The 115,343-nt window shown below is 54.8% G+C and carries 98 protein-coding genes, 4 tRNA genes and 1 CRISPR repeat array (1 of these 103 running past the window's edge); of the genes, 52 read left to right on the top strand and 50 right to left on the bottom strand.

The genetic code is table 11. From position 1 onward, the window contains the following. Nucleotides 1-1,755, top strand: the 3' portion of a protein-coding gene (locus tag BR04_RS06975; RefSeq protein WP_496355284.1) for a methyl-accepting chemotaxis protein. The gene continues 312 nt to the left of window position 1, outside the view; the window shows 1,755 of its 2,067 coding nt (coding positions 313-2,067); its start codon lies beyond the left edge, outside the window; it ends in the stop codon at nt 1,753-1,755. A gap of 6 nt (nt 1,756-1,761) precedes the next feature. Here BR04_RS06975 and BR04_RS06970 read toward each other — a convergent pair whose 3' ends face one another. Continuing rightward, entirely contained in the window at nt 1,762-2,634 is an 873-nt protein-coding gene (locus BR04_RS06970; protein WP_496355283.1) for an amidohydrolase family protein, read from the bottom strand. Between the two features lie 89 nt (nt 2,635-2,723). On the opposite strand from BR04_RS06970, the gene BR04_RS06965 reads away from it, so the two are divergent. After that, nucleotides 2,724-3,257, top strand: coding sequence for a tRNA (cytidine(34)-2'-O)-methyltransferase (locus BR04_RS06965; protein ID WP_496355282.1), 534 nt, complete (start codon nt 2,724-2,726; stop codon nt 3,255-3,257). Nucleotides 3,258-3,345: 88 nt separating this feature from the next. On the opposite strand, the gene sat is transcribed toward BR04_RS06965, so the two are convergent. Continuing rightward, a complete protein-coding gene (gene sat, locus BR04_RS06960) occupies nt 3,346-4,623 on the bottom strand; it encodes a sulfate adenylyltransferase (protein WP_496355281.1) in 1,278 nt (425 codons plus the stop codon). A gap of 402 nt (nt 4,624-5,025) precedes the next feature. On the opposite strand from sat, the gene acnB reads away from it, so the two are divergent. The 3 genes from acnB to BR04_RS06945 all read left to right on the top strand — a co-directional run bounded on the left by acnB (nt 5,026) and on the right by BR04_RS06945 (nt 10,128). Beyond that, nucleotides 5,026-7,542 (top strand): bifunctional aconitate hydratase 2/2-methylisocitrate dehydratase, encoded by a 2,517-nt coding sequence (gene acnB / locus BR04_RS06955; protein ID WP_496355280.1) that lies wholly within the window; start codon nt 5,026-5,028, stop codon nt 7,540-7,542. A 177-nt stretch (nt 7,543-7,719) separates the two neighbouring features. After that, nucleotides 7,720-8,181, top strand: a complete 462-nt coding sequence (locus tag BR04_RS06950; protein WP_496355279.1) for a DUF3015 family protein — start codon at nt 7,720-7,722, stop codon at nt 8,179-8,181. A gap of 162 nt (nt 8,182-8,343) precedes the next feature. Continuing rightward, on the top strand, nt 8,344-10,128 hold the full coding sequence (locus BR04_RS06945) for an Lnb N-terminal periplasmic domain-containing protein (RefSeq protein ID WP_496355278.1): 1,785 nt from the start codon (nt 8,344-8,346) through the stop codon (nt 10,126-10,128). Between the two features lie 139 nt (nt 10,129-10,267). Here the strand turns inward: BR04_RS06945 and BR04_RS06940 are convergent, their stop codons facing one another. Then, nucleotides 10,268-10,798 carry a gamma carbonic anhydrase family protein gene (locus tag BR04_RS06940; RefSeq protein WP_496355277.1) on the bottom strand — a complete coding sequence of 177 codons (531 nt, stop codon included), beginning with the start codon at nt 10,796-10,798 and terminating at the stop codon, nt 10,268-10,270. 179 nt (nt 10,799-10,977) lie between these two features. Here BR04_RS06940 and BR04_RS06935 point away from each other — a divergent pair, with 179 nt between their 5' ends. From BR04_RS06935 to BR04_RS06925, 3 genes are read left to right on the top strand one after another with little or no spacing between them, the layout of a single operon-like run. Continuing rightward, on the top strand, nt 10,978-11,553 hold the full coding sequence (locus BR04_RS06935; RefSeq protein ID WP_496355276.1) for a GAF domain-containing protein: 576 nt from the start codon (nt 10,978-10,980) through the stop codon (nt 11,551-11,553). After that, complete coding sequence (locus BR04_RS06930) at nt 11,550-12,458, top strand: protein kinase (RefSeq protein ID WP_496355275.1); 909 nt, start codon at nt 11,550-11,552, stop codon at nt 12,456-12,458. Before BR04_RS06935 ends, BR04_RS06930 begins: the two co-directional genes overlap by 4 nt. A 10-nt stretch (nt 12,459-12,468) precedes the next feature. Continuing rightward, a complete protein-coding gene (locus BR04_RS06925; RefSeq protein WP_496355274.1) occupies nt 12,469-12,915 on the top strand; it encodes a universal stress protein in 447 nt (148 codons plus the stop codon). Nucleotides 12,916-13,160: 245 nt separating this feature from the next. On the opposite strand, the gene ahbD is transcribed toward BR04_RS06925, so the two are convergent. From ahbD to BR04_RS06895, 6 genes are all read right to left on the bottom strand, one after another. Then, entirely contained in the window at nt 13,161-14,255 is a 1,095-nt protein-coding gene (ahbD, locus tag BR04_RS06920; protein WP_496355273.1) for a heme b synthase, read from the bottom strand. A gap of 104 nt (nt 14,256-14,359) precedes the next feature. Beyond that, nucleotides 14,360-15,334, bottom strand: coding sequence for a porphobilinogen synthase (gene hemB, locus BR04_RS06915; RefSeq protein WP_496355272.1), 975 nt, complete (start codon nt 15,332-15,334; stop codon nt 14,360-14,362). Between the two features lie 123 nt (nt 15,335-15,457). After that, complete coding sequence (ahbC, locus tag BR04_RS06910; RefSeq protein WP_496355271.1) at nt 15,458-16,645, bottom strand: 12,18-didecarboxysiroheme deacetylase; 1,188 nt, start codon at nt 16,643-16,645, stop codon at nt 15,458-15,460. A 133-nt stretch (nt 16,646-16,778) separates the two neighbouring features. Further along, a complete protein-coding gene (locus tag BR04_RS06905; protein ID WP_496355270.1) occupies nt 16,779-18,071 on the bottom strand; it encodes a bifunctional folylpolyglutamate synthase/dihydrofolate synthase in 1,293 nt (430 codons plus the stop codon). Between the two features lie 147 nt (nt 18,072-18,218). Beyond that, entirely contained in the window at nt 18,219-18,422 is a 204-nt protein-coding gene (gene rpsU / locus BR04_RS06900) for a 30S ribosomal protein S21 (RefSeq protein ID WP_496355269.1), read from the bottom strand. A 223-nt stretch (nt 18,423-18,645) separates the two neighbouring features. After that, nucleotides 18,646-19,317, bottom strand: a complete 672-nt coding sequence (locus tag BR04_RS06895; protein WP_496355268.1) for an adenylate kinase — start codon at nt 19,315-19,317, stop codon at nt 18,646-18,648. Between the two features lie 384 nt (nt 19,318-19,701). Here BR04_RS06895 and coaE point away from each other — a divergent pair, with 384 nt between their 5' ends. From coaE to BR04_RS06810, 17 genes are all read left to right on the top strand, one after another. Then, the gene (gene coaE / locus BR04_RS06890) at nt 19,702-20,340 is read left to right on the top strand and encodes a dephospho-CoA kinase (RefSeq protein WP_496355267.1); all 639 of its coding nucleotides are present in this window, start codon (nt 19,702-19,704) and stop codon (nt 20,338-20,340) included. 445 nt (nt 20,341-20,785) lie between these two features. After that, on the top strand, nt 20,786-22,033 hold the full coding sequence (gene rho / locus BR04_RS06885; RefSeq protein WP_496355266.1) for a transcription termination factor Rho: 1,248 nt from the start codon (nt 20,786-20,788) through the stop codon (nt 22,031-22,033). A gap of 31 nt (nt 22,034-22,064) precedes the next feature. Continuing rightward, nucleotides 22,065-22,283 (top strand): 50S ribosomal protein L31, encoded by a 219-nt coding sequence (gene rpmE, locus BR04_RS06880; protein ID WP_496355265.1) that lies wholly within the window; start codon nt 22,065-22,067, stop codon nt 22,281-22,283. A 122-nt stretch (nt 22,284-22,405) separates the two neighbouring features. Next, nucleotides 22,406-23,473: a peptide chain release factor 1 gene (gene prfA, locus BR04_RS06875; RefSeq protein ID WP_496355264.1), complete on the top strand. Its 1,068-nt coding sequence runs from the start codon at nt 22,406-22,408 to the stop codon at nt 23,471-23,473. Then, the gene (prmC, locus tag BR04_RS06870; protein ID WP_496355263.1) at nt 23,460-24,344 is read left to right on the top strand and encodes a peptide chain release factor N(5)-glutamine methyltransferase; all 885 of its coding nucleotides are present in this window, start codon (nt 23,460-23,462) and stop codon (nt 24,342-24,344) included. The genes prfA and prmC overlap by 14 nt, the downstream gene beginning before the upstream one ends. A gap of 304 nt (nt 24,345-24,648) precedes the next feature. After that, nucleotides 24,649-25,497: a 30S ribosomal protein S2 gene (rpsB, locus tag BR04_RS06865; RefSeq protein ID WP_496355262.1), complete on the top strand. Its 849-nt coding sequence runs from the start codon at nt 24,649-24,651 to the stop codon at nt 25,495-25,497. 154 nt (nt 25,498-25,651) lie between these two features. Next, nucleotides 25,652-26,248: a translation elongation factor Ts gene (tsf, locus tag BR04_RS06860; RefSeq protein ID WP_496355261.1), complete on the top strand. Its 597-nt coding sequence runs from the start codon at nt 25,652-25,654 to the stop codon at nt 26,246-26,248. A 4-nt stretch (nt 26,249-26,252) separates the two neighbouring features. Continuing rightward, entirely contained in the window at nt 26,253-26,966 is a 714-nt protein-coding gene (gene pyrH, locus BR04_RS06855; RefSeq protein WP_496355260.1) for a UMP kinase, read from the top strand. 44 nt (nt 26,967-27,010) lie between these two features. Beyond that, nucleotides 27,011-27,568, top strand: a complete 558-nt coding sequence (frr, locus tag BR04_RS06850; RefSeq protein ID WP_496355259.1) for a ribosome recycling factor — start codon at nt 27,011-27,013, stop codon at nt 27,566-27,568. Next, nucleotides 27,558-28,298 carry an undecaprenyl pyrophosphate synthase gene (gene uppS / locus BR04_RS06845; protein WP_496355258.1) on the top strand — a complete coding sequence of 247 codons (741 nt, stop codon included), beginning with the start codon at nt 27,558-27,560 and terminating at the stop codon, nt 28,296-28,298. Before frr ends, uppS begins: the two co-directional genes overlap by 11 nt. Nucleotides 28,299-28,401: 103 nt before the next feature. Beyond that, nucleotides 28,402-29,214 (top strand): phosphatidate cytidylyltransferase, encoded by an 813-nt coding sequence (locus BR04_RS06840; RefSeq protein WP_496355257.1) that lies wholly within the window; start codon nt 28,402-28,404, stop codon nt 29,212-29,214. Continuing rightward, nucleotides 29,211-30,368 (top strand): 1-deoxy-D-xylulose-5-phosphate reductoisomerase, encoded by a 1,158-nt coding sequence (locus BR04_RS06835; protein ID WP_496355256.1) that lies wholly within the window; start codon nt 29,211-29,213, stop codon nt 30,366-30,368. Before BR04_RS06840 ends, BR04_RS06835 begins: the two co-directional genes overlap by 4 nt. A gap of 32 nt (nt 30,369-30,400) precedes the next feature. Next, nucleotides 30,401-31,741: an RIP metalloprotease RseP gene (gene rseP, locus BR04_RS06830; RefSeq protein WP_496355255.1), complete on the top strand. Its 1,341-nt coding sequence runs from the start codon at nt 30,401-30,403 to the stop codon at nt 31,739-31,741. Between the two features lie 34 nt (nt 31,742-31,775). Then, nucleotides 31,776-34,781, top strand: coding sequence for a phosphoribosylformylglycinamidine synthase subunit PurS (locus BR04_RS06825; protein ID WP_496355254.1), 3,006 nt, complete (start codon nt 31,776-31,778; stop codon nt 34,779-34,781). Further along, a complete protein-coding gene (locus BR04_RS06820; protein WP_496355253.1) occupies nt 34,778-35,584 on the top strand; it encodes a phosphoribosylformylglycinamidine synthase subunit PurQ in 807 nt (268 codons plus the stop codon). The genes BR04_RS06825 and BR04_RS06820 overlap by 4 nt, the downstream gene beginning before the upstream one ends. Before the next feature lie 105 nt (nt 35,585-35,689). Next, nucleotides 35,690-35,887: a hypothetical protein gene (locus tag BR04_RS06815; protein WP_496355252.1), complete on the top strand. Its 198-nt coding sequence runs from the start codon at nt 35,690-35,692 to the stop codon at nt 35,885-35,887. Nucleotides 35,888-36,027: 140 nt separating this feature from the next. Next, nucleotides 36,028-36,978, top strand: coding sequence for a formylglycine-generating enzyme family protein (locus BR04_RS06810; protein WP_496355251.1), 951 nt, complete (start codon nt 36,028-36,030; stop codon nt 36,976-36,978). A 145-nt stretch (nt 36,979-37,123) separates the two neighbouring features. Here BR04_RS06810 and recB read toward each other — a convergent pair whose 3' ends face one another. The 4 genes from recB to BR04_RS06790 all read right to left on the bottom strand — a co-directional run bounded on the left by recB (nt 37,124) and on the right by BR04_RS06790 (nt 46,582). Next, nucleotides 37,124-40,681, bottom strand: a complete 3,558-nt coding sequence (gene recB / locus BR04_RS06805) for an exodeoxyribonuclease V subunit beta (protein ID WP_496355250.1) — start codon at nt 40,679-40,681, stop codon at nt 37,124-37,126. Then, nucleotides 40,678-43,893: an exodeoxyribonuclease V subunit gamma gene (gene recC / locus BR04_RS06800; protein ID WP_496355249.1), complete on the bottom strand. Its 3,216-nt coding sequence runs from the start codon at nt 43,891-43,893 to the stop codon at nt 40,678-40,680. The genes recB and recC overlap by 4 nt, the downstream gene beginning before the upstream one ends. A 533-nt stretch (nt 43,894-44,426) precedes the next feature. Next, complete coding sequence (locus tag BR04_RS06795) at nt 44,427-45,674, bottom strand: DegT/DnrJ/EryC1/StrS family aminotransferase (RefSeq protein ID WP_496355248.1); 1,248 nt, start codon at nt 45,672-45,674, stop codon at nt 44,427-44,429. A gap of 704 nt (nt 45,675-46,378) precedes the next feature. Further along, entirely contained in the window at nt 46,379-46,582 is a 204-nt protein-coding gene (locus BR04_RS06790; RefSeq protein WP_496355247.1) for a SlyX family protein, read from the bottom strand. Between the two features lie 156 nt (nt 46,583-46,738). On the opposite strand from BR04_RS06790, the gene pgsA reads away from it, so the two are divergent. From pgsA to BR04_RS06765, 5 genes are all read left to right on the top strand, one after another. Continuing rightward, nucleotides 46,739-47,308, top strand: a complete 570-nt coding sequence (gene pgsA / locus BR04_RS06785; RefSeq protein WP_496355246.1) for a CDP-diacylglycerol--glycerol-3-phosphate 3-phosphatidyltransferase — start codon at nt 46,739-46,741, stop codon at nt 47,306-47,308. Nucleotides 47,309-47,391: 83 nt separating this feature from the next. Continuing rightward, nucleotides 47,392-47,466, top strand: a tRNA-Gly gene (locus BR04_RS06780). A 7-nt stretch (nt 47,467-47,473) separates the two neighbouring features. After that, nucleotides 47,474-47,548, top strand: a tRNA-Cys gene (locus BR04_RS06775). A gap of 122 nt (nt 47,549-47,670) precedes the next feature. After that, nucleotides 47,671-48,000: a DUF503 domain-containing protein gene (locus BR04_RS06770; protein WP_496355245.1), complete on the top strand. Its 330-nt coding sequence runs from the start codon at nt 47,671-47,673 to the stop codon at nt 47,998-48,000. 127 nt (nt 48,001-48,127) lie between these two features. Beyond that, nucleotides 48,128-51,925 (top strand): hybrid sensor histidine kinase/response regulator, encoded by a 3,798-nt coding sequence (locus BR04_RS06765; RefSeq protein ID WP_496355244.1) that lies wholly within the window; start codon nt 48,128-48,130, stop codon nt 51,923-51,925. A gap of 399 nt (nt 51,926-52,324) precedes the next feature. Here BR04_RS06765 and BR04_RS06760 read toward each other — a convergent pair whose 3' ends face one another. From BR04_RS06760 to BR04_RS06745, 4 genes are all read right to left on the bottom strand, one after another. Beyond that, nucleotides 52,325-54,124: an acyl-CoA dehydrogenase gene (locus BR04_RS06760; RefSeq protein ID WP_496355243.1), complete on the bottom strand. Its 1,800-nt coding sequence runs from the start codon at nt 54,122-54,124 to the stop codon at nt 52,325-52,327. Between the two features lie 304 nt (nt 54,125-54,428). Beyond that, entirely contained in the window at nt 54,429-55,805 is a 1,377-nt protein-coding gene (locus BR04_RS06755) for an acetyl-CoA hydrolase/transferase family protein (protein WP_496355242.1), read from the bottom strand. Nucleotides 55,806-56,150: 345 nt separating this feature from the next. Further along, nucleotides 56,151-58,193, bottom strand: a complete 2,043-nt coding sequence (locus BR04_RS06750) for a sigma 54-interacting transcriptional regulator (protein WP_496355241.1) — start codon at nt 58,191-58,193, stop codon at nt 56,151-56,153. Between the two features lie 11 nt (nt 58,194-58,204). After that, complete coding sequence (locus tag BR04_RS06745) at nt 58,205-59,371, bottom strand: mechanosensitive ion channel family protein (RefSeq protein WP_496355240.1); 1,167 nt, start codon at nt 59,369-59,371, stop codon at nt 58,205-58,207. A gap of 95 nt (nt 59,372-59,466) precedes the next feature. Between BR04_RS06745 and BR04_RS06740 the strand changes: the two genes are divergently transcribed. The 4 genes from BR04_RS06740 to BR04_RS06725 all read left to right on the top strand — a co-directional run bounded on the left by BR04_RS06740 (nt 59,467) and on the right by BR04_RS06725 (nt 64,931). After that, nucleotides 59,467-59,937, top strand: coding sequence for a YqaA family protein (locus BR04_RS06740; RefSeq protein ID WP_496355239.1), 471 nt, complete (start codon nt 59,467-59,469; stop codon nt 59,935-59,937). A gap of 19 nt (nt 59,938-59,956) precedes the next feature. Continuing rightward, the gene (locus tag BR04_RS06735) at nt 59,957-61,738 is read left to right on the top strand and encodes a sigma 54-interacting transcriptional regulator (protein ID WP_496355238.1); all 1,782 of its coding nucleotides are present in this window, start codon (nt 59,957-59,959) and stop codon (nt 61,736-61,738) included. Nucleotides 61,739-61,997: 259 nt separating this feature from the next. Then, nucleotides 61,998-63,368, top strand: a complete 1,371-nt coding sequence (locus BR04_RS06730; RefSeq protein WP_496355237.1) for an acetyl-CoA hydrolase/transferase family protein — start codon at nt 61,998-62,000, stop codon at nt 63,366-63,368. A 288-nt stretch (nt 63,369-63,656) separates the two neighbouring features. Next, on the top strand, nt 63,657-64,931 hold the full coding sequence (locus BR04_RS06725) for an L-lactate MFS transporter (protein WP_496355236.1): 1,275 nt from the start codon (nt 63,657-63,659) through the stop codon (nt 64,929-64,931). Nucleotides 64,932-65,023: 92 nt separating this feature from the next. Here the strand turns inward: BR04_RS06725 and BR04_RS06720 are convergent, their stop codons facing one another. Further along, nucleotides 65,024-66,277 (bottom strand): glycosyltransferase, encoded by a 1,254-nt coding sequence (locus tag BR04_RS06720; protein WP_496355235.1) that lies wholly within the window; start codon nt 66,275-66,277, stop codon nt 65,024-65,026. Nucleotides 66,278-66,575: 298 nt separating this feature from the next. Between BR04_RS06720 and cas6 the strand changes: the two genes are divergently transcribed. From cas6 to BR04_RS06695, 5 genes are all read left to right on the top strand, one after another. Continuing rightward, nucleotides 66,576-67,550 (top strand): CRISPR system precrRNA processing endoribonuclease RAMP protein Cas6, encoded by a 975-nt coding sequence (cas6, locus tag BR04_RS06715; RefSeq protein WP_496355234.1) that lies wholly within the window; start codon nt 66,576-66,578, stop codon nt 67,548-67,550. A 3-nt stretch (nt 67,551-67,553) separates the two neighbouring features. Beyond that, nucleotides 67,554-68,045: a hypothetical protein gene (locus tag BR04_RS06710; RefSeq protein ID WP_496355233.1), complete on the top strand. Its 492-nt coding sequence runs from the start codon at nt 67,554-67,556 to the stop codon at nt 68,043-68,045. Next, nucleotides 67,994-68,239 carry a hypothetical protein gene (locus BR04_RS06705; protein WP_496355232.1) on the top strand — a complete coding sequence of 82 codons (246 nt, stop codon included), beginning with the start codon at nt 67,994-67,996 and terminating at the stop codon, nt 68,237-68,239. Before BR04_RS06710 ends, BR04_RS06705 begins: the two co-directional genes overlap by 52 nt. Before the next feature lie 136 nt (nt 68,240-68,375). Continuing rightward, entirely contained in the window at nt 68,376-69,767 is a 1,392-nt protein-coding gene (locus BR04_RS06700; protein WP_496355231.1) for an AAA family ATPase, read from the top strand. After that, nucleotides 69,712-70,209: an RHS repeat domain-containing protein gene (locus BR04_RS06695; protein ID WP_496355230.1), complete on the top strand. Its 498-nt coding sequence runs from the start codon at nt 69,712-69,714 to the stop codon at nt 70,207-70,209. The genes BR04_RS06700 and BR04_RS06695 overlap by 56 nt, the downstream gene beginning before the upstream one ends. Before the next feature lie 97 nt (nt 70,210-70,306). Here BR04_RS06695 and hrpA read toward each other — a convergent pair whose 3' ends face one another. After that, the gene (gene hrpA, locus BR04_RS06690) at nt 70,307-74,302 is read right to left on the bottom strand and encodes an ATP-dependent RNA helicase HrpA (protein ID WP_496355229.1); all 3,996 of its coding nucleotides are present in this window, start codon (nt 74,300-74,302) and stop codon (nt 70,307-70,309) included. Nucleotides 74,303-74,574: 272 nt separating this feature from the next. Between hrpA and BR04_RS06685 the strand changes: the two genes are divergently transcribed. Then, on the top strand, nt 74,575-75,306 hold the full coding sequence (locus tag BR04_RS06685; RefSeq protein WP_496355228.1) for a substrate-binding periplasmic protein: 732 nt from the start codon (nt 74,575-74,577) through the stop codon (nt 75,304-75,306). Nucleotides 75,307-75,356: 50 nt separating this feature from the next. On the opposite strand, the gene leuB is transcribed toward BR04_RS06685, so the two are convergent. Continuing rightward, nucleotides 75,357-76,436 (bottom strand): 3-isopropylmalate dehydrogenase, encoded by a 1,080-nt coding sequence (leuB, locus tag BR04_RS06680; RefSeq protein WP_496355227.1) that lies wholly within the window; start codon nt 76,434-76,436, stop codon nt 75,357-75,359. Nucleotides 76,437-76,641: 205 nt separating this feature from the next. Here leuB and BR04_RS06675 point away from each other — a divergent pair, with 205 nt between their 5' ends. Next, complete coding sequence (locus BR04_RS06675) at nt 76,642-77,130, top strand: PilZ domain-containing protein (RefSeq protein ID WP_496355226.1); 489 nt, start codon at nt 76,642-76,644, stop codon at nt 77,128-77,130. Nucleotides 77,131-77,190: 60 nt separating this feature from the next. Here BR04_RS06675 and BR04_RS06670 read toward each other — a convergent pair whose 3' ends face one another. Next, entirely contained in the window at nt 77,191-77,994 is an 804-nt protein-coding gene (locus tag BR04_RS06670; RefSeq protein WP_496355225.1) for a hypothetical protein, read from the bottom strand. A gap of 334 nt (nt 77,995-78,328) precedes the next feature. Next, nucleotides 78,329-78,421 (bottom strand) — tRNA-Ser (locus tag BR04_RS06665). Between the two features lie 333 nt (nt 78,422-78,754). Here BR04_RS06665 and BR04_RS06660 point away from each other — a divergent pair. From BR04_RS06660 to BR04_RS06650, 3 genes are all read left to right on the top strand, one after another. Next, nucleotides 78,755-78,831, top strand: a tRNA-Pro gene (locus BR04_RS06660). A gap of 465 nt (nt 78,832-79,296) precedes the next feature. Continuing rightward, nucleotides 79,297-80,472, top strand: a complete 1,176-nt coding sequence (locus tag BR04_RS06655) for a tyrosine-type recombinase/integrase (RefSeq protein WP_496355224.1) — start codon at nt 79,297-79,299, stop codon at nt 80,470-80,472. Between the two features lie 82 nt (nt 80,473-80,554). Next, nucleotides 80,555-80,767 carry a hypothetical protein gene (locus tag BR04_RS06650; RefSeq protein ID WP_496355223.1) on the top strand — a complete coding sequence of 71 codons (213 nt, stop codon included), beginning with the start codon at nt 80,555-80,557 and terminating at the stop codon, nt 80,765-80,767. A 35-nt stretch (nt 80,768-80,802) separates the two neighbouring features. On the opposite strand, the gene BR04_RS06645 is transcribed toward BR04_RS06650, so the two are convergent. The 3 genes from BR04_RS06645 to BR04_RS06635 form a co-directional block, all read right to left on the bottom strand. Continuing rightward, a complete protein-coding gene (locus tag BR04_RS06645) occupies nt 80,803-82,335 on the bottom strand; it encodes a phage portal protein (protein ID WP_496355222.1) in 1,533 nt (510 codons plus the stop codon). Further along, nucleotides 82,332-82,565 (bottom strand): hypothetical protein, encoded by a 234-nt coding sequence (locus BR04_RS06640; protein WP_496355221.1) that lies wholly within the window; start codon nt 82,563-82,565, stop codon nt 82,332-82,334. The genes BR04_RS06645 and BR04_RS06640 overlap by 4 nt, the downstream gene beginning before the upstream one ends. 569 nt (nt 82,566-83,134) lie before the next feature. Continuing rightward, nucleotides 83,135-83,691: a CRISPR direct-repeat array (repeat unit 36 nt; unit sequence CTTCGCTACATGGCCCCGCTTCGAGGGGATTGAGAC). 91 nt (nt 83,692-83,782) lie between these two features. Continuing rightward, nucleotides 83,783-84,367, bottom strand: coding sequence for a BRO-N domain-containing protein (locus BR04_RS06635; protein WP_496355220.1), 585 nt, complete (start codon nt 84,365-84,367; stop codon nt 83,783-83,785). 652 nt (nt 84,368-85,019) lie between these two features. On the opposite strand from BR04_RS06635, the gene BR04_RS06630 reads away from it, so the two are divergent. Continuing rightward, the gene (locus BR04_RS06630; protein ID WP_496355219.1) at nt 85,020-85,319 is read left to right on the top strand and encodes a TM2 domain-containing protein; all 300 of its coding nucleotides are present in this window, start codon (nt 85,020-85,022) and stop codon (nt 85,317-85,319) included. 358 nt (nt 85,320-85,677) lie between these two features. Here BR04_RS06630 and BR04_RS06625 read toward each other — a convergent pair whose 3' ends face one another. From BR04_RS06625 to BR04_RS06590, 8 genes are all read right to left on the bottom strand, one after another. Next, a complete protein-coding gene (locus BR04_RS06625) occupies nt 85,678-86,565 on the bottom strand; it encodes an Rpn family recombination-promoting nuclease/putative transposase (RefSeq protein WP_496355218.1) in 888 nt (295 codons plus the stop codon). Between the two features lie 101 nt (nt 86,566-86,666). Further along, entirely contained in the window at nt 86,667-87,041 is a 375-nt protein-coding gene (locus tag BR04_RS06620; RefSeq protein WP_496355217.1) for a hypothetical protein, read from the bottom strand. A 9-nt stretch (nt 87,042-87,050) separates the two neighbouring features. Further along, a complete protein-coding gene (locus BR04_RS06615; RefSeq protein WP_496355216.1) occupies nt 87,051-87,290 on the bottom strand; it encodes a hypothetical protein in 240 nt (79 codons plus the stop codon). Next, entirely contained in the window at nt 87,280-88,761 is a 1,482-nt protein-coding gene (locus tag BR04_RS06610; protein ID WP_496355215.1) for a hypothetical protein, read from the bottom strand. The genes BR04_RS06615 and BR04_RS06610 overlap by 11 nt, the downstream gene beginning before the upstream one ends. A 260-nt stretch (nt 88,762-89,021) precedes the next feature. Next, on the bottom strand, nt 89,022-89,855 hold the full coding sequence (locus tag BR04_RS06605) for a hypothetical protein (protein ID WP_496355214.1): 834 nt from the start codon (nt 89,853-89,855) through the stop codon (nt 89,022-89,024). Then, a complete protein-coding gene (locus BR04_RS06600) occupies nt 89,855-90,166 on the bottom strand; it encodes a hypothetical protein (RefSeq protein ID WP_496355213.1) in 312 nt (103 codons plus the stop codon). The genes BR04_RS06605 and BR04_RS06600 overlap by 1 nt, the downstream gene beginning before the upstream one ends. Before the next feature lie 16 nt (nt 90,167-90,182). Further along, complete coding sequence (locus BR04_RS06595) at nt 90,183-94,859, bottom strand: hypothetical protein (protein WP_496355212.1); 4,677 nt, start codon at nt 94,857-94,859, stop codon at nt 90,183-90,185. Nucleotides 94,860-94,867: 8 nt separating this feature from the next. Beyond that, nucleotides 94,868-100,018 (bottom strand): phage tail tape measure protein, encoded by a 5,151-nt coding sequence (locus BR04_RS06590; protein ID WP_496355211.1) that lies wholly within the window; start codon nt 100,016-100,018, stop codon nt 94,868-94,870. 50 nt (nt 100,019-100,068) lie between these two features. Between BR04_RS06590 and BR04_RS06585 the strand changes: the two genes are divergently transcribed. Next, nucleotides 100,069-100,272 (top strand): hypothetical protein, encoded by a 204-nt coding sequence (locus BR04_RS06585; protein ID WP_496355210.1) that lies wholly within the window; start codon nt 100,069-100,071, stop codon nt 100,270-100,272. A 108-nt stretch (nt 100,273-100,380) separates the two neighbouring features. Here the strand turns inward: BR04_RS06585 and BR04_RS06580 are convergent, their stop codons facing one another. The 11 genes from BR04_RS06580 to BR04_RS06530 form a co-directional block, all read right to left on the bottom strand. Next, nucleotides 100,381-100,797 carry a hypothetical protein gene (locus BR04_RS06580; protein WP_496355209.1) on the bottom strand — a complete coding sequence of 139 codons (417 nt, stop codon included), beginning with the start codon at nt 100,795-100,797 and terminating at the stop codon, nt 100,381-100,383. A gap of 42 nt (nt 100,798-100,839) precedes the next feature. Then, the gene (locus BR04_RS06575) at nt 100,840-101,607 is read right to left on the bottom strand and encodes a phage tail tube protein (protein WP_496355208.1); all 768 of its coding nucleotides are present in this window, start codon (nt 101,605-101,607) and stop codon (nt 100,840-100,842) included. Nucleotides 101,608-101,619: 12 nt separating this feature from the next. After that, a complete protein-coding gene (locus tag BR04_RS06570; RefSeq protein WP_496355207.1) occupies nt 101,620-102,051 on the bottom strand; it encodes a hypothetical protein in 432 nt (143 codons plus the stop codon). Next, complete coding sequence (locus tag BR04_RS06565; RefSeq protein ID WP_496355206.1) at nt 102,048-102,767, bottom strand: hypothetical protein; 720 nt, start codon at nt 102,765-102,767, stop codon at nt 102,048-102,050. The genes BR04_RS06570 and BR04_RS06565 overlap by 4 nt, the downstream gene beginning before the upstream one ends. Nucleotides 102,768-102,770: 3 nt before the next feature. After that, nucleotides 102,771-103,118 (bottom strand): hypothetical protein, encoded by a 348-nt coding sequence (locus tag BR04_RS06560; protein ID WP_496355205.1) that lies wholly within the window; start codon nt 103,116-103,118, stop codon nt 102,771-102,773. Continuing rightward, nucleotides 103,115-103,294 (bottom strand): hypothetical protein, encoded by a 180-nt coding sequence (locus BR04_RS06555; protein ID WP_496355204.1) that lies wholly within the window; start codon nt 103,292-103,294, stop codon nt 103,115-103,117. Before BR04_RS06555 ends, BR04_RS06560 begins: the two co-directional genes overlap by 4 nt. Next, on the bottom strand, nt 103,282-103,752 hold the full coding sequence (locus BR04_RS06550) for a hypothetical protein (RefSeq protein WP_496355203.1): 471 nt from the start codon (nt 103,750-103,752) through the stop codon (nt 103,282-103,284). Before BR04_RS06550 ends, BR04_RS06555 begins: the two co-directional genes overlap by 13 nt. Beyond that, nucleotides 103,752-104,057 carry a phage holin family protein gene (locus BR04_RS06545; protein ID WP_496355202.1) on the bottom strand — a complete coding sequence of 102 codons (306 nt, stop codon included), beginning with the start codon at nt 104,055-104,057 and terminating at the stop codon, nt 103,752-103,754. The genes BR04_RS06550 and BR04_RS06545 overlap by 1 nt, the downstream gene beginning before the upstream one ends. Before the next feature lie 93 nt (nt 104,058-104,150). Beyond that, nucleotides 104,151-105,146, bottom strand: coding sequence for a hypothetical protein (locus tag BR04_RS06540; protein ID WP_496355201.1), 996 nt, complete (start codon nt 105,144-105,146; stop codon nt 104,151-104,153). Nucleotides 105,147-105,203: 57 nt separating this feature from the next. Next, nucleotides 105,204-105,584: a DUF2190 family protein gene (locus BR04_RS06535; protein WP_496355200.1), complete on the bottom strand. Its 381-nt coding sequence runs from the start codon at nt 105,582-105,584 to the stop codon at nt 105,204-105,206. Beyond that, nucleotides 105,581-106,936 (bottom strand): S49 family peptidase, encoded by a 1,356-nt coding sequence (locus BR04_RS06530; RefSeq protein ID WP_496355199.1) that lies wholly within the window; start codon nt 106,934-106,936, stop codon nt 105,581-105,583. Before BR04_RS06530 ends, BR04_RS06535 begins: the two co-directional genes overlap by 4 nt. A 324-nt stretch (nt 106,937-107,260) precedes the next feature. On the opposite strand from BR04_RS06530, the gene BR04_RS06525 reads away from it, so the two are divergent. Next, nucleotides 107,261-107,545: a hypothetical protein gene (locus BR04_RS06525; protein WP_496355198.1), complete on the top strand. Its 285-nt coding sequence runs from the start codon at nt 107,261-107,263 to the stop codon at nt 107,543-107,545. After that, complete coding sequence (locus BR04_RS06520) at nt 107,542-107,988, top strand: hypothetical protein (RefSeq protein ID WP_320358711.1); 447 nt, start codon at nt 107,542-107,544, stop codon at nt 107,986-107,988. The genes BR04_RS06525 and BR04_RS06520 overlap by 4 nt, the downstream gene beginning before the upstream one ends. 194 nt (nt 107,989-108,182) lie before the next feature. On the opposite strand, the gene BR04_RS06515 is transcribed toward BR04_RS06520, so the two are convergent. The 4 genes from BR04_RS06515 to BR04_RS06500 all read right to left on the bottom strand — a co-directional run bounded on the left by BR04_RS06515 (nt 108,183) and on the right by BR04_RS06500 (nt 111,953). Further along, nucleotides 108,183-109,304 (bottom strand): Fic family protein, encoded by a 1,122-nt coding sequence (locus BR04_RS06515; protein ID WP_496355197.1) that lies wholly within the window; start codon nt 109,302-109,304, stop codon nt 108,183-108,185. Between the two features lie 332 nt (nt 109,305-109,636). Beyond that, nucleotides 109,637-110,056 carry a hypothetical protein gene (locus tag BR04_RS06510; protein WP_496355196.1) on the bottom strand — a complete coding sequence of 140 codons (420 nt, stop codon included), beginning with the start codon at nt 110,054-110,056 and terminating at the stop codon, nt 109,637-109,639. Between the two features lie 255 nt (nt 110,057-110,311). Then, nucleotides 110,312-111,115: a BRO-N domain-containing protein gene (locus BR04_RS06505; protein WP_496355195.1), complete on the bottom strand. Its 804-nt coding sequence runs from the start codon at nt 111,113-111,115 to the stop codon at nt 110,312-110,314. Between the two features lie 229 nt (nt 111,116-111,344). Next, nucleotides 111,345-111,953 (bottom strand): BRO-N domain-containing protein, encoded by a 609-nt coding sequence (locus BR04_RS06500; RefSeq protein WP_496355194.1) that lies wholly within the window; start codon nt 111,951-111,953, stop codon nt 111,345-111,347. A gap of 432 nt (nt 111,954-112,385) precedes the next feature. On the opposite strand from BR04_RS06500, the gene BR04_RS06495 reads away from it, so the two are divergent. From BR04_RS06495 to BR04_RS06480, 4 genes are all read left to right on the top strand, one after another. Next, nucleotides 112,386-113,063, top strand: coding sequence for a hypothetical protein (locus tag BR04_RS06495; protein ID WP_496355193.1), 678 nt, complete (start codon nt 112,386-112,388; stop codon nt 113,061-113,063). A 40-nt stretch (nt 113,064-113,103) separates the two neighbouring features. After that, complete coding sequence (locus BR04_RS06490) at nt 113,104-113,952, top strand: hypothetical protein (RefSeq protein WP_496355192.1); 849 nt, start codon at nt 113,104-113,106, stop codon at nt 113,950-113,952. A gap of 23 nt (nt 113,953-113,975) precedes the next feature. Next, a complete protein-coding gene (locus BR04_RS06485; protein WP_496355191.1) occupies nt 113,976-114,311 on the top strand; it encodes a YkgJ family cysteine cluster protein in 336 nt (111 codons plus the stop codon). Nucleotides 114,312-114,437: 126 nt separating this feature from the next. Beyond that, entirely contained in the window at nt 114,438-114,566 is a 129-nt protein-coding gene (locus BR04_RS06480; protein ID WP_496355190.1) for a hypothetical protein, read from the top strand. A 137-nt stretch (nt 114,567-114,703) separates the two neighbouring features. Here the strand turns inward: BR04_RS06480 and BR04_RS06475 are convergent, their stop codons facing one another. Beyond that, the gene (locus BR04_RS06475; protein WP_496355189.1) at nt 114,704-114,898 is read right to left on the bottom strand and encodes a hypothetical protein; all 195 of its coding nucleotides are present in this window, start codon (nt 114,896-114,898) and stop codon (nt 114,704-114,706) included. A 41-nt stretch (nt 114,899-114,939) separates the two neighbouring features. After that, nucleotides 114,940-115,343: terminase gpA endonuclease subunit (locus BR04_RS06470; RefSeq protein ID WP_496355188.1), on the bottom strand; the 404-nt coding region annotated here is incomplete at its 5' end.

The following is a 115,343-nucleotide window of genomic DNA, read 5'->3' as shown; positions in this document are numbered from 1 at the left end:
GCCCCCTTGCCCCAGACGCCTGAGGAAACCCGGGAGTGGCAGGCTTTTCAGGCGGTTCTTTCGGAATGGCGGGAGGTGAACGATGTCTTTATTGCCCGATCCCAGGAGCTGGATGCCACGGGCATTCTGAACCCGGATGAGCTGCTGGGATACCTCCAGATGTTCCGGGCAAATCATTATGCCCTCATGAACGAGGTGGCAGATTTTCTGCTGACGGGCGAGGACTTTGAGGGAGGGGAAGACCACAAAGAATGTAATTTCGGGCGCTGGCTGGCCTCTTTTTCCACCTCCAACCCGGATCTCCAGAAGGCTTTGAAAGGGATGCAGGAACCCCACCGTCTGTTTCATGAAAGTGTTTCCGGGATTCGCAGTGCCATCGGCCGGGAGGATCGTGAAGAAGCCCTGCGGATTTTTCATGAGAAAATGCAGGCTTCTGCGGAGAAGGTATTCGAAGGATTTGACGTGCTTCTGGATGAGGCCTTCCGGATTCAGGACATGCAGAATGAACTGACCCAGATGCTGATGAATCAGGTCTTGTCTTTGCAGGAGAAAGCCATGTCACACCTCGACAGGGTGGTGGTCATCAACCGGGGCATTGCCACCCGTGAAGGGGTTTCCCTCAGGGCCTTGTCCGCAAGAAACAAGACCTTGACCCTGACAGGGCTGCTGGTTGCCCTGGTACTGGCCGTTGGTTTTGGTTTTGTCATCACCCGCAGTATCGTGATTCCCCTTGGCCAGAGCAGCAGGCTTTTTAAGGCCATTTCTTCGGGGGACATGACCCGTACGGTACCTTCAGGACTTCTCACCCGTAAGGATGAACTGGGCGACATGGGGCGGCAGATGGCGGAGATGGCAGCTTCCCTGAGGAGCGTTTTTACCCGCCTGAACGGGGGGGTGGAAACCCTGGCCTCTTCATCCACGGAACTTTCCAGTATCTCGGAGCAGACGGCCGAGGGGGCTAAGGAGTCCAGCAAACGGGCGGAAACAGTGGCGGCTGCTGCCGAGGAAATGAGCGTATCTGCCCGGGCCATGGCGGAAAAAATGGAACGCTCTGCCGGCAATCTCACCTCGGTGGCCTCTGCCATGGAAGAGATGACGTCCACCATCGCTGAAATTGCCAGCAATACCGGAAAAGCCAACGCCAGCACAGAAATGTCGGTGAAGCAGGCCGAAGGTTTTGCTGAAGTGATGAAAACCCTTGGGGCTGCTGCCCAGGAAATCGGTAAGGTAACGGAAACCATCAACGGAATTTCGGATCAGACCAACCTTCTTGCTTTAAATGCAACCATTGAGGCGGCCAGAGCCGGAGAAGCGGGCAAGGGGTTTGCCGTTGTTGCCGGAGAAATTAAGGAACTGGCAGGGCAGACGGCCAGGGCAACGGGAGATATCCGGGAGAAGATCAATGGTATTCAGGCGGCTTCAGAACGGGCCAGTGCAGATATTGTAGGGATTGTGAAGGGGATACAGGGGGTGAACCACATCGTGGGCACCATTGCCGCAGCCATAGAAGAACAGTCTTCCGCCATCCGGGAGGTGGCAGCCAACATTGCCGCAGCGTCCGGCATGGTGGATGAGGCCAATGGCCAGAGCGGAGAAATGACCCAGGTATCCGATGATATTGCACGGGATATGGCTTCCGTGAGTGCCGCCGCAACCCAGGTGGAGAGTGCCAGCAATCAGGTACAGGAAACGGTACGGGAACTTTCCAGGCTTTCCGAGGAAATCCGGGACATGATGCGGCGCTTCAAAGTATAGCTCCCTTTATCGCAGCAGGGTATCAGAAGGAAGGGTTTTTGCGGATCGGCGCAGAAACCTTTCCGCATTTTGACCACAGACCGCTTTCAGGATTTCGGAGGGAAGCCCTGCTTCCGTCATTTCCATGAAATAACGATCCGGTTCCAGAAGGGGCCAGTCCGATCCGAAAAGCAGACGTTCCGGACCCAGCAGTTTTGTCAGAGTGGGATAGATTGCTTTCTGGTAAAGGTAGGGAAAGGCTGCGGTGTCGAAAACGAGAAAGTCCGGATGGCCCGCAAGCCCTTTTTTCATGAGGCTGTAAAAGGGATAACCGCCACCGCCGTGGGCAAGAATAATGCGGTTTTCGGGAAACCGCAGAATCAGGGCTTCAATGCCCTGAAGGGTGATGGGGGCTTTGCCGGGATACCTGTGGCCCACGGGCTCGTTCACATGGAGAAGAACCGGAGCGCAAAACTCCCGGCACAGGGCCATGACCGGATCAAGATTCTTGAGGATACCCGCATCAAAGTCTTTGTCATAGCAGGCGATTTCTCCAAGGCCAAGGGCACCGGCCTCAAGGCAGCGCCGGGCTTCCTTTTCGGCCCAGGGATCTTCAGGATGTACACAGCAGAGGGCCTGGATACGTCCCGGATTTTGGGCTGCGGTTTCAAGGAGGAAATCGTTGTGGGTTTTCAGCCGGTCTGGATTGCGCCAGGGAAAGCCGACGGCAAGGGAAAGATCCACGCCGTGTTTTTTCATGGACAGGAGAAGGGCCTCCGGGCCTTCCAGTTTTGCTTTTGGGTTTTGATATAAAAGGGAAAAAACCGGATCGTCGAAAAATGCGTTCCGGTTTTTTTGTACAGCTTCGGGGAAAAGATGGGTATGGCAGTCAATGCGCATGGTGTTTCTTTTCTTGAAAAGTGAGGCGGATTGGGCTACCCGTAGGCGGCCTGAATGCGTACCGCAGGACATGCGTCCGGATGTGTTGCATGGTGTTATACCTTACTATGGGGGCTTTGCCAAAAAAGATGGAAAAAAAGAATGCTGAACAGGGAAAGCGGCATATTGTGCTGGTACATCCTGAAATCCCATGGAATACGGGATGTGTGGGCCGCACCTGTCTTGGTACGGGGTCTGTGCTGCATCTTGTGGAACCCCTGGGGTTTTCTCTGGGGGCGAGGGAGGTCAAACGGGCAGGGCTGGATTACTGGCCCAGGGTGGATGTCCGGGTATGGCCGGATTTTGATGCCTTTGTTCGCGGTATGAAAGCGGAAGACGAAGAGCTTTTCTTTTTTACCAAGACAGGAAGCCGTTCTTTTCGGGAAATGCCCTGGCGTACACGCATGTTTCTTGTTTTCGGGTCTGAATCCCAGGGGCTGCCCCGGGAAATTCTGGAACGTTTTCAGGGGAATCGTTTTCATATTCCCATTTATGCTGAAATTCGATCCCTGAACCTGTCAACGGCTGTGGGTATTGCCCTTTTTGAGAGTATGCGGGGGGGAGATCTCTCCCATGAATGGTAGTCTGGTTTTTTTCTAAAAAAAAGGAGGTACGGAAAAACCGTACCTCCCCATGTATCAGAAATTCATCCGCCTGAGGGCGGATTCAGACCTATTGACCAGCGCCCGTGGCAGCAGCGTGGGTCTTGATGGCTACTTTTTCGGTCAGACCTGCATAGTATTCACGCAGGATGTCGAGAACTTCCTCACGACCGAAGTGATCGGCAATGGGGGCACCTTCGGAAAGGCCCTTGCGGAGCATGGTACCGGAAAGGATAACGCGGTCTTCTTTGCCATGGGGGCAGGTACGCAGGGAGGCCATACCGTCGCACTTCAGGCAGTAGAAGGTCCAGTCGATTTTGAGAGGCATGCACTTGAGGGCCTTGCCATCTTCGGCGGGGTAGGGGATTTTGTCGAAGATGGTCTGGGCTTCGAACATACCGTAGAAATCGCCTACACCAGCGTGGTCACGACCGATGATCATGCGGGATACGCCGTAGTTCTGACGGAAGGTGGCGTGGAGCAGACCTTCGCGGGGACCGGCATAACGCATATCCAGGGGGTAACCACCCTGAAGTACGTTTTCTTTTACAAAGTATTTGTCTACCAGGGTGTCAATGCAGTTTACGCGAACACGTGCGGGAATGTCACCAGGCTTCAGGTTACCAACGAGGGAGTGGATGAACACGCCGTCGCAGACTTCCACAGCAATTTTGGCAAGGTATTCATGGGAACGGTGCATGGGGTTACGGAGCTGCAGGGCAGCAACATCACTCCAGCCGCGTTCTTCAAAGATGGCACGGGCCTGGGCGGGGGAAAGGTACACACCTTTGTAGCGCTCAGGATAGATGCCTTCGGAGAGAACTTTCACGGGACCGGCCAGGTTGAAGTCTTTCTGACCCATAACCATCTGAACACCGGGGTGATCTTCTTCTGCGATCTTCCAGAACTCGTCTGCGGTTTTGGTGCCTTCGCCCATGAATACTTTTTCGCATTCCCAGCGCTTTTTGGCTTCGGTCATTTCGAATTTTTCGGTGACCTTCATGGTCGCCATGATTTCGCCGGCAACGGTAACCAGAGCAATTTCTTCGCCGTCTTTGATAGCTTCGGCATCCGCTTTGTCAGCGGAGAGGGTTACGGGGATGGGCCAGAAGGTACCATCGGCCATAAGGAAGTTTTCGCAAACGCCTTTCCAGTCTGCTTCGGTCATGAAGCCGGTAAGGGGGGAAAAACCACCGATACCCATCATGATGAGGTCACCTTCTTCACGGGGGGTGATGGTGACTTTTTTCAGGCCGGCTGCTTTTGCCAGTTCGGCGTCCTTGGCTGCGCCTTCCAGCAGACAGCAGGTAAGACCTTTTCCACCATGGGGGGCTACAAGTTTAGACATGCGTTCCACTCCTTTTTCTGGGGTATGATATGGATGCGATCCGAAGCTGTCCCAATGGACAGCCATTCATTTCTTTTCAGTCGGTGTGCTTAATAAGAAAGCGGCGTTTTGTCAAGGTCAGAAATCCTGCCTGCCTCTGAAGCTGCTTATAAATGAAGGCTTTCAGAAAAAAGGAGGCCGCTTTTTTATGGGTAAAACGCATCTGCAAAAGAGGAGTGTTGTCTGATCTGGAGACTGTGGAAAATTTCATTGAATCCCTATCCCGCATCCAGTACATAAGGCCCATGTGTACGGAGTGAAAAAGCCGGAGGGAACGGGGCCGGGATGGTCTCTGCTCTCCATGGCTTTTCCGGAAATCGTCTTTGAGTGATTCCTGCTTAAACTTTTTTAAGGAAAAATATCATGTTAGATGCCTATCGCAGCCAGCTTGCCGAAAGGACGGCTCAGGAGATTCCAGCCCTTCCTCTGGATGCTTCTCAAACCGAGGCGTTGTGTCATCTTCTTCTTTCTCCCCCTGAGGGAGAAGAAGATTTTCTTGTTTTTCTTCTGCGGGACAGGGTGTCTCCTGGTGTGGATCCTGCGGCAAAGGTGAAGGCGGATTTTCTTGGGGAGCTTGCCACAGGGGGAAAAAAATCCCCCGTTATTTCACCCGCCGAGGCTGTGCGTCTTCTGGGAACCATGCGGGGGGGGTACAATGTCCGCCATCTCCTTTCCCTGCTTTCCCATGAAAGTCATGGAGAGGCCGCTTCAGAGGCTCTTTCGGATACCCTTCTTGTGCTGGACGTTTTTGATGAGGTTGCCGCCATGGCAAAAACCCTGCCTGCGGCCCGCAGGGTGCTGGAATCCTGGGCCAGGGCGGACTGGTTTGCGAAAAAGCCGGAGCTTCCGGATCTTGTGCACTGCATCGTTTTCAAGGTGGATGGGGAGATCAACACCGACGACTTTTCCCCCGCAGGCGAGGCCTGGAGCCGTCCGGATATTCCCCTGCATGCCCTTTCCATGCTGCGGTCCCGCATGGAAAAGCCCCTGGAACAGATCCGGAAGCTCAAGGAAAAGGGGCTTCCCCTTGTGTTTGTGGGAGATGTGGTGGGAACGGGATCTTCCCGCAAATCCGCCACCAACTCTCTCCTCTGGCACATTGGTGAGGACATTCCCTTTGTGCCCAACAAGCGTCAGGGCGGGGTGGTGCTGGGAGGTAAGATTGCGCCCATTTTCTTCAATACCCTGGAAGATTCCGGAGCCCTTCCCATTGAGTGCGATGTCACGGGTCTTTTTACCGGTCAGGAGATCCGGATCTATCCCCACAGGGGGCGGATTGAGGAGGCTTCGGGCAGGGAGATCGCGGCGTTTTCCCTGAAAACCCCTGTGATTCCTGATGGGGTACGGGCCGGAGGACGCATCCCTCTGATTGTGGGCCGCACCCTGACCCGGAAGGCGGCGGAAGCCCTCGGCAGGAAAGAGGTGGCTGGTCTTTTCCGTGAGGTATCTCAGCCTCCGGACACGGGAAAGGGCTATACCCAGGCCCAGAAAATCATCGGAAAGGCCTGCGGTCTCAAGGGGGTACGGCCGGGGATGTCCTGTGAGCCGGTCATGACCACGGTGGGCTCCCAGGACACCACAGGCCCCATGACCCGGGATGAACTGACCGAGCTGGCCTGTCTGCGTTTTGCCTCAGATCTTGTGATGCAGAGTTTCTGCCATACGGCGGCTTATCCCAGAAGCGTGGATATCAGGATGCACGATACCCTGCCGGGCTTCATGATGGAGCGGGGTGGGGTGGCCCTGAAACCCGGAGACGGGGTGATCCACTCCTGGCTGAACCGGATGATTCTTCCCGATACCCTGGGAACGGGCGGAGATTCCCATACCCGCTTTCCCGTGGGCCTGAGCTTTCCCGCAGGCTCAGGTCTCGTGGCCTTTGCCGCTGCCATGGGCACCATGCCCCTTGACGTACCGGAGTCTGTTCTGGTGCGGTTCAGGGGACGGAGGAAACCCGGCATCACCCTGAGGGATCTTGTGAATGCCATTCCCCTTGTGGCCATCCGGGAGGGACTGCTCACCGTGGCCAAGGCAGGGAAGAAGAATGTCTTTTCCGGCAGGATTCTCGAAATCGAGGGGCTGGAGGATCTGGAGGTGGAGGAGGCCTATGAGCTGACCGATGCCTCCGCAGAGCGCTCCGCTGCGGCAAGCTGTATCCGTCTGCGTCCGGACAGGGTTGCGGCCTATCTGCATTCTTCTGCCGCTCTTTTGCGTCGTATGGCGGATGAGGGCTATGGGGATGCCGCCACCCTCAGACGCAGGGCTGATGCCATGGAGGCCTGGTGTGAAGCCCCCGTTCTTCTGGAGGCGGACAGGGATGCGGACTATGCGGCGGTGATTGAGATTGATCTTGAAAGCATCACAGAGCCGATTCTCGCCTGTCCCAATGATCCCGATGACGTGCGTCTTCTGTCGGAAGTGGCGGGAGAAGGGGTGCAGGATGTCTTCATCGGTTCCTGCATGACCCATATCGGCCATTTCCGGGCTGCCGCAGCGCTTCTGGAGGGAAAGGCGGATCTTCCCGCCCGGCTCTGGATGTGTCCGCCCACCCGCATGGATGCGGATCAGCTCCGGCGTGAAGGCCTGTACAGTGTCTTTGGAAGGGCCGGAGCACGCATGGAGATTCCGGGATGTTCCCTGTGCATGGGCAATCAGGCCCGTATTGCATCGGGCAGCACGGCCCTTTCCACATCCACAAGGAATTTTCCGGATCGTATGGGTGACAATACACGGGTCTTTTTAGGGTCTGCGGAGCTTTGCGCCATCGCCGCCACCCTTGGAAAGCTTCCGGAACCGGAGCTCTACTTCAGCCGGATGCAGGAAAGGGTGGGGGGCAGGGAGGAGGCTCTCTTCCGGATGCTGCGTTTTGCCGGAACCTGATAAACGTTCCGTTGGGGGGATGCTTTTTTTATCGTCTGCCGTTTTCCGGATTGTCCTTGCCTTACCCCGGAGATTCCGTGTAATAAGAAGGCATGTTTCTTTAGCGTGGTTCATGGGGAGTGCGGGATGATGTCCTGTATTCCTGAATTCTCAAACCCCAATGTTAAGGAGGTCTTTGTGAAACGTATTTTTGCGGCTCTTATCGTAGGTCTTTTTGTGACAGCCCCTGCCTTTGCTGTGAACAAGGACAATGTCGGCTGCGGTCTCGGGACTTTGATGATTCAGGAAAAAGATGGTCTGGTATGGCAGGTCATGGCTGCCACCACCAATGGTACTTCTGGTAACCAGACCTTTGGTATCAGCTCCGGTACTCTGGGGTGTGATAAACCCGCCAATGTGGCAAAACGTGAGCAGCTGGATCGTTTTGTCGCAGACAACATGGATGCCCTTGCTGTGGATATTGCCATGGGCACAGGCGAAACTCTGGATGCCCTGGCGGAACTGGCTGACGTGGATGAAAGCCGCAAAGGCGATTTTTATGCAGCTCTTCAGATGAATTTTGACGAAATTTATCCCCACGGCGCTGTTAAGGGAACGGAAGTGGTGGATCAGATTGCGGGTATTCTTGAGCGCATCTGATCAATTTCCATGAAGTATTAGCAAAGTAAGGAAATCCGGTCCTGCCAGAAGGGAAGACCGGATTTTTCTATGCATCTTTTCAGGGGGAAAATGCTGGGTATCGGGTGCAGAAAGAATGGGTTTCTGTTTCTTGTGTTGTTTTTTTTACTGCCGGGGATCGGCATGGCGGACAGCCTTGACGCTCTTGTGAAGAAGGCAAGGGATCTCAGGCTTGCTGAGGATTCCTACTGGCATGTCCTTTACCACTACCATGTCCCTCTGGGGGGCGGTTTTAAAAGCCGCATTGATGACAGCCGTTTTTTTTTCTCCCCTGAGGGAAAAGAAAATCCCCAGGCGGAGATGGAGGCTGCCATTCATTTTCTGTTTTCAGGTCAGGCAGAGAATCCCTGTCTTTACATCGCACGTCATCACTGGCTGCATGTCCGGCTGCAGGCGGAAGAAGAAGGTTTTCCACAGCCCTTCTGTCCAGACCTTGCGAACATTCATCCCGCATCCGCCCGTCTTGTTTTTCCTGCCTACTTCATGAACAGTCCGGCCTCCATGTTTGGACATACTCTCATGACCCTGCGTATGGACAACAGTGCCAGGGTGCTGGACAAGGCTGTGAACTATGAGGCCCATACCCGGGAGACCAACGGTTTTGTTTTTGCGTTCAAGGGGATTTTCGGTTTTTATCCCGGATTCTTCAATGTTCTTCCTTATTACAAAAAAATCCAGGAGTACGGAGAAATCAACCAGAGGGATATCTGGGAATACCGGCTGGATCTGGCTCCCCATGAAATGGATGCCATGGTTCGGCATATCCGGGAAATGGAGGGGGTCAGTTCGGATTATTTTTTCTTTGATGAGAATTGCTCCTTTACCCTGATGTATCTTGTGGAAGCTGCCCGTCCCGGTTTGGATCTCACAGATACCTTTCCCCTCTGGGTCATTCCTGTGGATACGGTGCGGGCTCTGCAAAAGGAAGGACTGATCGTGGAGGCTGAGTATCAGCCCAGCCGTGCCACCATCATCCGGCACAGGCTTTCCCTTCTCAGTCCGGAAGATCAGGATTTGGCCTTTGAAATCCTTGAAGGGAAAAAATCTCCTGAAACCGTTCAGGAACTGGAAACCCTGAGGGCCATCCGGGTTCTGGATACGGTGATCGACTGTATCCGTTATCAGTTTGTGAAAAAAAAGATGGATCAGAAAGCGTATCAGAAAACCCTGATTCATGCCCTCAGGGTACGCAGCCGTATGGGGCTTGCAGATACTCTTCCCCCTGTTCCCATACCCCGCCGCCCGGATACGCTTCACGGATCTTCCCGTATGGCCCTGGGAGTACAGGTGGTGGATGGCAGAACGGCCATGAGTCTTGCCTATCGGCCTGCATTTACGGATCTGACGGATCCGGATTATCCGGAAAGTGACGGTATCCGTATTGTTTTTGGTGAGACACGCCTGCGTCTGGGCCCAGAAGGTGAAGGGGCTCAGCTGGAAAGCTTTGATGCCATTGATATTGTTTCTTTGTCTCCAAGGGATCGTTTTTTTACGCCCCTCTCCTGGGCTGCCGGTGCGGGACTTGAGGGAATTCCTGGAGAAAAGAGGGGGCGGCTCCTGAGACTTGGCGGTGGTGCGGGCTTTTCCTGGGGAGGGGGGAAGGCAGGTTTGGTGTATCTGATGGGGATGCCCCGTTTTTTTGCAGGTTCAGGTCTTGAAAATGGTCACAGTCTGGGGGCTGTGATGCGAATCGGTTGGATTTTAAGGCTTTTTGGAAACAGCAAATGGCAGATTTTTACCGAAGGAGGCGGTTTTGCTCTGGGGCAGGATGGTTACGCTGCTGCCGCAGGCTTGGAGGGGAGCCTGCGTCTTGGGGTCAACTGGCATCTGGGGATTTCGGCGTTACATCAGCAGCGTTGGGAACAATCGGAACTTCGTACCCTTCTGGCCCTGCATTGGTTCCATTGATTTGGGGTGGCAGGACAGCCGTTATGGGGCAGTCGGCCAATTTCTCCATGTAATTCTGGTTATGTTGCTGAATTGTTTTAATAAATAAGTATTTAATCAGGTTGTGGGGAAGCCCTTTCTGATTCCGGTACGATCCGTTTCATGAATTTTCCCCGAATACTTCGCAGTTACGGTAACACCGGGCTTTTTCACGATAATGATCTGCGGATTCGCCTATTTTTTTCAGGATTTCCTCTCCCAGTGTCCGGATGACCTTTGCCGGCATTCCCCCCACCAGACTGAAGGCTGGCACCCGTGTATTTTCCAGCACCACAGCCCCCGCAGCGACAATGCTGCCTCTGCCGATCACAGCCCCGTTCATGACAATGGCACCCATACCGATGAGACAGTCGTCTTCCACCGTACAGCCGTGGAGGATGGCCCTGTGGCCTGCTGTGATGCGGCATCCGAGGGTGAGGGGAAAGCCCGGGTCTGCGTGCAGCACACAGAGATCCTGGATGTTGGTTCCTTCCCCAATGCGGATGGGAGAGGTATCTCCCCGGATCACGGCGGAAAACCAGAGAGAGCTGCCTGAATCCATGTGAACATCACCAATGAGGGTGGCATTTGGAGCAACAAAGACATCATGGGCAAGAAGGGGAGTCTTCTTTTCAAAACAATACAGAGTCATTGCAATCTCCTTTTGAAAGGGGGGGAGGATTTCAAGGTTCGTTTTAAGATTTGACGGAACAGCAAACCATGGTTTATGATTTGAAACAAGAAAATCTTCTTTTTAACCTGTTCGGCAGCCCTTATTTTTCCTGGCATTTTATTGTCTTTTTTGCAACTTCAGCAAAGCGAGGAAAACCCATGGAGCAGAAACCCGTATCCCGGATCACTCTCCGGGAGTTTAAGGCTATCAGTCATGCCATTTCCACCTATGAGGATCTTACGGTTCTGAATCAGCATCTCGTGGAAGGGATCTGTAGTGCCTTTAAGATCAAGGCATGCAGTATTTTTCTTTACGATGATCGGGAACAGCAGCTTTTCCGTGTGACCAGCCACGGCCTGAGTCAGGAGTATCTTCGCAAAGGCCCCATCATTGTGGATCATAACAAAAATCCGGAAACCCTCTCTGGAGAAGCGGTCTTCTATCAGGATCTCCGGAATGATGCGCGTGTACTTTTTCCTGAGGCGGCTATGGAGGAAGGGATTTCTTCCATGCTTTCCGTTCCCATCAAATACCATGAGTATGTTCTTGGATTGATTAAACTTTATCATAATGACCCCTGGATGCTCCATGAAGACGATCTGGATGCTTTCTGTGTTCTGGGTGCCCAATTGGGGCTTCGCATTGAGCATACGGGCTTGCGGAATTTTTTTGAGATGGTGAAGGCAGCGGCGGGTAACCTGCCGCTTCGTATGATGCAGGGGCTTGGCCTATGAATGATGGCCGTATTGTAACGGATACGACAGCAATCTTTGAAATTACATCCGGTGATGTCATTGAAATCGGGGGCCGCAGATTTCGGGTGACGGGCAATGAGATGGAACGCCGTTTTGGGGTGGAAGATCCCAAGTACTGGGTGAAGCGGGTGGTGGAAGATGCCACCGGAGCACGGAAGATCATCAAGCTTTCCTTCCTGGAGACCTTCATGACGACCATCGCCGGGGTTCCCATCCGCTGTTATCGGGATCCGGACAAGGAAGGTGATATTCTGGATCTTGTACGGGGACGACCGGATTTCATGCAGGGCGAGGTTTACCGGGATTCGGTACACAACAATATCCGGGTTCTGGATGTGGTGCGTGGTACCAATTTTTATCTGGCCATGGGCGACTACTTCCGTATGCCCCACAAGGTGTATTACGAGAAAGTACTTCCGGGTATGCTGGCCAGGCTTCTGGAGGCTTTCCGTTCCATCCGTTTTCTTCATGTCCATGGTTTCCGTCATGGAGATATCCGCAATGACCATCTCATGATCGAGAATCGCACAGGCCATTATGTGTGGATTGATTTTGACTATGAATACGATGCACCGGAAAACCCCTTCAGTCTGGATCTTTTTGGGCTGGGTAATATTCTCCTGTATGCCGTAGGTAAAGGTTTTCATGAACTTTACAATATTCGCCATGAAACGGATCTCTACGGTGATTTTTATACACAGATTGAAGAAGAGGATCTTTCCCTTCTTGATGCCAGCCGATTTGTGAATCTTCGAAAGCTTTACCCCTATCTGCCCCGTATGCTGAATGACATTCTCCTGCATTTTTCGCGGGGGACGGTTATTTATTATGAATTCATTGATGAAATTCTAGAGGACCTTGAAGGGTTTCTCCGTTCCCTTTAGGAGGTGATGCGTGATCAATTCCATTCTGATTCCGGTAGCGGATTCGGCCAGTTCAACGGCTGTCGTGGATTATATTGCGGCATTGGGTCTTTGTCCGGACAGTGCACAGGTGACCCTTCTTTATGTCAACCGGACACCTTCCGGCAGCGAGGAGCTGATGGGCTACCGCTTCATCGCAGCCCTTCCCGAGCGGGGGAACAATGCCCTGCAACGGGCCCGGAACATCCTTGTAAACAGTGGCCTGAAGGCGGAGAACGTGCATACGGAGATCATTTCCGGGCCTTTTGCCACCGTGGGTGATGGTATTATTGCGTATTTTAATAAGAATCCTCATACCCTTGTGGTGATTGGCCGCAAGAAAATGAGCAAGGCGGAAGAATTTGTTCTGGGAGATGTGAGTGTGAAGCTGGTGAGGGCGCTTGAGAATACGGCGGTGATGGTGGTGAAAACCCTGTAAGTCTTGTGCCCGATAAAGGGTGCATGGGAACGATAGCTGAAGCAGGGTGGGTATCAGAATATTGTATACGCAGCATGATCCTTTTTGAGACACGGGCCAGTATTGAAAAGCTATGAAAAACGGTTACCAGCACGGTTTAAATGTTTCACTGCTAACTGTCTGGATATGCAAAAGGGGAAAATTTTGATGCGTTCAGTAGGCTGTGAACTGTCCAGACACTCCGGAAGGGGTGCCTGGACAGAGTTTCAGGCCTGCTTTTTATCCTCTGGCTGGTAGAGGCATAAGGGTTCTTCAGTCATGTAGTCCCCCGTGGCCTCATAGGCCCGTGCCCGGCATCCACCGCAGACGGCCCGGTATTCGCAAGGGCCGCATTTTCCTGAAAGCTGGTCATAATCCCGCAGCCTCAGAAAGGTGGGGGATTTTTTCCAGATATCCACAAAAGATTCTTTCTTCACATTGCCGCAGAGGGTTTCGAGAAAGCCGCAGGGCTGCACCTCGCCCACATGGGAGACGAAACAGAATCCGATTCCTCCCAGACAGCCCCTTGTCATGGCATCAAGACCATGGGTGGCAGGGGAGATGGTTTTTCCTTCTGCCTTTGCCCGCTGCCGCAGAATCCGGTAATAATGGGGGGCGCAGGTGGCCTTGAGTTGCAGGGGAACCTTGTCCCGCTGATCGTAAAACCAGTTGAGGGTTTCTTCATACTGGGCCGCGTCAATGGCGGTTTCCTCAATTTCCTTACCCCGGCCCGTGGGTACCAGCAGAAAGATATGATGGGCCGCAGCGCCGAGGGAAACGGCAAGATCCAGAATTTTTGGGATTTCTTCCAGATTTTTCTTGGTGATGGTGGTGTTGATTTGAAACTCAATCCCTGCAGTTTTGGCGTTGCGGATACCCTGCATGGCCCCTTCGAAGGCACCGGGCATGGCCCGGAAATCATCATGAACCCTTGCCGTTGCACCGTCCAGACTGATGGAAATACGCCGGATGCCTGTTTCGGCCATGCGGCTGGCAATTTCCGGTGTCATCAGTGTGCCGTTGACAGCCATGGTCATGCGCAGACCAAGGCTTGTACCATGCTGGGCGATTTCAAAAATATCCTTGCGCATCAGGGGTTCGCCCCCGGTAAGGATCACAATCACTTCCCCCAGTTCCCGGATTTCTTCCAGGAGCCGAAAGGCCTCCTCCGTAGTGAGCTCTCCGGGGTAGGGGATATTTCGGGCCGCAGCCCGGCAGTGGATACAGTTCAGGTTACAGCTTCGGGTGGTTTCCCAGGCCACAAGGCGCAGGCTATCCCGTCTTCCCGACGGTGTCCCGTGGGCTATGTTTTTGGGGTGCATGCCTTTTATCCTTCCTTTTGAAAATGCAGCACAAGTATGGGCGTTTTCTGCCGGGATGAGGGTGGAGAAAGCGCCCAGGGGGGTATGGATGGGCAGGGTAGAAATCAGTCCCTGAGCCTGCGGGCCGCATCCATGGCAAAATAGGTGAGGATAATGTCCGCACCGGCCCTGCGGATGGCGGTAAGGGTTTCCATCATCACCGCATCCCCGTCGATCCATCCCCTTTCCGCCGCAGCCCGGATCATGGCGTATTCACCGGAAACACTGTAGGCGGCGATGGGCAGATCCATTTCATCCTTCAGGCGGGTGATGACATCCAGATAAGCGAGGGCGGGCTTCACCATGAGAATGTCGGCCCCTTCCTCCACATCCATGGTGGCTTCCCGCATGGCTTCCCGGCTGTTGGCCGGATCCATCTGATAGGTTCTGCGGTCGCCGAATCCGGGCTTGTTGTTGGCGGCCTCCCGGAAGGGGCCGTAGTAGGCGGAGGCGTATTTCACGGCATAGCTCATGATGGGCACGTCCGTGTAGCCTTCCTGATCGAGACCGTCGCGGATTTCCGCCACCCGGCCGTCCATCATGTCCGAGGGGGCCACCATGTGGGCTCCGGCCTTGGCGTGGCTGACGGCGATGCGGGCAAGGAGGTCCAGGGTGGCGTCGTTGTCAACCCGGCCCTTTTCCACAATGCCGCAGTGGCCGTGGTCGGTGAACTGGCAGAGACAGACATCGGTGATGACCATCATGTCCGGAACGGCATCCCGCACGGCCTTCACCGCCTGCTGCACGATGCCGTCTTTTTTGTAGGCTTCCGTTCCCAGGGGGTCTTTTTTGTCGGGAACGCCGAAGAGAATCACCGCAGGAATGCCAAGATCCCTTGCTTCCTTTGCTTTTTTGCGGATGTTGTCGCAGGAAAGCTGGGCGTGACCGGGCAGAGACAGAATGGGTTTTTCCACACCTTTGCCGGGTACGGCAAAAAGGGGCAGCACGAGGTTGTCCACATGAAGCCTTGTCTCACGCACCATACTGCGGAGAATCTCACTCTGGCGCAGACGTCTGGGACGGGAATCGGGAAAAAGCATGGCAGGTCTCCTTGGAAAAACATGGGGGAAGAAAACGGCCGCCTTCACGAATTAAGGAAGTGCGGCCGTTGCTTGGGGCGATTATCTGAAATAGAAATACCGGTTTCAGGACAGGCCGGAAATTCAGAGGCTCTGGCTGATTTCCGCATCACTGAGATAACAGGCCGGATCCGGAGCCCAGACATCACCTGTGAGGGCTTCGGCCCGCACCCGGAAGTTGCCAGCGCAGATGTCCAGCCAGCGACAGGAGGCGCAGCGGCCTGTGATGAAATCCTTTTTGGTTTTCAACTCGGTGAGAAGCGTATCCTCCGGATCGGACCAGATCTGGGAAAAGGGGCGTTTCCGCACATTGCCAAAGCTTTTATGACGCCAGAACTGGTCGGCATGAACTTCGCCATCCCAGGAAACGCAGCCGATACCGCGTCCGGAAGAGTTGCCCTCATTCATTTTGAGAAGTTCCATCACCTCCGCCGCCCTTTTCGGATCTTCCTTTAAAAGCCGCAGGTAAATGTAGGGGCCATCCGCGTGGTTGTCCACGGTAAGCACTTCCTTGGGTTTTCCACGTTCATGGAGATCCCTTGTGCGTTCCAGAATGAGATCCAGGGCTTTACGGGTTTCTTCATGGGAAAGATCGTCTTCCACCAGTTTGGAGCCCCGGCCCGCGTACACGAGATGATAGAAACAGACCCTGGGAATTTCCATTTTTTCGAGCAGATCGAAGATGCCCGGAATTTCGGAAACATTCTGCTTGTTCATGGTAAAGCGCAAGCCCACCTTGATGCCTGCTTCCTGACAGTTTTGGATACCCTCCAGAGCGGCCTGGAACGCTCCTTTCACGCCCCGAAAGTGGTCGTTGACAGTTTCCATGCCGTCGAGGCTGATGCCTACATAGGAAAGGCCCACCTCTTTCAGGCGTTTTGCCTTTTTCCTGGTGATAAGGGTACCGTTGGTGGAGATGACGGCCCGCATGCCCTGGGATACGGCGTATTCGGCCAGTTCCGGAAGGTCTTTTCGCATCAGGGGTTCGCCGCCGGAAAAGAGCATCACCGGAGACCCGAAAGCCGCAAGATCCCGGATCAGGGCCTTGCCTTCTTCCGTGGAAAGCTCGTTGGCAAAGGCTTCATCTTTGGCATGGGCGTAGCAGTGGACACATTTGAGGTTGCAGCGCCGGGTCATGTTCCAGACCACGACGGGTTTCTTGTCTTCGGAAAACTGCAGAAGATGGGAAGGAAGGCTTCCGGAGTGTCGTCCGTAGCGCAGGGCATCCGAAGGCTCGACTGTGCCGCAGTAGAGTTTGGAGATTCCGATCATGGCTCACCTGTCGGAGAAAATGGCGGGGTAAGGGAAAATCTCCCTCACATTCGTGAAAGGCCGGGGGAACCTGCGAAAACCCGTCTCCGTATCGAGCCGCACCCGCCGAACCTTCCCTTGGGACGTAAAACTGTCATGCTATACCCCTTCCCGCTTTTTCCGGCAAGTCCAAGAGCGCCAGAACTTCGCCCGCAAGATACAAAGAACCGGCAATACAGAGGCATCCCGTTTTCGGGGTGTGGGCCAGGGCAAAGGGCAGGGCATCCCTCACCCGGGGGCGGATGTCAAAGGGCAGGGAATTGGCGAGCAGGGGGGCAAGGGTTTCCGGGTCAAGGCTTCTCGGGCTGTCCGGACGGGTGAGAACGATCCGGGAAAAAAGCGGGGTGAGGAGATCCAGCATGGCAGCAGCATCCTTGTCTCCCAGCACGCCAAAGAGCAGGGTTCTTGGAGTCGGAGTACTTTGCTCCAGGTAGGCGGCCAGTGCTTCGGCGGCTTCTTTGTTGTGGGCACCGTCCAGCAGTACAAGGGGGTTTTCGGAAAGCGTCTGGATTCGGGCAGGCCAGGTGTGACGTGTAAGCCCCTGCCGGATGGCCGTTTCAGAAAAGGGAAACCGTGAACTCTGCTGTTCAGCAAGACTTTCCAGGGCGGCGATGGCAAGGGCGAGGTTCGAAGCCTGATGTTTCCCCGGAAGGGCCGGACTGAGACCGGAAATGAGTCTTTTTCCTTCGTATGCATAAAGGTCTGAGGCTGTGGGGCGGATATGGAAATCCTTGCCCAGAACCCGGAGGGGGGCCTGATGCAGTTCGGCTTGCCTGCGGATTACCTCCAGGGCTTCGGATTGCTGTACGCCGGTGATGACAGGTACACCGGGTTTGAGAATTCCCGCCTTTTCGCCGGCAATGGCCTTGGGGGTGCTGCCGAGAAATTCACCATGATCCATGCCGATGGTGGTGATAACGCAGACCTCGGGATTGCAGGCCGTTGTGGCATCCCAGCGGCCTCCCATCCCCGTTTCCATGACGGCAATATCCACCCTGGCGCGGGCAAAAAGCAGAAAGGCCATGGCTGTGGTGAATTCAAAAAAGGTGGCAGGATGTTCCGGTGTATCGACGGTTTCCACCACTGCCACCAGTTCGGCCAGTGTTCTGTCATCGGGAACAGTGCCCCCAATGCGGAAACGTTCACCAAAATGGATCAGGTGGGGAGAGGTGTACAGTCCTGTACGGTAGCCTGCGCTTTCAAGAATGGCGGCCAGCAGGGAGGCCACCGACCCTTTACCGTTGGTGCCTGCCACATGGATGACAGGGAAAAACTGCTGGGGATTGTCAAGACGTTGCAGGAGTGCGGTAATGCCTTCAAGCCCGGGACGGATCCCCAGACGCTGGCGGCTGTAGAGTTTTGAAAAATCAGGAGATACTGGGAGCATGGATACCTGCCGGGACTTTGGGGATCAGGGTCTTGTGGCGTGCAGTCTCAAAAAAATCGAAGTGGCAAAAAAAACCCGGACAAACTTTCTGTTGGAAAATTGTCCGGGTTGAAACGGCAATGTTTTCTTCTGAGCGGGAGCGGGGCTTTACTTCTTGTATTTGCGTGATGCAGCAATCCGCTGACGGCGCTGAGCTTCCCGCTGTTTGCGGCGCTTGTATTCGCTGGGCTTCTCATAGCTTTTTTTAAGCTTCAGTCGCTTAAAAAGTCCGTCGTTCTGAATTTTTTTCTTCAGAATCCGCATGGCCTTTTCGAGGTCGTTATCCATAACACGAACTTCGATTTCCTTCACAGTACATCGCCCCTTTCTTTCCGCGATTCCGAACAAGGAAAAACTTCGGAATCCGGGTATTGAAAACCAGAACTAAAGAGTGTCAAAAAAATAAAAAACGAATGCGGAGGGCATCGTTTTTCTGTTCGAAAAAAACCGTCCAAAACCGGACTTATGTACCCGGTTTTGGACAATAAGGCAAATAATATTTCAGGGGAGGGGAAAAATCCCCTCCGGGTAGGGATCAGAGCTGGGCAACAAGCGCATCGGTTACTTCAGGAACACTTTTGGAGCCGTCCAGAAGAATGTATTTGGTGTTATCCTGGGCAGCACGGTCACGGAAGTAATAGGCGGAGGCCAGGGTACCTTCTTTGGCGTCGTAGTAGATGTCATGACGCTTGTCGATGGCGGATTCATCAATGTCATCGGTGCGGGTGGAGAGGGCTCCGCCGCATACCCGGCATTTGCCGTCTTTGGGAGCAATGGCAGGGATGTTGACGTTGTTGGGGTGGTTGGGGTCATTTTCACAGAGGCGGCGACCGGTAAGGCGGCCTTTGGCAATTTCCCGATCCAGTTCGATTTCCACAACAAAGTTCAGTTTGATGCCAGCAGCTTTCAGGGAGTCATCCAGCTTCTGGGACTGTACCGGTGTTCTGGGAAAGCCGTCCAGAAGCCATCCATTCTTGCAGTCTGCCTGCTGAAGACGATCCAGGATCATGGGGATGGTAATGTCATCGGGAACGAGATCACCGGCGTCAATGAAGCTTTTGGCTTTTTTACCCAGTTCGGTACCGCCCTTGATGTTTTCACGGAAAATAGCACCGGATTCAATGTGGGGAACTTTGTATTTTTCTTTCAGGATAGCGCCCTGGGTTCCCTTGCCGCTGCCGTTGGGTCCGAAAAAAAGAATGTTCATGGAAATAAAGCTCCTTTCATAAAAAACTATAAATATTGATAAAACGGATATGTATTCCAGAAAGGTTGCACCGCACGGGGGAACCTTATCCTTGCATGGGATGAAAAACCGGACATTACCTATTAGAAGCAGGGGCGATTGTCAAGGTGCGGCGTGTTTTTGATCCTGTCTCCATGGTCTTTTTGCTGTGCGCCTGGATTTTGTGCAGCATCTTTCCGGGATAGTCCTTTCCGGATAGCTGTTTTTTTTCTTGTACCACTGTTTTTATGTAAAAAAGACTTGCATGGAAGCCGGGTAAGCGGCTATGGAGACAGCATCCTTCTGTTTCTATGCTGCTGGTTTTCATACCGGATTTTTTTACAAGGCGACGCAAGGGTGCTGGTTATGAAAAAGAAACTTGTGAAAATTGCGGTAACCGGCGGTGCAGGTTCCGGGAAGTCTTCAGCGTGTCGGCTGCTTGCGGATATGGGGTTTCCTGTGGTGGATCTGGATGCCCTTGCACGGGATGCCGTGATGCCCGGCATGCCAGCTTACCATGCCCTGGTAGCAGACTTCGGGCCTGCGGCTGTGGGGCCGGATGGTCAGCTGAACCGTGCCTGGCTTCGGGAACGTCTCACGCGGGATCCTGCTGCCAAGGCCCGGATGGAGGCAGCCATTCATCCGGTGGTTTACCGTCTTCTCGATGCGGCTCTGCTCCGTTATGGGGAGGCCGGTGCGGAAGCTGTGGTGGTGGAATTTCCCCTTCTGTATGAGACGGGCCGGGAAGCTTTTTTTGATCTTGTGCTTGTTGTGTCTGTTCCCCGGGAGGTGCAGATGGCCCGGCTGATGACAAGGGACGGTGTAGATCCGCTTTCGGCGGAACGGTTGATCCAGATTCAGATGCCCCTGAAGGAAAAGGCCGGAAGGGCGGATTTTGTTTTGGAAAACACGGGAACGCCGGAGGATATGGAAGCCTGGCTGCGGGGGTGGATCGGGTCGGGTGTGCTGGAGGGTCGGGATCCGGATCCGGACGATGTTGCCTGAATCTGTTTTGTTTTTGACGGGAGACAGGAAACGGAAGTGATGGCTGGGGAAAACGGGAGCTGGATCTCAGGGCCATGGGCATCCGTTTTTCAAAATGTCAAAAAGCTGATTTTTCATTGAAGGGGCATTAAAATTCTTGACCAGAAAAAGTCAATGGGATATTTATGCTAAATCATTGTTCCAGATTGGAAATAATGAGGGACTACGAGATGAGTAATGCATTTCCTGCCTTACCTTTACCTACGAACCATCTGCTTCGCTCCCTGACTCTTTTCGGAACAAACTGAATCGATTTCCGATACGTTTTTCCTTAGAACAGCAATGCGGGTACCATTCCGGCCGGAAGCGGGTTTTTTTATGCTGCCCCTGAATTCCCCCTGGTAATCTGGATGCCATGCTTTCCGGAAGAGAACATCCATACTTTTATTTTAAGGTGTAAAGGTTCATGAATATCACCGAACTCAAGGAAATGAAGATCAAGGATCTGACCCGCCTTGCCAAAAAATTCAACATTGATGGCGCTGCGGGAATGCGCAAGCAGGAGCTGATTTTTGCCCTGCTGCAGGCTCAGATTGAAAAAAATGGTCTGATCTATGGAGAAGGCACGCTGGAAATTCTGCCCGATGGTTTCGGATTTCTCCGGTCCACGGATTGTAATTATCTTCCAGGGCCCGATGACATCTATGTTTCTCCCTCACAGATCCGTCGTTTTAATCTGAGAACCGGGGATACCGTATCCGGTCAGATCCGTCAGCCCAAGGAGTCGGAGCGATATTTTGCCCTGCTCAAGGTGGAGGCGATCAACTATGAGGATCCGGAGGTTGCCAGGGAAAAAATTCTCTTTGACAACCTGACTCCCCTGTATCCGGACAGCAAGATTCATCTGGAGGGAGAACGGGATAACTATTCCATGCGTATCATGGATCTTCTCACTCCCATTGGTTTTGGCCAGCGCGGTCTCATCGTGTCGCCTCCCCGTGCGGGGAAGACGATGCTCATGCAGAACATCGCCAACTCCATCATTGCCCATCATGATGATGTGGTTCCCATTGTCCTCCTGATTGATGAACGCCCTGAAGAAGTAACGGACATGGCCAGAAACGTGAACGCCGAGGTGATCAGTTCCACCTTTGATGAACCTGCGGAGCGTCATGTGCAGGTGGCGGAGATGGTCATTGAAAAGGCCAAGCGTCTTGTGGAACATAAAAAGAATGTGGTGATCCTTCTGGATTCCATAACCCGCCTGGCCAGGGCCTACAACTCGGTGATGCCGCCTTCGGGCAAGATTCTCTCCGGTGGTGTGGACTCCAATGCCCTGCACCGTCCCAAGCGTTTCTTTGGTGCAGCCCGGAACGTGGAAGAGGGGGGCAGTCTCACCATTATTGCCACGGCACTTGTGGAAACAGGCAGCCGTATGGATGAGGTTATTTTTGAGGAGTTCAAGGGCACGGGCAATATGGAGCTTGTGCTGGATCGTAAAATAGCCGATCGCAGAACTTTCCCCGCCATTGACATCAAAAAATCCGGTACCCGCAAGGAAGATCTGCTCCTTTCCCAGGAAGTGATCAATCGGGTCTGGATTCTCCGCAAGCTTCTGAGTTCTCTGAATTCCATTGACAGTATGGAATTTTTGCTCGATAAGATGACCGGTACGAAGAACAACCAGGATTTTCTGGATTCCATGAACGCATAACCCTATCCCTTGGGATCATCAGGAGTTGACGATGAAAGAAGGTATTCACCCCGCGTACGAACAGACCACCATCACCTGTGCCTGTGGCAGTGTTATTGAAACCGGTTCCACCCGAAAGGATATCCGCGTGGAAATCTGTTCCGCCTGCCATCCTTTTTTTACGGGTAAGCAGAAACTGGTAGATACTGAAGGCCGAATTGACCGTTTCCGTAAAAAATATGGAAATTACCAGAACCAGCTTGCAAAATAATTTTTTGATGAATGAACAGCCCCGCAGGTGTATCGCGGGGTTTTTTGTCTTGCATGAAGACAGGGCCGGCATTTGCCGGTTTTCTTTTTGGAAAAAAACAGCAGGGCATGAAGGAAACAAAGATGCTTGAAAAGCTTGCGGGAGTTGAAGACCGTTTTGTGGAGCTGGAGCGTCTGATGAGCGATCCTGCGGTTCTGGGGAATCGTGAGGCCTATCAGAAGTATATGCGGGAGCATGGGGAGCTGGCTGAGCTGGTGACGGTTTTCCGCCGTTATCGGGAGGTGGTTCAGGAAAAAAGGGAGAATGAGGGCCTTTTGCGGGATGCGGATCCCGAGATACGGGAAATGGCCGAAGAGGAATCCAGGCGTCTTACGGATCTGGAACTTACCCTGGGTCATGAGCTGAATCTTCTGCTTATTCCCAAAGACCCCAATGACGGAAAAAATATCATTCTGGAAATCCGTGCCGGAACCGGCGGAGACGAGGCGGCCCTGTTTGCCGGGGATCTTTTTCGCATGTATGTCCGTTTTGCGGAAAATGCGGGCTGGAAGGTGGAGATCCTGGATGCCAGTGAACCGGATGTGGGCGGTTTCAAGGAAGTTGTGGCCATGGTGCAGGGCAGGGGGGTCTATTCCTCCATGAAATATGAATCCGGCACCCACCGGGTGCAGAGGGTGCCTGCCACCGAAGCTCAGGGGCGTATTCATACGTCCGCCGTCACCGTTGCTGTGCTGCCCGAAGCCGAAGAAGTGGATGTCCACATCGATGAAAAGGATCTCCGGGTGGACACCTACCGTTCTCAGGGGGCGGGCGGACAGCATGTCAACACCACGGATTCTGCGGTGCGTATCACCCATATCCCCACCAATATCGTGGTGCAGTGTCAGGATGAAAAATCCCAGCATAAGAACAAGGCAAAGGCCATGCAGGTTCTGCGGGCCAAGATTTATGATGTCATCAGTCAGGAACAGGAAGCCAGGCGCTCTGCGGATCGGAAAGAGCAGGTGGGGACGGGAGATCGTTCAGGTCGTATCCGTACCTACAATTTTCCCCAGGGCCGGGTAACGGATCATCGCATTGGTCTCACCCTGTACCGTCTGGACGCTGTGCTGGCAGGAGACCTGAATCCCTTTGTTGAGGCCCTGAGAACCCATTATCAGGCGGAGGCCCTGCAGCATGGTCGCAGATGAGGCGGAAGCAGGGGCACTCTGGAACATCGGAAAGGTTCTGCGCTGGACCACGGAATATTTCGCTACCCATGGCATCGACAGTCCCCGTCTGACCGCAGAACTCCTTCTTTCCCATTGCCTCGATATTTCCCGTCTGGATCTGTATCTGCGTTTTGATCAGCCCATGAATCCTGAAGAGCGGGCATTTTATCGGGAAATGATCCGGCGGCGGATACGGCGGGAGCCGGTGGCCCATATCACGGGAGAGCGCAGTTTCTGGACCCTGGATCTTGTTGCAGGGCCTGAAGCGCTGATTCCAAGGCCGGATACGGAAACCCTGGTAACCGAAGCCCTGAGCTGTCTGCCCCTGGAGTCTCCCTGTCGGGTTCTGGATCTTGGAACGGGTACGGGCTGTATTGCCCTGGCCCTGGCGTCGGAGCGTCCCCTCTGCCAGGTGGTGGCGGTGGATCTTTCCCTGGCGGCATGCAGGCTTGCCCTGAAAAACATCGAACGAACGGGTCTTGGGCGGCGTGTATTCCCCATTGTGGGGAACTGGTGCACTGCCTTGCGTCCTGGTGTGCTGTTTGATCTTGTGGTTTCCAATCCGCCGTATATTCCAACGGCCCATGTGGCTGCCCTTGCGCCGGAAGTGCGGGATTATGAACCGCCGCTTGCTCTGGATGGTGGGGCTGACGGCCTGGAGGCCTACCGTCGTCTGGCTTTGGAAGTAGCAGGTTTTCTGCGTCCAGGCGGGGCTTTTCTTCTTGAGATCGGCTATGACCAGTGTGTCCATGTAACGGATATTTTTATGGAAAGTGCTGCTTATGACTGTTTTTCCTGCAGGAAGGATTTTGGTGGGCAGGACAGGGTGCTGGGGATGCGGCGCAGATAGCTTGGGGTTTGTCTTTTTCCCCGTATCAGGGAACTAAACTCTTGCCCATCTGGCCAGGGATCTGCTATTGATGTCAGGTTTATATGCTGTGTGGGCTTGACGGAGTCGTTTTTGCCCATAGGAAGCCCTTTCATGAGGAAGGGCCTTTTGTGTGTCCGGCTGAAGGGCTGAGGTCTTTCAACTGGCAGTATTCTGCACGCTTTTGGATCCGGATCCCGGTGCCGCATGCGGTTGGATCCGGAAGGGAAGAAAGCGGTGGCTGAACCACGTTAAAGGGGATATCCCCACAAGGAGAGCTGCAACCATGGCGTATGTCACAATGAAGGAATTGCTGGAAGCGGGTGTTCACTTTGGTCATCAGACCAAGCGCTGGAATCCCAAGATGAAGCCCTATATTTTTGGTGCACGGAACGGGATTTATATTCTGGATCTCCAGAAAACCGTGAAAATGTTCCGCAGGGCCTATGATTTTGTTGCGGATGTCGGAGCTTCCGGTGCCCCCATCCTGTTTGTCGGTACCAAAAAGCAGGCCCGTGAAGCCATCTATGAAGAGGCCAACCGTGCGGAAGCATATTATGTGCAGAATCGCTGGCTGGGTGGGATGCTGACCAATTTCCAGACCGTGAAGCAGAGTATTGAGCGCCTGAAATATCTGAAAAATATTCAGAATGACGGTTCCATTGAGCTTTTCCCCAAAAAGGAAAGGCTTTCCATGATCAAGGATCAGGAAAAACTGGAAGCCACCCTGGGCGGCATCCAGAACATGCCCCGTCTTCCCGGCTGCATGTTCATCATTGATCCCAAGAACGAAGCCATTGCCGTGAAGGAAGCCAAACGCCTTGGCATTCCTACCGTTGCCGTGGTGGATACCAACTGTGATCCCGATGATATTGATTATCCCATTCCCGGTAACGATGATGCCATCCGTGCCATCCGTCTCATCGCTTCCCGCATTGCCGATGCCTATCTTGAAGGTCGGGGCCGCTATGATGAAAAAATGCATGCGGTGACGGACAAGGATCAGGACACCGTATCCGTTGCAGGAGACCTGAAACCGGGTGAGCGCAAGGTTATTGCCGACGGCAGTGATGGCCCTGTGATTGAAGTGATCCGGAAAAGCAGTGTTGCTGATGTGGAAGATGCTGCGGAATAAGCAGCTCTTAAAAATTTCAGCCAATTTTGAAGCAGGTCTTTAACAGATAGCATATCTTCAATGAACATAAAGAATACCGCAAAGGACTGAGACGGCTTCCGGGTTGCCTGAGTTCTTTGCGGAGATTCTGATTTTGGAAAGGTGAATAGCTCCCATGGCGGAAATCAGTGCGGAAATGGTAAAGGATCTCCGGGCCAAAACCGGTGCCGGAATTATGGATTGCAAGGCAGCTCTGAAAGAAAATGATGGGGATATTGAAAAAGCCATTGATTTCTTAAGAAAAAAAGGTCTGGCAACAGCCAAGAAGAAAGCAGGCCGGGAAGCTTCCGAAGGCCGTGTGGAAGCCTATATTCATATGGGTGGCAAAATCGGTGTTCTGGTGGAAGTGGGATGTGAAACGGATTTTGTGGCCAAGAATGACGATTTTATTGAGTTCTGCCGCAATATCGCCATGCACATTGCCGCTGCAGCCCCCATGGGCCTTTCTTCGGAAGAAATTCCTGCTGAGGTGGTTGAGCGGGAAAAAGATGTCTACCGGGGCCAGCTCATGGAAGAAGGCAAGCCTGCCAATATGGTGGACAAGATTGTTGAAGGAAAAATCAGCAAATTTTATAAAGATGTCTGCCTGCTTTCCCAGCCCTACATTAAAGAGCCCAAACTGACGGTTCAGGAAGTTCTGAATGATACCGTGAGTAAAATTGGGGAAAACATTGTGATCAAGCGGTTCAGCCGCTTCCAGATTGGAGCCTGATACCTTGAAGCCCAGATATAAGCGGATATTGTTGAAATTGAGCGGGGAAGCCCTTATGGGCGACCAGGGGTTTGGTATCCGGCCGGATATTTTGCAGTATGTGGCCGAAGAAATCCGATCTGTGCATAAACTCGGGGTACAGGTGGCGGTGGTGGTGGGCGGAGGCAACATTTTCCGTGGCATTGCCGCCAGTTCCTATGGTATGGACCGCGCATCCGCCGATCATATGGGCATGCTGGCAACGGTGATCAACTCCCTTGCCCTTCAGGGAACGCTGGAGGGCAAGGGGCTTCAGACCCGTGTGCAGTCTGCCATATCCATGCACGAGGTCTGTGAACCCTTCATTCTGCGGCGTGCGGTGCGGCATCTGGAAAAGGATCGCATCGTGATTTTTGCTGCGGGTACGGGGAGTCCTTACTTTACAACGGACACCGCCGCCGTATTGCGGGCCCAGGAAATTCATGCGGAAATTCTCCTGAAGGCCACCAAGGTGAATGGCGTCTACGACTCCGATCCCGTGAAGAATCCTGATGCCCGTTTTATCCGGAATCTTTCCTATATGGAAGTTCTGGAGCGTCAGCTTCAGGTTATGGATATGACGGCCATTTCTCTGGCCATGGATAATGGACTGCCCCTGAGCGTCTTTGACCTGCTGGGTCAGGGGAATGTGGCCCGTGTGGTTTGTGGTGATCAAGAAGTCGGTACCCTGATTCGCTGATCCTGGACTTTAAAAAACTCAGGCCAAAGTGAGAGGATATGAGTATGCTGAATACCGTTTTTCAGGACACGCAGGAGAAAATGGGCAAAGCCGTTGAGGGCTTGAAGGCAGAGTTACAGAAGGTACGGACGGGGCGGGCAACGCCCACCATGCTGGATGCCGTACGTGTGGATTATTACGGTACGCCGACGCCTTTGCACCAGATGGCTTCCATCTCCACACCGGAAAGCCGGCTGCTGGTGGTGCAGCCCTGGGATGCCACGGCTCTGAAGGAAATTGAAAAAGGTATTCTCCGTGCCAACCTGGGATTGACGCCTTCCAATGATGGCAAGGTCATCCGGATTTCCATTCCTCCCCTTACGGAGGAACGGCGCAAGGACATTGTCAAGCAGGTGGGAAAAACCTGTGAAGAGTACAAGGTCGGTATCCGTAACCTGCGCAGGGACGCCAATGAAACCCTGAAAGGGCTTAAAAAGGACGGAGATATTGCCGAAGACGAAATGTTCAGGGGGCAGGATCAGGTGCAGAAAATGACAGACGATCATATCGTCCAGCTTGAGACGCTCCAGAAGGCGAAGGAGAAGGAAATCCTTGAATTCTGATCTGCCTCCAGGGCTGTTGGCGGAGCGCATGCCCGTTCATGTGGCCATCATCATGGATGGCAATGGACGCTGGGCAAAAAAACGCCTGCTGAACCGTGTCATGGGCCATGAGAAGGGGTCGGAAACGGTGCGCACCGTGGTGCGTACCAGCAGGGAGCTGAACATTCCCTACCTCACCCTCTACGCTTTTTCCACGGAGAACTGGGAACGGCCCAAGGTGGAGGTGACGGCCCTGATGCATCTGCTCCAGCGTTTCCTGATTTCCGAACGTGGGGAAATGCTGGAGAACAACATTCGTCTCAATGCCATTGGTGAGCTGGACAGTCTTCCCGAAAGGGTACGCTCGGATCTGGAGTCCCTTATGGCGGAAACCGCCGGCAATACGGGGATGGTGCTGACCCTCTGTCTCAGTTACGGTTCCCGTTCTGAGATGGTCACGGCCATGCGGGCTGTGGCCATCAAGGTGGCCCAGGGACTTCTGGATCCGGCAGGCCTTTCCGAGGAAAGTCTTTCCCGCCATCTGTATACGGCAAATCTTCCGGATCCGGATCTCATGATCCGTACCAGCGGAGAGATGCGTCTTTCCAATTTTATGCTCTGGCAGCTGGCCTATGCGGAATTTGTCTTTACCCCTACCCTGTGGCCGGATTTTTCAAGGGAGGAGTATATTGAAATCCTGCGTGATTTTCAAAAAAGGGACAGACGCTTTGGTCAGGTGAAAGATGTCTAAATCCATGGGAGATGCTGCCCATGACCGCCTGTGGGATCTTCCATAAAGGGAGATCCTTTTTTTTCATGAAAACCGGTGCGTCCGGTTGAAACGGAGATCGCACATGCATGGAACCCGCTGGCTTACCGCTGTTTTTGCCCTCCCTGTTCTTTTTACCCTGCTGGCAGCCGGAGGACCCTTTCTTTTTTTCCTTCTGATTCTTGCTGTGGCAGGGATTGCCCATACAGAATATCACCGCATTGTGGATGCCCGGTTTCAGACGGCTGCGGATTCTGAACTGCGCTGGGCGGCCCGCATGGGCCTGGCCTTTCTCGTACTGTCCGGTTTCTGGGGACTGACGGCTCTCATGGGGGGACTGTTTCTGGCACTCATGGTTCTCATTGCACTGTGTATGCTGCGTTTTGCCAGATTTCCAGGACTCCTGGGCCTGATTCCCTTTGAGGTGCAGGGACTGTTATGGATTGCCCTGCCCCTGGGCTGTCTTGGGGCCTTGCGGATGACGGAGCATGGGGTCACCTGGGTTTTCTTTACCCTCTTTCTGGTGGGCTGCGGGGATACCGGAGCCTATTATGCGGGGCGTTTTTGGGGAAAGCGCAAGCTGGCGCCCGCCATCAGTCCGGCCAAAACCCTGGAGGGGTTTGCAGGCGGTGTGGGACTGACGCTGGTGGTCGCTCTGATTTTTCAGCTTTTTTTCCTTACGGACTATGCCCTGCTGCCCCTGCTTTTCATTGCCCTTGTCACGGCTCTTACGGCACCCCTTGGGGATCTTTTTGAATCCATGCAGAAGCGGGTGGCGGGAATCAAGGATTCGGGAACCCTGCTGCCCGGTCATGGCGGGATGCTGGATCGCATTGATGCCCTGCTCTTTGCGGCTCCCGTGGTTTTTCTGATGCGAACCTGGTTTTTTGGATCATGATGAAAAATATTGCTGTTCTGGGATCTACAGGATCCATAGGCCGGAATGTGGTGGAAATTATCCAGGCCTTTCCCGAGCGCTACCGTGCTCTGGTGCTTGCCGCAGGGGACAATGTGCCCCTTCTTGCAGAACAGATGCGTCTGCTGCATCCGGAACGGGTGGTGCTTCGTACCGAAGCCCATGTCCGACAGCTGCAAGCCCTTACGGATACCCGGGGAGTGGATCTTCTTTTTGGGAAAGCGGGATATGAAGCTGCCGCCACCGATCCTGGTGTGGATACGGTGGTGTCGGCCATTGTGGGATCTGCCGGACTTCTGCCCACGGTGGCAGCGGTGCGGGCCGGTAAAACTCTGGCCCTTGCCAACAAGGAATCCCTGGTCATGGCAGGCGATCTTCTTATGCCCCTGGCAAAGGAGACGGGGGGGGCGATTCTGCCCGTGGATAGTGAACATTCGGCCATTTTCCAGTGCCTTTCCGGCCAGCGGATGGAGGATGTGGGAAAACTGCTGCTGACGGCTTCCGGCGGCCCTTTCCGTTGTCGGGATGGGAAAACCTTTGCCGCCATCCGCCCCGAAGATGCCCTGGCCCATCCAACCTGGAGTATGGGCCGGAAAATTTCCATCGATTCTGCGACCCTGATGAACAAAGGGCTGGAAGTGATTGAGGCCATGCACCTTTTTTCTGTGCCTGTGGAAAAAATCGGGGTGGTGGTGCATCCCCAGAGTGTGGTGCACTCCATGGTGGCTTTCTGCGATGGCACGGTGATGGCCCAGATGGGGATACCGGATATGAAAGGGGCCATTGCCCTGGCCCTGTCCTGGCCTGAACGCCTGCCCCTCAGGATGGAACTGCCGGATTTTTCGAATCTGAACCTGCGCATGGAGGCCCCGGATCTGGAGCGTTTTCCCTGCCTTGGCCTTGCATTTGAAGCCGCCAGGGAGGGGGGCGTTTTCCCCGCTGTACTCAATGCTGCCAATGAGGTGGCTGTGGAAGCCTTTTTGCAGGGCAGGACAGGGTTTACCCGCATTGCTGAGATCATTCATGAGACCCTGATGCGTACGGAAAACCAGAAGATCCGGGATATGGACGATGTGCTCGGTGCAGATGCCCGGGCCAGAAGTCTTGCGGAAACGCTTGTGAGCGGATCTGCCTGAGTTCCGGTTTTTACCCTGAATGCGGAGGTGACATGACCAGCCTGTTTTCTTTTCTTGTGGTGCTCAGTATTCTGATTTTCATTCATGAACTGGGACATTATTTTCTGGCCCGCATACTGGGAGTCGGAGTCGAGCGTTTTTCCATCGGTTTTGGCCCCAAACTTGTCGGCTGGACTTCGGGACGTACGGATTTTCGCATTTCCGCCATTCCTCTGGGGGGCTATGTCAAGATGGTGGGGGATGAGCCCGGTGCTGATCTGCCTCCGGAGGATCTTCCTCTGTCCTTTACCCACAAGCCGGTATGGCGGCGCATGCTCATCGTGGCTGCGGGGCCTGTGTTCAACCTGCTCCTTGCCGTTGTGCTTCTCTGGGGGCTGGTTTTCTGGTATGGACTGCCCGTCATGGAACCCGTTGTGGGAGAAGTGACACCGGATTCCCCGGCATTTTCCGCAGGGCTGCGAACCGGGGACCTGGTTTTGAGTGTCGATGGCAGGCCCGTGGACTCCTGGGAGGAGATCACGAAAAGGGTGCGCCGGGCGTCACCGGATCAGGCCCTGGTATTTGAAATTGAGCGGAGCGGCGGGCGGCGGCAGGTAGCCGTTTTTGCGGTTTCCATGGAGTTTCCCGATGCTCTGGGGGGAACGGAGAGGCGTATGGGCATCGGAGCCAGCCCCTTTGTTCCGTCCACTATCGGTTTTGTGAAGGAGGGCTTTCCTGCTTCTGCGGCGGGTCTGCGGCCCGGAGATCGTGTGATCCGTGTGGATGGTCAGCCCACGCCCACCTGGTCGGCCATGGCCGAACGTATTCAGGCGACGGGGGGAGGGCTCCTGAAGCTGGACGTGGAAAGGCAGGGAGAAATTCTGTCCCTTACACTTCAGGCCAGGGAAGAGTCTTTTGACGATGGCATGGGAGGCCGGGTGACCCGGCATGTGGTGGGGATTTCTCCGGAACCGTATACGCGGGCCATGCATCCGGGGTTTTTCGGAGCCATGGTGGAAGGGACGCGTCAGACGGCGGAGATTGCCCGGGTAACGGGTCTGGCTCTGGTGCGTATGGTGCGGGGCAGTCTCTCAAAGGACAACCTGGGCGGCCCCATCATGATTGCCCAGATGGCGGGAAGCGAAGCCCGCAAGGGCATCGGCAACCTGCTGGCCTTTATAGCCGTCATCAGTGTCAATCTTGCGCTTTTGAACCTTCTGCCCATTCCTGTGCTGGATGGCGGGCATCTTCTGTTTTACACCATAGAACTGGTGCGGGGAAAACCCGTGGGAATCCGTGGCCGGGAGATTGCCCAGCAGGTAGGGATCTTCCTGCTTCTCAGCCTTATGGTTTTTGCCTTTTATAATGACATCGTCCGCCTTATACGCGGATAAAAAACCTCTTCAAGGGGAGCAATGGGGAAACATCATGCAGGCAAGACTTGAAATCACCCTGAAACCGGAACTGGCGGATGCCGAGGGTCAGGCCTTACAGAAAAAGGTGGCCGATGTTTTCGGTATCCATTTGGATTCCGTCCGCTGCGTCCGGATTCTGACCTTTGATGCGGAGCTGACGCAGGCGGAGTGTCTCCTGGCAGCGAACCGTATTTTCTGCAATCCCGTGACCCAGGTGGCCTCCTTTTCGCCTCTTGATCTGCCCTTTGACGGCTGTATCTGGGTGGGATTCCGTCCCGGTGTCCGGGACAATGCCGGAGCCACAGCCCTGGAAGCTCTCGCCGACGTGCTGGGGCGTCCCCTGCACCCCGAGGATGCGGTGTATACCTCAAAACGCTACTGCGTGCGGGGAAAGGATCTGGATACCGGTCTCATGCACCGTATCGCAGGAGAGCTTCTGGCCAATGACATCATCCAGGAATGGCGCATTTTTACCGCGGAAAACTGGAATGCGGCAGAGGGTGTGGGGGTGATCATCCCCAAGGTGATCCTCAATCACAGTCCTGTGGTCAGCCCCATTGCCATTGAAAGTGATGAAAGCCTGGGGGCTGTGAGCAAGATCCGGAATCTTGCCCTGAACCCCAAGGATATCCCCGTTATCCGCGAATATTTTCTCCGGCCCGCAGTTGTCGCTTCCCGCAGGGAAAAGGGACTGGAGCTGCCCACGGACATTGAAATTGAGTACATCGCCCAGGGGCGCAGCGATCATTGCAACCACAATACGTTCCGGGGGCTTTTCCGGTACAGGGATATGGAAACAGGGGAGACGGAGATCCTGGATAATCTCTTTAAAACCTGTATCCAGAAGCCGACGCTGGACATGCAGCAGCAGAAGGACTGGGTGGTCTCCGTGCTCTGGGACAATGCGGGGGCCGCGCGATTTGACGAAAACTGGAATTATGTGATTACCGGGGAAACGCACAATTCCCCCTCCAACATGGAGGCCTACGGGGGAGCCATAACGGGTATCGTCGGGGTTTACCGGGATCCTCTGGGCACGGGCCGTGGGGCGCGCCTCATCATGGGCAGTTATGGCTTCTGTGTCGGGGATCTGGATTACGAAGGCCCGCTGAAGCCGAGACTGCATCCCAGGCGTGTTCTGGATGGCGTGGTGGAAGGGGTACGGGATGGCGGTAACAAGTCCGGTGTGCCCACCCCCTTCGGTCAGGTGACCTTTCACAGTGGGTATATGGGCAAATGTCTTGTGTTTGTGACGGCCCTCGGTATCATGCCCAGGGAGGTTGCGGGCAAGCCGGGCCATGAGAAGGTGACAAGCCCCGGTGAGTGCATTGTCATGTGCGGAGGCCGGGTGGGGAAGGATGGCATCCACGGGGTGACGGCTTCTTCGGAAACCTTCAGCGCCCATACCCCCGCAGGCCATGTGCAGATTGGCGATCCCTATACCCAGAAGAAGATGCATGATTTTCTGCTGGAGGCCCGGGATGCGGGACTCATTGCCTTTATCACGGACAACGGGGGAGGGGGGCTTTCCTCTTCCATCGGCGAGTCCGCCCGTTTTGCCGGTGGCTGCACCGTGGCCCTGGATCAGGTGCCCCTGAAGTATGCGGGGCTGGATCCCTGGGAAATCTGGGTATCTGAGTCCCAGGAGCGCATGACCGTGGCGGTCAAGCCCGAACATCTGGATGCCTTCATGGATCTTTCCAGAAAACATGCCGTGGAAAGTACACGGATCGGTACCTATACGGATACGGGCTACCTTGAAATCACCTGGCAGGGCAAGACCGTAGCCTGGGTGCACATGGATCTTCTGGAGGAGGGGTTCCCCCAGTGGGAATTTGACTGTGAATGGATTCCGCCGAAACTCCGGGGACTGCATGAACCGGTCATCGGTGCCCCTTCGGATTATGCAGGTCTTTTAAAGGCTCTCCTTGCACGGCCCAACCTGGCTTCCAAGGAATGGATTGTCCGTCAGTATGATCATGAGGTGCAGGCTGGCTCTGTCATCAAGCCCCTTGTGGGAAGGGAAAGGGATATCCCTTCGGATGCGGCCGTTATCCGGCCTGTTCTGACATCCAACAGGGGAATCGCCTTTACCCAGACCCTTCAGCCCCTGTACTCCCGGATTGATGCCGGTCACATGACCTGTGCGGTGATGGACGAGGCGGTGAGAAGGCTGCTGGCCGTGGGAGGGCGTCTGTCTGAAATCGGTGGGGTGGACAATTTCTGCTGGCCGGATATCCAGTTTCATCCGGAAAAAAATCCCGATGGCCGTTTCAAGGCCGCGCAGCTGGTGCGTTCCTGCAAAGCGCTCAAGGCCATGTGCGAGGCTTACCAGATTCCCCTTCTGTCCGGAAAAGATTCCATGTATGTGGACGGGCATCTTCAGGGGCCCTTTGGGGAAACCCGTAAGGTTTCCGGCCTTGAAACCCTTCAGTTTTCCGCCACCACCGTGGTGGAAAATGTGTTCCGCTGCCAGACCCTGGACGTGAAAACACCGGGAGACAGACTGTATCTTCTGGGAGAGACCCGCAATGAGCTGGGGGCTTCGGAATATTATGATTTTCTGGGATATGTGGGCCTGAATGTGCCGGAAGTGGCGGCGGAACGCTTCCTCTCTCTGTACCGGATTTTTGAAAAGGCCATGGAAGCAGAACTGTTCACCAGTACCCATGCCCTGGGACGGGGGGGCCTGGGGGTACATCTGGCCTTCATGTCCATGGCAGGATGCCTTGGACTGGACGTGGATCTTGCCGCCGTGAAAATTGCGGACGATATTCCCGAAGATCGGGAGGATGTGCTGCTCTTCTCCGAATCCTGTGGCCGTCTTCTGGTCACGGTGGCTGCGGAAAAGGAGACGGACTTCCTGAACCTCTTTAAAGATCAGCCCCTTTCCTGCCTGGGCCATGTCCGGGAAGACGGGGAGCTGCGCATCCGGGGACGGCGGGGGGCTGAGATTCTCCGGCTTTCCATTGCAGACCTTAAACAGAGCTGGAAACAGCCTTTCGGAGATCGGATATGACAAGGCAGGTAAGGGCGCTGGTGCTGACAGGCTACGGACTCAACTGTGACATGGAAACGGCCCATGCCTTTGAAATGGCCGGAGCCGTGGCGCAACGGGTGCATATCAACGCTCTCATTGGCAAAGAGGTGCGGCTGGAGGATTTTCATATCCTCGTTTTTGGGGGGGGGTTCAGCTGGGGAGATGATCACGGTGCAGGGGTGGTGCAGGCTGTGCGGATCATGACCTTTCTCGGCGACAGTATCCGGAGCTTCATTGCAGAGGGACGCCTTGTTCTGGGAATCTGCAATGGCTTTCAGACCCTTGTGAATACCGGACTGCTGCCTGGTTTCGCTCAGGATTATACCCGCAGGGAGGTGGCACTGCTGCACAATGCCTGCGGTAATTTCCGGGATCAGTGGGTGGATCTTACGGTAAATTCTGAAAGCCCCTGTGTCTTTACCCGGGGTATGGATTTTTTCCCTCTGCCCGTACGTCACGGGGAGGGGCAGTTTTATGCGGAGCCTGAAATCCTGTCCCGCCTTGAGGCCGGTCAGCAGGTGGTGCTGCGCTATGCGGCGGCGGATGGTTCTCCGGCAGCCGGACGTTTTCCCCTCAATCCCAACGGAGCGCTGAACGACATTGCCGGTATCTGTGATCCCACGGGCAGGGTGTTCGGTCTTATGCCCCATCCCGAGGCCTTTACCCATTTCACCCATCATCCGGACTGGACACGGATCAAGGCCACAGGCCGGGCGGTTATGGATGGAGACAGTCCGGGACTGCGTCTTTTCAGAAATGCGGTTGCCCATTTTGCGGACTGAATGGCACTTTTTTTCCCTCAGCCATTGACAAAATGTCTGAAAATTGATTGAAAATAAGGCCCAATAAAGTTCATCAAACCATCAGAATTAGAAAAGGAGAAAAACATGGAATTTCTTCCCGTCAAGCCCAGTGTTTTGAATGCTCTTGTGTGGATCGCCCTGGTTCTCATTGTCATGGGTGGAAATGCCGGTATCGCAACGGCTGAAGGTGCCCGGTATTTCATCGGTGGTGTCCTTCTGGGCTTTCCGGCATATTTTGCCAACATTCTCTGGATTGAAGGTTTTGCACGGGGCAAACACTGATTGATCCGGAAGGTTGCTCTGAAACAGGCAGGGTCTTTCCGTTTATTGCGGAAAGGCCCTTTTTCTTTGGAGGCCATGGAAATGTTCGGTGGCCATGGAAAACATGATGTCTTACCTACCCAATTTTGGAGTACTGCGGGATGTCAGCCCTTTTTCCCCGTTTCTTTTGTTGCCTTCTCTGGATGATGTTTGTGGCCTGTGCTGGAAAACCGGTGACGCCGACACAGGAACCCCTTTTCCCGCCTCCCCCGGAACCGGAGTCCGTCCTGCAGGTGGCAGACCCGGAGCCTCAGGAAAAGAAGGTTGTCGTCCCACCCCCTCCGCCTCCTCTCGTCAGAAAAACCCCAGCCCCGCCACCTGAAAGTCCCGAACCCCTGACCAATTCCTTAGGCATGACCTTTGTCTGGATTCCGGCGGGCGGTTTTCATATGGGATCCTTGCCTGAGGATCCGGCCCGCTATGATGATGAAATACGTCGCAAGGTAAGCCTTACCCGTGGTTTTTATCTTATGATAACGGAAGTGAGCCAGGGGCAGTGGGAGGCCGTGATGGGGAAAAATCCTGCGGGGTTTCGGCATTGTGGTGAGGCCTGCCCCGTGGAACGGGTTTCCTGGGAGGATGTCCGGCTGTTTATCCAGAAACTGAAAACCCTGGACACCACCCTGAAATATCGGCTTCCCAGCGAGGCGGAGTGGGAATATGCCGCGCGTGCGGGCAGTACAGGGGCCTTTTTTTCCGGGGATTGCCTGGAAACGGATCAGGCGAATTACAATGGAGAGCAGCCCTTGCAGGACTGTTCCAGGGGCATCTACAGGGCCGGGCCTCTTCCTGTGGCCAGTTTTCCACCCAATGCCTTTGGACTTCATGACATGCATGGCAATGTCTGGGAGTGGTGTCAGGACACCTATGCGGAATATGGCAGGGGGGGAGGGGAGAAAAACCCCCTCTACCAGGGCCCTGGCGGGGAAAAGGTGATACGGGGAGGATCCTGGTACGGGAGCGCCCGAAGCTGCCGATCCGCCAGCAGGGGACGTTATGCGGCGGATAAGGGCTTTAACAGTATCGGGTTCCGTCTGGCTGGAGAGCGATGAGGGGAGTTTTTCTCGGAATAGGAATGGAAACTGTACCTGAGCCGCTGAAAGGCTTTTCAGGCGAGTGCATCTTCATTCCAGGCAGAACCTGCACGGGGCAATCCCATTTTGATGTTCACCTTTTTCCAACTGGGTGTATCTGACTTTACAGTCTTATCAGACCATCGGCCAGCATCCACTGCCCCAGTTCCCGGATTCTTTCCACGGGCGGTTTTTCAAAGAAAAGGCCGCATCCCGGCGCATCCTGCGGATTCACTCCCCGCAGAAACACATAGGCCACCCCGCCAAAATCCCTTTCATAGTCATAGTCTTCCAGGCGAAGGCTTAAATAACGGTCGAGGGCCAGCACATAGAGATGGTACTGCAGGGTATAAAGATGGTCTGCCATTTCCCGTTTCAGGTTTTCAGGGCTGTAGGCCGCGTAATCTGCCCCCAGATCATTGGATTTCCAGTCCAGCAGGTAGTAGCGGCCCTGATGGCGGAACACGAGATCCATCACCCCCCTGAGATACCCGGCACTTCGGGAAAAATGCAGCCTTTCCAGCTGGGGAGGCAGATGGTCACAGGCCCCCAGGGTAATCTTCTTTACCCATTGTGAAAGGGCATCGGATTCCAGGGTGTTCAGGGGGAAATAGAAATCCAGCTCACGGAGCTGTTCCTTAAGCGTCAGCTCCCTGAGGCGGAAGCCCTCAGGCCCCATGGGAAGGCGGAGTACCTTCTCCACCATATCCCGGAGAACCGGAGTCCAGGCCCTGTCATAGCCGTAGATGGCAAGGCTTTTTTCGATGACGGCCTCGATGTGGGAGCTGTTCTGGGTGAAATCCAGATGCTCGAACACATGGTGCATGAAGGTTCCGGCTCTGGTGCCCGAAGGAAAGGCGAAGATGCCTTTTTGGGGGTCGGTTTCCTGTTGTCTTTCTTGACGGCTCCGGACTTCCCCGTCCCGGTCTGCGGCCCTGTCCATGTATTTGCCCGCCACAAGGGCGGAAAAACTGCTGATGCGGAAGGGATCGGCAGGAAGGGGCCGGACCGTGCAGCAGACCAGAGGGCTTTCTTCCTCAGGGGCTGGGGGCAGGCGTTTTTTCCGGTCTTCCGGCAGGGGGAGGCAGCCGAGAATCCCCTCTGAAGCGAGGGCCGCCATGTCCTTTACCCTCTGCGCTGCATCGGCTGCGGATCTGTCCGGGCCGTGCAGGAGCCAGGCGGCGGCTTCACCACAGGCCCTGTTCCGGGCATTGCTCACCATGCCCCAGACCCCATACACCCGGTGACGGGCCCGGGTGAGGGCCACATAGAGAAGCCTTACCTGTTCGGCCATGGCTTCCTGGCGGGTCAGGGTTTCTTCCCGGCTTCTGTCCTCCCTGCCTCCGAAATCCACGCACAGCCGGTAGGCCCTTTCCGGATCGTGAAAGGCCATGATCTTTTCAGGATTACTGCGGGAACTCAGCACATCCGTTGCGCTGTACAGAAAGGGACAGAACACGATGGGATATTCAAGCCCCTTGGAGCGGTGCACGGTGATGACCCGAACCCGCTCACCGTCGCTTTCAAGGCGAAGGGGGGCTTCCACACGACGGGGAAGGGAGGCATCCTGCTGACGCTCCAGCCAGCGCATCAGCAGTTCCGGCCCCCGGTTTTCCTGACTTTCCGCCGTGTGAAGGATTTCCGCAAGGTGGAGCAGATTGGTAATCCGTCTCTCACCCTGGGGAAGGGAGGCGGCCCGGATCAGTACGGAACCCTCCCCATAGAGGGTGGTGAGCATCCTGAAAATCCCGCGATCCTGCCAGAGGGCCCGGCAGCCTGTGAAAAAGGTGGTCTTTGCGTTGAATGCGGGTTCATCCCGGTTGAGGGTATCGAGATTTCTGAGGGTGAAGCCCATGAGTTCTGTGACCAGAGCCCGGCGCACCCTGCCGCCGTCCCAGGGGTGGAGCACGGCTTCCAGCACCAGGGAAAGTTCTCTGGCTTCCTCACTGTCCAGAACATTGCCGTCCGCATGGATGACCGCCGGGATGCCCCTTGCCGCCAGAAAATCCCGGGACTGAAGGGCTTCCCGGTTGCTGCGCACCAGAACGGCCATATCCCCCGGCCTGACCCCCCTGTCACCGATGCGGATGCGGTTTTCCCGGCCCCCTTCCAGAAGCCGGATGATCTCATCGGAGACCGCAGCCAGACCCATGGCCTGTATCCTGGCCGCTGACAGGGGTTTTTTGTCTTCGGAAGCGGCCAGCCAGAAGGTGAAGGGAAGGGGATTCTCCGGATCCTCAAAAATGTCCCGCTCTTTCTGGGCCGCCTGAACCGGGTGAAAGCTCAGGCCTTCCAGCACAAAGGCCTTGGGATTGTTTTTAAAAATGCGGTTCACCGCATCAATGAGTCCGGGATCGGAGCGCCAGTTGCGATCCAGGGTGTACCGTTTCCGGCTTTTTTTCGCGGCATCCAGATAGGCGAAGACATCGGCACCGCGAAAGGCGTAGATGGCCTGCTTGGGATCGCCGATGAGAAGAAGGGGCAGGCCCGCCTGGGTAAAAACCGCATCAAAGATGGCATACTGGACGGGATCGGTATCCTGGAATTCGTCAATGAGGGCTGCGCCGAAAAGCTCCCGGATACGCTGGCACATGCCGCCTTGGGAATCGGCAAGAACGGCATCCCGCAGACGGAGCAGCAGGTCGTCAAAGGTGAGCAGCCCCGCTTTTTCCTTGAGTACGGCTTCCTGTCTGTGAACGGCCCGTATCCGGTCTTTGAGAAAAAGGGCGCGGGCAAGATCCCTTGCTTCAGAAAAGTTCCTGTCTGCCCTTTCCAGAGCGGCACAGGCATCAAAAAAGGGATGCTCAGGTGGTTCAAAACCTTTTTTCGTGGCCTTTTTCAGGGCTTCCGGGGAAAATTTTGTGAGGATTTCCGGAGGGCATGTCCGCCGTCCCCCCGTCCAGGCCTCCATTTCTCCGAAGCCCTTTTCCAGGGTTGCAACCCGGAGGACAGTGCGGTTGAGACGGGAATCGCCCGTGAGAAAGGGGCAGAGACTTTCCCGGTGTTCCCGCCAGAGATCCTGAACCGCTTTTTCACAGGTCTTCAGTTCTGTCAGGGGCATCTCAAGGTCTGGCATGGGGCCATCGGGGAAAAACAGGGCATCCGGCCCGCCGTAACGGCTGGCAAGTTCCATGAGCCGTTCCGGTGTCAGGCGGGCCACAAGCAGGGCGGCCCTTTCCGTGTCCATGGAGGCCACATCCCTGCGCCAGACATCATCCGCAGCGTTCTGACGCAGAAGCCCCGCATCCGTTGCCAGTTCTGCATCAAAACGGAGCCCGGATTCAAAGCGGTTTTCCCGGAGCATACGGTAGCAGAAGGAATGGATGGTGCCGATGGCGGCCCGGTCAAAATTGCGGATGGCCGCCAGAATTCTGGCCCTTGCCTGGGGAGAGGCTCCGTGGCGGCGGGCCATGTCTTCGGAAAAGGCTTCTTTCACGCCTCGGCCTTCCAGGGCGGCCAGGGTATCGGAAAGCCTTGCGTAGATGCGTTCCTTCAGCTCTCCGCTGGCGGCTTCCGTAAAGGTGACCACAAGGATGCGTTCCACGGGCAGTCCCTGTTCCAGCACGAGACGGACAACAAGGCTTGCGATGGTATGGGTTTTTCCCGTTCCTGCACTGGCTTCCATGAGGAGGGTTCCCTCAAGGGGGGTGTGCAGGGGATCAAAGGGAAGAAGGCCTGTCATGGGGTTTTCTCCTTCATGGCCTCCAGCAGAGGCAGCCAGAGGGTTTCGGAAATTTCGGGAAAAGGCGGGTCAAAGGGATGGCATCCCCGCCAGAGCAGTCTGTCCGCAGGGGTGGACTGCGGGGGCGTGAACTCCGAGCCTTCCCATGCGTCCATGAGATGTTCCTGTATTTCCGCCGTTTTTTTGTTTTTCAGGACAGCTTCCGCCCATGTTCTGGACAGGGAAGGGAAAAAGGGCTGGGGCCTCGTGAGACCGGAGCGATAGCAGGCCATGAAGCTTTCCAGATGCAGGAGGGCCTTTTCCCTGGAAAGCTCAGGACAGGCGAAGATTTTGCGTTCCGGCCCCTCTTCGCCCATACCCACAAGGTGAAGGGTCGTTTTTCTGCCCATGGCCCGATGCAGGAGAAAGCGCAGCCAGGCCGCGATCAGGTGTTTTTCCCGGAATTTTCCCGGTCTCCAGATTTTTTCCGCCCCATCCTCCGGAACGGGCAGGCTGCCCTCCAGGCGGATTCCGGCCAGCTCCAGGGCAAAGGGATGGGCCTCCTCCCCGTGGCTTCCGGGAGTCTTGTGAAAAAGATCCGCCAGGGCCAGGGCATCGGCCTCAAGGCCTGCCAGACGGGAGCGGCCCGGAGCCCCGGCAGCAAGCCTGCCCTGGGCCTCAAGGCGCTGTTGTGCCGTTTCCATGTCCCCGTCCTCCAGAGCCGTTCGGCAGAAACTTTCCTGAATCCAATAGCGGCCAAGGCCTCCGATTGTGAAGTTTTCCCGGTCTTCCAGGGCCTCTTCCTCCCGTTCCAGGGAGATCTGCATGTGCCGCTTCAGAAAAAAGGCGGAGGGATTCTGAAAAAAAGCGATGACATCTTCCCAGAAAACCGTTTTTTCCATGTGATCGTTTTCCAGCTCTCCGTCCTGAAAGGGAAGGGCTTCGGGTCTGTCCTTGCCGGAGAAGGTCGCTGCAAGATCCCGAAACAGGGTGCTGAAGCTGAAAAGATGGGCGGGCAGCGGATGGTTGGTTCTGAAAAGCCGTGAAGAAAAGGCCTGCATGGGAAAGGCCCGCATCGGATGGGGCAGGGAGCCTTCCTCCCCATTCAGGGCATCCAGCAGTTCCTGCACCAGCACCGAAGGGGGCAGGGCCTGATCGTCCTCGGGTCTGAAACCCGTGAAGGTGATCCAGAGTTTCTCCCGTGCGGAGAGCAGGGTTTCCAGAAAGAGGTAGCGGTCATCGTCCCGGCTGGAACGGTCTCCCGCTCTTGGCTGCTGCTGCATGAGGTCAAAGGCCGGTCTCGGTCGGGTGCGGGGAAAGGCCCCGTCGTTCATGCCGGAAAGGCAGATGAGGGAAAAGGGAATGCAGCGCATGGGCACCATGGCGCAGAAGGTGATGCCACCGCCAAGGATGAGGCCGCCCTGTCCTGCCCCTTCCAGTGCCTGTCCCAGTACGGAACGTATCAGGCTGAAGGGCAGTTTTCCGTCAAGGCCGGAAAGCCGGGTTTCCGTCACAAAGGTGTCCAGGAGGGTTCGCAGACCGAGAAAGGCATCCGTGTTTTCCCCGTCTTCATGGAAAAGGGAGAGAACCAGTTCCCAGAGGAGATCCATCCAGTCCTGGGGGCTGCGGTCTTCCCGGATGTTTTCGTGAAACGCCACAAGTCTTTCCATGAAGCTGAGAAGGCTGTTCAGGGTGTCCGCCGCTTCCGGGCCCATGGGATCATAGGGAAGGATGCCCTCCTTTTCGGGGCTGCCGCCCTCATCTTCCATGGCCATGCCCAGCAGCATGCGATCCAGCCCGAAGCGCCAGGTGTGGGCCTTTGTTGCCGGAAGATCCAGGGCTTCCCGGAAGGCCGCGTCCAGCCCCCAGCGGATGCGGGTATCCACCAGCCAGAAACGGATGCGCTCCAGCCCTGTGGTATCCAGATCAAATTTACGGGCCACAGGATGGGCTTCCAGCACATCAAAAACCTCCGATGCACCGAAACGCGATTCCATGAGCTGTATCACCCGCATGAGAAGGCCTGCCAGGGTGTTTTCCAGGGCAAGGGGACGTTCGGAAACCGTGTAGGGAAGCCGTCTGCCGTCGGGAAGGGGGCTGCCGAACACGGCATCAATATAGGGGGCGTATGCGCCCACGTCGGGGAACATCACCAGGATGTCCCTGGGTCTTGGCGGAGTGTCTCCGGAAAAAAGCCTCAGGAGCTGATCCTTCAGCACCTCCATTTCCCGCATGGGGCCATGGCAGCGGTAGACGGCAATGGAATCATCATTTTCCACCACCTCTTCTGAAAGCATTTTTTCCGGAAGGGCATCCAGGGAAAGGATACGGGACTGGAGGCGGTGCAGCAGGGTATCCATGCCCGGCTCCAGGGCGTGGCGCTGTTCTTCACCCGGCATGGTCGCAAGCCTTCGGAAAAAATCCTGACCCGTACGGCCCAGGGAAGCCAGCAGGGGATGGCCCCTTTCCGCGTGGAGATCTTCAGGGGACAGTCCCTGATCTTCGGCCCTGAGGCTCAGGGTTTCCCAGAAATTCTCGCAGCGGATATCGCCCCAGTATTCCTGACAGGGATCGAGAAGATACCAGCGGATCGTCACATGCTCTGAAAGCATCTCAAGGAATTCGAGGTAGAGGGGAGGGAGGGCGGAAACACCGAAGATGGAGATTCTCGGGGGAAGCTCTGCGTGTTTCAGGGTCTCAACTCCCTGTTTCAGCAGATCCACCCTGTGGGGAGCTGCAAGACGGGATCGCAGCATACGCCAGAGCCGGGCCTGGAAGTGGTCTTCTTCCCCCTGTTCCCAGGCAAGAATCCGATCCGGCCTGAACATGAGATACTGGTCGAAAAGGTCTGCCAGCATGTCCGCAAGCTGAAAGCGCTTCAGGGGATCGTCGCCCATATAGCGGGCCACGGGTGCGGCATCCGGAGAATCGGGCAGGGCGGCAAGGGCTTCAAAACAGGCCCAGCGCAGGCTGTCCGGTTTCCAGGGGTCTTCGTCGGGTGAAAGGGGCTTCATGGGCCGCAGCAGCCTTGTCATGAGACTTGCCGGAAAAAGAAAGTGAAGATGGGAGGCAATGCCAGACCATTTTGCAATTTCCATGGACAGCCAGCGCTCCATGCCCCGGCTCTGTACCACAATGAGCTCCGGCTCCATGGGATCCGGCGGATCTTCCATGAGGTGGGCGGCAAGATTGGCCACCAGCACTTCCATACGGTTGCTCACGAATCGCTGCATAAAATTTTCCTTCTTCGACGGATTCTTTGTTCTGGTATTCAAGATCTGCCTGGATTTTATCGTGCGAACGCGGCCAGCAGATCAGCGTGTTTTTTAAGCAGAGCACTTCCCTCAAAAGTCAGGTTCTTGAGATCGACGGTCTGTGGGATAAGCATATCTATGCCCGAAACGTCAATGTGGGATTCTGTTTCTGTAAAGTGCTCCGCATGGTAGCCAGCATTTTTAAACTTGTATAGGGGAGAATACAGGAAAATTCAGGGGATGCAGGCAACAGGCAGGATGAAAAAAATACCCGGTCAAAGACCTGACCGGGCAGCTGCGGATGGTTTCGGGAAAGTGTTTTTCAGAGCCTGTTCAGGGGCAAGCCCCGCATGTTACAGCCCGAAAAGCCGGTGCCTTGTTGAGATCATGAGACCCCTGTAGGTTAAATGAACCGGCATTTATGCTGTACATAAGTTCAGTTTGCTGTGTCTTGTGGCGATACCGTTTTGGAGACGGAGTGATCCACAAGGATCTGCGCTTTAAAAAAACGATTATGCGGCAGCCTCCGGCTTTAACGCAGCAGCAAAGTTCAGTGCGCTGACAATCCTGTGGCCAATCAGGCGCATATCCTCGGGAGTCAGGTACAGGGGAAGTTTCAGGTCACATGCCGTCACCAGCATCTTCCGGGTACGGGGGAGTTCCTGGGTCTCACCGTCCATGTATTTCCAGTTCCAGAAACACCTTGCATTGTCCTTTTCAATGCCGAAAACACCAAGACCGATACCTTCCATGGCAAGGGCTTCCAGAAAAGTCTGAATCTGTTCGCTGCTGAGTCCCACAAGATTGAACTGGGCGGAGTCAAAAATCTTGAACACGCCCTCTTCCACATCCGGAAGGTCAATATGGGAAGAGGTTTTAAGGATGCTGCGGAGCACATCAAAATTGGCATTGTACTTTGCAGCATTGCTGTTAATGAGAGGCACCTGCGTTCTGGCAATGGCAGCAACAAGATTGGAGAGTCTGAGGTTGTATGTCGGAATGGCTTTCTGGAATTCTTCCAGTTTTTCTGTGCGGATAAAGTGCTTTTTGTAGCAGGTTTCAAAGGAGCCTGCATAAAGGATGGCTTTGGCGATGATTTCTTCATCGTCAGTCACCAGCATACCGCCTTCACCGGCATTGATCATTTTGTGGGACTGAAAACTGAAACAGCCTGCAAGCCCGAAGGTTCCTGCATATTTACCCTTGAATCTGGCCCCGAGGCTGTGGGCTGCATCCTCAATCAGAACAATTCCGTTTTCTTTGCAAAGCGTAACGATACGATCCATCTGAGAGACATGGCCCCGCATGTGGGATAAAAGAAGATACTTTGTATCCGGCTGAATTTTTCGGGCAAGGTCATCCACGTCGATGGTGTAATTTCTTTTACATTCCACCAGTACAGGCACCCCCCCTGCATGAAGGATGCTGCTGGGCACTGCGGTAAAGGTGAATCCCGGAACCAGCACCTTGTCTCCCGGCTGAAGTCCTGCGCAAAGCAGGGCAATGAAGATGGCAGAGGAGCAGGAACTCACGGCAAGGGCATATTTGCAGCCAAGATATTCTGCAAAATCCCTTTCCAGAAGTGCGGCTTCCGAGTCTTCAGGGCCGGAGCAGGCATAGCGGAAAAGTTTACCGGAAGCCATAATCTTATTGACCACAGAAAAAGCGGATTCTGGTATGGGATTGGGAACATTGAGATCTTTGTGAAAAATTTTTTTCCCGCCTTCAATGACCAGTGGGCGCTCTGTCAGGGTATCCAATGAAACCTCCTTATCAATCTAAATCATGTGATTTTTTTGTACATGCGCCCTTTTTGAACATCCCATATGCTGAGAACCGCCTTCCCCGGAAGTTTTCATCCGGTAAAGAGGTACAGCATACAAAATATTTTTTGAGCAGCATCCCATCAGAATGAATCTTAAACTGTATTTGATGCTATGGATCTTTAAGGGTGTGTTTGATATCAAATTCAGGATTCTATGTCTACAAGCCCCATAAAAAAACTTTGAATCCTAAATAAAATCATGGCTGAGGCACAACTGTGTCTGTCATGGTTCAGGCCATTTTATTGGGGTTTACCGACTCTGGTCGGGGCCTTGCTTTCAAGGCCCCCGGTCTGCCCATGGGGGGCAGATTTCCAGATAACGGAGGGTCTTTGCCGGTTCAGATTCGGAGGGGTAAAGAAGGAGGGGGCTTTTTTTCAGGCGGAACGTCTTCTGATTTGATCTGGATGGAGGTCGTGATGGGGGGGGCTGACGGATGCCCGAAGTGGCTTGCAGGGGAGGCTCTGGCCTGCTTGGGGACGTGCTGGATCCGACGTAAATCCCGTGCCTTGCCCTGCCGGAAAAGGGCAGGGCCTTCACTGTGAGTGCTTTCAGTCCTTCATACGGGCGCCTACCCTTGCTGTTTTGAAGATGCCGTTGAATGGCAGATGCCGGAAAACGGGTGCTCTGCTGTAAAAAGTTCAGTAGTGGGGTGGTCTTTCACTGGGGGGGCTTTGTCCCATGTTTTCCGTGAGGAGCTGGATGTGGCGGGTCAGGGTGCTGCAAAGGCTGGTCAGATGGTCAATTTCCTTTTGCTGGCTGAACACCACGTCACTGAGTTCCTGCAGGAGTTTTTCCTGATAGGCCATGCGGGTTTCCAGGGTAATGATGGGGTCGGACTTCACGGTGGACTCCTCTGTGTCGGATCTGTATGAAAAAATATCAGAATGGTTGCAAATATAAGGATGATTGTGTAACCAAGGGGAGATGTCAAGCCCGCAGACGATCAAGATATCTGGATGCTGGGTCTGCGTAACGTATGAAAAGTTAAAGGTTCTCCCATGATACCGGAAAAAAAGCCCTGGATGGAACGTCTTCTTCATCCCAATGCCCTGACCCTGTACCGGGTGGCCGCCGTCCCCCTTCTTATTGTGCTGCTCCTGGAGACTCCGGGTCGTTTCATGGCCTTTCTGGCGGCCTTGGTGTTTTCCCTTGCAGCCATAACGGATTTTCTGGATGGATATATGGCCCGTCGCATGGGGCTGGTTTCCCAGTTTGGCAAGATCATGGATCCCCTGGCGGATAAACTGCTCATTGCCAGTGCCTTTATTATGCTGGTGGGGCTGGGCTGGGTGGAAGCCTGGATTGTCTGTGTCATCATCGGCAGGGAGCTGGCCATTACGGGCCTTCGCAGTATCCTGGCTTCCAGCGGGGCGGATGTGGCGGCCACGCGGGTGGCCAAATGGAAGACAGGTTTTCAGATTGGTGCCGTCATCCCTCTTCTGCTGCACTATCCCTATCTGGGGCTGGATTTTCACCGCATCGGAACCTGGGCACTCTGGGGGGCTTTGATCCTGACCCTCTGGTCCGGGGTGGATTATGTGCTGCGTTCCCGGAAACTGCTTCTCTGAATCTTCAGCCGCTTTTTTGAAAAAAGTGTTTTTTCATTTGACATACGGGATGGGATCTCTTAAATAGACTTCCGTCTCACTGAGCGGGAATAACTCAGTGGTAGAGTGCAACCTTGCCAAGGTTGAAGTCGCGGGTTCAAATCCCGTTTCCCGCTCCATTTTTTTGGCGGCATAGCCAAGTGGTAAGGCAGAGGCCTGCAAAGCCTTTATTCCCCGGTTCAAATCCGGGTGCCGCCTCCAAAAAATAAACCATAAAAGATCAGCTTCGGCTGGTCTTTTTTTATTGGGCCGAAGATCCTTATTCATTTAAGATGCCGCAGGTCATTTGGGCTGGACGCGATGCCTTTTCAGGGAGGAAGACCATGGGAAGCCAGAGACCGGGTAAGGGGAAGGGAATGGTGTGTGCTGTGGGAGTACTGGTGTTTCGGATTCACGGGTGCCGTTCCCTGAAGGAAAAGCGGGGCGTGGTCAGGCCCGTCATTTCCAGGCTGAGAAACCATTTCAATGCCGCCATTGCGGAGGTGGCCTGTCAGGATCTCTATCAGCGGGCGGAAATTGGCTTTTCCATGGTGGGCAATGCCGTTGACCATGTGAGTGCCATGGCCGAAAGTCTTGTGAGTATGGCCGACACCCTGGCTTCCGCTGAACTGCTGGATTCGGATTTTGAAGTTTTTCACTATACGGATTTCTGAAGTTTTTTCATTTCCGGCTGTGTTGGATTTGATTTTATTTTTTTGAGTTTATTGACTTTTCTGCCTTACTATGCTCCTTTCCGAAAGTTTTGAACGGAAATGGATTTTGCAGAAGGGTGGTTTTTTGATGGCGGTGTTTTTGAAGCGGGTGAGAGACTGGTTGGTTCCTGCTGTTGGCTTTGTTGCGATTGTGCTGGTTCTTTTTCTTTCCCTTGTGCGGATGGATCGCCATATGGAAGGCGTTTTCCTGGAAGATGCCATGGGGATGGCCCGGATCATGGCCCAGGTCATGGCTTCCCAGAACCCGGAAGCGGGTCTTTCTGCCTCCGGGCTGACGGCTTTCATGCAGGGAGATCCCCGCATCCTCGGTGTGCGTCTTTATGGCGAAGGGGAGTCCGGGAGAAAGCTTCTGCTGGATGCGGCTCCCGGGATTCCCCTGCTTGCCGAACCCTCAAGGGAGATTCTGGAGAAGGAGTGTTCCCACATTGAAAGGCTTGCCCCTTTTCCGGATCAGGCCTCCCTTTTCCAGATTGCCATCCCCCTTTCCGATTCCCGAACCTTTCTTTTGTTCATGGCCCGAAAACAGGGGGCGTCCCTGCCCTATGTGCAGCCCCTTGTCCTGGTTTCCCTCCTGATTTTTTCCATCATCATCGCAAGTTTTGTCTGGTACGTCGTCTGGATGCGCAGGGAGCTGAAGGCCAGAAGCAATGTGGAACTGGCTCTTTCCAGAAAGTCCCGCACGGATGAGATTTTTGCCCGCTATGCAAGATCCCTGATTCTTGCGGATAACATGGAAGAGGCGGCCCTGTATGTGCTGGACGCTGCCCAGGAGCTGACGGGAAGCCGGGTGGGTTATGCGGGATACATGGATCCGCTGACCGGTCATCTTTTCTGTCCTGTGGGTTCAGGGCAGCTGGATGCCCGGAGCATCATGAAGCCAGAGCTTCTGGTGCTGGAAACCTTTTCCGGTGTCTGGGGGGAGGTGTTGCAGCATGGCCACCCCCTGTATGCCAGTGCGGACAGTGGCCGGGTGCTTTCCATTCCCACGCGGGACGGTCAGATGGCCGTCAGCTCTCTCCTTTCCGTTCCTGCCATGGCCGGAGGAAAGCTGGTGGGGCAGATTACCGTGGGGGATGCCAGTGAGGCCTACACGGATGGCAGTCTGCGGGTGATGGAAAAGCTTGCGGATCTTTTTGCCCTGTCCATCCGCAAAGGCCTTGCCGCCAAGGAACTCCGGGAAAGTGAAAGCCGTTTCCGGGTGGTTTTCAAAACCATTCCCGATGCTGTGGTGCTTACCCGTCTTTCGGACCATATGCTGGTGGATGCCAATGATGGTTTTATGCGCCTGACGGGATTCACCACCGATGAAATCCGGGGCCGGACAGCCGTCTCCCTTGGATTCTGGGCTGACGACGAGGACCGGAATACATTTGTGGAACGTCTGCATGCCCACGGGAAGCTTGAGAATCTCGAAACCCGTTTCCGGATCCGGGATGGCCGGATCATTCACGCTCTCATTTCCGGATCCAAAACCTTTTTGCACGGGGAGCTTCACTGTCTGTCCGTTATCCGGGGCGTGGATCATATCCGGGAGGCGGAATTCAAGCTGCGCAAGGAACGCTCCTTTCTGTCCAAGGTTGTGGAGACCAGTCCTGCGGGCATTGTGGCCGTGGATGCCATGGGGCGGATTATTTTTGCCAACCAGAAAATTGCCGAAATTCTGGGAATGGATATTCCCACCATACTGGAACACAGCTTTTACGATGAAAGATGGGATGTTACGGATCATGATCTTCGCCCCGTGGCGCGTGAGGATATGGTTTTCTTCAGAATCCGTAATCAGCGGGCTCCCCTGTACAATGTCCGCCATACGGTGAAGGACGGACGGGGGCAGCGGATTTACCTTTCCATCAATGCGGCCATACTCTGGCGGGAAGATGGGCGGATGGACATGATTGTGGCAGCCCTGGAAGATGTTTCCGAGCAGGTTCGGCGGCAGCATTCCCTTGTGGAGGCCAGAAATCAGCTGGAAAGCGTTCTGGCCAACCTGCCTGTCATTCTCTGGGCCATTGATCGGGAAGGGCGCATTACCCTCTTTGAGGGCAAGGGAACCCAGTCTGTGGCCATGCCGGAGGGGGGGATGCTGGGACTCCCCGCCCGGGAGCGTTATGCCGGACTGCCCCTCATGCTTCAGAGCATTGACAGGGTGCTGTCCGGAGAGACTGTTTCCATCACGGCTCAGATTGGGGGCTATTATTTTGAGGTGATGGGAGCGCCGCTGCTGGATCATTCCGGAACAATCCAGGGGGCGTCCGGGGTCGCTGCCGATGTCACGGCCCGTGTTCAGGCCGAGGTGGATCATATCCGGCTGTCGGCAGCCATTGAGCAGGTGGTGGAGAGCATTGTTGTCACAGACAGGCAGGCCACAATCCTGTATGTGAATCCGGCTTTTGAGCGTGTTACGGGATGGACGCGGGACGAGGTGGTTGGGCAGACGCCTGCAATTCTGAAGAGTGGCTACCACAAGCAGGGATTTTATGCGGAAATGTGGCGTACCCTGCTTTCCGGACGGGTATGGCAGGGCTATATCACCAACCGCAAGAAGGATGGCTCCTGTTATGACGAGGAAGTGAGCATTTCTCCCATTCTGGACAAGTCCGGCAATATCATCAATTTTGTGGCGGTGAAACGGGATGTCACCCAGGAGCGCAATCTGGAACGTCAGCTGCGTCAGGCCCAGAAGATGGAGGCCATTGGGACTCTTGCAGGGGGCATTGCCCATGATTTTAACAATATCCTTTTCCCGATTATTGGTTTTACGGAGCTGGCCCTGGAACATACGGCCAAGGACAGGCCTGAGATCAAATATTTGAAAAGCATCCTTACCGCAGCCAACAGGGCCAGGGATCTGGTCTGGCAGATCCTTACCTTCAGCCGTAAAAATGATGATGGGGAGCAGCGCAGGCCCGTGACGGTGGCACCGGTTGTCAAGGAAGCCCTGAAGCTGCTGCGGGCCTCCATTCCCTCCACCATAGAAATCCGCCATGACATTGAAAATTCGGATATGCGTGTTCTGGCCGATCCGACCCAGATCCATCAGGTGGTGATGAATCTCTGTACCAATGCCTTCCATGCCATGGAAAATGGCGGTCTCATGCGTGTTGCCCTGGAGTCCCTGCATCTGGAAGAGGGCAGGCCTGCGGATGTGCATCCCGGGGTTCCTGGGGGAACCTGGCAGATGCTTTCCGTTTCCGATACGGGGGTGGGAATGGATACGGATATCCTGGAACGGGTTTTTGATCCCTATTTCACCACCAAGGAGCAGGGAAAGGGTACGGGGCTGGGGCTTGCCACGGTACATGGGATTGTGCGGGGCTGCGGGGGCGAGATCAAGGTAGCCAGTGCACCCGGTGAAGGTACGGTTTTCCGGGTATATCTGCCCATGACCTGCTCTGAGGAGACCCAGTCCCAGAGAGAACGGGCGGATGCCGTTGTCGGTGGCAGGGGACGGATTCTTCTGGTGGACGATGAGACCCTGATTGTGGAAATGCTTCAGGATACCCTTGAGGATCTGGGATATGAGGTGACAGGCTGCTGGTCCAGTACGGAGGCCCTTGAGATTTTCCGGCGTATCCCGGACAGCTTTGATCTGCTGATTACGGATCAGACCATGCCCAAGATGACCGGAACCGTTCTTGCCGCAGAAGTGCAGAAAATCCGTCCGGGCTTTCCCGTGATTCTCTGCTCCGGGTTCAGTGATCCGCTGAACAGGGAAACCCTGAACAGGGGGGGGATTGTGGAATGTGTCATGAAGCCTGTGCTGCGGAAAGAAGTGGCAAGGGCCGTGTCCATGGCCATGGAGAAGGTGGCGCTTGTTGGCAGGGAAGGCCGCTCCGTGTCGGCTTACGATTCAAAACCCGTTTAGGCCCTCTGTACATTATCGTTTCCATTGAACCCATCGTTCCCACGCTCCAGCGTGGGAATGCATCTTGAGACGCTCCAGCGTCTAAAAGGGGGGAAGCCGATTACAGAGGTTCAATGCTGCATAGGCAAAATCTGCGATTGCATGGATAGCTGAAGAAAGATGGTAGGCAGAATCGTTTTTTTCCCTTCAGCCAGCGTCATGTCCAGTGAGGGATACCGGATCGGCATTCCTGCGCCGAAGCTGTCCGTCATCGTAAAACAGTCAGTCCTTTCAGAAAAAAAGATGTCGGCGCACCGGGGAGGATGCGCCGACAGACGACTTCCGGCGGGGGCGTTGTCGGAAGTCGTGGTAAGGGGAAGCCGGGGCTTTTTAAAAGCCCTCGGCTTTTTTTATCGTAAATCAGCCGCCAAAGGAGGCGTCTTCCATGGCCACAGCGGCACCGTCCATGATCTGGATGGCGTTGAGCTTGCCTGCTGTGATGGGCAGCTGGGTATTGATGAAGAAACGGGCTGTGGTGACCTGGCCGGTGTAGAAGGCATCATCTTTTTTCTTCTGACCGATCTTGGGTGCGGCCACAGCGGCACGCCACAGGAGCATCCAGGCCATGGTGAGATCGCCCGTGGCTTCCAGGAAGGGATGGGTGAAGGCAAAGGCGTCCAGCACCTTGTCGCTGCCAGCGGCCTTGCCCAGGATGGCGGCGGTTTCGGTATAGGTGTTGAAGAGTTTTTCCAGGTTTTCGGCAAGGGGCTTGACCGCTTCAATGCCACGGGCCAGTTCAATGGTCTTGCGGATTTCTTCCAGGAAGGCCATGAAGGCGGCGCCTTTTTTCATGCCCATCTTGCGGCCCACAAGGTCGATGGACTGGATGCCGTTGGTGCCTTCATAAATCTGGAAGATGCGGACATCCCGAAGCAGCTGGGCTACGGGGTATTCTTCGATAAAGCCGTAACCGCCATAGACCTGAACGCCATGGGAGCAGACCTCAAAGGCCTTGTCCGTGATGTAGCCCTTGATGATGGGGGTCAGCACTTCTTCCAGATCCCGGAGACGGGCCTTTTCAGCTGCGTCCGTGCTGAGGTGGTGACGATCCTGAACCATGCCGTTGTAGTAGATGAGGCTGCGCATACCTTCCACAAAACTCTTCATGAGCATGAGCTGGCGGCGTACGTCGGGATGACGGACGATGGCGGAGGGGCCTGCGTCCGCAGGATCGGTCATGTGCTTGGTCTGGATGCGCTGACGGGCGTAATCCAGGGCGTACATGAAGGAGGTGGTGGCGTTGGCGAAACCCTGAAGCCCTACCATCTGGCGGGCTTCGTTCATCATCTGGAACATGGCGGCCATGCCCTTGTTCTCTTCACCGATGAGGGTACCGACGCACTGGCCCTTGCCGCCCAGGGTGAGGGAGCAGGTGCAGTTGCCGTGCAGACCCATCTTGTGCTCAATGCCCGTGCAGACCACGTCGTTGAATTCACCAAGGGAGCCGTCGGCATTGATGCGGTATTTGGGAACCATGAAGAGGGAAATGCCACGGGTACCTGCGGGAGCGCCTTCAATGCGGGCCAGGGTGGGATGGATGATGTTTTCCACCATATCCTGCTCACCGCCGGAGATGAAGATTTTGGAACCGCTGATGGAGTAGGTGCCGTCGGGATTGCGTTTGGCCACGGTGGTCAGGGCGCCGACGTCGGAACCGGCATCGGGTTCGGTTAAAAGCATGGTTCCGGACCATTTGCCCGAAAACATGTTTTTCAGAACCTGATCCTTCTGGGCCTGGGTGCCGAAGCTTTCAATGAGGCGGGCAGCCCCATGGGAGAGCATCTGGAAGAGCATGAAGGAGTTGCAGGCACCATAGAAATATTCGTTGGCGGCAAGGCCCACAGCCTTGGGCATCCCCTGCCCACCCCATTCGGGAGAGTCACTCATGGCCAGCCACTGACCGTCGCAGTAATTCTTGTACACTTTGTGATAGGCTTCGGGAACGCGTACTTTTCCGGCATCAAACTCGCATCCGGCATCACTGATCTTCTGAAGGGGCAGAATTTCCTTGATGGCCAGGTTGCGGGCCTCGGTAACGATCAGGTCGATGGTTTTTTTGTTGAAATCGGAAAAGCTTTCGTTTTTGGCCAGTTCAGCCACTTCAAATTGTTCATGGAGGACAAAATCCACATCGCGACGGTCGGCAATCAGTTGGGCCATTGGAATCTCCTTTTGAACGGGTGATGTTTGGGTTTTTAAGTAAAGCGGTGTGCCCTGTACGGCAACACCGCCTGTGTGCAGGCATGGTTTTACTGTGAAGCGGGATATTCCCGGAATCTGCGGGAAAGCCCTTTTTCGGTCAGATCGGCGACCGGCCCCCTCCTTTATGGTGGTACAGAGCCAGGGCTTCGTTTCTTGTACAAACGATGACCCAACCGTAAAACCATGTTTTGCACTTTTTTGCAATGCTCTTCATGCAGATAAGGGTTTCCATGTTTTACAGGCGCATGGAGTTTGTTGAATTTTATGCGCTTTTCAGCATCAGATCCGGTACGGCAATGCGATTCTTCCGGTCGCCTGCCCTCCAGATGCCCATTTTACGGGCCTCTTCAATCAGTTCATCCCGGAAATCCGGATGGGCGATGGAGATCAGGGCTTCGGCCCGTTCCCAGGTGGATTTTCCCTTGAGATTCACCTTGCCGTATTCGGTCACCACCCAGTGGGTCACGGTACGGGGAACGGTGATGATGGAGCCGGGGCTGAAGGTGGGCCGGATGCGGGAAACCAGTTCCCCATTTTTCCCTTTGGTGGTGGAGGAAAGACAGATAAAGCTTTTGCCTCCGGGAGCATGATAGGCGCCAAAGGTATAGTCGAACTGACCGCCGGTTCCGGAAATATGGCGGGAACCGGAAGACTCGCTGGAAACCTGACCGAAAAGATCCACTTCCACCGCATTGTTGATGGCCACCATTCTGTCGTTCATGGAGACATTGGCGGGCTTGTTGACCAGATCCACGGAATAACTGGCGCAGAAGGGGTTTTTGTCAAGGAAATCATAGAGTTTTTGAGAGCCTAAGGCAAAGGTATAAGCCATTTTACCGGGGCAGTATTTGGTATATTTGCAGGTGATGCGTCCGGCCTCAAACATATCCACAAAGGAGTCGGCCAGCATTTCCGTATGAACGCCGAGATCCTTCAGATCCGATTCCGCGATCATTTTCCCAACGGCATTGGGCATGCCGCCGATGCCGAGCTGGATGCAGGAACCATCATGGATTTCTTCCATGATGAGCCTTGCGATGCGACCGTCAATCTCCGAAGGGGCTGCGGAAGGAAGCTGGAAAAGGGGTTTGTGCTCAGATTCCACAATGAGATCCACCTCATCAATGTGGATGCCCTCATTGAAGCCGCCATAACAGTGGGGGATATTGCGGTTGATTTCCACGATGACCTTTTTGGCCCGCTTGGCGGTGGCCATATGGATGGAGTTGGAAGAACCGAAATTGAAGTATCCCCTGGAGTCCATGGGGGCGACAGCTACGCAGAATACGTCCGAATTGATAACGTCATAGTGACCGGGGCCTTCGTGGAACAGGAAGGGCACATAGAAACAGTTGCCCGCGTCGTGGAGTTTGCGGTCGCCTCCGGAAAAATGCCAGTTGTTGTAGATAAAACGGGTTGCTGTGGGGTCAGCTTTGGCCACGGCGGCCAGTCCCGGATAGGTCATGGCGCGGACTTTAACATCTTCCAGCTCATTGACACGGGCAGCAAGGGCAGCATCCAGGGTGACGGGCGCACAGGCAAAGTTACCGTAATCGACCCAGTCTCCGGACTGAATGTGACGGACGGCTTCTTCGGGACTGCACATCTTTTTTTTATAGGCTTCCTGGTAGGGGGTCATGTTTCCTCCTTGGTGTTCTGTGGCGCGGCCCGCCGCGGGTTGGTTTCGGGTTTCCGGTACCTGTTGTTTGTTCCAGCTTTAACTGCGAGCTTCGTGCCAGGATGTAAAAAAACCAGGAAAATAAGAGTGTTTTTTATAAGTTCTTGATTTGTCTTATGTAAAAATTGTTGCAGCATGGCGGGACGGGGCAGGGTGATGGGGGAAGCCGGGGAGAAGCAGAAAAGGAAGGTGGGGTGTTTTGACCCCACCCCCTGAAAAGACCGTGGTGGATTGGATATGAAAACAGTGTTTTGTGGGGCTATGTGGTTTTTTTACCCCAATGTGGGCATACTTACCCACTCCGCCTCAGTCGAGCTGAAAATGGCGCAGTTTGGTAAACAGGGTTTTGCGGTGGATGCCCAGGGCTTCGGCGGTTTTCCCCTTGTGCCACTGGTGCTTTTTCAGGATCCGGAGTAAGAATTCCCGTTCACAGTGTTCCATGGCCTGGCGCAGATCCAGGTTCTCGGGGATCTCCTCGTAAGGGCTTTTTTCCGTAAAGCCCCTTTCCGTGTCTTCCATGCCGGGAAAGTCGATTTTTTTGAGGGTAAGGTAGCGGTGCAGGGTGTTTTGCAGCTCCCGGACATTGCCCGGCCAGTCGTAGGCGACAAAGGCTTCCGTGATCTGGGCCGGTACGGTGAGGGGAAGGGGTTCCTTTTCCTGAAACGCTTTGATGAAGTGATCCATGAGCAGGGGAATGTCTTCCTTTCGTTTGCGCAGGGGGGGCAGGTGGATGGGGATGATGTGGATGCGGTAGAAAAAATCTTCCCGCATCAGATTTTTGCGCACATGCTCCCGGAGATCCCGGTTGGTGGCGGCGACGATCCGGACATCACTTTCCCTGCGTACCGCAGCCCCCACGGGGGTGTAGCCGCCCCCCTCAATCGCCCGGAGCAGTTTGACCTGCATGGTCAAAGGAAATTCTCCGATTTCATCGAGAAAGAGGGTGCCCCCGTCGGCCATTTCCATATAGCCCTTTTTATCGTTCACCGCACCGGTGAAGGCCCCCCGGACATGACCGAAAAATTCGCTTTCCAGAAGGTTTTCCGGGATGGCACCGCAGTTGACCACCACAAAGGCCTTGTCCCGTCTCGGGCTGTTTTCATGGATGGCCTGGGCCACCAGTTCCTTGCCCGTTCCCGACTCTCCCAGAATGATGACATTGGCCGAGGAGGCGGAAGCCTTGAGGATCAGGTCATAGACATCCTGCATTTTGGCGCTTTTTCCGATGATCCTGCCGAACTTGTAACGATCCCGCAGTCCTGAGCGCAGGAGGGTATTTTCCTGTTGCAGCGAGGCTTCCCGCTCTTTGAGGGCAGCTTCCGCTTCCTTTCTCTGGGTGATGTCCATGAGAATGACCTGGATACGATCCACCTGGCCGTTGCTGTCAAAAATGGGAGAATTGACGGCATAAAACCATTGTGCCCTGCCAGAGCAGTGAATTTCCATGCGCAGGGTCTCTCCGGAAAAGACCCTTTCTCTCACGTCTATGGTGAAAAGCGCCTCCAGATCGGGAAGGGCATCCAGACAGAGGGTGCCTGTGGGATCCATTCCGGTGCGTTCCACCAGAAGACGGTTCATGTAGCGGATGCGCATGTCCCGGGTATAGACGAAGATGAAGCCCTCGAAATTCTCGATGATGGCATTGAGCTGGGATTCCCTCTGGCGTAGGGCATTTTCCGCCTGCTTGCGGGTGGTGATGTCCAGGAAGGAGGCAATGCTGCGCTGGGTGCCCTGGATGACCCCCACCTTCATGTAGATGTCCATGATGCGGCCATGGCGGTCTGTGATGCGGCATTCGTATTCCGTGGGTACCCGGTTTCCGGGTTTGCGCCGACCGTAGTGGTACTGCTGCATACGATCCCTGTCTTCGGGAACAATGAATTCCGACCAGCGTTTTTTGCCCTGGATGTCCTCCCTGCTGAAGCCCGTCATTTCCTGAAAGCGGGCGTTGGCGCAGGTAATGGTCATGTCTTCTTCAATGATGATGGTACCCGTTCCCGTGTTCTCGAAAACGGTCTTGTACATGCGCAGATGCTCATAGGTGGACATGTTTCTGTGCAGCACCTGGGCGATGCGGCCTGTCATGTCCGCAATCTGCTGGAGAAGATCCAGGGACAGTCCCTTTTTCCGGGGGACTTCCATGACCATGGTACCCTGGGGAAGTTTTTCCGTATGGGCCAGGGGAAAAAAAAGGGATTCCTCTTCATTGCCCATGCTGTGGCGTGGCACAAGGGCGACGGAGGCAAGGGCCATGTTTCTTGCGATATGGATTTCTGCTTCGCCAAGAAAGTCGCCCAGAACTCTGGCTTTTTCGGCGGCATGGAGGAGATCGTGACAGAGCTGCATCATAAGGGGTTTCCTCAGGAGACTGGTGGGATGAAGACCTGGGGTTTTTCCGTTTCCGGAAGGGTTTCCACGTACAGGGAACGACTGGGGAAGGCAAAACCGGCTCCTTCTTCTTCCACAATGGCCTTGATGACGAAGGCCAGGTGTTCCTTGGCCGCCAGCCATTCGCCCCAGAGCGTGGTTCGGGTGAAGCAGTAGACCATCAGGTCGATGGAAGAGTCGGAGAAACGGTCAATCCGTACAAAGAGGGGCACTTCGGGCGGCCTGGCGAAGTTGTCATTTTCCAGAAGATGGTTTTCAATGCGGTCGCGGATACGGCGCAGGGCGTGCAGGGTGGTGCGGTATTCGAGACCGATCATCCAGTAGATGCGCCTGTGGCTCATGGCGGAAAAATTTGTCAGTGTATTGTCGGAAAGGCGGCTGTTGGGTACAAAGACCGGAGCCTTGTCAAAGCGGCGGATGCGGGTGGAACGGAAACCGATCTGTTCCACGGTGCCTTCCACCACGCCTTCCACATGAATCCAGTCTCCTGTGCCAAAGCGTCGTTCGGTAAGAATCAGGATACCGGAGATGAGGTTTTTGAACAGATCCTGGGCGCCCAGGGCAACGGCCACGCCAAAAAGGCCAAAGCCTGCCAGTATGGGGCCCACCCTGATGCCCCACATCTCAAGGATGGTGGCGGCACCGATGACCATGATGGCAATCCGGAGGGCTTTCTGGAGCCAGTCCATCAGGGCCTGACCAATGTGTCCCTTCAGGTTGTGAAATACCCTGAAGACGGGAGAGGTGGCGGAGTGCAGTGCCCAGAAAATCATGAAGGTGACCATGGAACGGATGACTCTCTCCGAAAAATCTGCGGCAGCCCCTTCCAGTTCCAGAAAACGCAGGGAAAAGAAGATGCCGAGGATGATGGGCAGCAGGCGTACGGGGGGTTCCAGGGAGGCAACGATCTCGTCGTCAAGGCGCGTGTCTGTTTTGGCACTGAGCCGTTTTAAATGATGAAGCGCCCAGTGCACCACCGTGCGTCTCAGCATGAGAAAGAAAATCAGAATCCCCGCAGCGGCCAGATAACGGATGACGGGAACTCCCAGAAAGCCATGGTGCCAGACATCCATCACCACACTGAAAAATGCATTGAAGGATGACAGCAGGGTCATGATCGATTGTTTCAAGGAATCCATAGGGCCTCCCGCATGGTGCCCCCGGACAGGGGGCAGGGTTCAGAAAGAGGCTGGCAGTATAGGGGGCGGAGCCTTTCAGGTCAAGGAGGCCTGTTTTGGAGAATACCATGTTTTTCGGGGATGATTTCTGGCTTGCGGGCCTTTTTGTTTCTTCTTTTGTGGCGGCCACCCTGCTTCCCGGTGCTTCGGAAGTCCTGCTGGCGGGCGGGCTTCTTGCGGGCAGGGAGCCTGTGAGTGCCGTTTTTGTGGCCACCCTTGGCAACATGCTGGGGGCTGTCACCACCTTTTTTCTGGGAAAGTTTCTGGGCCAGGGTGCGGGACGTTTTGTGGGGATCTCCGAAGAAAAACGTCGGCGTGCAGGGATCTGGCTGTCCCGTTACGGATCCTGGCTGCTCCTTTTTTCCTGGCTGCCCGTTCTGGGCGATCCCCTGGTTTTTGCCGCAGGGCTGGTACGCCTTCCTGTGGCACTCTTTATGCTGTTCACCCTCATCGGGAAGCTGATCCGCTATGCGCTGGTGGCCTGGCTGACCCTTGGGGCCGAGACCCTGATGGCCTGTACCCTGTAGAAAGGTAAGGATAACGCCCATGAATCAGGATGACAGGGCAAGTTTGCGGAACCGTGCGGAAACGGCGGAGTCCGATGCCCGGTTTTATCGCATGATCTTTGAGAAATCCACGGCTCCCACCATTGTGATTGAAGCCGATTTTGTCATCAGCCGCATCAATGAACGGGTGGAAGAGCTGCTGGGCTATTCCAAGGAAGAGATTGAGGGGAAGATTGCCTGGCAGCGTTTTGTGGTGCAGGAGGATCTGGAGCGTATGGTGCGCTACCACCACCTGAGACGTCAGGACGCTTCGGCAGCGCCGGGGGAGTATGAATGCCGCCTCATGAACCGGGACGGTCAGGTGCATGACATCCTGATCAAGCTGGATATGATCCGGGGAACCACCACCAGTGTCGCCACCCTGGTCAATGTCACGGCGGAAAAGGAGGTGGTGAAAACCTTGCGGCAGCGGGAAGCGGAATTCCGGGCCATTGTGGAACATTTTACGGGCTACCTTTATACCTGTCACAGGGATTACCGTCTGGCTTATATCAACGCTCCCCTTGCGGAAAGAACGGGCAGGGAGGGTTCCGCAGCCCCCTGTTATGCGGTGGTGTACAACCGGGATACGCCTTGTCCCTGGTGTGAAAATGCCGGGGTTTTTTCCGGAAAGACCGTCAGTGTGGAGCGTCTGGATGCGCTGGATGAGCGCTGGTACAGCGTTGTCACCACCCCCATTTATGGAGAGGACGGGGCGGTGCTGCTGCGGCAGACGGTGATGGTGGATGTGACGGAACGCAAGATGGCCGAAGAGCGCATCCGCTCCCGTGCAGCCCTGCTGCTGGAGGAAAATCAGCGGTTGAAATCCAGCATGAAAGACCGCTACCGCTTTCATGGGATTGTGGGGAAAAGCCCTGAAATGCAGGCGGTTTATGACCGTATCCTTCAGGCCGCGGGCAGTGCGGCTGCTGTGGTGATCCGGGGAGAATCCGGTACCGGAAAGGAGCTGGTGGCCCAGGCCATCCATGCCCTGAGCCAGCGGGCCCGTCAGCCCTTTGTTCCCGTCAACTGCGGTGCCATTCCCGAAAGTCTTATGGAAAGCGAGTTTTTCGGTTACCGGAAGGGGGCCTTCACCGGTGCGAATACGGACAAGAAGGGGCTTCTGGAACTGGCTCACGGGGGCACCCTTTTTCTGGATGAGGTGGGGGAAATTCCCCTTTCCATGCAGGTCAAACTTCTGCGGGCCCTGGAGGGTAACGGATTCCGGGCTTTGGGGGGCAGGGAAAACATCAGGCCGGATATCCGGATCATTGCCGCCACCCACAGAAACATGGAGTCCATGGTGGCCGATGGCCGTATGCGTCAGGATTTTTTTTACAGGCTGCACATCATTCCCATTTATCTGCCTCCCCTGCGGGAGCGGAAGTCTGACATTGCCCTTCTGGTGGAGCATTTTCTGGAGGCCATGGAAGGGGAAGGGGGGCAGCAGGGCGTGGATGCCCGCACCATGGACGCCTTTATCCGCTATGACTGGCCCGGCAATGTGCGGGAACTGCAAAATGCGCTGCAACGTTACATGACCCTGGGGAGTCTGGATCTTTCCATCGGAAAAGAGGCCGGGGAAGAGGGAGAGGCTGCTGCTTCCCTGAACCTGAAGGAAAGGCTGGAGCTTCATGAACGGGAGCTGATTCTGGAAACCCTGAAAACCTGTAAGGGACACAGGGGACGGACGGCGGAAATTCTGGGGGTGGATCGCAGAACCTTAGAACGGAAGATGCAGCGCTACGGGTTGAGGGAAGGGTTTGCGGCAGAAATGTCGTAGTATGCGGCATCGGTGTCGCATGCCTGAAAAAGCCCCGTAATCCGGCCTTTCGGATATAAACAGTGTTTGTCTGGAGGGGCAGGTATGCGGCAGGGGTGCCGCAGGCGTGGAGGCTCTCCGGAAGACAGAAGTTTCAGGAAGGTACAACTTCCTGAAACTTCTGTTTTTTTATCTGTGGCACACGGCTTGCAATTGTCTGGAATCACCTAAGGAGAACAGGCCGCCCTTAAGCGGCGCAAACCCTATGAAGGAGGATACCATGGACATACAGGCCCTTTACCGCGCAAAACTTGTATCTGCTGAAAAGGCCGTATCCATCGTCCGTTCCGGACAGTGGGTGGATTACGGCAACTTCCTCTGTGCTCCCCTGACCCTGGATGCGGCCCTTGCCCGAAGGGCAAAGGAGCTTGAAGAAGTCAAGGTGCGTGCCGTGGGCTTCCCCGGTCTTGCAGCCGTTGCCATGGCGGAGCCGGGTGGCGGACATTTTATTTATAACAACTGGCATTTTACGGGGGGAGACCGCATTCTCCACGACAAGGGCCTGTGCAGCTATATCCCCATTCTCTACCACGAAGGTCCCCGATACTATGCCAGGGATATTGAAACCGATATCTTTTTTGTACGCTGCGCCCCCATGGACGCGAACGGTTTTTTCAATTACGGGGTTGCAAACTCCGTACAGCGGGCCCAGGCGGAAAGTGCCCGTACCATCGTGGTGGAAGTGAACAGCAGCATGCCCGTATGCCATGGAGGATACGATGAAGCCCTGCATATTTCCGAGGTGGATTTTATCGTTGAGTCCGACAATGCCCCCATGTTCAGTCTGAAGGAGCCTGCGGTTTCCCCGGAAGACATGAAGATCGCAGAGCATGTGGTGGGCAGGATTCCCGACGGTGCCTGTCTTCAGCTCGGGATCGGCGGACTGCCCAATGCCATTGGCCGTATGATTGCGGATTCCGGTATCCGTGATATTGGTGTGCATACGGAAATGCTTGTGGACAGCTACCTTGACATGTACGAGGCGGGCCGCATCACAGGCCGCTACAAGCGGGATCTGCCCGGCAAAATGACCTATACCTTTGCCCTGGGAACCCAGCGTCTCTATGACTTTCTGCACCACAATCCCCTCTGTGCCAGCTATCCCGTGGACTACGTGAACACCCCGGCCCGTATTGCGGCCAATCCCAGGGCGGTTTCCATCAACAATGCCGTGGAAGTGGATCTCTATGGTCAGATTTCCAGCGAGTCTTCGGGAGTACGTCAGATTTCCGGAACGGGCGGGCAGTTCGATTTCGCCTTTGGCTGTTACCATTCCGAAGGCGGCCAGAGCTTCATCTGTCTGCGTTCCACCACAACGGACAAGGCGGGCAACCGCAAGTCCCGCATCCGGGCCACCCTGGAGCCCGGTACCATCGTCACCCTGCCGAGAACCGTCACCCACTGGGTTGTCACAGAACATGGCATGGCCAATCTCAAGGGCAAAAGCACCTGGGAACGGGCCGAAGCCCTCATCGGTATCGCCCATCCGGACTACAGGGATGAGCTGATGCGTGAGGCGGCAGCCATGAATATCTGGAAGCGGAAACTTCACGTTTCCGGCTATCCCTCCGAGTTGCGCATGGCCGTATGAGGCAAAAGGGCTTTATAGGGTTGGCCCTTTCTCTCCCGAGCCGGGAATCTCTCCCCGATCTCCCCCCATCTCTCCGAGGTTGGGGAGAATTCCCGGCAATTTTTTCAACCCCTGTTCCGAAACCCCTCCTGAACCGAATCCCGTCATCCCAGGTGTCTGATTTCTCTGCGTCCGCCATGCGGATGGTGCTGGCTCGGGTATGGGGAGGTCTTTTTACCGCCTGACTGTGATCGCTGTTCATTCTGGCGATCCGGAATATGTTCACGAAAATCATGCAAAGGGGGCATCATGGAAACACGGTACGAAGAGGGAAAACTTCCCAATCGCTGGCTGGTCGTTGCGGGTTCCATTCTCATGCAGCTCAGTCTGGGGGCCATTTATACCTGGAGTCTTTTCAACAGGCCGCTTGTGGAGAAATTCGGCTGGACATCCGGGGACACGGTTTTCACCTTTTCCATCACCCTGGCCAGCTTTTCCGTGGCCGTTATTTTTGCAGGACGGCTTCAGGACAAGATCGGGCCGCGCAGGGTGGCCATGGCCGGGGGAATTCTCACCGGCCTGGGGGTGGCACTGGCAAGCTTTGCCACCAGTGTCTCCTTTCTCTATCTCACCTACGGCGTGATCGCCGGTATCGGTATCGGTGCCGCCTATGTGACGCCTCTCGCCACCTGCGTGAAGTGGTTCCCTGAAAAACGGGGTCTGATCACGGGCCTTGTACTGGCGGCTCTGGGTGTGGGGGGGATGCTGTTCAAGCCTGTTATTCTGATCTTTATTGGAAAATTCGGCGTGTCCCAGGCCTTCCTCTATCTGGGCTGTATTTATGGGCTGCTGCTCCTTCTCGGTTCCCTGGCCCTTGTGGTGCCGCCCAGGGGCTACAGACCTCCGGGATGGACAGCTTCCGCAAGTCAGGCCGGGGCTGTTCCCGCAGGAAGCCGGAGCTATACCCCCTCCCAGGCCATGAAAACACCTCAGTTCTACATGCTGGTGGCCTGGATGTTCTTTGGCAGTGCCGCAGCCCTCATGATCATCAGTGTTGCCGCCAATATCGGCATGACCATGATTGGCTTAAGCCTTGCCGCAGCAGGCAATGCCGTTGTCACCATTTCCCTGTTCAATGCCTGTGGCCGTCTGGTCTGGGGTGGGATTTCCGACCGTTTTGGCAGAAAATCTTCGCTTCTCGCCAATTTTATTCTGCTCAGTCTGGCCATGTTCTATATGGCCCTCATTCCCATGAACTATGCGGGCTTTCTGATGGCCACCTGTATTGTGGGATTCTGTTTCGGCGGTCTTGCGGCCATGCTGCCCACCATTACGGCGGAATGGTTTGGTCTTGCCAGTGTGGGGAACAATTATGGTGCCGTCTTTATCTTCTACGGCATAGCGGCCCTCACGGCCCCAAGGCTTTCCATCGCCATTGGTTTTGAAAAGGCTTTCCTTGTGGCAGGCATTGCCTGCGCCATCGGTGCCGTGATCGCCCTTTTTGCCAGAGCACCCGGAACCGCCGTCACATCTGATCCTCTGGTGGGAGAAACCATGCCCCCCGAGGTTTCCAGCGCTTCCTGAGGCAGATCCCTTTGTCTTACAATGCAGCAGATCATAAAAGCGCCGTCCCCCGGAGAGGGTACGGCGCTTTTTCCGTGAGACGGTTCAGGCGCTTAGTGTGTGGCCTCTGTCAGATTCCGAAGGGCCTTGCTGGCAAGCTCAAAGGCGCTTTCCCCTTGCAGGGCAGCTCCGAGTTTTTTGCAGGTTTTCTGTAGGGCAGCGGAGCGGCACAGAGTGTCCAGAAGGGCGGCAAGGCGGGGCGGGGTGAAGGCTTTGGGACTGAGGGAGGTGCCTGCGCCGAGGCGTGTGATTCTTGCGGCATTGTCGTGCTGGTCAAAGCTCATGGGCATGACGAGCTGGGGAATGCCTGCCCGGAAGGCCTGGGAGGCCGTACCGATACCGCCATGATGCACCAGGGCGGCGGTTCTGGGCAGAAGCCGGCTCAGGGGCAGATAGCTGTGGCAGAGGATGGAGGCCGGAAGCTGCCGGGGTAGCTGTTCCGGAAAGCGTGTCAGAAAAATGGCCCTTTTGCCCAGCATGGCACAGGCTTTCCGGGCGGTTTCGAAAAAACGGGCCGCATGCATGTTGGCGGTTCCGGGTGTAAAAACGAGGGGAGGGTCTCCGGCTTCCAGAAAAGTCTTTACCTCTTCGGGCAGGTCTTTTCCATCGTCTCCGTCCCACAGGGGAAAACCGATGTGGATGAGATTCCGGGGCCAGTCCGGCTGTTTTGGGGCAAACCACTCGGGAAAGGTGGTCAGAATAAGGGTGGTGGAAAGCAGCCACTGATCCACCTTGCGGACAGGGGGAAGGCCAATGGATTTTCGGTAGCGGTTGAGGGGAGGGGTGATGAGGGTTCCGATGAGGCAGTCTTTCATCAGCCAGCTTTGAAACTGTTTGACCGGTTTGGGGATGCCCGGAGCGGTGAACATTCCGAAATAGCGGGGGGAGTCGTGGAGGCTCCAGAGGGCTGCGGGCTGGTAGATAACGGAAACCATCGGAATCTCAAACTTTTCCTGGGCCATTCGTGCGCCAAGGGCCAGATAGCTGCTGATCAGGATGGTTTTTCCCGGTTCATGGAGGCGGGCAATGGTCTCAAACTGGGTCTGCATGAGGGCCTTCCCCGTTTTCCGGAACAGGTAGGTATAGCTTTTCAGCGGGTTCCAGAGATCCGGACTGCTGATCAGATCGCGGTACTCATCGGCGGTTCCGACTTCCTCAAAGCGCAGTTTTCTGCTTTCCACAAGTTCTTTGAAGTAGCCGCAGGCGCAGAGGATCACTTCATGCCCCTGTTCCTGTAAATGAATGCCAAGCCCCAGAAGGGGGTGAATATCGCCGTGGCTTCCCACGGGCATCAGAAGGTATTTCATCGGAACTCCGGTTATCAGAGGAAAGGCCGCATCTGCCCCCTGAAGATGCGGCGGGGTGGGTCAGGAAGTTTTTTGGGGCAGCACAAGGGGGGCTGGAAATGGAGAAAAATCCTATAGAACGCCGCTCTGGAATGCAAGGCTGTTTTTTGGGGGGAATGTCTTCACGGCAGACCTCCCTTTTTTTCCGGTTTCTCTGCTGCCCTTCATCTTCCGACTGTGATAAGAGGGGGCATGGAAGCAGGAGGTATCCGAGATCGGGGAAAAGGGCCGTACGGAAGTCACGGCATGGGGAGAGGGTATGGACTACGGTTTTTATCGGTTTTTTTGCAGGTTCACCACGGCTGCGGAGCTGCCGGCCTTCAAGGGTTCCACCTTTCGGGGGGGCTTCGGCCATCAGCTCAAGGCGTCGGTCTGCGCCCTGCGCCAGTATGAGAACTGCCGGGCCTGTCCGTTGCGGAGCCGCTGCATCTATGCGCGGGTTTTTGAGCTGGATGAAGAGGCGGATGCGGGAGGCCGGATTTCGGCAGCCCCCCATCCCCTGCTTTTTGTGCCCCCTGAGGCGGAAAAAGCCCTGTACGCCCCCGGAGACCGGCTGGTCTGCGGACTGAAAGCCTTTGGTGCGGCCAATGATGCCCTTGCCTATTTTGTCCATGCCTTCCAGCGCATGGGCGCTGCGGGCCTTGGGAAAAAGGTTTCCGGACAGCGGGGTTCCTTTGTGCTGGAGCGGGTGGATATGGCCGAAGGCCCGGTTCATCTGATCTATGGGGAGGGGGATGAAAGCGTGACGAGACCCCCCTTTCTGCCCCGGCTTCTCTGGGAGGAAGAAGGCTCCACGGAGCAAAGCCCTGCCGCCGTCAGGCTGATTCTCGAAACGCCCATGCGGCTCAAGGTGGACGGTAAACTTCCTGCGGATCTGCCCTTTGATCTTTTTGTGCGCCAGACCCTCCGCCGCATGTCCGCCATGTTCAATGCCTTTGGCGAGGGCGAGCCGGATCTCGATTATCCGGCCATGATCCGCAAGGCCTCGGAAATCCGCATCCGGGAGAAGAAGCTGCGCTGGTTTGACTGGCAGCGCTACTCCAACCGCCAGGAGCAGAAGATGTTCATGGGCGGCCTGGTGGGGTCTGTGGTGTATGAGGGTGCTCTTGACCCTTTTCTGCCCCTTTTCCGTCTGGCCGAAGCCCTGCATGTGGGAAAGAACACCATGTTCGGTCTGGGCCGGGTGCGCTGGGAGAGGGTCGGGGGGCAGGCCCCTTCTTCCGGAGAGTCCTGAACCATGGCCGCATCTCCCGTTTCCCACCTCTTTTTTCTTCTTTCCACCCATGGGGGGCCGGAGGCGGTCTGTGCCTGTCTCCGGGATGCCTCCATCCGCTTCTTTCAGGATCGCACCCGCCCGGAGCCGGAATCTTTCGGAAAAAAGAACCTTCAGTCTCTGGCTGCGGATGCCTGTCTTGGTGCTCTCTGCGGCACCCTTTCCCAGCATTTCGGTTTCATGGGCAGCCTTGAAGACTGCCGTTTCTGGGCCGAAAAAAGTATCTGGGCATTCGGGGGCAGGGAGAACCGGGAAACCCGTGACAACTGGATACGGGCCTTCCATTACCGGGTCTATGCGGCCTGCGATGGCGGGGAATTTGAGGCTGCGAAAAGGATCTTCTCTTTGTGTTTGGGGGTGAGGATCTTGAAACTTTTGAGATCTCAGAAAAAAGGATGTCCTGGGTGCTGGCCCTCCTGGCCCGTTACGGGGCGGATGCGGGCAGCCCTTCCCTGAAGGCCCGGATAAAGGAGACCCTCTGGCCCCTTGTCTGGCACAACCTCGGTCGCATGGCCCACAGTCCCGGGGAGGCGGAAAGGGTTGTACTCGCCCTGGAAGAAAGCCTTGCTCTTGCCATGGATTCTCAGGTCGGGGCTACCATCCGGATGTTTCCCACCTGTCTTTTCCTGCCCTTGCTTCTTCACGGGTGAAAGAATATCCTTCCCCTTACGGGTTCAGCGCAGGTCATGGGATTTTTCCCGGAAAACATGGCCTCGAAACGTCAAAAAGCTTTTTTTAGCTGGGATTTCCGGATTTTTCTTTTATTCCAGGGATGGAGGCAAGGGCATGAAGTTCCCCTATGGCATCGCAGACTTCAAGAATATCCGTATCAACGGATACTTCTACTGTGACCGCACCGGCCACATTTCCCTTCTGGAACAGGGGAAAAACCAGCTTTTCATCCGGCCAAGGCGGTTTGGGAAAAGCCTCCTTCTGTCCACCCTCTTTTATTATTATGACCTTGCTTCTTCTGCTGATTTTGAAAAGCTCTTCGGAAGCCTTATCATCGGAAAGAACCCCACCCCGCTCCGCAACCGTTATTTTGTTTTGCGCTGGGACTTTTCCTGTGTGGATCCTTCCGGAACCGTGGAGCAGATCAAAAAGGCCCTGCACGACCACATCAATGGCCGCATTGACAGCTTTTTAAAGTATTACAGCGATTACGGACTGGAAGGGGTGGACATTCACCCGGACAATGCCCTGCATTCTCTTGAATCCCTCCTGGGTGCCACCCGCAGCGCAGGGCATCCCGTGTATCTTCTGATTGACGAGTACGACAATTTTGCCAATGAGGTTCTGACAGGGGTGCGGCGAAACGAGGAAAGACGTTACGATGCCCTGGTTTTTGAGGAAGGCCCCCTGCGAACCCTGTTCAAGGCCGTCAAGGCTCTTGGTGGATATGACCAGTTTGACCGGGTTTTTATCACCGGGGTGTCCCCTGTGGTCATGAGCGACATCACCAGTGGCTATAACATTGCCAAAAACATTTATCATTATCCGGAGCTGAATGCCCTCTGCGGTTTTACCCATGGGGAGGTGCGGGAGGTTTTACGGCGTGTGGGGCAGGACTGCGGTCTGGACGATGACCATCAGGAAAGCCTCGTGACGGCCATGGCCACCTGGTACAACGGCTATACCTTTTCTCAGGATGCGGCGGAAAGGGTGTACAATCCCACCCTTGCCCTCTATTTTCTGGAGAACCTTCAGAGAACCTGCAAGCCTCCCCGCAAGATGCTGGACGCAAACCTTGCCACGGATCAGGCCAAACTCACCTATATGGCGGGACTGCTCATGGGCAGGCAGATGCTCCTGGATCTGATGCAGGGAAAAGATCCGGAAGTGTCCGAGCTGGAAGACCGCTTTGGCATGAAGGCCATGCTGCGGGAGGAAGTCCGGAGCAACACCTTCATGGCTTCCCTTCTTTATTATTTCGGGGTGCTCACCCTGAAGGGGGGCAGTATCCGGGGGGATCTTGTGCTGGGGGTTCCCAATCTTGTGATCCGGAAGCTCTATGTGGAGCAGATCGGGGAGATGCTCCTTCCCGATCCTTCGGAGCGGGACGCAGGAAAGTGGGCTGCGGAAAAGGTGTATCAGCAAGGAAAGATGGCCGGACTCTGTGCCTTTGTGGAGCAGCGCTACTTCAGGGTCTTCCACGTTCCGGGAAGGGGAGGGCTTTGAAGGGGAGGCGTTCCCCCAAAGTCCCGGTGGGGGCACTACCTCCTGGATCTATGACGAAGCCACGGGCCTTCTTCTGGCCAGGCGGGACGCCCAAGGCCGGGACGTCACCTATCAGTACGACACCGCAGGCCGCATGCGCACCCGCACCTGGGCGCGTCAGGAGGCAGGCGCGGATCTTGTCACCACCTACGCTTACGACGGGGCCACGGGGGATCTTCTCGGGGTAGGTTATTCTGACGCCACACCGCACATCGCTTTCACCTACAACCGCCTTGGCCAGCAGAAAACCATCACCGATGGCCTGGGCACAAGAACCCTTCTCTACAACCCAGCCCTTCAGCCCGTATCCGAAAGCATCACAGGGCTTTATGAAAGAAGCCTTGCGCTTGGCTATGAAGAAACGGGCCTCAAGGGCAGGATCTCCGGGTTCAGCCTTGATTGATGAGAGGCAATTTTTAAAGAGCAGCAGGCGGCTTAAATATTTTGATGTCCGCTATTGACGACCGACCCCACTTGCCCGTGGGGATAAGTACTGCGAGCTACAGGAGATTCTGGATCCGTTTGATCTGATCCTTCAGGCGTTTTGCTGATATGGAACCTACAGCCCCCACCTCCTGAGCAAAAACAGATATTTTGAATTCTTCAATCATCCAGAACAACTGTTCGACTTCATTTTTCTTTTCTTCGGAAACATGTGCGTGCAGATCCGCAAGGATTTCTTTGAGTGCCTTTTCATAGGGCTGGATTTCCAACGCTTTGCGCGCATCTTTGCCAAAGTCTTCTACCGATTTCCGGGCCCGGACGGCTACAGCCCTGAGGTAGCGGGGGAAATGGGTCAGGCGTTCGGGGCAATACAGGCTGACAAAATTGGGTGGAACCAGGCGTTTGATATCCTGATCCAGCATATCCATGAATGCCATGGTCTTGGAACCGCCCTTTTTTTTGAGGGCAGAAAAGAGTTCCCGGGTTTCCTGAACCGTTTCCAGCACGGGGAGTACGGCATCCAGAAATATTTTCCCATCAGGCAGCAGGTGTTTTTTTGCGTTTTCAAGAGCGTCCTGGAAATCTTTCCAGGATCTGATATCCCGTTCCAGAAGGGGGCAGCAGACGGCTTCTTTTAAGAGATTTTCAAACCGCTCCTTTCCGCCAAAGTGAAGGAGGATTTCTTTTGTTCCTGCTGGCAGCACAAGCAGTTTTTTGAGGTGGGTAAGTTCTGATTTCAGTTCCTGTGCAAGGAGGTGGCGGATGGCTTTTTCATGCTGATTTTGAGCCTCTGATTTTGAGGAAAAAAGGCTTTGCCCCACACCGTTTTCTGTACATGTGAAGGCGCAGAAAGCGAGTTCGCTGTGGGGATTGCAGGAATCTATGGGAACGCTTTCAGGCAGGGTATCCAGATCTGTCGGGCTTACGGGAATTTTTTCCCAGCGGCTGCGAATTTTTTCAAAAAGTGCATCTTTCTGGACTTCATGGATATTTTCTCTGAGAATGACGGGATCCCTGGAGACGGAAAGAACCTCTCCGTTGCCGTCCGTAAGGCAGAGACGCAGACGAAGGTGGGGCGGCAGTATCTCTTCATTAAAGCGGGCGGGGTCTACATCGACATTATAGCGCTGGTATAAAAAACGGCTTAGCGCCAGAGCAAGGGGTCTGCCATCGGGTTTCAGTTCCCGCGCAATATTTTTTGCCGTGTCTGAAAGGGGGAGCAGTCGTTTCCGTATGATTTTGGGAAGTCCTTTGAGCAGGGCTTCTATTTTTTCGGGGAAAAGGCCGGGAACCAGCCATTCCACCTCATGGGGGTTAATTTCAGAGGCGCGGTTCAAGGGGATGCGCACCGTGATGCCGTCGCCAGCCTCTCCGGGGCTGAAGCTATACTGGCAGGGGAGTTCTATTCTTTTTCCCAGAGTGATCTTTTCAGGAAAAAGGCTGAGGGTTTTTGTCTCCGTGCTCTGAAGAAGGATGTCCTTTTCTTCCATGCGGAGGAAATGGTCACTTCCCTTTTCCCGGATGCGGTGGAGGAGGGTTCGGATGTCATAAATACCGTCTATTTTTTGTGCATAGAAATCAAACAGGGCATTTTCACCGGCAAAAAGATCCCGGCGTCGCAGGCGGTCTTCTCTGGCAAGAATGGTTGCCACCACTTTCTGGTTATGGACAAGAAAGGGGGGAAGCTGTTTGAGTTCTCCTTGAACCAGAGCACTCTGAATGAAGATGCGGGTGGCGGTATCCGGATCCTGGGGGCCGAAGGGTATGGATTCTCTGTCCGATAAAATCAGTCCGTAGAGGCTTCGTCTGCGGAAGGCCATGACGGAGCCTCTGTTTTTTTCCCAGTGGGGTTCATAGAGGGCCTCTGAGATGAGGTCTCCAGCGACCTCCACAATCCAGGCCGGATCCAGGGCTGCGGCACAGCGGGCAAAGAGCCTTGAGGTTTCCACCATTTCTGCGGCGACAATCCAGTCCGGAGCCTGGTTAAACAGGCCGGAGCCTGGAAAGATCATCACTTCACGGTTTTTGGGGGCGAGCATGAAATTTTTTTCTTTTTTTTGGGCAATATTGGAAAGGTGTCCTGTCAGAATGGCCTTGTGGATAGCGGCATAGCCTTCACTGAATGGACTTTTAGAATTTGGTTTTTCTTCAAAATTGTTACGGCTCTTTATGGAGATATCCGTTTCTTCCAGCATTTCAAGAATTTGAAAACAAAGATCCCGCCACTCCCGCATGCGTTTGAAGGAAAGAAAGTAGCGTTCCGTGAATTTTTTCAGACGTGCAACCCCAAAGCTCCCCCCGCTTTCCTTGATAAACTGCCGCCAGATGTTCAGGAGGGTAATGAAGTCCGAAAGGGGATCCACAAAGGGTTTCTGAGCCTGAAGGGCCAGCAGGCGTTTTTCCTCCGGTCTTTCCCGGGGATCCACGGCGGTGATACCGGCGGCGATGATGGCCACATCCTCCACACAGCCGAGGCTTTCTGCAGCGATCAGCATACGGGCAATGCGGGGGTCGAGCGGGATGGAGGCCATGCGTTCTCCCACAGGAGTCAGCACAAAGGGCGTATCCCCTTTTTCCGAAGCTTTTTTGGGGCGTACGGCTCCCAGTTCCTGCAACACATCGTAACCGTCCTTGATGAGGCGATCCGCCGGTCTGTCCACAAAGGGAAAGTCCCGGATATCGCCCAGGCGAAGGGCTGTCATTTTGAGGAGAACGTCGGCGAGATTGGCCCGGAGGATTTCCGGTGTGGTGAAGCGTTCCCGCATCTCATAGGATTCTTCGGAATAGAGGCGGATACAGATCCCGTTGGCCACGCGGCCGCAGCGGCCCTTTCTCTGGTCTGCGCTGGATCGGGAAATGGGTACAATGGGAAGGCTTGTGTTGCGCATACCGGGGATATATCGGGGCACGCGGGCAACCCCTGTGTCTACCACGTAGCGGATACCGGGAATGGTGAGGGACGTTTCCGCCACATTGGTGGCAACGACGATTTTTCGCCCTGTCGCAGGCTGAAAAACCCGGCGCTGCTCCGTTCCTGTAAGGCGGGCGTAGAGGGGCAGGATGACAGCACTTTTGTAATTGCGGCCGGAAAGAAGATCACAGGTCTCCCGGATATCCTGTTCCGTGGGCAGAAAGACCAGAATGTCGCCAAAGGGATCCTCCAGCATAAGATCGTCCACGGCGGCAGCCACCTGTTCGGCAAGGGAAGGCCCCTTTTCTTCTTCTTCGGGCTGAGGCTGGTAGCGAACCTCTACGGGATACATACGGCCGGACACGGTGAGGATGGGAGCGCCGGAAAAGGCTTCGGAAAATTTTTCCGTGTCAATGGTAGCGGAAGTGATGATGACCTTGAGGTCTTTTCTTTTTTTGATAAGACGGATGAGAAAACCCAGAAGAAAGTCGATGTTGAGACTGCGTTCGTGGGCTTCGTCAAGGATCAGGGTATCATACTGATTCAGAAAAGGATCGGAAAGGCTTTCGGCGAGGAGAATACCATCGGTCATCAGCTTGACCACTGTCGCTTCATGGGTCTGATCCCGAAATCGTACCTTACACCCCACACTCTGTCCCAGAGGGGTGTGCAGTTCTTCTGCAATGCGCTCCGCCACACTCTGGGCTGCGATGCGGCGGGGCTGGGTGCAGCCGATGCGGCCATGGCGGCCTCGGCCGGCGGCAAGGCAGAGTTTGGGCAGCTGTGTGGTTTTCCCGGAGCCTGTCTCTCCCGCGATAATCACGACAGGGTGCTGCTGGATCGCTTGGATGATGGCTTCTTTATGGGCCGTGATGGGCAGCTGTTCATCAAAATCCGGGTGGGGAAGGGTTTTGATCCTTTCCTGAAAACGGGTTTGGCTATTTTTCAGCTTTTCTTCAAGAAGAGATAAAAGCCGCGCCTGTTCTTCTGGAGGGGTTTTATGAAGATCTCTTTGTGTTTTGTTGAGCTGTCTCCAGAGGAGAATACGATCTGAAATCAGGATATCCGTATTGCTCCGAATCTTGTGGCGCAGACGTTTTTCCTGATGGGACGTGTGGGGTAGGGGCTTATGTATTGACAATGGGAATACCGCTTGTGTAGGGTGAAAAATAATCATGATATGGTTTCAAGGCCATTCTTTCAAGGCTCAGGAGCCGATGCTCCGGAGAACTATGCCGGAAATACTGGAAAGAAGCAATCCTGGGGACTATTACGATGGCTTGGAGTTTTGGGGTTTCGTTACAGAAGATATTCTGAGGTTCGCGACCGGGTCTGTTTTTGACTTTTTTGATCAGTGGAATATCCTGTCATGATCTGACGCTATCGGAGACCCTTTGGCAGGTTGGAGGGGGTATGGGAAAAAAGGTACTGTTTTGGGTATGCCTGTTTATACTCATGGCGGGAAATGGATTTCTTTGGGCTGAAGAGCGGCTTCATGTGGGGATTCTGGATCTGCCGCCCTTGTATGAAGTGAACCAGGAGGGAAAGCCTGGGGGGATCCTTCTGGAGTTTCTGACCCGTATCCTGGATGAAGCAGGTTTTTCCTATGAACTGGCGGTTTATCCACCAAGGCGTCTTTACTGGAACATTGCCCAGGGACGATGTCATGTCTTTCTGGGGGTGAAGGGGGTTCCGGAGCTGGAGGGCAAGGTTCTTTACGGAAAGAAAAAGATCACGGATATTGATATGCGTGCCTATGCCCTGAAGGGAACAGAACTTCCGGAACAAAAGGAAGGATTGTTTGGAAAGCGTGTGATCGTGATCCGGGGCTACAGTTACAGCGGTTTTATAACGGATTTGAGGGATACCGCAAAGGGTACGGAACTGATGGAAGCCTCGGATCATGTTCATGCCTTTCGCCAGCTGGCAGCAGGAAGGGGAGATTATATCCTGGATTACCGGGGGGCTGCGGAACATGCCCTTGTCGAGTTGAAGATGGAAGAAGATATCAGAAGTCATTCTCTTGGTCTGATCGGTGTTTTTCTTAAGGTTTCAAAACAGGTTGAAAATGCAGAAGGGATTATGGCGCGTCTGGAGACGGCATGGGACAGGCTGGAATCTTCCGAAAAGCTTCCCTCGTTTTGAACCTGATACCGGCAGGGAAAAGAATCTTTCTGCCGGTATCAGAGGGACTATCAGGATGCAATACGGGCGCAGATAGCATCTCCCATGGCGGCAGTATTGACAGCCTTTGCGGGATCTGTGCAGATATCTGCCGTGAGGATATCGGCTTCGAGGGTCTGGGCCACAGCGGTTTCAATGGCATCCGCAGCTTCGGAAAGATCCAGACTGAAGCGGAGCATCATGGCTGCAGAGAGAATCTGAGCCAGGGGGTTGGCAATTCCCTTTCCTGCAATGTCCGGCGCAGAGCCACCTGCAGGCTCATACAGGCCGAATTTCTGTTCGTTCAGGCTGGCGGAGGCAAGAAGGCCCATGGATCCTGTGATCATGGCACACTCATCGGAGAGAATGTCTCCGAACATGTTGCCGCAGAGAAGCACATCGAACTGGTGGGGATTTTTGACCAGCTGCATGGCCGCATTGTCTACATAGATGTGGGTGAGGGCCACATCGGGGTAGTCTTTGGCTACTTCTGTTACCACCTCCCGCCAGAGAACCATGGTGGTCAGTACATTGGCCTTGTCCACACTGGCCACACGGCCCTGTCGTTTGCGTGCGAAGTCGAAGGCCATGCGGGCAATGCGTTCAATTTCATAGCGGGAGTAGACCATTGTATCATAAGCTTTTTCTTCAGGCCCGCTGCCTTCTCTGCCCTTGGGCTGGCCAAAGTAGATGTCGCCTGTCAGTTCCCGGACGCAGAGGATGTCAAAGCCGTCTTTGACGATGTCCGGATGCAGGGGGCTGGCACTGGCAAGTGATGGAAAAATTTTGGCCGGTCTCAGGTTGCAGTACAGGCCGAAATGCTTGCGAAGGGGAAGAAGAGCGGCTCTTTCCGGTTGTTGGGCGGGGGGAAGATGTTCCCATTTGGGGCCGCCAACGGAACCAAAAAGGATGGCATCTGCCCATTCACAGGTTTCCAGGGTGGATGCGGGTAGGGCTTCCCCATGGTGATCAATGGCCGCACCCCCCACATGGGCATGTCGGTATTCCAGTGAAAAACCGAACCGTTTCTGTGCAGCATCCAGAACTTTGATGGCTTCCTGCATGACTTCAGGGCCGATGCCGTCTCCGGCAAGAATGGCGATTTTTTTCAAGGGGCGTTCTCCTTGTGGTGGAATAGATCCGGAATATCAGAATGAAGGTCGAAATCTGACGTGATACGGCTGTTTCCTTTATCAGAATCTTGATGGGATTGCCACGGTTTTCCCAGTCATGAAAATGTAGTGGAGCAAGGAAAACGGGTTTTCTCAATAACGGTCACTTTGTGCAGAATGGATTGCGGGAAGAGGAGGGCTGTCTATGGGAAGTGAGTCTAAGGCGGATCAAAATGTAAAACCCGTTAATATTGCAAAGGTGACCCAAAGGCTGATTGGGCATATTCTTTCCATGTCTGCAGAAGAACGTTTTGCGCTTTTGCAGAAACTTGAGGGGGAGAAAACTCTGGCTGAGGAGGCTGTTCTGGATCTGGATCAACGCAGATCTCCCAGAATTTCCTACACGGCAGAAGTGGATTTCGTTGTGGACAATATCCCCTACAAAGGGCTGATTCTGGATATTTCTGAGGAAGGAGCACGTATTGTTTCCTGTGATATCCCTCCTGCAGGTGCAGAAGTACGCATGGCTTTTCAGCTCCCGGGGCGAAAAAATGCCCATGTGTGCATGGCAGGGCTTGTGGTGCGGGATACGGAAAAGGATTTTGGAGTTCATTTTAATAAGGGGTTGAACCCATCTCTCCAGCGTTATGATATGAAAATTCTGGGGCCTTGCTGTAAAAAAAAGGACGTTTGAGTCTCTCTTTAGTGTCTGAATGTCTTAGGGCAGGGCCTGACCTGCCCCGGTGGATTTTGTCTAAGGGACTTCCCCTTTTGTTTCGGGATGGTCTGCAGGATCTCTGCGGGGGGGGAGCTGAATGGCTGGTTTGGAAGAAATTTTCAGTTTTTTGATGGCAGGTGGAAGGAGATCCGGACTTTCCCTCGGGTAGGCAGGCGGACTCAGAATTTCCCCTTCCTGGTTGAGCACGGTGTCATCATCAAGAATCACCAGCCCAAGACGTCTGATGACTTCATTTTTGTACTGATGCCTGAAATCAATGGCTTTTTTTTGGAGTTTGTAGTTAAGCACCATCCAGATGATGGCAAAAAATGCTCCTACTGCAAGGAGAACACCAAGGGAGACAAGGAGATATTGGGCGGATTTTTCGCCAAAACGGGCGATAAAGGCGAATATATCTTCAATTTTATAGACAATACCGGCACCAAGTCCCAGGAGTACAAGAATAAAGAGAAAGGGGAGCTGGCGGATGGTACGTAGGAAGGCCTGGGTTCGAAGCGTGGCTTTTCCCGCATCCGGATCTTCCGTAAAGGCATTTTCATCATAAAGGGGATTTTGTCCATAGAGATATTTATTGAAACCTGCGACAAAAATACCCAGAAGGAAGGTGATGGCAACGGGGATGATAAAGGCGGCAAAAAAGTAGGACTTCCATGGGAAGCCTTTTGTTTCCGGGCCGAGTTGTCCTATAAAAGATACAAAAAAGATAAGGGCTTCCACAATGCCGATGAAGATCAGATAATTTTTCAGGAAGTGCTTGATTTCCACCTGGCTGAAAAGGGATGCAACTCCTTTGTGTTCAGGGGACTGGGTATCATTCATAGCTTTTCTCCGTAATACAATTGGGGCAGCCTTGCGGCACAGGCGGACGGATACAAGTTTAAATTTGTTTTTTTAACCTCTCCAAAAAGAGATTTCAATCCTTAAATATAATCTGGTTCCCTTGATGTCTCGCCAGGTTTTTTGGTTTGTATTCAGTTATCCGGTACCCTGATTCAGGCTGAAGCAGACGTTTGTGCCCCTATGCTACACCAACCCCATCGCTATACAAGTTTTCATATGTCTTTTCACAGCGTTCTATTTCTTCTTGTTTTTAGTGTAATGTATTTATATATAATAAAAAAAGACTACCGTATGGCAGCCTTTCCTTGTCTTTTGGCGGAGAAGCGGGGATTTGAACCCCGGGAACGTATTTTGTACGCTCAACGGTTTTCGAGACCGCCGCCTTCAGCCACTCGGCCACTTCTCCGTTCCTTTGCCAATACATTCTGGGATGATTTCTGTCAAGCAGAGCCTCTGATTATACCTTGTGTTTGAAATAAATTGGAGGGCGTAAGCGCTCTGCTTCAGGGTGAACGCATGTAAGTCTCACTTCAAAATTACGGCTATGTAAAATCAGAGTGTTACAAATATCAAAAGCTGAACCTCTTTGATTGTTAATGCTATAACCTATTGAAATTGCGTTCCGCCAAATCTTCATGTGTTCACCCTGCTCTCTGCTTTTTCGGGGACTGTCAAAAGGATTGGTGCAAAAATATGTTGACAGTTTTTAGTTTTTCATATAAAAGTCCTGAGTTCTTGTCGGGAAGTGGCTCAGTCTGGTAGAGCACAGCGTTCGGGACGCTGGGGTCGCTGGTTCGAATCCAGTCTTCCCGACCAGATAAATTTTTAATAAGTGTTCTGATATTTTACAGGATTATATTTTATAATCTAATTTTAAATCTAAAAAATAAAAACGGAAGACCTGTATTCAAGGTTCTTCCGTATCTTGTTTTATGGCACTATATAAAAATATTTTTTATTATAGCTTAATTTTTTTGTTTTACTGATAAGACCGAAACCCACGCGACAAAGTATCCGTTGTTTCAGATATGCTCAAACAATCAGGCATTTTTATCTACGCCGAGTGGGAAATGAACTGTTTTAGTAACCGCCTGCCTTTCAGTCTATAGAAATGGCGGAGAGAGAGGCGGACAATCCCATGTTTTTTATAACCCCATACTGTTTCATAACTATTTGTTTTTAAAGAACAAAATGCTTTTTTCGGTTTTCTTGGGTTGCATGTTTAACCCCCTTGATCTATCTTTCCGCCTATGGACAGGACTAGGGACGAAAAGGCACGTTATGAAGACACGGGATAAGCTTATTGCAGCAAAGATTACATATCTTAAAAAAGGTTTTCATTCCGATGGCGGGAACCTGTATCTGAACGTCAGGGAATCCGGCGGGCGGTCATGGATATTCCGGTATGAACGCGCCGGGCATCAGCGGGATCTGGGGCTGGGGGCTTTCCCGGATGTTTCCCTGAAGCAGGCACGGGAGAAGGCCGCAAAGTTGCGAAGGATGCTTGCCGACGGTCTTACCCCGGCTCTGGAAAAACCTGTTCAGGAAAAAAATTTTCAGCAGGTGGCCATGGAGTACATCGAGGGGCAGAAGTCCGGGTGGAAAAACGAGAAACACTACCAGCAGTGGGTGAGCACCCTGGAGCAGTACGCCTTTCCGGGTATCGGTCGACTTTACCCGAAGGAGATAGCCCTTGAGCATGTTCTTCGGATCTTAAAGCCCATATGGGAATCAAAAACAGAAACGGCTTCCCGTGTCAGGGCAAGGCTGGAACGTGTTCTCGATTTTGCCAAGGCCCACGGCCTGCGATCTGGGGACAATCCTGCTGCATGGAAGGGGAATCTGGATTCTGTCCTCCCGAAAGCCTCAAGCGTTACCGGGGTGGAGCATTTCAAAGCCGTTTCTATTGAAGTGATGCCGGATCTTTATGAAAGCCTGAAAAAATCCAGCGCCGTTTCCGCATTGTGTCTGCGCTGGGTTATCCTGACGGCCTGCCGTTCCGGTGAGGGGCGGGGTTCCCTGTGGTCTGAGATCGACAGCCTCAAAGGAACATGGACAATACCGGTGGCACGGGCAAAAACGAAAAAGGCCCATGTGGTTCCGCTTTCGGGTGAAATGCTTGCCGTTCTGGAAAAGGCCAGAGACTATGATGACGGGAGCGGTTTGATATTCCCGTCACCTTCCGGGAAAGCCCTGTCCGATGTTGCCCTGGCCAAGGTTTTAAAAACCCGCCTGGAAGAAGGGGCTACGGTTCATGGCATGAGGTCAGTTTTCAAAGACTGGGCGCTGGAACGATGCCCGTTGATTCCAGATCATGTATCCGAGGCCTGCCTTGCCCATGCTTCGGGTGACAAGGTTCGGGATGCTTACGCCAGAACGGATCTGGTGGAACAGAAAAAAGATCTTTTGGAAAGATGGTCAGACTATTTGACAGGTGGCAGGGCGGCAGGGTACTGAAAACGAGCCAGCCGCCTTTCTGATAGTAGGAGAAAGAGGCAGGAATCTCAAGGAAGGATGTTCAAAAATAAAAGGAGGCCCCATGGCCAGACGTAAAAAGCCGAAGATCACGCTGGTGATTGAGGTGGATCATTCAAAGATCCGAAAACCCATCAGCCCCCCAACACAGACCCACAAAGACAAAAAAAGCTATAACCGGAACCCCAAGCACAAAAAGCGGTTCCCCGAAGGGGGGCCGCTTTTTCTATGCCTGAATTTCCGCTCCTTTCCCTGTCTGGATTTCAATAGCCACTGACACCCGGAGCCAGCAGGACGCAAAAAGCCTATTCCTTATTCCTCCCCATCCTTCACAACAGCCTTCTCCCCCCTCTCCACCACCAGATCCTTTTCCTTCTCCCTCTCCCTTTCCCGTCCCCTCTGTTCCAGAATGCTTTCCCAGTCCGCAGAGCCGCCGCGCACCTCGGCAATGGCTTCCCCAAGGGTCATGATGTTGCTGTTCATGGCGTCAATAATGGCAGAAATCTCCTTGGACGGGTCCACATGGCCACGCCGGGGCGGTATCCATCGGCAGTGGGTGTACAGCCTCCTTGCCGCGTACCAGTCCGGCCAGTGTTTCTTGATTTTAATCCAGCCCCGCAGATAGGCCTCTTCCATGAGCATCTCATACACGGGCTGCATGTACCCGCTCACCAGCCACTGCTGGTAAAGGCCAAAGAGGTTCCAGGCTTCCAGCAGAGCGGCCCGTGCGCCCGCGTAATTGGTTTTGGAAAAGTCCTTGGAAACCACCTCATAGGGCAGCCCCACGGAGGCACCGATGCCCCGGAGCAGACGTTCCACAAACGGCTCGAAGGTGTTGCCCGGCCTTGTGGAAGAAAGAATGTGGGGTCGCTCGCCGGAGCGTCCGTAATAAATACCTGCGGGGGCCACCTCCTGATATTCCTCGCCCCGCCGGGCCATCTCGTTTTTATCAAGAAACTGTTCCGCCATTTCATTGGGATAGGGGGTTTCGATCCACACGGGAAAGGAGGCCGCCACAATGGCGCCCACCACCTCAAACTCCAGATAATCCGAAAGATCCCGGAAAAGTTTCATGGCCGGAGCCAGCGGAGAAATCCCCCGGTACTGATCCGTTCCCTTTGCCACCATGCCATGAAAAATCCCCGGCCTGTGGCCCACCCAGGCGGGAACCGGGGTGAAGTCTCCGGCGTTCCGGGCCATCTTTCCGGTTTTTGTGTCCACACCCGCCACCCAGTAGCGCAGGGGCTGGCCCATGGGGCCGATCTCAATGCCATCCCGGAAGCTGCCGCTCTCCTGCCTGTCCGCCGGGGTAAAAACACGGGAAGGACTGATCTGCTGAAGGGCAAGGGAAAAGGTGCGGTTGGGGCCGTCCAGCATGACGGGCTGCTGGAAAAACTCCCCGTGGGTGAAGTAATCGTACACCGCCAGCAGAGAGAGCATCCAGAAGGGCAGACGGCCACGGGCATCCGCTTCCGACTGCCAGCTTACCCAGGCCAGACGGCAGGCCTCCCGCATGTCCTGCGCCTCGTCTTCCGTCATGCCAAGGGCCTTAAAAAAGGGAGAGGGCTGGGGCGTAAGGCCCGTTCCCACAATGTGGGTGGCCATGGAGTCCGACACACTGGCCGCGTGGGGATCGGAGCCGATGATGTCCGCAGCCCGGCCCGTTATGGTTTCCCGTTCACGGGCTTCGGTGAAGCGGGAGAGCTTCTGGCCGTACCACTTGCCAAGGCTTCCCTTGCGGCCTGCGCCCTTACGACTGTAGCCGAAGGTGGTGCCGCCGCTCACGGGTTTGGGCTGGGAAGGCCGGAGATCGAGGTTGCGGATGGCGGGGATGTTGAGGCTCACCGGGCGGCCCTCCCGTGCAGGATGCGGGGCCGGGTGATGGCCATGAGCTTGGCCTTTTCCGTTTCGAAATACTGAAGGCCGGACTGGATGTCCGGCAGGCTGGCCCGTGTCACCTTCACACCCTCGGATGTGGTGTACTCCTGAGACAGCATGGCTGCGGACAGGGCCTTTTTGAGGTCAGTGATTTTGGTTTCCAGCTCCGGAAGAGTCCAGATGCTTGCGGTGGTCATGGCGGCTCCCTTCATGAAAAAAGTACCCGCAAAAAAAGGGCGGAGTTCTGCGGGAGTATAGGGCCGGGAGGGGCGGCGTTTGCTGTTTGGGCTTCAGATGCGTGTGGATGAGGGGGCTTTTTGCCTGATGGGGGGAAGAATGTGGTTGACGGGGGGGGATACGGGCCGGGAAAAGGCCTGCTCTGGTTTTTAGAAAAAATAGCTTTTTTAAAAAAATCGAAGAAGCAAAAAACCCTTTTTTTTCAGGGGGCTGTTTTTTTATTTTTCTGAAATTAATAGATTTTTATTTTAAGCGATCACAGCGAAACCCCGTTTTTATTAAGCACCTAAAAGTCAATTTTGGAAAAAATGGGGTAAATCATTTTTATTCTTTTTAAAATCAATTTGTTATTTCTGAATCGTGTCAAAATAGGTAGCAAAAAAGTTGGTATCTGTTTTTAAAACAAAATGTTATGCTAAAAAACAAGTCATTTTTTCAGTGCCACTCACCTCCGGTTTCAGGTGATTTTGGGGGGTACCCCAAAAAAGGCTTGCAAATCCTCCAAAGCATATGCGATATTCCGGCAGCTCTTCGCTACATGGCCCCGCTTCGAGGGGATTGAGACGCGACATCATGTCGCTCACGGACAACCCTGTCGTGCTAACTTCGCTACATGGCCCCGCTTCGAGGGGATTGAGACGCCACTGGACAACGCCCACTTTGCAGCCAGTCGAGGAGCTTCGCTACATGGCCCCGCTTCGAGGGGATTGAGACATTGAAAGACGCGGAGCTGACAACTTTGTGAGAAGCACTTCGCTACATGGCCCCGCTTCGAGGGGATTGAGACTCAATAAACCCTTTAAAAAGAGACTTTTCCCAAACACTTCGCTACATGGCCCCGCTTCGAGGGGATTGAGACTCATTTTCTACCATTTCACAACACTGGTAGAGAAACTGCTTCGCTACATGGCCCCGCTTCGAGGGGATTGAGACATCCCTGAAACGGCCATCAACCAAACAATTACGGCTGTACTTCGCTACATGGCCCCGCTTCGAGGGGATTGAGACTTGGATCCTTTGGCATCCTGCTTCAGCCACTCCAGGGATGCACTTCGCTACATGGCCCCGCTTCGAGGGGATTTCAGAAAAGGGATTCCTTTTCAGAGGAATAGAAACAAAAAAGCCCCTGCACCATTCCAGTGCAGAGGCTTTCTTTGTTTATGGGATCAGGAAAAACTTACTTTCCGCTGGCCTGATTCCTGAGAGACTGGACAAAGGCTTCATGGTGAACTTCCGGGTTCAGCACACAGACCGTCCGGAGGATGTTGTTTACGGACACCACCAGATTCTGGTGAAGCTGGCCTAAAGTGCTCAGGTTTGTCAGCATCCCATTCACCTCCCGGACAAGACGCCGTGCAAGGAGGATCTGGTCGTCATGGCCATGGGTGATGGCCACGGGAGCGGCAGCCCCGTAGCGGCCTGTTTTGCGGATGGCGGGGAGCACTTCCGATGCCACCCAGTTGGTGAACTCTTCGGCGGCGGGTTTACTGGAGCGGAAGGCCAGCTTGTAGAGGGCGGGTTCGTTGATGATGATGAGCTGCTGCTCTCCGCCGCCCCGGTTGTCTTGGGAAGAAGGGGTCAGGAAATTCCTGAGTCCTTTCCATTCATCGGGGATAGAGGCAAGTGTTTGTTTCCCTGTCCATGAGATCCCCAGGGCTTCACACACATCTTTGGCAACAAACCAGATTTCCCCGTTTTCGGAAAGGGTTCTGACTGTACAGCTTTGAAAAGTGAAATCGGTGGTGAGCAGGTTGTTTTCCATGACAGTCTCCTTGGCTAAAAAATGAAGGAATCCGCCATCTCTGAATGCTAAAACAGGGGTGGCGGAGCTATATGGGTTAGCATTACCGGGCCAAGGCAACCGGCGCTTCCGAAGAAGCCCACATATAGCTCCGCCATAAGGGTATGCGAGGACACAAAAAATGCGCCTGCATCTTTCTATAGGTGGCGCTACACGCCTTGACTTTCGGGATGCTAAACCCGGCTGTGGTTTTTTGCCGCAGCACGAAAACGATACCCAGCCCGGAATGGAATGTCAAGATGCTGTTGCGGATGACAGCAAAAGGAAAAAATTGCGGTAAACGAAAGTAAAAGGCTTGCCATGGGAAACGGGATCAGATATGAAAAATGCATCGTTTTTCCAAAAGAGACAGGAAGGCAGCACACTGCCCTTGCCGAAGTGTTGAGTATCCACACCTGAGCTGAAAGCGTTTTACCCATTTTCCATCTTTTGGGCTTTAATATCGGGATAAATAGTAAATAGGGTTTACCTGTGATAAGCGGACGGAACTGTGGTGACAGATTCCTTTGTTTTTTTTAGTCCGAAAATGATTGGGATTTTTTCTAGATATAGGGACGGATAACATGAAAAATTTCCACTTATTGCACTGTTAGCGCAACGAAAGGAAAAGAACATGGCTGGAATGGTTTATTGCAGAGGGTGTGGCAAGGAGATCCACGATAGCGCGAGATCGTGTCCGCACTGTGGGGCAACACAGAGATCTGGCGTGCAAGGGAAAAGCAAGGTAGTTGCTGGCGTGCTGGCCTTATTCTTAGGTGGGCTTGGCATCCATCGCTTCTATCTCGGAAAATGGTGGGGTCTATTCTACCTCTTGCTCTGTTGGACATTTGTTCCTGCGATTATTGCTCTGGTGGAAGCAATCGTGTTTTTCTGCACCAGTGATGACGTGTGGAACGCGAAATATGGTGGATGAGTGCGCTAACAAGGATCTTGTTCATATGTTTACTCGTTATGGTCAAGGGGAAAAATGAACCGTTTTAGAAGATGGTTATGTTTATATCAGAGAGGACAATGAAATAATGCTCTGGTTTAGCACTATGCCGACCATAGGTGTTGATACGATAAAATTTTGAGATGGAAAAACGGCATACAAGAAGAGTATGAAAACCGGACAAGGCTAATACAGCTGGTGCAAAAAGCCGCGTGGCTGATTAGCGTCGTTACTTTCTGATCTCATACCCCCCAAACACCAAAAGCGGCCCCCTTCGGGGAGCCGCTTTTTCCATGTCTCAACATCCGCCCGTCAGCGTTTCTTTTCTTAGCTGAACCCCTCAGTTCAGCCCCAGCTTATCCAGCGGAATGTCCACCTTCTCATGGTTCAGGATTTTTTTCACGGAAGCCACGTCCAGACCGGCAATGCGGGCAATCATGTCTTCGGGCAGGCCCTGTCTGCTGGCGTTCACCACCATGGCGCGGATGCCTTCCTGCCTCCCCATAATCACACCTTCCTGAATCCCTTTTTCCTTTATATGCTGTGCCAGCATAACCGTATCCTCCTCTTCTGTAATTTCCTTCAGAAGTGCTTCCTTTTCATCCTCGCTGATGGCGGCGTAGGTATCAATGAAATCCACGTACTTGTCGAACATGGCAAGGGAAGTGAGCTGGTACAGCCCCACCCATGCCTTGCGGATCACTTTGCCGCGTTCTTCGGGCCTGTAGTGCATCTTCGGCAGAAGAATTTTCACCACAGGGTTGGGAACATCATAATGGTCTCTGGCCTCATAGTCAAAAAGCCGGACAAGCTGATATTCAAAATGCAGAAAAACCCGGTCTCCCAGACGGCTTTCCAGCTCCCGGGCCACGTCCTTTTTCCACTTTTCCCTGCGGGTGAACAGCACCGTGGGAACCACGCGGGCTTTGGGGTGGCTTTCCATGAGATCCGTGGCATAGCGGAGCAGGCGGTGGATGGAGAATTTCTGCTTGTTCTCCTGAAACTCCACCAGCCAGAGCACCACCTCACCCTTTTCAAAGCGAAAAAGGATGGGCATGTCCAGAGAAAGATGGCCATCCTTCAGCTTCTGCTTTTTCGGCTCCTGACGGATGAACTCAAAGCTCTGCACCGCACCCAGATGCGTCATGGCTTCGGGCAGCAGCCAGTCCAGGGATTCTCTGGGAAAATCCAGAAAGATGTTTTTGAAATTATGATCGTGAGAAATCATGGTGTCCCTTTTCTGTAGTCCTGTCGTGGCAGAAAAAGCATAGCAGCGGGAGACGCTGAATAAAAGAAGAAAGAATAAAAGCGTTCAGACCCGTTTTATGGCTATACACCCATCAGATTCAGGGTCACGTCATACATATCTGTCTCCTCCTGCACCACCAGCCGCTGCACAGGTACCGCACTCAGCGCCCCCGCTTCATGGCGGAACAGCACCTGAAACTCCCGGCCATCGTCCAGCCTCAGCTCCATCCATGTCTGGGGCAGGGCATCCCGCAACGCTACCAGAGTTCTCACCACAGCCCGTGTCTGCCAGCCGCAGTGGAGGGTCAGGGGCCGTCCTCCCCTTGGCGTGGACGTATGTTCCACCACGAGCGCACCATCCCCGGCCACCTCGCAGGACTGCCCTACCGGAGACCAGTCAAACTCATCCATCCAGACCACGTTCCCGCCCAGATCCATACCCGCCAGTTCCGCCATGCCGCCTCCTCAGTCCACGTACATTGTCCCGCCGTCCGGCAGCTCCGGAACCGGCCCACGGACACGGTCTCCCTGCACGGATACCCGCGCATCCACCGCATACTCTGTTCCCTGAATCCGGAACCGCTGCCCTCCGGACAGATCCTGAAGCTCGCTTTCCATCCCATGATGGGCAACCACCCGGCAGATCCGCAGGGGGTCTCCGGGAGATACAGCCTTTCGCCATTCTGCATACAGGTTAGCTGACAAGGTATTCCTCCACGGTTACGGATTGTCTTGTGGTGGGATTTTTGCCGTTTTTGTCCACAGCCGCCGCCACGGTTACGGATTTCACACGGCCCCGGAACACACGATCCTCAAAGGGGTCTGTCACTTCCACAAGATCACAGACCTGCATGAGACGGGGCCGGATACCGCTGTCTTGTGGAGGCAGGGCCGCCGTGTAGCTGTGTTCGATCCTGTCATAGCCCTGCGCCGCCAGCAGGGTGCGTCCGTTCTCCTGATTCACCCAGGGGGCCGTGATGTTTTCTCCGGCCACATCCGGAGCGGGTCTGTCTCCTGCCGTGCCGGATCTTACAATCCGCATGACCTGTCCGCTATGCACACCGGATACCAGCACGGCGTTGTACCGTGGCGACCGCACCCTGCGCGATGCGGACGACAGCAGCCCCTGATGCAGCCAGTCGTCCGGGATCTGGGTACCGAACTTTGAGGGCGATACCGGGTACCCGGACATCAGGATCAGGGTGCGTTCATAGGGGTGGGTCTGGATGATGCCGCCTGCGTCCCGTATCAGGCCCGCCAGCATGTCCATGGCCGTGGCATCCCGCACAGAATATCCCGTTATCGGCCAGAGATTTTCAGGAAGCTGCCAGTCCCAGCTCCAGCCCGTGTCCCTGAGGATCTCCGCCACCACCTGCCGGGCGGGCAGATCCGCAAACACCCGGCTGGATTTCGGGGCACCGTCTCCACCGAGAACAACGGACGGCGATGCCCCGGAAAAAGAATACACACCCTGACCCCATGTGTGCCGGGAGGTGACATCATCCACCAGACAGCGGAACCGGTAGCCGGACACGGTGATTTCCACCTCCACCTCTCCGTACGGGCCGGGCCGCAGTCTGGCAGCAGCATCCGCCCCGAGAATCACACCCTGAAAATCTATGGCCCATGAACTGTCATCCATGGAGCAGGATACGGAGAGGGTGGGGATGACGGCCCCATCGGATACGCGCACCACTGAAAACTGCTGAGGATACATGATCACACTCGCTGTCGTAAGATAGGATAATTGCCATTCCCGCCGTGCCTCGATCCATGCCCCCGGCAGAGGGGGGATTTCCGGATCCGGGAAACCCGTTCCCCAGGGGAATGCCATGGCCCTGTCCGCCTGCCTGCCTTCGGCAAAGGCCAGATCCTGCGACCCGTCCGCAAAACGTCCCATGCGCCAGCGCAGATCCCGTTCCGCATCCAGAGCGGCGGCCATATCCCAGATCAGGGCCTGATGCCGTTCCACACCCAGGGCAGGGGCATAGGCCAGATGCAGGATCTCATCGGCGGACAGAATCCCGTCCCAGGCCATGGGATGCTCCCGGTCAGAAACCGCCACCTCCCCCCAGGTTAGCTCCGGAGTCTCGTCCGCATGGCCAGCGTCCTTCCAGTACAGAAGGTTTTCCGGGTTTACCTTTTCCGGTACAGACCAGAGAAGGGATGCCAGCATGTCCGCACTCCGGGCATCCGCCCACAGAAACTCCCACACCATGTCCAGGAAGCTGTTGTTCAGGCCATCGGCGTAAGACCATGACAACATTCCGTGGGTATCTACAGGGTTTCCTGATACACGCCATCCAATAATCAGCCCTGCACGTATTGCTGTATAAACCGGTATGTCATTGGAAAGAAGCGGCGGCAGAACAATTCCGCAGAACTCCGCAAGCAAATACTCATCTGTTCCAACAGCCAGGGGATGGATATTGTATGTCATCTGCGGGGCCTTACATGCAGGTACGGATGGCCGTCGCACAACGGAACACCCCATTTATGACACAGATATCCTTCTATCCTCTGCCTGACAGCAGTGTCGGTATTGGAAGCAATCAGAATTACTTCATGGATATCACCAGAGAAATCATATGTGCTTGAAGCGTCTCCACCGGCATAAACACGCCCTGCTGGCTGATTTGCAGTTTTTCCAGGGGTTTGAAAAGAGGCAGAACTAAACAGACCGTTCAGCCCATATCCCAGAACGGCCTCTGCAAATCCATACACAGCAGAGGCCACAAACCTTCCTCCTGCGTAAGCCTTGCTGTATGACTTAAACGCATCGGTGCTTAACCGCCTTCCACCAAACAGGATTGCGCTGTCGTTGGGTCTGTGCTCAACAGTCACCAGCATCCTGGAGTTATCAGGCACCGAAGCATGAAAAATTCTTGCCGCGACACTACCCGGTACGGCAGACCCTGCGATAAACAGGCTGATATAACTTTTATCCTGAAAGAGAGCCGCGCATGTTGCTGTAAAATCCAGAAGCTCCCACTTTCCTGCGGCAAAGGACAGGGATGGGTATGCTTCCGGCTCTGCTTTTTGTGGCTGATACAAACTGGTGTGCTGGACACCAAACCGTCCTGTACCACTCTGGTCTGGCCATAGAGGAATCCTGTTTTGGCCGGATTTTTTTTCGAAAAATACGTTTTCAGCAGACAACCACAGATCTGTCTGTATCTGGCCCGGAGACCAGTATGCGCTATCGGGTGGAATCCCCCATGGAGGAATACCGGTTTTTACAAACCTGTCACCAATTTTATAAAAACCCATCAGGCCATATCTCCATTACCGTCCACAGCCACGTCTGTCTGGTCAGACGTAATCATCAGGCGATCCCCCCCGGTAAAAACCATTTTTGTATCCAGCACCAGAGGGCTTTCTCCCGGAGCCATGTCTATGGCCCACTGGAAGCGTATGGCCCCGTCTGATCCAACACGGGCTACCGTGATATGGGCACTCTGGGCACTGTTGTTGCTTACCATCAGACACAGCAGCAGAATGGTTCCAATCCCGCTGTCAAGAAGCGTGATGGCTTCACCAGGAACTGCAAATTGTGAAATACTCCATGATTTAAGAGCCATCTCCCATCCTTTTAAGTCAGGTCGCAACATCCCCAAAAACGCCGATGGTCGCAGAATCATCTTTCTGATCCGATGCACGGGCATTCACACACCGGGCCGCCCACAGCCCGATTTCCGTCCCCTGCGTCCGGAACCGCAGGCAGTTCCCGAACTGCCATCCTGCCCCCCAGCCCTCAGCCGCCAGAGACCAGTAGGGGAGGTTCAGCATGGGATTGACCGGCGCAATCGCTGCGGACACGGGCAGATTTTCCGCAATCAGACCCAGACGTTTTCCGATGACATTCACCCGCACGGGATCCGTGGCCACAACCAGCAGGCACCAGTCCTCATCCACAGCGCCCTTGTTGCTCAGGGTCAGGGGGTGATCCGTGAAATTGTAGGTGTCGGATGCAGAAGAACCGCTGTAGTCCGTGGAGGGTGTCCAGATATTGGCCCAGGACTGCTGGGTATGCCAGCCGTCCATCTGGGCAAACTTTTCCCCGGTACGGATCACGGAAGCCACCACGGCCCCTGCCGTAAAACCAGCGGCCATGGCATTGGCTGTATAAAAATCTTTCCCCAGCACCTCGGATACCGGCACCCGCTCCATGCGCCGGTCTTCAGGGTGAAGATCCACAAAGGTGCCCGCCGGATACGCCGCAGCCACGGTTCCCCCATGGCCACGGGCCACGGTCAGCACCCCGTCCACAATGCCGGATGCCAGCACCACCTCATCCCGGATCATAAACCGCAGGCCAGCACCAAAATCCGGCGGCAGGCCCGTTCCTGGATGAATACGGATCGCCGTTGTCCCTTCTTCCACAGCCACGGAAAGCTGGTGCCGACCGCGATCCGTCACCAGCAGGACATCCCCGCGTTTGAATACAGGCACCTTGCCGGACAGGGGCAGGCTGCGAGTATCCATATCTTTGAATTCCGAATGGAAGACCGTGTTGTAGGCATAATCCGCCTCCACGGAATCCGGAACAATGTGACCTGAGAAGGTACAAAGGGCATAGCCCTTTTCCCGGTACACAGAACCGGAAGCCTCTCCAGACAAAACCTGATTTACGTCAGAGGCTTCCAGAACCTCCCCGCTGAGGCTTTTTGCCCGGATCTTAAACGATCCCGGCAGCAGGGGAGCTGCCCCCCAGGTGTGGACGGCGGCCCTGTTGAATCCCATGGTTTCAAAAGCTGCCAGACAGACGCCACCCACAGGAGGAAGGCCTCTTGTGATTGCCCCTTTCCCGGCAGATGCGTCCCAGGTACCCACTTCCCGGACAGGATTTCCTCCAGCGTCGTTCATCTGCTGGATTTCAGCGGAAAGCACGTCGATCTTGGCCACACCCGTCTGCCATCCCGTGACAAACCATTTGCCCTCCCCGCCGTAATGCACACAGGTATCCGCGTAAACGTTGTCCGATGTTCCCACACTCCAGGTCACGCCGCCATCCAGAGACTGTGCCAGTTCTCCCGCACTGCTGATGGCAACGCATTTTGTTCCATCCGTATCAAATGTTTCCACTGTTCCGGTAAACGGGATTTCTCCAACCTTCGTGAAGGTCTCCCCATCACTGCTGTTAACGACAATGCCGTTACGGCAGGCTGCCCAGCAGACCCCATTGAGTACAGAGGCAAACAAAGGCCTGCCAGATAGCCGTGTCACCACGGAGTCCCAGCTTTCGGGCGTTATAAAACGGTTTTTTGTAAACGGGGCGGACAGCGTGTAGGCCAGACCGCCGTCGCAGAACAGCAGTACCTTTTCACTGCCAATGACCCCACGGCATCCCCTGTAAACAGGATTTGAAAAATACATACTTGGACTGGAACTCATACTGCCGGATAACGTCATAACCGTTGTTTTTGTTGTTGAAAAAATTATTCTGTCATCACTGTCGCTGGCCTCATCCACCCAGGTGGGCGGACTGTCTATATAGTAACGGTGTGTAAAAGCAGAGGCTATGTCAGGTGCGATATAGAGACTGTACTGGAATGCAACGACGATTGCCTGACTCACGGGAAGAATACGTATCTGTGTCCCTTTAGAAGGTGGCCCCGCACTACTTGTCGAAAGACTGGAACAGCGCGTCCATACTTTGCCATCCAGGGAACGATAGATCCAGGCATCTGCATTAGGGTTAATGTTTGTCCCCCCCCAAGCCATGACGAAAAAATCCCCAACCTTTGCCATGGCCACCCCGGAAAAGGGCTTGCTTAAATTCATTCCTGTAAAGGGAACCGTCGCCTGCGGTTCAAAATTCACCGTTGCCTTGTCAGACAGCATCAGCTTCCCCGCCCCGTCATCCTGAGCCAGCCATGCCAGTGTGCCGCTGCCTCCGGGTTTGGCCGTCCAGTACCGGAACAGGGACGCACCGGGGACAACATTCTGAACAGGCAGGGTGATCGGTGCGGAAAAGGCCTCCCGCATGACGTTCTTCATCCCGGAGCCAGAGATCCGGAGGGGGATGGCCTCTCCGGGTGTAAGCCCCGGAGCCTCCACAAACACCTGGGCTGTGGCATGGGAGACAGAGCCTGTCCATCCGGCAAGGCCCGACATCAGGCTTCCCCCCGTATCTGCCAGCACCTGCGTCCAGCTTCCGTTCTCCTGCTTTTCCACAATCAGAGTCCCGGCCTCGATGGAGGTGTAATATTGCTGCTGCGCCAGATCCAGGGTCAGGGGCGCATAGCGTCCGCCCAGAGACAAATCCCCGTAAGAGATCGCATTCGATGCAAACAGATAATGCCCCGAAAAAGTCAGGTAGGTCATTGCAAAATCCACCCCCACCAGACTTTCACCGGACAGCCACACGCCTCCGCCTGCCCCCTGGGTGAACCCCATGCGGAACCGCGCCAGACCTCCCGCATCCTGGGCCACATACTCCCCTGCGGTGGTGGAAGATTTCGCAAATTCGGCAGAATAGCTGTTCCCGGCAGGGTCTTTAAAACCAACCCGGCACCACCCCCCGGAACTGCTATGACCAGAGAGTTGCGGAACCTCAAAATATACGGAACCCTCACTGATTTTTTTGTTCACAGAAAAGCTGTGATACCCGCTGCTGAGGTTGCCATAGGAATCTACGGCCAGATTCCCGCCCTTATAGAAAACAGCGGCCTGACATGAAGCGTCAAAGGCTGGGGTTCCGGGCAGACAGGTCAGGGTCAGGCGGGCCAGAGGCCGTTCCAGCGTCGGATTGGGCGGGTGATACGCCATTGTCCCGGTATAGCCGTTTCCTGCCAGATTCGGGAAATCCGCAGTGTCCCATGCGGCAAGCTGCCAGGTCTGCCCCACATCCCGCGACACATACACCTTTACCCTTCCCCAGAAGACGGAGTTATGGGGAAGGGTAATGTCCCAGGTGCTTGCAGCATCTCCCGTAAAGTTCCGCGCCACGCCATAGTTCGGTGCCTGGGGTTCCAGCGAAGCTTCGGCCACAAAGGCTTCCTGCCGGACTTCTCCCGTAGGCTCCATCCCCCCTGTGACCGCCCCCACCACATCCGGGATATTCCTGTGTTCCGTGCAGGCATGGAGAAGCTGATAGAAAAAGAGAATATGGGTACCGGGATCCACAGCCTCATTCACGGCAAAGCTTGCCACCATCCCGTTCACCGTCCCGTACCCCGCACCAGATAGCGTTCCACTGGTGTCCGTCTCTTCAATGACCTGCCACCGGGCGCTGTTCAGGTACATGATTTTCATGGTGCCGGGTTTTGGCTGGCCCTGGGTCAGGGTGTGGGTGTAGAGGGTTTCCGTGGCCGATGCCAGCCATTCGGAGACAAAGGGCTGGGAGACGTTCAGAGGGATATCCCCATACTCCGTTTCTACCAGCACCTCCCCGAGGCTGGGAGGCGGGAAGAGCTTCATCCCCTCCACACGGGTCTCCCGCTGGATAACCGGAGCCAGCCGCACTTCATGATCCACCACCCGCAGCCTGTCCTGACCCGCCGTCACATCCTCGGCCAGCAGGGCCGCACCATAGGCCCGCCAGCCCGGATCCACCACCATCGTCCTTGGGGTCACCCCCGCCTCATGGTTCCGCAGCAAAGGAGCCGCCACCGTCACCAGCATGAAACGCAGGTGGTATTCGTTCCGTGCTTCCGCACCCGCAAGACGTTCTTCCCGGATTTCTATGCGTTCAATCTGGATGGTTTCATCATTCTCATGCTCCGACACCCCTGCCATGCCGGGCAGCAGCATCCTGTCCCCCACATTCAGGTTCAGGGCGTAATGCACATCCACCTTCCGCACCCAGTCCAGACTGCCATCCTCTTTGTACGAGGGGGTATATTCCTTGTGCCGGAGCGTGAACACAAGCTGCCGGTCTCCGGGTTTTACCGGGTAACGCAGGGGCGCGTTTCCCGCACCTCCCAGAGGCGTATAAAAACCCTCAATGCGATCCACCATGGAGGGCCGTTTTTCGTCCGGTTCCTGGGAAGGGAACAGGACAAAACTCACCTCCGGGTCGATGGGCGGATCCGTGAGCGCCACATGGGAGCCTGCATACAGGGCCGTATTGTCCGTCATCACCCTTGCGCCCATCCGCAGCAGCTCCACGGAGCCATACACCCGCTGGATGCGGGCAATCTGCTTGAAGGCATTGTTCATCTGCCCGGAGACGATTTCATTCCCGGTCAGCCAGCCGCCGCCGTGTTCCGTCTGATCCATGCGTTCGGAGGCAAAGAATTTTACGTCCTCCGGGAAAATCTGCTGTGCCATGTTCTCTCCTATAACGCCCTGCGGCGGGCTCTTCCCAGAGCCTCCACCAGCCGTCTTTCATTGTCCATGTCGAACATCCCCACAGCACTCTCACCACCGGGGAACTCAAACCGCACGATGCGATCCGGAGCGGGAGAGGGGGAGGGGGAGACAGCAGCCTCCACCCGACCACCCAGGGCCATTTTGGGCGGCTCCCATGCGGGAAGACGGGGCATCCGCGCCATCTGTGCGGCCAGCACCCGGCCTCCTTCAGCGGCAAAGGCGGGGCCGCTCCACTGGCGCTTTACCAGGGCTTCCGTCGCCCATACGGGAATCCCCCCGGAGTTCAGCAGATTCAGGAAGGCAAAGCCGTGACGCAGGGCATCCCGTCTGTTGATGATGTACTCATCCTTCTCAGCCTCAATGATCGTCCCGCCTGCGGAATGGGGTCTGCCGCCAATGAGGCCGCCGTCTGAGAATTTTTGTGTCTGGCTGGTAAGGCTTCTGTGCTTCAGAAGGGCGGCATTGTCTGCGAATTTCAGAAAGGTTTCCAGTGTTGCATTGTCCCATGTGTGCATCCCGGCAAGGGGAGGAAAAGCACTGTTCAGCACCTCCATGGTTTCGCCAAGGGACACCAGTTCCTGACGGGTCGCCCGGACAGCATCCGCAACCTGGCCCTGATGGTTTTTAAGTCCCTCCTGCTGCTGCAACAGCGCCCCGGTTGCGCCGTCTGAGGCCTGCTGCATCAGCTCAATGGCCGTCCGGGTGTTCTGTTCCAGACTGCTCACCACCTCACCCTGCTGATTTTTCACCTCCGCCGACAGGGATGAGGCAAGGGTCTCAGCCTGTTTGAACAGCTCTGCGGCCTGTTCTGCTCTGCCCTCCGCCATGGCCCGGACAGCGGCATCAAAGGTTTCCTCATATTCCAGACGACGATCCTGCCATGCGGCCTCATCATCCATGGTCTTTCTGCGCAGCTCCCGGATCTTCTCCTGAGTCGATTCCTGAATGGAGAGGATCTGGCTCTCAATGGCCTCAATCTCACCCGCAAGACGCTCCCAGTCCGCAATCAGGTCATCCACGGTCTTTTTGCCTGCGGCATAAATCTCCTCCATCATGGAAACGGCGTCCTCCGTCGCCTGCCGCAGGGAATCCGCATCCACCCACGCCATGCTCTCCAGCTCCCGGATCTTTTCCGTAAGCTCCGCAACGCCGTCCCGTGCAGCCGCAAACCCCTTCAGCGCCTGCTGCATGGCATTCTCAGACCTGACTGCCGTGTCCTCAGAGCCGCTTGCCACGGCATCAAGCCATACCCTGGCTGTGCCGGTGATCTCTTCCAGTGTCCTGTCCGTCCGATCCAGTTCCTCCCGGTATTTCCGTAAGACCCCGACCATTTCCACAGCCACGGCAGCTCCCTGCTCCAGCGTCATGTTCCCCATGTCCATCTGCACGCCGAAGGTACCCAACATGCCGTTCAGGGCCTCGAACTGACGCTCCATGTCCCGGAGTTCATGGGAAAAACTTTTTACCCACACCTCCAGCCTGCCAAAGCCCGTTTCTCCGGTTTCATGAAACAGACGGTTCATCTCACGGGCCTTTTCCGCCACAAGATCAAAACTGCTGGTTACATCCCCCAGGGTCTGGGTACCGAGATCCGTGATTTTTGCCTTAAATTCCTTCAGATCGGAAATCAGCAGTTGCAGAGGATGCTGGCTGTTGCCCAGAGATATGGCCAGACCGTCAACCGCTTTGGAGGCTTCTTTTGTTGCTTTTGCACCTTCTTTGGCAGCCTCTGCGCCCTCTTTGGCAGCTTCCGTGCCTTCCCTGGCAGCCTTGTTGATCTCCTGCTGACCCGCAACGGCCCGGCTCTGTACCTCCATAAGCCCCGCTTCCGCAGCCAGCCTGTCATTCAGGGCACGTTTGTATTCCTCAGACTCACGGCCATAGACTTCTGCCATGGCTGTCAGAACCCGTTCCGCCTTTTCCAGCCGCCATCTGGCAAAGGCGTCTTCGGCCTCCATCTTTTTTTTGATGGCTTCGGCATGGGGCAAAACACCACGCGCTTCCTGTAAGCTGATCTCCGCCAGAGTTTTTTTATACAGCGCATCCCTGTGGGCGGCCTCCGTATCCTGCTGTTTCATGAGATGGTTCAGAGTCTCTTCCGCTTCCCTGCGGACAAGGGCCTCATATTCCCGCACGGCTTTGGTTTTTGCTTTCCGGGTCTCTTCCTCCATTTTTATGGTGGTATCCGACACCCGGCCCGCTGTGGCAATCTCCTGATCCGCCAGAGCCTGCACCTCCCGCAGCCGGTCTTCCAGCAGAGCTGTCTTTTTTTTGAGCATCTCCTTCTGGAGTTCCAGCGTCCGTGTTTCCCCTTCAGCTTCTGTATAAAAACCCTGTTCCACGTATTTTTTTACGGATTCCAGGGCCGTCTTGTAGTGCGTGTCAAGGGCCTGCATCCGTTTCTCCAGCACGTCCAGCGCCTTCTGATGGGACTCTCTTTCACGGCTCACCTGAGCCGCATATTCCCTGGATCCTTCCACCGCCCCATCCATGGCCTTCCGTGTATCCGTCAGCGCCTGAATCACGTTCTCCTGTTTTTTATGGAGTTCCTTCAGCGCCTCCTGTGCGGCCAGGGCTTCCTCCGTCGCCGTTCCGTACCATGTGGTTTCCTGTGCCTTCACAGACAGCTCATTGAGAAGCGCCGTGTTATAGGCACGGGCCTTGGCCAGCTTACCGTGCAGATCTTCCAGCTCCTGCCGGGGCAGCTCCAGAAGATTGCCGGGGATTTTGACATCCGCAAACTCCGCATACCGGGCCTTCAGTTCCGCAGCCCCCTTCAGCATCCGGCTCTGGGCATCATCCGCTTCTCCCATGGCCTCACGCATCTCCAGAAACGCCTGTACAGCCTCATAAATTTTCACCACATCGTAGGCCATCCCCACACCTGCCATGGCAACACCCAAGGCCCTGCCAGCCGTTGCCGCCCCTGTCATGGCTGTGGCAGCCTGCCCGTTGGCAATGGCGGCTTCCCGCGCTGCTGCGTTCTGGCCCTTTAAGCGGAGTGTGGTTTCCTGAGCCACCAGAGCCATGCCGTGTAGCCCCTGCACCACCTGCCGGATGCCCATGTGCCAGGCCAGAAACCCTCCCGTCAGAAGCGCGGTTATGCCCAAAAAAGCCTGCATTGGGCCAGGAAGAGTTTCAATATTCACAGACAGATCCCTGAACTTCTGTGCGAGGGGGAGGGCGGCCTGCGCCAGCAGGCCTCCAATCTCGATATTCAGCTTATCCAGTTCATTGCGGAACAGTTTGATCTGGTTTTCAGGGGTGTCCTTCATTTTGTCAAAGGCGCCATCCATGGCATCAAGCTTTTGTTTTACTCCCCCCAATGACTTCATTAACCCTTCGTGGTTCTGAGTGAGGGCCAGAACCCCTGTACGGGCCTCCTCATCCGGAATCAGAAAACGCATCTGCTCCAGCCCCAGCCCCTTCTGCCAGATGGCATCCAGCGTGGGAAGCAGGCCCTCCCAGGTTATCCCCAGTTCCTCAAATTTCTTTTTTGCTTCCGGTGTAGGGGCTGCCATGGCATTGATAGCCCCTTTGATGGCTGTAAGCGCCTGTGGCGTCCTGATGCCAGCCTTGGTCAGGGTTACGATGGCTGCGGAAAGGTCTTCAAAGGAAACCCCTGCGGCCACAGCTGTAGGCAGGGCCGCCCCAATGGAAGAGGCCAGCTCCGGGAAGGTGGTGACCCCCAGCTTCACGGTCTGAAACAGGGTGTCATACACCCCGCCCAGTGCATCAATGGACATGCCATAGGCGTTGATGACACCCACACCGACATTTACCGCCGTCTTTGTATCGGTCACACCGGCCACGGCGGCTTTTGCAGACAGCTTCAGCACAGACATGGAATCTTCAAGGGCCACCCCTGCGGAAAGAATATCATACTGGGCGGCAGCCAGTTCGGAGCCGGTCTGGGGGACAATGCGGGAGAGATTCAGAATTTCATCGGAAAGGGCCTGATGCTTTTCTGCGGACACATCGAGAAGGGTGTTTACCTCTGCCATACGCTGTGTGTAGTCGGAATAAACGCCAAGGCTTTTATTTGCCGCATACACGGCAGTCGCCATGCCAACCATCCCCGTTTGCGTCAGGGAAAGGGCCTTGGCCCAGCCATTGGTCTCTTCCCTCAGGCGGGCCGTCTGACGCTGTAACGCCTGCTGGGCCTTCAGCATCTCGCTGGAAGAAAGCTGGCCGGAGGCGGACAGGATTTTATACGCCTGATTCAGTCTGGTGACCTCGGCATGAATATCCCTGTGAGACCGCAGCCCCAGGGTCTGGTAGGCCTTCAGCATATCTGTCTGAAGATGTAGTGTGCTGCGGGTCTGATCCATGCCCTCCTTCAGGCGGGCTTCTTCCATCCGGACTTTCGAGGTATCCACCCCCGCACCGCGCAGTTCCTTTCTCAGGCGCCCCAATTTTTCCCCGTTCTGGACATACTGGGTTTCCAGCCCTTCCAGGGAACGGACGGCCTGATGGTATTCCGCACGGGTTCTCGCCGTGGCGGCACCATTTTCATTCATTCCGGTTTCCAGCTCTTTGACAACCCGGCGACTTTCCCGGATCGTTATCCCTAAATCCTTCTGCTGGTCTTGAAAGTTCACAATTTCCGTGGAGGTTTTGTCATATTTTTTTTCGAGCTGATCAAGGCTGCGAACAGCCATCGTATATTCCAGACGGCTGGCCTCCGTAGCGGTGTTTCCATCTCCCATGGCAGTTTCTAATGTTTTCACAACCGTACGGGCCTGCTGCACTTCTTCCTTGTATTCCTGCTGTCTGGATTTCAGCCTTGCTAAAACCTTGTCGCTGGTCTCATACTTACGTTCCAGTCCCTCCAGAGTCCGGGTTGCCTGCATATACTCTGTGCGGGTGGCAGCGGTTGCCTTCTCCCCCTCACCCATGGAGGCTTCCAGCTCCTTCATGGTTTTACGGGTGTTCTGGATAGCCTCCCGGTATTCTTTCTGCCGGGTCTGGGCCTCACGGAAGGCCTCCGCTTTACCCGCTACGGCCTGCATTTTCGTAAGCTCTCCGGAGAGGTTTTTTACTTCCTCTGTCAGGCCCTTTGTTTCTGCTTCACCCTCGGTTTTCATCCGCAGGCGGATGGCTATATCAGCTCCCATTGAAACCCCCGGTCTATCCTGTTATTCTGTAACTGAAAGGAAAAACGGCCATGAAGATCACCTTCAGAATGTACATGATGATCTGTGCCTGTATTGCCATCCCCCTTTGCGGTCTCGCATGGATGGGGCCGGAACCCCTGGCCAGTACCTCCATGGCCTGGGTGCTCCGTATCGCTGGCTGGATGCTTCTGCTGATTCTGGCGCTCATGATCCTGAGGATCTTCATGACGCTGGTTTATGGATTTCGTGAGTAGCAGGAACCATGGGCAGAACCCGCAGCAGCCGCTGCCAGGGCCAGTGCCAGGGGTCAGGGTATCCTGCCTGAACCAGACGGCTGCACATGCGGTCGATGTCCACGCCGGTCAGGGGTTCTGGAGTTGCCCCATTCTGCTGACCATCGCCGCATAGATAGGGTTTGCCGCCACCACACCGTCCAGAATCTTCTCCAGTTCTGAGGGCGGAAAAGCTTCCAGACCTCCCGTACCGAACAGGGGAAGACCCGTTGACAGAGAAACGGCCAGTCCCGGAACCTGACCGGGGAACAGCATATCCAGAAGACTTACGCCGGAACGCAGGCTGTCATAACTTTTCAGCATATCGAGGAGAGATTCGGCATGGGTCTCTCCTCCCGCCTCCCGCTCACGCCTCTCCCGATCCTGCACAGCCGCCAGCATCCGTCTCCGGCCATCCAGCTCATCCATGATTTCCCGGATTTCCTCCACCGTCAGCTCCCTCGCTGTCAGCATCCGGTCTTCCAGCTTTATCGTCACCCTCGGCATACTCTCTCCTTCCGTGGGGCGGTCTCCCGCCCCGGATTCCCGTTAATCCAGCATCTGCACCACATAGGGCGTGGATTTCCCCGAAGGTGTCAGCATGGTGCCGCTCATCTCCATGGCGGAAAAATCCTGACTCAGGAAATCCACCGGGCTGTCCGGCTTGATCTGGGCCATGAACACCTCCACCCGGCAGGGCTTGCCATTGGTCTCGTTTTTGCCGTCCAGCACAAAACGGGCGCGGATGCTGGGCTGTGTGGCTCCGGAAATTTCCTTGCCCGATACCGCCCCATGGGCAAACCCGATTTTTGCCGCACCGCCGGAAGCCAGCAGACCTTCGGGCAGGGCGCGAACCCATCCCATGCGGTAATGCACCTCATAGTCCGTACCTTCCGCATAGGCCACATCCCCTGCGGTATTGGTCAGCACCACGGACTCCGCCGTGATGTTGCCCTTGCCCAGATCCACAAACCGCCCCCCGGCCAGCAGGGTCACGGCCTGATCCGTTACCGTTCCACCGCCCTGATTGATGGTTTTTACCTCTCCAAGAAAGGCCATGGCCATGACTTCCGGAGAAAGCTGATCCAGGGTAATGGCCAGGGTCGAGGGTTTGGGCAGGTTTGCGGAAGCGATCACCTGCCCGTAGGTGGAACGGCCACGGGAGGTCTGTTCCTTCACCTCGCTCTGGGACTGGATGGCAAAACGCACCGCATTGCCTGCGGCCATCAGGCCCGTGGAAGATCCGTCTTCATTCAGACGATCAATATAAAGGTCTCCTGACCCCAGAAAACTGTCTGCCTGTACATTTCCACTCATGGTATGTTCTCCTTATTGCTGTATGGTCACCATAAACGCCGTTACCGCCACAGGGCCGATGCTGTCCTGCCCCGCATGTTCCTGTACCTCCACCTTGCCGATGGAGGCACCCGTGAGGGCGGAAGCCACCTGTTCCCTAAAAATCTCCACCTCCCGGATGCCGGGCATTTCCCTGCACCGCCCGTCCGTCACAGGCTCCCCCGCCACGACCCCCAGAGAGATCCACACTTCATAAACTGGCCTGCGGGCATTGCCCTGACGCTCCCCTGCACAGCGCACCTCCAGAATGAGGATCATGGGATAGGATTCCAGCGGGGGCGGAGAAATCCCCACTCCGATCTGCACCTCAGGCAGCCTGCCATACCGGGTCTGACACCAGTCATTGATTCCCGTATCCGACAGGAGCACATCCCGCACACGATCCAGCACACACCCCACGCTCATGATTTCCCACCTCCTATATAATGATGGAGTCTTTCAAAAACCTGCCTCTCCAGATTGTTCCGGATGGTCGTCTGTTCCGCAGCAAACACAGGCCCGATCAGAGGCCGAGGAGGGGTGACCAGCTGAGAGGTGCTTTTTTTCAGCGGGAAACCCAGAGCAAAAGACCGTCTGCGGGTGCGGTCTGTGACCGGCGTTGCATATCCGGCCATCTGCCGCTGCAACATCTCCCGAAATTGAAAGCTGGCCCGGACAAATCCCACAGACAGCAGACCGGAACTGTCATCGTACTCATAACGGATGGCGCCTGCGAATTTGGACATGGGGTTCCGCCGTTGAGCGATGTCTGTTTCCATGCCGCTTTTTTCTGAAGACCGGCCACCGCCCCGCTGACGGGTGGCGGTCTTATACTCCCAGTATTCCCGGCCCCTGTGTTTCTTTCCGGTCTTCCGGTCTGTCCGCCACACGGATTTCCAGTTTTTCAGCCAGCGTTTTTTGCCCCGGTTCAGGACGGCCGTATGGGGATTCAGCTCCGGCCAGGGTGCATTTTCCGGCCCGTTCTGACGGATGGCGTTTTTGAGGATGTGTTGCAGACGCCAGCCCTCGGATCTGAGGGCCGACGCCGCTGCTCTTTCCGCATGTTCCGGAAATTTTGCGAGCAGTTCTTCCAGATTTTCCAGGGCAATTTCCCCCCTGTTGTCCACATACAGTTCCAGCATGGGTCACCTGTACGTCGGCAGGCGGGTTGAAATCACCTCCAGAGACCACTCCATCCCGGCGCTGACCGTTTCCATGTCGTCCATTCTCAGCTCTGCGGGAGCGACTTCCCAGAGTTCCCCCCCGATCCGGATACGATCCCCGAAATCCGGCGTCGCGATGGTCTCCGCGAGAAGGAAAACCCGCATTCCTTCCACAAACCGTCCCCGGTGCTCAAAGCGCCGACGTTTCCCACGCCTCAGGCGCAGGGGAAGAGAACCGCCGCCCTTGGGCAGGTATTCCGCAGATTCTCCCAGATCCTCATACATATGGGCCAGATCCGAACGGATCAGGGCCTCCAGTTCCTTCATCATCTGCGCATCCTTTCCCGTATCCATTCCCCGGCTTTACGGCCCAGACGAAACACCAGCCCGGCCACGGAGCTGTCCGGCAGGGGGCTTTCTCCGATGATGTCCGAGGCCAGCCCGTAGCCAAGGCCGATAACCGCCAGAGCGATAAGGGTTCCGGGTTCCATTGTTACGATGTCCATTTTCCCTCCATGGAAAGCCGCAGGGCTTCCTTGAAATATCCGTTCCAGGTTTCCGGCCTGGGATCTCCGGGTCTCCATGCAGCAAGGTACTGACGCCAGCCTTCCTCCGGCTCATCCGGCCCTGGAAGGGGTTCCGGGATGGGCCAGAGCAGCAGCCGCGCATAGCAGCAGGCCAGGGCGTCGTTGTGCTGGATGGCGGCATGGCTTTCCTCCACGCTCACGCGGTAGCGCAGCCTTATCAGAATCCGGCGGATGATGATGGCCGTGGCGGGGTGGTTCAGCACCCCAGCAATGCCAGCCTTTTCAAATTGCCAGAAGCCCCGCGCAGGCCCCCGGATCTGACGACGGTGAAGGAAGCGGGATTCCTGCATCCCAATGGCGTAGAGCATGGCCATGGCCGCAGGGCTTTGCATGGCTTCTGGCAGCAGGGCAAAGCCTGCGCTCATGAAGGGGTGCATCATTTTCCCCTTTCTGCCACGGCCCGCAGCACTCTCTTTTCCAGAAGACCCAGGATCTGGGCGGAGGAATAGCCGCTCACGCCACAGACAGCGGCCCGGAAGTTGGGGGACACGGCCTCGGCATCGGCAATGAGAAGAAAGACGAGGATGCCCACAAAGGCGCTCATGAGCAGCCCGCCGAAAAACCAGCACCACGAAAAGGCTTTGGGGTTTTGCAGCATCCTCACCATCCCTCCCAGCATGGCCAGCAGAACAGCGGGTGCGACTTCCATGCAGGCTTTAAAAAGTTCTTCCGGTATCCGCACGCCGCGTCTCCTTTGTTGTCTGGCCCTCACCCCGGCCCTCTCCCAGGGGGGGGAGGGGGCTTTGACCCTCATCCCGATCCTCACCAAAGAGGGCTATTTGATTCCACCGATGAGGTAACAGCACTTGCCGGACACATCCGTGCGGATGCGGCCATCATCGTAGTAGGAGCGCAGGTAGGCTTCATCCACGTCATGCCGCACCCGGATGATCTCTGAGCGCAGGGCCTCTTCCCGGTACTGCTCCACAAGAGGCTCCGAGCTGGCATCTTTGGCATAGACAAAGGTGCGGCCCACACAGGGTTCCGTGATGTCGTAGCTGGCAGAAATCTTTACCAGCGCGGCGTGGGTGTCCGTCCAGATGTCTTCAAAGACCAGCCGCTTGCCCTTGGGCGAGGCATTGCGCATCCCACCCGCCACCAGCACGGTCTTCACGTTCAGGATCTGGGCCAGCTGATCCGCCGTAAGGCGGTTTAAGTCAATGCCGGGGAAGGTGAATTTGAGCTGCTCCCGGATCTCGCCATTGGCCTTCAGCCATTCCGCCACCTGCCAGGAGAGCACCAGCGCATCCGGCTCCATGCCGCACTGCTGGCGGAAGGCGGCTTTGCCGTCCCGGATATCCTGCACCGGCGTTCCTTCCGCCGGGTTGCTCCATTTTTTGGCCACGTTGTGGGGTGTAAATACCGAAGGGTTCATCACCCGGGCGGCAATGCGCTTTTCCTGCGCCCGGAGGATGATGGCCATGGTGCGGCGGGTGGCGATTTCCTCGGCCAGTCCGGCCCGCTGGTTTTCCAGCTCTTCCCATTCCACATCATCTAAAGCTTCTTCGTGGCCCTTTTCCGACACCGCATATTTCCCCCGCTCGTACTCCCATTCCGACCTGTGGTACCGGCCCCTGGGGGAGCGGTCCACGTCTTCATCGGAAAAGAGCACTTCCGCAGGAATCACGGGATAGGTGTCGCCTCTGGCCATGACCTTATGCACAGGCATGACCGAAAGGCCGATATAGCCCTCCGAGGGATCGCGGAGGGTTTCGAGTACGGTAGCGCCCAGATCGGGACGCCAGATAAGACTGCCGTTGGTGGCGCGCATGGTATTTCCTTTCCTTTAACCCCCTCTCCCTCAGGGAGAGGGCCGGGGTGAGGGCCTCTAAACGCTTACGCTGGCATGAAAATCATAGGGCAGCACCTCGATGATCTCCCCTTCACCCGCCGCCCCTTTCAGGGCAATGCCGATCTTCCGGTACGTCCCGGCGCTTGCGGGAAGGGCCTGAATCCGCCCCTGATCCGCCGCAAAAACAAAGCCCCCGGCGGTAACGGCTCCGGCGGTTTCCAGCTCCCAGGTGCCGTCCACCCCAAGATGCTGCACGGACACCCGTTCCCCTTCCAGCGCATAGGTGGTGGCAAAGCCGATGGGTGTTCCGGCTGCGCTGTTCAGAATCACCTTGTCCCCGTCAAACTGCACAATGCGGAAAGACTCCACACCGCCTGTTCCCACTTCGTAGGATCTGGGCCCGAGAACGAAACTCATGCGGCACCGCCTTTCTGAAGGCTGAGGATGTAGGCTTTATGGGCTTCCGGATGCTTGGCCTGCATCTCCCGCATGGCCTCGCCTCTGGAACAGGCCTTGGCCGCCATGTGGCCTTCCACCAGCGTCAGGAAATCCGGGCCGCTTCCGGGAAGGGCCGCTGCACCCGCAGGTGATCCCCCCACAGCAACGGCGGGAGGTGTGGCCGCCTGCAAGGCCGCGAGAATCTGGGCCGGGGTGGGGCCTGCCATTGGGTTCTGAGCCGGGGCAGCAGGGGCGGGTGTCTGGGGATTGGCCTGCGCCCCCAGAGCCAGAAGCCCGGCATCGGCCATGGCTTTGATCTGATCCGCCTTCAGCCCCAGCCCCTGAAGGGTGCGGATTTTGCCCGAAACTTCCGGCCCCGCCACCATGGCCACCATGGAAAGGATATCCTCCCCGGCCGCGCTGATTTTGGGTGCCAGTTCCGCACGCACCGCATCCCCGCCCTCGGCCTTGATCTGGGCGTAAAGGGCGGGGTGCTCCGCTTTGAGTTTGTTCACATCCATGTTTTCCTCCCTGAGTGCTGCCATAAAGGGTTCGAGGCCGGGGGTGATGCGATCCACCAGCCCTTCTTTGAGGGCGTCTTCCGCCAGATAGATCCGGGCATCCGTGGCCCGGATGGCTTCCGGAGAAAGCCCCCGGAGGCTGGCGTAGGATTCCGTGAAAATAGCGTAGAGCCTGTCCAGACGTTCCTGAACATAGGCCCGGCCCGTGTCGTTGAGGGGGGTGTCCGCATTGGGCAGGGCCTTGAAGCTTCCCGCCGAAAGATAGGAAAAGGTGATGCCCGTTTTTTCGTTGAAGCGGCTCCAGTCCGCATGGATCTGCAACACGCCGATGCTGCCCACCAAGGCCGTGGCCGGGGCGGCGACTTCATCGCAGACCGATGAAAGCCACAGAGCCGCAGACATGCAGGCTCCGTCCACATAGCCCACCACCCGTTTGCCCGATGCAGCCTTGGCCGAAGCCATGTGATCCACCAGCTCTTTGCAGCCCTGCACCGTGCCGCCGGGGGAGTTGAAACAGAGCAGCAGGGTATGGATGCCGGGGTCTGCCATGGCGAGATCAAACTGCTGGCGCAGGCCTTTGTATCCCGTGCGAAGGGGGGCAAAGGCCCCGGCATAGCCGTAATCCGGAGACAGGGTTCCCGTGACCGGGAGAAGGGCAATGCCGCCGGAACGGGTGAACGGCTCCGGATCAGGGGCCTGGGAAGAAGGGGCAGCGGTGGGGTGTCGCAGGGCCGAAGCCAGGGCATCCAGAGCCGAAGGCGCAGCGGCCCAGATTTCTGTTTTGAGAAGTTCCAGCATCCGGAAGGGCATAGCATCCTCGCCTTGGGGAAAGACGGGGAAAAGTCCCCGCAGAAAAACGGACAATTTCTGCGGGGAGTATAGGGCCGGGATGGGGGGCGTTTTTTATGGGGTGCTCAGATGTGCGTGGATGGGGGGGCTTTTTTGCTGAATGGGGTTTGATTTTGCTTGACGGGGGGTGGAGGGTGTAAGGCATAAAAACCTTGTCATGATCTGCGGGAATGGCTACCACTGATCCGGATAAACGAGCAGGCATTGCTCCTGCCGTCTATCATGCTATACTGCTGCCAGCAGATTTTTTTACGTGCAATAAACCATCCGTGTTCCGGAGGGCATATGTATTTGAACACATACGGACAGTCAGGGAAGCATCCTTTTGTCTCCATGGCTTTCCATGAAGACAGAAGCGACACCCTTGCTCAGGCCCGGCGCACCGCTTTTCAGAATCTCATCCGGTATATAGTACGTCTCCGCAATGAAGGCCATATGGATGATCAGGCCTTTGAAGCCCTTGTCCGGCAGGCCGCTGCATCCTACTCAGGTGCAGAAATATCCGAACGCATTGAAAAGGTGCTGGTCAGTAAAATCAGCTCAGGCCGCCTTCGGGAGTTGCTGCAATGACGGATACGGAAACAAACACAAAGGATACCGCCCCAGAAGAAGGCAAGGGGTATTCTGAAAAAAATGACGTGGGTTTTGTGGAGCCGGAGATGCTTAAAGGGCTTCCCCCGGAAGCAAGGAAGGTTCTGGAAATCGGGATGTCCATGCACAGGCTGGGGCCGGTTCCCCATCCCCTTGTGGACAAAATCAATGAAACCCACATCACCAGAATTCTCGAACTTGCCGAAAAAGATGATGAAAGGTCTTTCAGGGATGCAGCAGAAAACAGAAAATACACCCTGATATACGTTCTTGTCTTTGCCGTTCTGTTCATATTCGCCACCGTTTTTCTGGTCGGCTCAGACAAGGAACTGTACCGGGAGGTCATCAAGCTTTTTGCCGTGTTCCTTGGCGGCCTTGGCAGCGGGTTTGGCATTAGAAGCTATATGGACAGAAACAAATAGAGACTGAGAAAAGGGCCTGCCCGACCTTTCTCCAGTTCCTGTTTTTCCACATCATTTGATGTGGAAAAATGAGAACACTGCCTGCCCCAGGGCGCCACTGACCTCCAGACGCAAAAAGCCCCCGCACCGAAAAGGATGCAGGGGCTTTGTTTATGGATCAGGGCCGGGCTTCCGGGCATCAGAAAAACCCCTTCCTACACCCTCACCAGCCGCATCAGAGGTTCAAAGGCATAAACAGCAGGTTTTCTTCCGCTTGCCTCCCTCACTTTACGGATCAGATCCTTTTCCAGCAGCAAGGTGGTGAACCGGGCGGAGCTTGCAGCGGGAACACCGCTTTTTTCTTTGAATCGGCTGACCGTGAAAACCGGGAAGGTGAAAACAAAATCCAGCGCCTCGATGGACCACTTTGACGAAAGCACTTCCGCAAAAACCCGTTTCATTTCATCGTAAAGGGAGCGGATCTGGTCTGCGGTATCGAGATTCCTTCCCGCCTGCACCGCCAGCGCCTTCATGAAAAACCGACACCAGTCCTCCCAGTCTCCCTTTTCTGAAACCCGGCGCATGGCGTCGATGTAGGTATCCCGGTTTTCCTCAAAATAGCCGCTGATGTAAAAATGTGGTGCGGATATGATCCCCGAAGACCAGAGCATCAGGGTAATGAGCATTCTGCCGATCCGCCCGTTACCATCCTTGAAGGGGTGCAGGGCCTCAAACTCCACATGGGCCAAAGCGGTTTTGATGAGGGCGGGATGCCTGCTTTCTCCGATATAGGCAAAGAGCCTGTCCATGCCCTCCGGCAGGCGTTCCGGGCTGATGGGAACAAAGAGGATGTTACGGCTCATTTTGTCTGCCAGATAGTTCTGCTCTTTCTTAAACTCTCCGGGAGATTTGGCCGCTCCCCTTCCAAAGGAAAGCAGGGTCTGGTGAACTCCCCGGATGAGCAACTGGGACAGGGGATACCCGTCTTCCATCGCCTGCTGCGCCCCGCGTAAAGCCCGCTGATACAGGGCGGTTTCAATGACATCGGACCGGGTTTCAGAAGTGTTTCTGTCCGAGCCGTCGGATTCCGCCTCATACATCAGCACTTCATCCATGGTGCTGATGGTGCCTTCGATGCGGGAAGAAAGCACCGCTTCCTGACTCCGCAGGGGAGCAAGAAGAATTTCGCTGTTGTGCATGGTCTTCAGCATCTGATCATAGCGGGCCATGGCGGCGGTGGCATCCAGAAGCTCTTCCAGAAAGCGTCCCGTATCAAGGCGCTCCGGTGGAAAGGCATCGTAATGATAATGAACCGCCTGATCCAGATTCAGGGACATCGTCTGCTCCTCAGGGATTTTTTAGGAAATGACGGACAGGCCTTTGCTTCCCATCCCTTCCGCACAAGGGCGTTTGTTGCTCAGATTTGCGAGAATATGAGAAGCAAGACCCTTTGTTTCTAATCTATGCAAAACAAAGAAGCTTGTCTCTCATTTTTTAAAGAATATGAGCAACAAAATTTTCTGCCCGGCTCCCGGACAAGAAAAAGCCCCCGCACCGAAAAGGATGCAGGGGCTTTTTTATCTGACAGGAAGCTTCCGGGGTCTCTCCACCCGGAGCTTACTTTGATTTTTTGCCCGTAATGAAAATATAGGCCAGACCCGTCATCGGATCACCGCTGTCCATGCCCCGCCCCTTCTCCCTTATGATGATGCTTTGCCCAGGAATCCCAGAGTGCGGCTCCCACATTCCGCCAGTCCGATGCCAGGGCTTCCCCTGCGCTTTTTGGGATACCTGCGGCATCCAGATAGTCCTGTGCCGTGCGGGAGGGCAGCATGTTCAGCGCGGCCATGTGGCGGCGGATTTCTTCTGTGAGGGAAGGCTTTTCTTTTTCGGCGGAAAGGGCTTCAGGGCTTTTGCCCTGTTCAAGATAGGCGTTCAGGGCCTTGCGGAGGGCATCGTGGGAGGGGGCTTTCCCGGACGGGCCATGGAGAAGGGAAAGCTCCGCCTTCAGCTTTTCAACCAGCGCCTGACGTTTTGCGGCCTTGTCCTGTAAATCCTGCAATCTGGAAATCACCCGGCTTTCACCCATACATCACCTCATAAAGGAAAGAAAAAGGGCAAAAGCCCCTTTCGAAGCTTCCACCCTATAAAATGGCGGAAAAAAGATCAATCCCGGACAAGAAAAAGCCCCCACACCGAAAAGGATGCAGGGGCTTTGTTTATGGATCAGTTCCGGGGTTTCGCTGCGGAGTCATAATCCCGGAGGGACTGGAGATAAAGCGAAAAGGGTTCTGATCCCTTTTATAAAAACGGTACAGACCGGTGCAGGATGTGTCAGCACCCATCACGGCTCCTGAGACGTCCCCATGGTCAGGGTCATGAGAAGATCCTCAAAGGCATCCTCATAATACATGGGCTGGGTTTCTCCGGGGTTTTGCGGGGAAACCATATTCTCGCCGAAAGCCAGACCCAGATCCGTGAGGTTCTTGAATTTTCTGACCGCCCCACTGGCTCCGGTGCGCTCCCGCTCCTTCAGCATCCCATTGTTCACCATGAGCTGATTAAATCTGATGGTGCTCATGTCCACGTTGTGTTTTTTTAAAAGGGCCGATGCGGACATGCGCGGACGGGGTGCTTCCGAGTACTGGGGCAGTACAGATTTATCCAGACCATGGCGGTCATAGATGGCATAACAAAGGGCCAGCCGGGAGTCATCGGAAACCCGGAGCATGTCGGCAACACATTCCGCTGCCCAAAAATCCTTCTGGATCAGGATTTTGAGGGGGTGGTCGTTGCGGGGGATCTGATATGCCCCGGTGCGCCGGATGGAGGGGAGGATATCCCCGTGAATCCACCTGTTCAGCTTTTTTGCCGTTTCGGTACGGCTCTGGGCCACAAGGTAGGTCATGGCGGGCTCGCTGATGATGGTGGACTCCTGGATTCTTCCGAGGGCATCCGGGATGGGGGTAACAGCAATTCCCCCATCTCCGAAAACCTCTGACAGGGATGCCTTTGCAACATGCGGCGGCGTGCTTGTGTCTATGGCCCTCAGTATGTCCGCCAGAACAAACCAGTTTTCCCCGTGGATGTCCTTAATCCTTACCTGCCCAAACTCCCGATTTTCAAAAACCTGTACCGTTGTATCCATGTCCCGCTTCCTTTTTTCATAAAAGGGGTCAGACCTCTTTCAGGTGATAATTTCTGCGGGGAGTATAGGGCCGGGATGGGGGGTGTTTTTTATGGGCTGCTCAGATGTGCGTGGAGGGGTGTTCTTTTTTGCTGAATGGGGCTTGATTTTGTTTGACGGGGGTTGGGGGCTTGGCTGGATAAAACAAAAACCCCCGCACCGAAAAGGATGCAGGGGCTTTCTTTATGGATCAGTTCCGGGGTTTTGCTGCGGTATCATGATTCCGGAGGGACTGGAGTAAGGCTTCGTGGTGGATATCCGGGTTGAGGACGCAGAGGGCACGGAGGATCTCATTTACGGAAACGCCCATATCCTGATACAGGCGGCCAAGGGTGGGAAGATCCCGGAGGATGGCGTTCACCTGCGTCACGAGCTTGCGGGCAAGGCGGATCTGGTCTTCCCTGTCCGGGGCTTCCGTGGCAAGGGCCGGAGCCGTCACCGAGAAACGGCCTGTTTTGCGGATGGCGGGAAGCACTTCCGAGACCACCCAGTTGGTGAAGTCTTCGGCGGCGGGTTTGTTGGAACGGAAGGCCAGCTTGTACAGGGCGGGTTCGTTGATGGTGACGAACTCCTGTTCCTGTTCGCCGTACACCCCGTGCTGGTTCTGGAGGGGGGTGCGGAAACTCCGCATCCCCCTCCAGTTTTCCGGAATACTGTCCAGTGTGTTGCCCCTCCACGAAATGCCCAGGGCATCGCAAACATCTCTGGCAACAAACCAGAGGCTTCCGTTTTCTTCGGTGAGGGTTCTTACGGTGTGATCCTGAAAAGTGAAAGCAGTGGTGGGCAGGTTCTGTGTCATGACGGTCTCCTTTGCTGGTGATAGCTGGGAATCCGCCGCCCTTGTGCGAAAAGGGAGACGGAGCTGAGCGGGTTCGCACTACCGGGCAAAGGAGAACCGGCGCTTCCGAAGAAGCCCCGCACAGCTCCGCCATAAGGGTGAGCAAGGGCGCAAAAAATGCGCCTGCATTTCTTTCATGGTGGAGGGCGCTAGCTCCTCTGCTTTCGGGGGTGCGAATCCCGACTGCGGTTTTTTGCCGCAGCATGAAAACAGTACCCAGACCGGAATGGAATGTCAAGACGCTGTTGCGGATGGGGGAAAAAGGCGGAAAACTACGGAAAACGGACGCAAGGGCTTGTCAGGGGCGGATGGGTGGGATATGGAAAAGGATCGCTTTTTTGAGGGTGAATTAAAAAAGTTTATGCCTCTTCATTCAAATTTTATGGACAAATTATGATACTTGACTTGGATCTTCGACTTATAGATATAAAGCTTGAGCTAAGCGCCTTGAATGATCAATTTTATATTATTGAAAGTAATGTAAAACGATTGATTGACGAAGAGCATAGTAAGCTTGAAGAAAAAAGGGGAAAAGGGTTTTTCAGGGATGAGGAGGATCTAATATCTGAACTGCAAGAAGTGCATCACAAAATCGATATTTTTTATCCAAGGATTTTTTGGTCTCCATTCATAGTTTCAGTGTATTCAGTTTTTGAGGCCTCAATGCTGGAGATCGCTGACGAATTAAAAGATAAGAAAAAGGTCAAGTTAGGGATAGATGACTTAAGTGGAAACTTGCTAGATAAAGCAAAAAAATATTTTGAACATATTCTCAATTTTCCTTTGGTAGTAGAAAATGAACAATGGAGCAAGCTAAAAAATCTTGCAGTTGTACGTAATGCTATTGCACATACTAACGGTAGAATAGACAGATTAAAAAAAACAAATAAAGATAAAATTTATGAGTTAGAAGAAAAAAATATTGGGATATCAGGCTGGATGAATTTATTGGTTATTGAACCAGTTTTTGCAAAAACTTGTCTTGATGTGGTTTCGGTTACTGTTAATGACCTATGTGTAAGATATAAATCTTATGATAATTCAACCCGCTTAAGGCTAAAAGAGGTCTGACCTCTTTTTTTGACCCCTTTTTTTGTAAGAGAAGAAAGACGTGATAGAAACAATAAAGATCTTGAAAAAAATTATACATTCAAATTTGACAGCACTAATTTTTAGTGTTGGTGCAGTGGGAATCGCACTATGGCATAATGAAATTAGTATTTATTTCGTAGTCTCATATATTGCTATTATCCTTATTTATTTGCTATTAGCCACTATTTACAGATTGATTGACAGATGGCAAAAAATAAACTGGATAGACAGAAATACGGAGAAACCTATATACCAGAATATTGAACATGAGTGGAGGATAAGCGAGACTGGTGATTGCATAATGAGGAGCGTTTATGAAGTCACTAACATAGGTAATACTCCTGTTAAGACGATACCATTTGATAATTTTGGTTGGTTTGTAGAACCAGATAAAATAAAATTTAATTACTCTGTTGTTGACAAAAAAAGTGAAAGAAAAATGACAGACTCAAGGTCTAGCATATACAAAATGGGACTTAGTTTTTTTTCAAAAAGAATCAGAATGATCTCATGGTCAAGCGTCATTGACCCTCCTCTTTTAAAAAAAGAAAGTTTTTTGTATGAGATCAGAATAGACACTTCAGAAACTGAAAAAGATGCATTCTCTGACAATGGTACATATGTAGGAATTCCAGCAAATTTACCTGTACAAAAAGCGAATCTTAAATTTATTGCTCCAGGTGGGTATAAATTCATAATAATGACCCCTAAAATTGTACTAGATAACGCTGGTGTTGTTAACAGAACTGAGATTGCTCGAATAGCAAACCCTGAACTCTCGGCATCTCAAGGAATAATATCCTGGAATATTAATAATCTCATTTTAGGTAATAGGTATATATTAAAGTATAGACTTGTTAAAGAATAGTAGACTGCGAGAGGAAACAAACCATGGCATACTGCAATTTATGTGGAGACTGTTGTAAAAACTTTTCTAATCAAAATGGTGTGATCCTATTCCCTGAAGACATTAAAAGAATCTCTCACAAGCTAGGGCTAACAAATAAAGAGTTTATTCACAATTATTCATATGAAGAGCTTTTAGATACTGAACTTGGAGAAATAACAGTTTTTTTTTTAAAAGATATAAAGGGACAGTGCGTTTTTCTTTCACAGGATAATCAATGTACAATCCATGAGATTAAACCCGCACAGTGCGAAGGTTGGCCTCGTAGCGATATTTTAAATGTGAGTGAGTTGGATAATAAAAAAAATACAAATGCTTAGACTCATCTTCTGGCGAGCAGTTTTTGTCAGGAGAAGTAAATGTTTTCACTGATTATCTTATCGCATCTTTGTTTATTAACAATCTTACTGAGCGAGATTGAATTATTAACATTCTAAGGAGGTACAATGCCAATTGTAAAGAAAGAGGCTGTTTTAAGCCTAATTAAAAACTTTGCTAAAAAAGAAATTCATTGCACGTTAATATCAACCAATACGAAACAAAAGGAGAGTAAATCACAGCACATTACTAAATGAAGCGTGACTTGAACCGAACAACATGATTGACCTGAAAATGGCCACTGCAAATTTATTTAATTTTATCAATTTGTTAATGGTTTTTATTTTTCAAATGCATCGTCGTGGTCATGTCAGGTTCTCATAGACGTTTCCCCTCACGCAGCACCCCGCCCAATCCTCTCCCGCCGCCATTCATCCACAAGCTGCATGTCCGACTGCCACTCCGTTCCGATGAGCTGCTTTGCAGGAAAGCCGTGCACCTGAATGGCAATCTTCAGCCTCGGTGCACTCATCCGCGCATAAGCACAAATTTCTTTTAAGCCCACAAGGGCCGTAGGGCTGGGTTTCATGCTGCCTCCTTTATGCTGTCCGTTGTAAAAAATTCCATGGTTCACATCCTGTCCCGCCAGCCGGGAAGTTTGCGCCCCTTCTCCGGCCTTTCCCCCTTCGGCCTCCGGGGCGGAGGCGGCGGGGCGGCTTCTTCCACCACATTCACCCGATCCTGAAGAAGGTTCACGCCGCCGCCGGGCCATTCCCAGAGGGCCTGAGCCAGGGCGATGCACTCACAATCCAGAAAATGATTGTCCTTTCGAAGCTGCACCCAGACCTGCCGCCCCGCCTCTTCCCGAAGCTCTTCCGCCGTGATCTGGCGCAGATAGTCCGATCCTTCGGCCACACCTTCATGGAGATAGCCCGCATGGCCACGGCCCTGAATGGCGTTTTCCAGACGCTCGAAAAAGGAGGTCTTGAGCCGGTTGGGATCCAGCAGCATGAGGCGCGCGCCGGAGCGCAGCT

Source organism: Desulfobotulus sapovorans DSM 2055 (genome assembly GCF_059569355.1).
The sequence above is the reverse complement of the archived record's forward strand: the minus strand, read 5'-3'. Positions and strand labels throughout refer to the sequence as shown.

Excerpts from the sequence above, each read along its gene's own strand:
- BR04_RS06970 (WP_496355283.1), bottom strand. The coding sequence starts at position 2,634 with ATGCGCATTGACTGCCATACCCATCTTTTCCCCGAAGCTGTACAAAAA.
- BR04_RS06965 (WP_496355282.1), top strand. The coding sequence starts at position 2,724 with ATGGTGTTATACCTTACTATGGGGGCTTTGCCAAAAAAGATGGAAAAA.
- sat (WP_496355281.1), bottom strand. The coding sequence starts at position 4,623 with ATGTCTAAACTTGTAGCCCCCCATGGTGGAAAAGGTCTTACCTGCTGT.
- acnB (WP_496355280.1), top strand. The coding sequence starts at position 5,026 with ATGTTAGATGCCTATCGCAGCCAGCTTGCCGAAAGGACGGCTCAGGAG.
- BR04_RS06945 (WP_496355278.1), top strand. The coding sequence starts at position 8,344 with ATGGCGGACAGCCTTGACGCTCTTGTGAAGAAGGCAAGGGATCTCAGG.
- BR04_RS06940 (WP_496355277.1), bottom strand. The coding sequence starts at position 10,798 with ATGACTCTGTATTGTTTTGAAAAGAAGACTCCCCTTCTTGCCCATGAT.
- BR04_RS06935 (WP_496355276.1), top strand. The coding sequence starts at position 10,978 with ATGGAGCAGAAACCCGTATCCCGGATCACTCTCCGGGAGTTTAAGGCT.
- BR04_RS06930 (WP_496355275.1), top strand. The coding sequence starts at position 11,550 with ATGAATGATGGCCGTATTGTAACGGATACGACAGCAATCTTTGAAATT.
- ahbD (WP_496355273.1), bottom strand. The coding sequence starts at position 14,255 with ATGCACCCCAAAAACATAGCCCACGGGACACCGTCGGGAAGACGGGAT.
- hemB (WP_496355272.1), bottom strand. The coding sequence starts at position 15,334 with ATGCTTTTTCCCGATTCCCGTCCCAGACGTCTGCGCCAGAGTGAGATT.
- ahbC (WP_496355271.1), bottom strand. The coding sequence starts at position 16,645 with ATGATCGGAATCTCCAAACTCTACTGCGGCACAGTCGAGCCTTCGGAT.
- BR04_RS06905 (WP_496355270.1), bottom strand. The coding sequence starts at position 18,071 with ATGCTCCCAGTATCTCCTGATTTTTCAAAACTCTACAGCCGCCAGCGT.
- BR04_RS06895 (WP_496355268.1), bottom strand. The coding sequence starts at position 19,317 with ATGAACATTCTTTTTTTCGGACCCAACGGCAGCGGCAAGGGAACCCAG.
- coaE (WP_496355267.1), top strand. The coding sequence starts at position 19,702 with ATGAAAAAGAAACTTGTGAAAATTGCGGTAACCGGCGGTGCAGGTTCC.
- rho (WP_496355266.1), top strand. The coding sequence starts at position 20,786 with ATGAATATCACCGAACTCAAGGAAATGAAGATCAAGGATCTGACCCGC.
- rpmE (WP_496355265.1), top strand. The coding sequence starts at position 22,065 with ATGAAAGAAGGTATTCACCCCGCGTACGAACAGACCACCATCACCTGT.
- prfA (WP_496355264.1), top strand. The coding sequence starts at position 22,406 with ATGCTTGAAAAGCTTGCGGGAGTTGAAGACCGTTTTGTGGAGCTGGAG.
- prmC (WP_496355263.1), top strand. The coding sequence starts at position 23,460 with ATGGTCGCAGATGAGGCGGAAGCAGGGGCACTCTGGAACATCGGAAAG.
- rpsB (WP_496355262.1), top strand. The coding sequence starts at position 24,649 with ATGGCGTATGTCACAATGAAGGAATTGCTGGAAGCGGGTGTTCACTTT.
- tsf (WP_496355261.1), top strand. The coding sequence starts at position 25,652 with ATGGCGGAAATCAGTGCGGAAATGGTAAAGGATCTCCGGGCCAAAACC.
- frr (WP_496355259.1), top strand. The coding sequence starts at position 27,011 with ATGCTGAATACCGTTTTTCAGGACACGCAGGAGAAAATGGGCAAAGCC.
- BR04_RS06840 (WP_496355257.1), top strand. The coding sequence starts at position 28,402 with ATGCATGGAACCCGCTGGCTTACCGCTGTTTTTGCCCTCCCTGTTCTT.
- BR04_RS06835 (WP_496355256.1), top strand. The coding sequence starts at position 29,211 with ATGATGAAAAATATTGCTGTTCTGGGATCTACAGGATCCATAGGCCGG.
- rseP (WP_496355255.1), top strand. The coding sequence starts at position 30,401 with ATGACCAGCCTGTTTTCTTTTCTTGTGGTGCTCAGTATTCTGATTTTC.
- BR04_RS06825 (WP_496355254.1), top strand. The coding sequence starts at position 31,776 with ATGCAGGCAAGACTTGAAATCACCCTGAAACCGGAACTGGCGGATGCC.
- BR04_RS06820 (WP_496355253.1), top strand. The coding sequence starts at position 34,778 with ATGACAAGGCAGGTAAGGGCGCTGGTGCTGACAGGCTACGGACTCAAC.
- BR04_RS06815 (WP_496355252.1), top strand. The coding sequence starts at position 35,690 with ATGGAATTTCTTCCCGTCAAGCCCAGTGTTTTGAATGCTCTTGTGTGG.
- BR04_RS06810 (WP_496355251.1), top strand. The coding sequence starts at position 36,028 with ATGTCAGCCCTTTTTCCCCGTTTCTTTTGTTGCCTTCTCTGGATGATG.
- recB (WP_496355250.1), bottom strand. The coding sequence starts at position 40,681 with ATGACAGGCCTTCTTCCCTTTGATCCCCTGCACACCCCCCTTGAGGGA.
- recC (WP_496355249.1), bottom strand. The coding sequence starts at position 43,893 with ATGCAGCGATTCGTGAGCAACCGTATGGAAGTGCTGGTGGCCAATCTT.
- pgsA (WP_496355246.1), top strand. The coding sequence starts at position 46,739 with ATGATACCGGAAAAAAAGCCCTGGATGGAACGTCTTCTTCATCCCAAT.
- BR04_RS06770 (WP_496355245.1), top strand. The coding sequence starts at position 47,671 with ATGGGAAGCCAGAGACCGGGTAAGGGGAAGGGAATGGTGTGTGCTGTG.
- BR04_RS06765 (WP_496355244.1), top strand. The coding sequence starts at position 48,128 with ATGGCGGTGTTTTTGAAGCGGGTGAGAGACTGGTTGGTTCCTGCTGTT.
- BR04_RS06760 (WP_496355243.1), bottom strand. The coding sequence starts at position 54,124 with ATGGCCCAACTGATTGCCGACCGTCGCGATGTGGATTTTGTCCTCCAT.
- BR04_RS06755 (WP_496355242.1), bottom strand. The coding sequence starts at position 55,805 with ATGACCCCCTACCAGGAAGCCTATAAAAAAAAGATGTGCAGTCCCGAA.
- BR04_RS06750 (WP_496355241.1), bottom strand. The coding sequence starts at position 58,193 with ATGATGCAGCTCTGTCACGATCTCCTCCATGCCGCCGAAAAAGCCAGA.
- BR04_RS06745 (WP_496355240.1), bottom strand. The coding sequence starts at position 59,371 with ATGGATTCCTTGAAACAATCGATCATGACCCTGCTGTCATCCTTCAAT.
- BR04_RS06735 (WP_496355238.1), top strand. The coding sequence starts at position 59,957 with ATGAATCAGGATGACAGGGCAAGTTTGCGGAACCGTGCGGAAACGGCG.
- BR04_RS06730 (WP_496355237.1), top strand. The coding sequence starts at position 61,998 with ATGGACATACAGGCCCTTTACCGCGCAAAACTTGTATCTGCTGAAAAG.
- BR04_RS06725 (WP_496355236.1), top strand. The coding sequence starts at position 63,657 with ATGGAAACACGGTACGAAGAGGGAAAACTTCCCAATCGCTGGCTGGTC.
- BR04_RS06720 (WP_496355235.1), bottom strand. The coding sequence starts at position 66,277 with ATGAAATACCTTCTGATGCCCGTGGGAAGCCACGGCGATATTCACCCC.
- cas6 (WP_496355234.1), top strand. The coding sequence starts at position 66,576 with ATGGACTACGGTTTTTATCGGTTTTTTTGCAGGTTCACCACGGCTGCG.
- BR04_RS06710 (WP_496355233.1), top strand. The coding sequence starts at position 67,554 with ATGGCCGCATCTCCCGTTTCCCACCTCTTTTTTCTTCTTTCCACCCAT.
- BR04_RS06700 (WP_496355231.1), top strand. The coding sequence starts at position 68,376 with ATGAAGTTCCCCTATGGCATCGCAGACTTCAAGAATATCCGTATCAAC.
- BR04_RS06685 (WP_496355228.1), top strand. The coding sequence starts at position 74,575 with ATGGGAAAAAAGGTACTGTTTTGGGTATGCCTGTTTATACTCATGGCG.
- BR04_RS06675 (WP_496355226.1), top strand. The coding sequence starts at position 76,642 with ATGGGAAGTGAGTCTAAGGCGGATCAAAATGTAAAACCCGTTAATATT.
- BR04_RS06670 (WP_496355225.1), bottom strand. The coding sequence starts at position 77,994 with ATGAATGATACCCAGTCCCCTGAACACAAAGGAGTTGCATCCCTTTTC.
- BR04_RS06655 (WP_496355224.1), top strand. The coding sequence starts at position 79,297 with ATGAAGACACGGGATAAGCTTATTGCAGCAAAGATTACATATCTTAAA.
- BR04_RS06650 (WP_496355223.1), top strand. The coding sequence starts at position 80,555 with ATGGCCAGACGTAAAAAGCCGAAGATCACGCTGGTGATTGAGGTGGAT.
- BR04_RS06640 (WP_496355221.1), bottom strand. The coding sequence starts at position 82,565 with ATGACCACCGCAAGCATCTGGACTCTTCCGGAGCTGGAAACCAAAATC.
- BR04_RS06635 (WP_496355220.1), bottom strand. The coding sequence starts at position 84,367 with ATGGAAAACAACCTGCTCACCACCGATTTCACTTTTCAAAGCTGTACA.
- BR04_RS06630 (WP_496355219.1), top strand. The coding sequence starts at position 85,020 with ATGGCTGGAATGGTTTATTGCAGAGGGTGTGGCAAGGAGATCCACGAT.
- BR04_RS06625 (WP_496355218.1), bottom strand. The coding sequence starts at position 86,565 with ATGATTTCTCACGATCATAATTTCAAAAACATCTTTCTGGATTTTCCC.
- BR04_RS06620 (WP_496355217.1), bottom strand. The coding sequence starts at position 87,041 with ATGGCGGAACTGGCGGGTATGGATCTGGGCGGGAACGTGGTCTGGATG.
- BR04_RS06610 (WP_496355215.1), bottom strand. The coding sequence starts at position 88,761 with ATGCTGGCATCCCTTCTCTGGTCTGTACCGGAAAAGGTAAACCCGGAA.
- BR04_RS06605 (WP_496355214.1), bottom strand. The coding sequence starts at position 89,855 with ATGGGTTTTTATAAAATTGGTGACAGGTTTGTAAAAACCGGTATTCCT.
- BR04_RS06600 (WP_496355213.1), bottom strand. The coding sequence starts at position 90,166 with ATGGCTCTTAAATCATGGAGTATTTCACAATTTGCAGTTCCTGGTGAA.
- BR04_RS06595 (WP_496355212.1), bottom strand. The coding sequence starts at position 94,859 with ATGGCACAGCAGATTTTCCCGGAGGACGTAAAATTCTTTGCCTCCGAA.
- BR04_RS06590 (WP_496355211.1), bottom strand. The coding sequence starts at position 100,018 with ATGGGAGCTGATATAGCCATCCGCCTGCGGATGAAAACCGAGGGTGAA.
- BR04_RS06585 (WP_496355210.1), top strand. The coding sequence starts at position 100,069 with ATGAAGATCACCTTCAGAATGTACATGATGATCTGTGCCTGTATTGCC.
- BR04_RS06580 (WP_496355209.1), bottom strand. The coding sequence starts at position 100,797 with ATGCCGAGGGTGACGATAAAGCTGGAAGACCGGATGCTGACAGCGAGG.
- BR04_RS06575 (WP_496355208.1), bottom strand. The coding sequence starts at position 101,607 with ATGAGTGGAAATGTACAGGCAGACAGTTTTCTGGGGTCAGGAGACCTT.
- BR04_RS06570 (WP_496355207.1), bottom strand. The coding sequence starts at position 102,051 with ATGAGCGTGGGGTGTGTGCTGGATCGTGTGCGGGATGTGCTCCTGTCG.
- BR04_RS06565 (WP_496355206.1), bottom strand. The coding sequence starts at position 102,767 with ATGCTGGAACTGTATGTGGACAACAGGGGGGAAATTGCCCTGGAAAAT.
- BR04_RS06560 (WP_496355205.1), bottom strand. The coding sequence starts at position 103,118 with ATGATGAAGGAACTGGAGGCCCTGATCCGTTCGGATCTGGCCCATATG.
- BR04_RS06555 (WP_496355204.1), bottom strand. The coding sequence starts at position 103,294 with ATGGACATCGTAACAATGGAACCCGGAACCCTTATCGCTCTGGCGGTT.
- BR04_RS06550 (WP_496355203.1), bottom strand. The coding sequence starts at position 103,752 with ATGCACCCCTTCATGAGCGCAGGCTTTGCCCTGCTGCCAGAAGCCATG.
- BR04_RS06540 (WP_496355201.1), bottom strand. The coding sequence starts at position 105,146 with ATGCGCGCCACCAACGGCAGTCTTATCTGGCGTCCCGATCTGGGCGCT.
- BR04_RS06535 (WP_496355200.1), bottom strand. The coding sequence starts at position 105,584 with ATGAGTTTCGTTCTCGGGCCCAGATCCTACGAAGTGGGAACAGGCGGT.
- BR04_RS06530 (WP_496355199.1), bottom strand. The coding sequence starts at position 106,936 with ATGCCCTTCCGGATGCTGGAACTTCTCAAAACAGAAATCTGGGCCGCT.
- BR04_RS06525 (WP_496355198.1), top strand. The coding sequence starts at position 107,261 with ATGTATTTGAACACATACGGACAGTCAGGGAAGCATCCTTTTGTCTCC.
- BR04_RS06520 (WP_320358711.1), top strand. The coding sequence starts at position 107,542 with ATGACGGATACGGAAACAAACACAAAGGATACCGCCCCAGAAGAAGGC.
- BR04_RS06515 (WP_496355197.1), bottom strand. The coding sequence starts at position 109,304 with ATGTCCCTGAATCTGGATCAGGCGGTTCATTATCATTACGATGCCTTT.
- BR04_RS06510 (WP_496355196.1), bottom strand. The coding sequence starts at position 110,056 with ATGGGTGAAAGCCGGGTGATTTCCAGATTGCAGGATTTACAGGACAAG.
- BR04_RS06505 (WP_496355195.1), bottom strand. The coding sequence starts at position 111,115 with ATGGATACAACGGTACAGGTTTTTGAAAATCGGGAGTTTGGGCAGGTA.
- BR04_RS06500 (WP_496355194.1), bottom strand. The coding sequence starts at position 111,953 with ATGACACAGAACCTGCCCACCACTGCTTTCACTTTTCAGGATCACACC.
- BR04_RS06495 (WP_496355193.1), top strand. The coding sequence starts at position 112,386 with ATGATACTTGACTTGGATCTTCGACTTATAGATATAAAGCTTGAGCTA.
- BR04_RS06485 (WP_496355191.1), top strand. The coding sequence starts at position 113,976 with ATGGCATACTGCAATTTATGTGGAGACTGTTGTAAAAACTTTTCTAAT.
- BR04_RS06480 (WP_496355190.1), top strand. The coding sequence starts at position 114,438 with ATGCCAATTGTAAAGAAAGAGGCTGTTTTAAGCCTAATTAAAAACTTT.
- BR04_RS06475 (WP_496355189.1), bottom strand. The coding sequence starts at position 114,898 with ATGAAACCCAGCCCTACGGCCCTTGTGGGCTTAAAAGAAATTTGTGCT.